General features: G+C 68.8%; 91 protein-coding genes, 1 tRNA gene and 2 pseudogenes (2 of these 94 only partly in view). 37 read left to right on the top strand and 57 right to left on the bottom strand.

What is annotated here, in order from left to right:
• The 15 genes from N792_RS00915 to N792_RS00845 form a co-directional block, all read right to left on the bottom strand.
• Positions 1 to 1,238: the 5' portion of a prolyl oligopeptidase family serine peptidase gene (locus tag N792_RS00915; RefSeq protein WP_084105247.1), read on the bottom strand. Its footprint begins 952 nt before the window's first position; the window shows 1,238 of its 2,190 coding nt (coding positions 1-1,238); it begins with the start codon at positions 1,236 to 1,238; its stop codon lies off the left edge, out of view.
• A gap of 439 nt (positions 1,239 to 1,677) precedes the next feature.
• Entirely contained in the window at positions 1,678 to 3,780 is a 2,103-nt protein-coding gene (locus N792_RS00910) for a prolyl oligopeptidase family serine peptidase (RefSeq protein ID WP_036192266.1), read from the bottom strand.
• A 188-nt stretch (positions 3,781 to 3,968) separates the two neighbouring features.
• Positions 3,969 to 6,080 carry a prolyl oligopeptidase family serine peptidase gene (locus N792_RS00905; protein WP_036191596.1) on the bottom strand — a complete coding sequence of 704 codons (2,112 nt, stop codon included), beginning with the start codon at positions 6,078 to 6,080 and terminating at the stop codon, positions 3,969 to 3,971.
• Positions 6,081 to 6,266: 186 nt separating this feature from the next.
• The gene (locus tag N792_RS00900) at positions 6,267 to 9,317 is read right to left on the bottom strand and encodes a TonB-dependent receptor domain-containing protein (protein ID WP_036191595.1); all 3,051 of its coding nucleotides are present in this window, start codon (positions 9,315 to 9,317) and stop codon (positions 6,267 to 6,269) included.
• 385 nt (positions 9,318 to 9,702) lie between these two features.
• A complete protein-coding gene (locus N792_RS00895; RefSeq protein WP_198025558.1) occupies positions 9,703 to 10,998 on the bottom strand; it encodes a hypothetical protein in 1,296 nt (431 codons plus the stop codon).
• Between the two features lie 54 nt (positions 10,999 to 11,052).
• Complete coding sequence (locus tag N792_RS00890) at positions 11,053 to 12,534, bottom strand: M20/M25/M40 family metallo-hydrolase (RefSeq protein WP_052103230.1); 1,482 nt, start codon at positions 12,532 to 12,534, stop codon at positions 11,053 to 11,055.
• Complete coding sequence (locus N792_RS00885; RefSeq protein ID WP_036191592.1) at positions 12,531 to 14,111, bottom strand: S41 family peptidase; 1,581 nt, start codon at positions 14,109 to 14,111, stop codon at positions 12,531 to 12,533. Before N792_RS00885 ends, N792_RS00890 begins: the two co-directional genes overlap by 4 nt.
• Before the next feature lie 68 nt (positions 14,112 to 14,179).
• A complete protein-coding gene (locus tag N792_RS00880; RefSeq protein ID WP_036191590.1) occupies positions 14,180 to 14,848 on the bottom strand; it encodes a GntR family transcriptional regulator in 669 nt (222 codons plus the stop codon).
• 16 nt (positions 14,849 to 14,864) lie between these two features.
• Positions 14,865 to 15,599, bottom strand: coding sequence for an amino acid ABC transporter ATP-binding protein (locus N792_RS00875; protein WP_036191588.1), 735 nt, complete (start codon positions 15,597 to 15,599; stop codon positions 14,865 to 14,867).
• The gene (locus N792_RS00870) at positions 15,596 to 16,276 is read right to left on the bottom strand and encodes an ABC transporter permease subunit (protein WP_036191586.1); all 681 of its coding nucleotides are present in this window, start codon (positions 16,274 to 16,276) and stop codon (positions 15,596 to 15,598) included. Before N792_RS00870 ends, N792_RS00875 begins: the two co-directional genes overlap by 4 nt.
• The gene (locus tag N792_RS00865; RefSeq protein WP_198025557.1) at positions 16,273 to 17,091 is read right to left on the bottom strand and encodes an amino acid ABC transporter permease; all 819 of its coding nucleotides are present in this window, start codon (positions 17,089 to 17,091) and stop codon (positions 16,273 to 16,275) included. Before N792_RS00865 ends, N792_RS00870 begins: the two co-directional genes overlap by 4 nt.
• Complete coding sequence (locus N792_RS00860; RefSeq protein WP_198025556.1) at positions 17,060 to 18,088, bottom strand: transporter substrate-binding domain-containing protein; 1,029 nt, start codon at positions 18,086 to 18,088, stop codon at positions 17,060 to 17,062. The genes N792_RS00865 and N792_RS00860 overlap by 32 nt, the downstream gene beginning before the upstream one ends.
• A gap of 449 nt (positions 18,089 to 18,537) precedes the next feature.
• Complete coding sequence (locus N792_RS00855; protein ID WP_036191584.1) at positions 18,538 to 18,867, bottom strand: hypothetical protein; 330 nt, start codon at positions 18,865 to 18,867, stop codon at positions 18,538 to 18,540.
• A gap of 119 nt (positions 18,868 to 18,986) precedes the next feature.
• The gene (locus tag N792_RS00850; protein WP_036191582.1) at positions 18,987 to 19,925 is read right to left on the bottom strand and encodes a patatin-like phospholipase family protein; all 939 of its coding nucleotides are present in this window, start codon (positions 19,923 to 19,925) and stop codon (positions 18,987 to 18,989) included.
• Positions 19,925 to 20,902: a helix-turn-helix transcriptional regulator gene (locus tag N792_RS00845; RefSeq protein WP_036191580.1), complete on the bottom strand. Its 978-nt coding sequence runs from the start codon at positions 20,900 to 20,902 to the stop codon at positions 19,925 to 19,927. Before N792_RS00845 ends, N792_RS00850 begins: the two co-directional genes overlap by 1 nt.
• A 192-nt stretch (positions 20,903 to 21,094) precedes the next feature.
• Between N792_RS00845 and N792_RS00840 the strand changes: the two genes are divergently transcribed.
• Positions 21,095 to 21,754 (top strand): DUF481 domain-containing protein, encoded by a 660-nt coding sequence (locus tag N792_RS00840; protein ID WP_036191578.1) that lies wholly within the window; start codon positions 21,095 to 21,097, stop codon positions 21,752 to 21,754.
• 247 nt (positions 21,755 to 22,001) lie between these two features.
• On the opposite strand, the gene hemC is transcribed toward N792_RS00840, so the two are convergent.
• The 7 genes from hemC to N792_RS00805 form a co-directional block, all read right to left on the bottom strand.
• Positions 22,002 to 22,922, bottom strand: coding sequence for a hydroxymethylbilane synthase (hemC, locus tag N792_RS00835; protein ID WP_036191576.1), 921 nt, complete (start codon positions 22,920 to 22,922; stop codon positions 22,002 to 22,004).
• 139 nt (positions 22,923 to 23,061) lie between these two features.
• Complete coding sequence (locus N792_RS00830) at positions 23,062 to 23,799, bottom strand: LytR/AlgR family response regulator transcription factor (RefSeq protein ID WP_036191574.1); 738 nt, start codon at positions 23,797 to 23,799, stop codon at positions 23,062 to 23,064.
• Positions 23,800 to 23,895: 96 nt separating this feature from the next.
• The gene (locus tag N792_RS00825; RefSeq protein ID WP_036191572.1) at positions 23,896 to 24,579 is read right to left on the bottom strand and encodes an alpha/beta hydrolase; all 684 of its coding nucleotides are present in this window, start codon (positions 24,577 to 24,579) and stop codon (positions 23,896 to 23,898) included.
• Positions 24,580 to 24,642: 63 nt separating this feature from the next.
• Positions 24,643 to 25,215 carry an NADPH-dependent FMN reductase gene (locus tag N792_RS00820; protein WP_036191570.1) on the bottom strand — a complete coding sequence of 191 codons (573 nt, stop codon included), beginning with the start codon at positions 25,213 to 25,215 and terminating at the stop codon, positions 24,643 to 24,645.
• Between the two features lie 52 nt (positions 25,216 to 25,267).
• Entirely contained in the window at positions 25,268 to 25,777 is a 510-nt protein-coding gene (locus N792_RS00815) for a YceI family protein (RefSeq protein WP_052103303.1), read from the bottom strand.
• A 65-nt stretch (positions 25,778 to 25,842) separates the two neighbouring features.
• Complete coding sequence (locus N792_RS00810; protein ID WP_052103301.1) at positions 25,843 to 26,448, bottom strand: cytochrome b; 606 nt, start codon at positions 26,446 to 26,448, stop codon at positions 25,843 to 25,845.
• An 11-nt stretch (positions 26,449 to 26,459) separates the two neighbouring features.
• Positions 26,460 to 27,167: a pirin family protein gene (locus N792_RS00805; RefSeq protein WP_036192254.1), complete on the bottom strand. Its 708-nt coding sequence runs from the start codon at positions 27,165 to 27,167 to the stop codon at positions 26,460 to 26,462.
• A 180-nt stretch (positions 27,168 to 27,347) separates the two neighbouring features.
• On the opposite strand from N792_RS00805, the gene N792_RS00800 reads away from it, so the two are divergent.
• Positions 27,348 to 28,760 carry an amino acid permease gene (locus N792_RS00800; RefSeq protein WP_036191567.1) on the top strand — a complete coding sequence of 471 codons (1,413 nt, stop codon included), beginning with the start codon at positions 27,348 to 27,350 and terminating at the stop codon, positions 28,758 to 28,760.
• A 121-nt stretch (positions 28,761 to 28,881) separates the two neighbouring features.
• Here the strand turns inward: N792_RS00800 and N792_RS00795 are convergent.
• The 3 genes from N792_RS00795 to dtd form a co-directional block, all read right to left on the bottom strand.
• Positions 28,882 to 28,954: transfer RNA gene (locus N792_RS00795), tRNA-Ile, on the bottom strand.
• Between the two features lie 86 nt (positions 28,955 to 29,040).
• On the bottom strand, positions 29,041 to 30,975 hold the full coding sequence (gene rpoD / locus N792_RS00790; protein WP_036191566.1) for an RNA polymerase sigma factor RpoD: 1,935 nt from the start codon (positions 30,973 to 30,975) through the stop codon (positions 29,041 to 29,043).
• 101 nt (positions 30,976 to 31,076) lie between these two features.
• The gene (gene dtd / locus N792_RS00785; RefSeq protein WP_036191565.1) at positions 31,077 to 31,517 is read right to left on the bottom strand and encodes a D-aminoacyl-tRNA deacylase; all 441 of its coding nucleotides are present in this window, start codon (positions 31,515 to 31,517) and stop codon (positions 31,077 to 31,079) included.
• Between the two features lie 44 nt (positions 31,518 to 31,561).
• Here dtd and N792_RS00780 point away from each other — a divergent pair, with 44 nt between their 5' ends.
• The 3 genes from N792_RS00780 (at position 31,562) to N792_RS00770 (ending at position 34,689) form a co-directional block, all read left to right on the top strand.
• Entirely contained in the window at positions 31,562 to 32,557 is a 996-nt protein-coding gene (locus N792_RS00780) for a lauroyl acyltransferase (protein WP_425478827.1), read from the top strand.
• Positions 32,558 to 32,591: 34 nt separating this feature from the next.
• A complete protein-coding gene (locus tag N792_RS00775) occupies positions 32,592 to 33,149 on the top strand; it encodes a PH domain-containing protein (protein ID WP_052103228.1) in 558 nt (185 codons plus the stop codon).
• Between the two features lie 85 nt (positions 33,150 to 33,234).
• Positions 33,235 to 34,689: a PH domain-containing protein gene (locus N792_RS00770; RefSeq protein WP_052103299.1), complete on the top strand. Its 1,455-nt coding sequence runs from the start codon at positions 33,235 to 33,237 to the stop codon at positions 34,687 to 34,689.
• 285 nt (positions 34,690 to 34,974) lie between these two features.
• Here N792_RS00770 and N792_RS00765 read toward each other — a convergent pair whose 3' ends face one another.
• Positions 34,975 to 36,039 carry a CDP-glycerol glycerophosphotransferase family protein gene (locus N792_RS00765; protein WP_191150522.1) on the bottom strand — a complete coding sequence of 355 codons (1,065 nt, stop codon included), beginning with the start codon at positions 36,037 to 36,039 and terminating at the stop codon, positions 34,975 to 34,977.
• A 31-nt stretch (positions 36,040 to 36,070) separates the two neighbouring features.
• Between N792_RS00765 and N792_RS00760 the strand changes: the two genes are divergently transcribed.
• The 3 genes from N792_RS00760 to N792_RS00750 all read left to right on the top strand — a co-directional run bounded on the left by N792_RS00760 (position 36,071) and on the right by N792_RS00750 (position 39,761).
• Positions 36,071 to 36,898, top strand: coding sequence for a glycosyltransferase family 2 protein (locus tag N792_RS00760; RefSeq protein WP_052103227.1), 828 nt, complete (start codon positions 36,071 to 36,073; stop codon positions 36,896 to 36,898).
• Between the two features lie 9 nt (positions 36,899 to 36,907).
• Positions 36,908 to 38,824, top strand: coding sequence for an asparagine synthase (glutamine-hydrolyzing) (gene asnB, locus N792_RS00755; RefSeq protein ID WP_036191560.1), 1,917 nt, complete (start codon positions 36,908 to 36,910; stop codon positions 38,822 to 38,824).
• A gap of 64 nt (positions 38,825 to 38,888) precedes the next feature.
• Positions 38,889 to 39,761, top strand: coding sequence for a glycosyltransferase family 2 protein (locus tag N792_RS00750; protein WP_036192247.1), 873 nt, complete (start codon positions 38,889 to 38,891; stop codon positions 39,759 to 39,761).
• A gap of 49 nt (positions 39,762 to 39,810) precedes the next feature.
• Here N792_RS00750 and rsmB read toward each other — a convergent pair whose 3' ends face one another.
• A complete protein-coding gene (gene rsmB, locus N792_RS00745) occupies positions 39,811 to 41,136 on the bottom strand; it encodes a 16S rRNA (cytosine(967)-C(5))-methyltransferase RsmB (protein ID WP_156969248.1) in 1,326 nt (441 codons plus the stop codon).
• 115 nt (positions 41,137 to 41,251) lie between these two features.
• Here rsmB and N792_RS00740 point away from each other — a divergent pair, with 115 nt between their 5' ends.
• Positions 41,252 to 42,007: a class I SAM-dependent methyltransferase gene (locus N792_RS00740; RefSeq protein ID WP_052103226.1), complete on the top strand. Its 756-nt coding sequence runs from the start codon at positions 41,252 to 41,254 to the stop codon at positions 42,005 to 42,007.
• 5 nt (positions 42,008 to 42,012) lie between these two features.
• Here N792_RS00740 and fmt read toward each other — a convergent pair whose 3' ends face one another.
• Positions 42,013 to 42,936 (bottom strand): methionyl-tRNA formyltransferase, encoded by a 924-nt coding sequence (gene fmt, locus N792_RS00735; RefSeq protein ID WP_036191557.1) that lies wholly within the window; start codon positions 42,934 to 42,936, stop codon positions 42,013 to 42,015.
• Positions 42,937 to 43,042: 106 nt separating this feature from the next.
• The gene (def, locus tag N792_RS00730; protein WP_036191555.1) at positions 43,043 to 43,555 is read right to left on the bottom strand and encodes a peptide deformylase; all 513 of its coding nucleotides are present in this window, start codon (positions 43,553 to 43,555) and stop codon (positions 43,043 to 43,045) included.
• A 168-nt stretch (positions 43,556 to 43,723) separates the two neighbouring features.
• Between def and N792_RS00725 the strand changes: the two genes are divergently transcribed.
• The 7 genes from N792_RS00725 to N792_RS00695 all read left to right on the top strand — a co-directional run bounded on the left by N792_RS00725 (position 43,724) and on the right by N792_RS00695 (position 51,891).
• A complete protein-coding gene (locus N792_RS00725) occupies positions 43,724 to 44,875 on the top strand; it encodes a LysM peptidoglycan-binding domain-containing protein (RefSeq protein WP_036191552.1) in 1,152 nt (383 codons plus the stop codon).
• Positions 44,876 to 44,956: 81 nt separating this feature from the next.
• Entirely contained in the window at positions 44,957 to 46,219 is a 1,263-nt protein-coding gene (gene dprA / locus N792_RS00720) for a DNA-processing protein DprA (RefSeq protein ID WP_052103225.1), read from the top strand.
• 75 nt (positions 46,220 to 46,294) lie between these two features.
• The gene (locus tag N792_RS00715) at positions 46,295 to 46,783 is read left to right on the top strand and encodes a DUF494 family protein (protein WP_036191549.1); all 489 of its coding nucleotides are present in this window, start codon (positions 46,295 to 46,297) and stop codon (positions 46,781 to 46,783) included.
• A 228-nt stretch (positions 46,784 to 47,011) separates the two neighbouring features.
• Positions 47,012 to 49,495: a DNA topoisomerase I gene (locus N792_RS00710; RefSeq protein ID WP_036191546.1), complete on the top strand. Its 2,484-nt coding sequence runs from the start codon at positions 47,012 to 47,014 to the stop codon at positions 49,493 to 49,495.
• 350 nt (positions 49,496 to 49,845) lie between these two features.
• Positions 49,846 to 50,409, top strand: coding sequence for an L-threonylcarbamoyladenylate synthase type 1 TsaC (gene tsaC, locus N792_RS00705; RefSeq protein WP_036191544.1), 564 nt, complete (start codon positions 49,846 to 49,848; stop codon positions 50,407 to 50,409).
• 64 nt (positions 50,410 to 50,473) lie between these two features.
• Complete coding sequence (locus N792_RS00700; RefSeq protein ID WP_036191541.1) at positions 50,474 to 51,235, top strand: DUF4124 domain-containing protein; 762 nt, start codon at positions 50,474 to 50,476, stop codon at positions 51,233 to 51,235.
• Entirely contained in the window at positions 51,235 to 51,891 is a 657-nt protein-coding gene (locus N792_RS00695) for a hypothetical protein (RefSeq protein ID WP_052103223.1), read from the top strand. The genes N792_RS00700 and N792_RS00695 overlap by 1 nt, the downstream gene beginning before the upstream one ends.
• A gap of 11 nt (positions 51,892 to 51,902) precedes the next feature.
• Here the strand turns inward: N792_RS00695 and alr are convergent, their stop codons facing one another.
• Both alr and N792_RS00685 read right to left on the bottom strand, forming a co-directional pair.
• Positions 51,903 to 53,000, bottom strand: a complete 1,098-nt coding sequence (alr, locus tag N792_RS00690) for an alanine racemase (protein ID WP_036191538.1) — start codon at positions 52,998 to 53,000, stop codon at positions 51,903 to 51,905.
• The gene (locus tag N792_RS00685) at positions 53,000 to 54,286 is read right to left on the bottom strand and encodes a D-amino acid dehydrogenase (protein WP_036192238.1); all 1,287 of its coding nucleotides are present in this window, start codon (positions 54,284 to 54,286) and stop codon (positions 53,000 to 53,002) included. Before N792_RS00685 ends, alr begins: the two co-directional genes overlap by 1 nt.
• A 147-nt stretch (positions 54,287 to 54,433) precedes the next feature.
• Between N792_RS00685 and N792_RS00680 the strand changes: the two genes are divergently transcribed.
• Positions 54,434 to 54,913 carry a winged helix-turn-helix transcriptional regulator gene (locus N792_RS00680; protein ID WP_036191534.1) on the top strand — a complete coding sequence of 160 codons (480 nt, stop codon included), beginning with the start codon at positions 54,434 to 54,436 and terminating at the stop codon, positions 54,911 to 54,913.
• A 3-nt stretch (positions 54,914 to 54,916) separates the two neighbouring features.
• Here N792_RS00680 and N792_RS00675 read toward each other — a convergent pair whose 3' ends face one another.
• A complete protein-coding gene (locus tag N792_RS00675) occupies positions 54,917 to 55,696 on the bottom strand; it encodes an SDR family oxidoreductase (RefSeq protein WP_036191531.1) in 780 nt (259 codons plus the stop codon).
• A gap of 79 nt (positions 55,697 to 55,775) precedes the next feature.
• Between N792_RS00675 and N792_RS00670 the strand changes: the two genes are divergently transcribed.
• Positions 55,776 to 56,006 carry a hypothetical protein gene (locus N792_RS00670; protein WP_036191528.1) on the top strand — a complete coding sequence of 77 codons (231 nt, stop codon included), beginning with the start codon at positions 55,776 to 55,778 and terminating at the stop codon, positions 56,004 to 56,006.
• Positions 56,007 to 56,151: 145 nt separating this feature from the next.
• Here N792_RS00670 and sppA read toward each other — a convergent pair whose 3' ends face one another.
• The 4 genes from sppA to N792_RS00650 all read right to left on the bottom strand — a co-directional run bounded on the left by sppA (position 56,152) and on the right by N792_RS00650 (position 61,382).
• The gene (sppA, locus tag N792_RS00665) at positions 56,152 to 58,038 is read right to left on the bottom strand and encodes a signal peptide peptidase SppA (protein WP_036191525.1); all 1,887 of its coding nucleotides are present in this window, start codon (positions 58,036 to 58,038) and stop codon (positions 56,152 to 56,154) included.
• 51 nt (positions 58,039 to 58,089) lie between these two features.
• Positions 58,090 to 59,544: an MATE family efflux transporter gene (locus N792_RS00660; RefSeq protein WP_052103222.1), complete on the bottom strand. Its 1,455-nt coding sequence runs from the start codon at positions 59,542 to 59,544 to the stop codon at positions 58,090 to 58,092.
• Positions 59,545 to 59,749: 205 nt separating this feature from the next.
• Positions 59,750 to 60,391, bottom strand: coding sequence for a DUF3106 domain-containing protein (locus N792_RS00655; protein ID WP_036191522.1), 642 nt, complete (start codon positions 60,389 to 60,391; stop codon positions 59,750 to 59,752).
• Positions 60,381 to 61,382, bottom strand: coding sequence for a hypothetical protein (locus tag N792_RS00650; RefSeq protein ID WP_052103220.1), 1,002 nt, complete (start codon positions 61,380 to 61,382; stop codon positions 60,381 to 60,383). Before N792_RS00650 ends, N792_RS00655 begins: the two co-directional genes overlap by 11 nt.
• Positions 61,383 to 61,830: 448 nt before the next feature.
• On the opposite strand from N792_RS00650, the gene N792_RS00645 reads away from it, so the two are divergent.
• Positions 61,831 to 64,104, top strand: a complete 2,274-nt coding sequence (locus N792_RS00645; protein WP_036191519.1) for a primosomal protein N' — start codon at positions 61,831 to 61,833, stop codon at positions 64,102 to 64,104.
• A gap of 154 nt (positions 64,105 to 64,258) precedes the next feature.
• Here N792_RS00645 and N792_RS00640 read toward each other — a convergent pair whose 3' ends face one another.
• From N792_RS00640 to rhlB, 7 genes are all read right to left on the bottom strand, one after another.
• The gene (locus N792_RS00640; protein ID WP_036191516.1) at positions 64,259 to 65,050 is read right to left on the bottom strand and encodes an NYN domain-containing protein; all 792 of its coding nucleotides are present in this window, start codon (positions 65,048 to 65,050) and stop codon (positions 64,259 to 64,261) included.
• A gap of 359 nt (positions 65,051 to 65,409) precedes the next feature.
• Entirely contained in the window at positions 65,410 to 66,288 is an 879-nt protein-coding gene (gene rpoH, locus N792_RS00635; RefSeq protein WP_036192231.1) for an RNA polymerase sigma factor RpoH, read from the bottom strand.
• A gap of 148 nt (positions 66,289 to 66,436) precedes the next feature.
• Positions 66,437 to 67,144 (bottom strand): uracil-DNA glycosylase, encoded by a 708-nt coding sequence (gene ung, locus N792_RS00630; RefSeq protein ID WP_036192227.1) that lies wholly within the window; start codon positions 67,142 to 67,144, stop codon positions 66,437 to 66,439.
• Between the two features lie 12 nt (positions 67,145 to 67,156).
• Entirely contained in the window at positions 67,157 to 67,930 is a 774-nt protein-coding gene (locus N792_RS00625; protein WP_052103297.1) for a response regulator, read from the bottom strand.
• A 107-nt stretch (positions 67,931 to 68,037) separates the two neighbouring features.
• On the bottom strand, positions 68,038 to 69,012 hold the full coding sequence (gene ftsX, locus N792_RS00620) for a permease-like cell division protein FtsX (RefSeq protein ID WP_036191513.1): 975 nt from the start codon (positions 69,010 to 69,012) through the stop codon (positions 68,038 to 68,040).
• Complete coding sequence (ftsE, locus tag N792_RS00615) at positions 69,009 to 69,695, bottom strand: cell division ATP-binding protein FtsE (protein ID WP_036191510.1); 687 nt, start codon at positions 69,693 to 69,695, stop codon at positions 69,009 to 69,011. Before ftsE ends, ftsX begins: the two co-directional genes overlap by 4 nt.
• A 172-nt stretch (positions 69,696 to 69,867) precedes the next feature.
• On the bottom strand, positions 69,868 to 71,697 hold the full coding sequence (rhlB, locus tag N792_RS00610; RefSeq protein WP_084105239.1) for an ATP-dependent RNA helicase RhlB: 1,830 nt from the start codon (positions 71,695 to 71,697) through the stop codon (positions 69,868 to 69,870).
• Positions 71,698 to 71,898: 201 nt separating this feature from the next.
• On the opposite strand from rhlB, the gene trxA reads away from it, so the two are divergent.
• Both trxA and rho read left to right on the top strand, forming a co-directional pair.
• Positions 71,899 to 72,225: a thioredoxin gene (trxA, locus tag N792_RS00605; RefSeq protein ID WP_036191507.1), complete on the top strand. Its 327-nt coding sequence runs from the start codon at positions 71,899 to 71,901 to the stop codon at positions 72,223 to 72,225.
• Between the two features lie 275 nt (positions 72,226 to 72,500).
• Positions 72,501 to 74,441, top strand: a complete 1,941-nt coding sequence (gene rho, locus N792_RS00600) for a transcription termination factor Rho (protein ID WP_036191504.1) — start codon at positions 72,501 to 72,503, stop codon at positions 74,439 to 74,441.
• A 376-nt stretch (positions 74,442 to 74,817) separates the two neighbouring features.
• Here rho and N792_RS00595 read toward each other — a convergent pair whose 3' ends face one another.
• Positions 74,818 to 75,645: an energy transducer TonB gene (locus N792_RS00595; RefSeq protein ID WP_156969247.1), complete on the bottom strand. Its 828-nt coding sequence runs from the start codon at positions 75,643 to 75,645 to the stop codon at positions 74,818 to 74,820.
• 173 nt (positions 75,646 to 75,818) lie between these two features.
• Between N792_RS00595 and N792_RS00590 the strand changes: the two genes are divergently transcribed.
• Positions 75,819 to 77,642, top strand: coding sequence for a monovalent cation:proton antiporter-2 (CPA2) family protein (locus N792_RS00590; protein ID WP_052103218.1), 1,824 nt, complete (start codon positions 75,819 to 75,821; stop codon positions 77,640 to 77,642).
• Between the two features lie 18 nt (positions 77,643 to 77,660).
• Here the strand turns inward: N792_RS00590 and N792_RS00585 are convergent, their stop codons facing one another.
• Both N792_RS00585 and N792_RS00580 read right to left on the bottom strand, forming a co-directional pair.
• Complete coding sequence (locus N792_RS00585; RefSeq protein ID WP_052103217.1) at positions 77,661 to 81,161, bottom strand: ankyrin repeat domain-containing protein; 3,501 nt, start codon at positions 81,159 to 81,161, stop codon at positions 77,661 to 77,663.
• Positions 81,154 to 81,426: a YcgL domain-containing protein gene (locus N792_RS00580; RefSeq protein ID WP_036191501.1), complete on the bottom strand. Its 273-nt coding sequence runs from the start codon at positions 81,424 to 81,426 to the stop codon at positions 81,154 to 81,156. Before N792_RS00580 ends, N792_RS00585 begins: the two co-directional genes overlap by 8 nt.
• Before the next feature lie 201 nt (positions 81,427 to 81,627).
• Here N792_RS00580 and N792_RS00575 point away from each other — a divergent pair, with 201 nt between their 5' ends.
• From N792_RS00575 to xth, 3 genes are all read left to right on the top strand, one after another.
• Positions 81,628 to 84,054: an alpha/beta hydrolase family protein gene (locus N792_RS00575; RefSeq protein ID WP_036191498.1), complete on the top strand. Its 2,427-nt coding sequence runs from the start codon at positions 81,628 to 81,630 to the stop codon at positions 84,052 to 84,054.
• Between the two features lie 273 nt (positions 84,055 to 84,327).
• The gene (gene tssA / locus N792_RS00570) at positions 84,328 to 85,371 is read left to right on the top strand and encodes a type VI secretion system protein TssA (protein WP_036191495.1); all 1,044 of its coding nucleotides are present in this window, start codon (positions 84,328 to 84,330) and stop codon (positions 85,369 to 85,371) included.
• Positions 85,372 to 85,426: 55 nt separating this feature from the next.
• On the top strand, positions 85,427 to 86,194 hold the full coding sequence (xth, locus tag N792_RS00565; protein ID WP_036191492.1) for an exodeoxyribonuclease III: 768 nt from the start codon (positions 85,427 to 85,429) through the stop codon (positions 86,192 to 86,194).
• A 148-nt stretch (positions 86,195 to 86,342) separates the two neighbouring features.
• Here the strand turns inward: xth and N792_RS00560 are convergent, their stop codons facing one another.
• Positions 86,343 to 86,612 carry a GlsB/YeaQ/YmgE family stress response membrane protein gene (locus N792_RS00560; protein WP_036191489.1) on the bottom strand — a complete coding sequence of 90 codons (270 nt, stop codon included), beginning with the start codon at positions 86,610 to 86,612 and terminating at the stop codon, positions 86,343 to 86,345.
• Positions 86,613 to 86,714: 102 nt separating this feature from the next.
• Positions 86,715 to 88,073: an AMP-binding protein gene (locus N792_RS00555; RefSeq protein WP_425478833.1), complete on the bottom strand. Its 1,359-nt coding sequence runs from the start codon at positions 88,071 to 88,073 to the stop codon at positions 86,715 to 86,717.
• Between the two features lie 90 nt (positions 88,074 to 88,163).
• Between N792_RS00555 and N792_RS00550 the strand changes: the two genes are divergently transcribed.
• The 7 genes from N792_RS00550 (at position 88,164) to rpmG (ending at position 94,406) form a co-directional block, all read left to right on the top strand.
• Entirely contained in the window at positions 88,164 to 88,769 is a 606-nt protein-coding gene (locus N792_RS00550) for a 4'-phosphopantetheinyl transferase family protein (RefSeq protein WP_036191483.1), read from the top strand.
• 41 nt (positions 88,770 to 88,810) lie between these two features.
• A complete protein-coding gene (gene rsmG / locus N792_RS00545; protein ID WP_052103216.1) occupies positions 88,811 to 89,503 on the top strand; it encodes a 16S rRNA (guanine(527)-N(7))-methyltransferase RsmG in 693 nt (230 codons plus the stop codon).
• A gap of 211 nt (positions 89,504 to 89,714) precedes the next feature.
• Positions 89,715 to 90,524, top strand: a complete 810-nt coding sequence (locus tag N792_RS00540) for a ParA family protein (protein WP_036191480.1) — start codon at positions 89,715 to 89,717, stop codon at positions 90,522 to 90,524.
• A complete protein-coding gene (locus N792_RS00535) occupies positions 90,521 to 91,465 on the top strand; it encodes a ParB/RepB/Spo0J family partition protein (RefSeq protein ID WP_036191477.1) in 945 nt (314 codons plus the stop codon). The genes N792_RS00540 and N792_RS00535 overlap by 4 nt, the downstream gene beginning before the upstream one ends.
• A 91-nt stretch (positions 91,466 to 91,556) precedes the next feature.
• Positions 91,557 to 93,347 carry a DUF885 domain-containing protein gene (locus N792_RS00530; RefSeq protein WP_036192206.1) on the top strand — a complete coding sequence of 597 codons (1,791 nt, stop codon included), beginning with the start codon at positions 91,557 to 91,559 and terminating at the stop codon, positions 93,345 to 93,347.
• 644 nt (positions 93,348 to 93,991) lie between these two features.
• The gene (rpmB, locus tag N792_RS00525) at positions 93,992 to 94,228 is read left to right on the top strand and encodes a 50S ribosomal protein L28 (protein WP_036191474.1); all 237 of its coding nucleotides are present in this window, start codon (positions 93,992 to 93,994) and stop codon (positions 94,226 to 94,228) included.
• A 13-nt stretch (positions 94,229 to 94,241) separates the two neighbouring features.
• Positions 94,242 to 94,406 carry a 50S ribosomal protein L33 gene (rpmG, locus tag N792_RS00520; protein ID WP_036191471.1) on the top strand — a complete coding sequence of 55 codons (165 nt, stop codon included), beginning with the start codon at positions 94,242 to 94,244 and terminating at the stop codon, positions 94,404 to 94,406.
• Between the two features lie 69 nt (positions 94,407 to 94,475).
• Here the strand turns inward: rpmG and N792_RS14125 are convergent.
• Both N792_RS14125 and N792_RS00515 read right to left on the bottom strand, forming a co-directional pair.
• Positions 94,476 to 94,706, bottom strand: a pseudogene (locus N792_RS14125) (proprotein convertase P-domain-containing protein); the annotation flags it as partial.
• A 144-nt stretch (positions 94,707 to 94,850) separates the two neighbouring features.
• Positions 94,851 to 96,608, bottom strand: a pseudogene (locus tag N792_RS00515) (S8 family peptidase); the annotation flags it as partial.
• Between the two features lie 567 nt (positions 96,609 to 97,175).
• Here N792_RS00515 and N792_RS00510 point away from each other — a divergent pair.
• From N792_RS00510 to N792_RS00495, 4 genes are all read left to right on the top strand, one after another.
• Positions 97,176 to 100,148, top strand: coding sequence for a winged helix-turn-helix domain-containing protein (locus tag N792_RS00510; protein ID WP_191150488.1), 2,973 nt, complete (start codon positions 97,176 to 97,178; stop codon positions 100,146 to 100,148).
• Between the two features lie 295 nt (positions 100,149 to 100,443).
• Entirely contained in the window at positions 100,444 to 101,841 is a 1,398-nt protein-coding gene (locus N792_RS00505) for an FAD/NAD(P)-binding protein (RefSeq protein ID WP_036191465.1), read from the top strand.
• Positions 101,842 to 101,903: 62 nt separating this feature from the next.
• The gene (locus tag N792_RS00500; protein ID WP_036191462.1) at positions 101,904 to 105,389 is read left to right on the top strand and encodes a hybrid sensor histidine kinase/response regulator; all 3,486 of its coding nucleotides are present in this window, start codon (positions 101,904 to 101,906) and stop codon (positions 105,387 to 105,389) included.
• A 101-nt stretch (positions 105,390 to 105,490) separates the two neighbouring features.
• Positions 105,491 to 106,279, top strand: coding sequence for a YggS family pyridoxal phosphate-dependent enzyme (locus tag N792_RS00495; RefSeq protein ID WP_084105233.1), 789 nt, complete (start codon positions 105,491 to 105,493; stop codon positions 106,277 to 106,279).
• A gap of 325 nt (positions 106,280 to 106,604) precedes the next feature.
• On the opposite strand, the gene N792_RS00490 is transcribed toward N792_RS00495, so the two are convergent.
• Positions 106,605 to 107,273, bottom strand: a complete 669-nt coding sequence (locus tag N792_RS00490; RefSeq protein ID WP_036191456.1) for a response regulator transcription factor — start codon at positions 107,271 to 107,273, stop codon at positions 106,605 to 106,607.
• 77 nt (positions 107,274 to 107,350) lie between these two features.
• Positions 107,351 to 109,303, bottom strand: coding sequence for an acetate--CoA ligase (gene acs, locus N792_RS00485; RefSeq protein WP_036191453.1), 1,953 nt, complete (start codon positions 109,301 to 109,303; stop codon positions 107,351 to 107,353).
• Between the two features lie 177 nt (positions 109,304 to 109,480).
• Here acs and N792_RS00480 point away from each other — a divergent pair, with 177 nt between their 5' ends.
• On the top strand, positions 109,481 to 110,854 hold the full coding sequence (locus tag N792_RS00480) for a DcaP family trimeric outer membrane transporter (RefSeq protein WP_084105294.1): 1,374 nt from the start codon (positions 109,481 to 109,483) through the stop codon (positions 110,852 to 110,854).
• 839 nt (positions 110,855 to 111,693) lie between these two features.
• On the opposite strand, the gene N792_RS00475 is transcribed toward N792_RS00480, so the two are convergent.
• From N792_RS00475 to N792_RS00455, 5 genes are all read right to left on the bottom strand, one after another.
• Positions 111,694 to 112,137, bottom strand: coding sequence for a universal stress protein (locus tag N792_RS00475; protein ID WP_036191442.1), 444 nt, complete (start codon positions 112,135 to 112,137; stop codon positions 111,694 to 111,696).
• Positions 112,138 to 112,291: 154 nt separating this feature from the next.
• A complete protein-coding gene (locus N792_RS00470) occupies positions 112,292 to 113,962 on the bottom strand; it encodes a cation acetate symporter (protein ID WP_036191439.1) in 1,671 nt (556 codons plus the stop codon).
• Positions 113,959 to 114,270: a DUF485 domain-containing protein gene (locus N792_RS00465; protein ID WP_036191436.1), complete on the bottom strand. Its 312-nt coding sequence runs from the start codon at positions 114,268 to 114,270 to the stop codon at positions 113,959 to 113,961. Before N792_RS00465 ends, N792_RS00470 begins: the two co-directional genes overlap by 4 nt.
• 248 nt (positions 114,271 to 114,518) lie before the next feature.
• Positions 114,519 to 114,833, bottom strand: coding sequence for an EF-hand domain-containing protein (locus tag N792_RS00460; RefSeq protein ID WP_425478832.1), 315 nt, complete (start codon positions 114,831 to 114,833; stop codon positions 114,519 to 114,521).
• Positions 114,834 to 114,950: 117 nt separating this feature from the next.
• Positions 114,951 to 115,343 carry the end of a DesA family fatty acid desaturase gene (locus N792_RS00455; protein ID WP_036191430.1) on the bottom strand. It continues 792 nt past the right edge of the window, so the window shows 393 of its 1,185 coding nt (coding positions 793-1,185); its start codon lies off the right edge, out of view — the gene reads right to left on this strand; the stop codon is at positions 114,951 to 114,953.

Genomic DNA, 115,343 nt, shown 5'->3' with positions numbered 1-115,343 from the left:
TTGGTGGACAGCCCCATCGAGTAAGCGGACTCGTCGGCCTTGACGTACTCCGCCGCCGTGCCGGGCTGGCCGGCTTCGCCGCGCAGCAGACGAATGCGCTCCAGACCACCGGAGCGCTCGGCCACCGCGGTGAAGCCGTCGAACAGCTCGAAGCCGTCGATGAACACGTCCTCGTCGACGCCGATCCACTCCTGCCACTGCGCGCGCGAGGTCGCATCGCTGGGCGCGGTCATGAGCTTGAAGTTGTCGGCCGCCTTGCCGTCCGGGCCCGGTGCGTTGGTGCGGATCACCCAGCGGCCGTCGTGGTGGTCGGCGTCGTACTCGACATCGCGCTCGCGCGGCGCCAGCACGACGAACTCGCGCGGGTCGCCGGCCGGGGCGCAACGCGATTCGCTCGATACCGTGCTCTCCACGCCGATGCAGATGAACTTGTCGTCGCGGGTGCGGCCGATGCCCATGTAGAAACTGTCGTCATGCTCCTCGTACACCAGCACGTCGTCGCTGGCCGGGGTGCCGAGAACGTGCTTCTTGACCCGCACGGTCAGCAGGGTTTCCGGATCGTTCTCGACATACAGCACGGTCCGGTTGTCGTCGGCCCAGACGATGTTGGCCGAGACGCCGGAGATCACGTCATCCAGCACCTTGCCGGTGTCCAGGTCCTTGAAACGGATCACGTACTGGCGACGGCCGACATCGTCCTCGGCCCAGGCCAGCAGGCGGTTGTCCTGGCTGACCTCGAAATCACCGACGCTGAAGTAGTCCTTGCCGGCGGCCATCGCGTTGACGTCGAGCAGCACCTGTTCGGCGGCCTCCATCGAGCCGTTGCGACGGGCGTGGACCGGATAGTCCTGGCCGGTCTCGAAGCGGGTGTAGTACCACCAGCCGCGCTGGCGGTACGGCACCGAGCTGTCGTCCTGCTTGATGCGCCCGACGATCTCCTCGTACAGGGTGTCCTCGACCGCTTTCAGCGGCGCCATCACCGTGTCGACGTAGGCGTTCTCGGCGTTGAGGTAGGCCAGCATCGCCGGGTCCTGGCGGGTGTCGTCGCGCAGCCAGTAGTACTCGTCCTGCCGCTGCGCGCCGTGCGGCGCGGTGACTGTGTGCGGCCGCTTCTCGACATCGGGCGGGGTGATGGAGGCGGCGGGGGACGGTGCGGAATCGACAGGCATGGAGGGACTCGAGGCGAGGGTCGGCGTGGCGGCGGTCATCAGGACGGCAAACAGCAAGGCGGGCTTCATGGATGGGGGCTCCGGGGAGAAAGGGCAACGGCGTGGCGGCTGGAGGTCGGCGGACAGCTTGCCCGCAGGCGGACAAGAAGGTGGTCCCCGGAAGTATGCAGATCAAAATCGCCGTGCGGGTCTCGGCTGACCGGCACCCGACGTGTGGGAGTGCGGCGGACTTTCGTTACACGTCCTCGCAATCGGGTCCTGTCGTGGCCGGCGGGCCTTCGCAGCGAAGTCAGGGAGGAGGCCTGCGCCGGCAGGCGTAGGCCGGAGGACATGAGCGGAGAAGGTCTGCCGGCCACGAAGGGACGCCCCAGGTCAGTCAGAAACAGCAGACGCCAATCCTTACGCCAACAGCGAAACCGTTCTTCCCGGAATTCCATGAAAAAGAGGCCGGGCGACAGGTCCGGCCTCCTTCAACGCGGTGGCATCACGCTCGCCACCCGACCGCGCCTCAGTCGGCCAACTGGTTCCACAGGAACGTGTACGCCAGCGCGCTCATGTGCGCGGCCTGCCGGTTGTTGGCCGAGCCGCCGTGGCCGCCTTCGATGTTCTCGTAGTAGCGCACGTCCTTACCGGCATCGAGCATCTTCGCCATCATCTTGCGCGCGTGGCCGGGGTGGACGCGGTCGTCGCGGGTGGAGGTGGTGAACAGGGTCGGCGGGTAGGTCTTGTTGGGATCGAACAGGTGGTACGGCGAGAAGGTCTGGATGAACTCCCACTCCGCCGCCTTGTCCGGGTCGCCGTACTCGGCCATCCACGACGCGCCGGCCAGCAGCTTGTGGTAGCGCTGCATGTCCAGCAACGGCACCTGGATCACCACCGCGCCGAACAGCTCCGGGTACTGGGTCAGCATGTTGCCGGTCAGCAGGCCGCCGTTGCTGCCGCCCTGGATGCCCAGATGCCTGGCCGACGTGATCTTGCGCGCGACCAGGTCGCGGGCGACCGCGGCGAAGTCCTCATAGGCCTTGTGGCGGTTCGCCTTCAGCGCCGCCTGATGCCAGCGCGGACCGTACTCGCCGCCGCCGCGGATGTTGGCGACCGCATACGCGCCGCCCTTCTCCAGCCAGCCCTTGCCGACCGCGCCGGAATAGTTCGGGGTCAGCGAGATCTCGAAACCGCCGTAGCCGTACAGCAGGGTCGGGGTGCTGCCATCGAGTGGCATGTCCTTCGGCCGGACCAGGAAATACGGCACGCGGGTGCCGTCCTTGCTGGTGGCGAAGTGCTGCTCGACCTCATCGTTGGAGGCGTCGAAGAACGCCGGCATCGTCTTCAGCACCTCCGGCGCCTGGCCGATGGTCGCCAGCGAGAGGGTTTGCGGGTTGAGGTAGCCGGTGGCGTTGAGCCAGACCTCGTCGCTGTGGTCGGCATCCACCGCCGACACACTGACGCTGCCCTCGGGCTGGCCCACGAACGCGCTGCGGGTCCATTCGCCCTGTCCGTCCTTCGGCGGCGTCAACACGCTGAGGCGGTTCTTGACGTCATCCAGCACGTTCAGCACGAGGTGGTTCGCGGTCCAGCTGGAGCTGGCCAGCGAGGTGGTCTCGGACGGCTCGAACAGGGCGGTGAACTCGCGCTTGCCGGCCATGAACGCATCGAAATTGCTCGCGATCAGGCTGCCGGCCGGCCAGGTCCTGCCGCCGGCGGTGTACGGGTCACGCAGCTCGAGCACCAGCCAGTCCTTGTGCACCGACTTGTTGGCCGAATTCGGCGCGTCAACCTTGGTCAGCGTGCCGTCGGCGCCGCGCAGGTACAGCTCGTCGTTGTAGAACGCGAGCGTGCGGGAGACGAAATCACGCTCGTAACCCGGCGTGTGGTCGTGACCGGCGGCGATGTACATGTCGGTCGGCTGGCCTTCGTAGACCACCGTCGCCGCGCTCATCGGGGTGCCGCGGGTCCACTGCTTGACGATGCGCGGGTAGCCGGACTCGGTCATCGAGCCGGGGCCGAAATCGGTGAACACGTAGACGTTGTCGCGGTCGATCCAGCCCAGGCCGCCCTTGGCCTCGTCGCGGAAGAAGCCGTCCTTGACCCACGACTGCGTGGTCAGGTCGAACTCGCGGGTGACATCGGCGTCGGCGCCGCCGCGCGACAGCGCGACCAGGCAGCGCTGGTATTCGGGCTTGAGGCAATCGGCGCCGTGCCAGACCCAGTTTTCGCCCTCGGCCTTGTTCAGCGCATCCAGGTCGATCACGGTTTCCCACTGCGGCTGGTCCTTGCGGAACTCCGCCAGCGTGGTGCGCCGCCAGATGCCGCGCTGGTGCTGGGCGTCCTTCCAGAAGTTGTAGTAGTAGTCGCCGATCTTGCCGACGTAAGGGATCTTGGCGTCGGAATCGAGGATTGCCAGGATCTGCGCTTCCAGCTGCTTGAACGCGGGCGTGGACGCCAGTTCGGCCTCGGCGTTGCGGGCCTTGACCCAGTCAAGCGCCTTCGTGCCTTCGACATCCTCCAGCCAGAGGTAGGGATCGGACACGGCGGTGGGCTCCTGGGCATGCGCGGCGCCCAAGGCCACCGCGAGGCCGGCGACAAGAATGGCGGCCTGGCGGGCCTTCAGCATGTGGGACATGGGCACTCCGGATTGGATTTGGGCGGGAAAAAGCAAACCCGCACGCTAACACAGCGGGGTATGCAGCCCGGCGTGTCCGAAGTCATGTTGGCAATAGCAGACCGGGCTTTGGACCCGGCCTGCTTCAACACCGCTACAGAATCAGGGCCGCGCAAGCGGCCCCGGCCCGTGGTTGCGCATCAATCAGCCAACTGGTTCCACAGGAACGTATAGGCCAGCGCGCTCATGTGCGCGGCCTGCTTGTTGTTGGCCGAGCCACCGTGACCGCCTTCGATGTTCTCGTAGTAGCGCACATCCTTTCCGGCTTCCAGCATCTTCGCCATCATCTTGCGCGCGTGGCCCGGATGGACGCGGTCATCGCGGGTGGAGGTGGTGAACAGGGTCGGCGGGTAGGTCTTGTCGGCATCGAACAGGTGGTACGGCGAGAAGCTCTGGATGAACGCCCACTCGTCCACCTTGTCCGGGTCGCCGTACTCGGCCATCCACGACGCGCCGGCCAGCAGCTTGTGATAGCGCTGCATGTCCAGCAGCGGCACCTGCACCACGATGGCACCGAACAGCTCCGGGTACTGGGTCAGCATGTTGCCCATCAGCAGGCCACCATTGCTGCCGCCCTGGATGCCCAGATGTTTGGCCGACGTGATCTTGCGCGCGACCAGGTCCTGCGCGACCGCGGCGAAGTCCTCATAGGCCTTGTGACGATTGGCTTTCAATGCGGCTTGATGCCAGCGCGGGCCGTACTCGCCGCCGCCACGGATGTTGGCGACCACATAGGCGCCGCCCTGCTCCAGCCAGCCCTTGCCGACCGCACCCGAATAGTTGGGCAGGCGGGAGATCTCGAAGCCGCCATAGCCGGTCATGAGGGTCGGCGTGCTGCCGTCCAGCGGCATGTCCCTGGGGCGGACCACGAAGTACGGGATCCTGGTGCCGTCCTTGCTGGTGGCGAAGTGCTGCTCGACTACGCCCTTGGAGGCGTCGAAGAACGCCGGCATGGTCTTGAGCACTTCAGGCGCGCGGCCGATCTCCGCCAGCGACAGTGCCGTCGGGGTAAGGAAGTCGGTGCTGGTCATCCACACCGCATCGCTGTCGACGTCGTCGACAGCGCGCACGGCCACGTTGCCCATTGCCGGCGCAGCGGCGAAGGCGCTGCGGGCCCAGCCCCCGTCACCCGGAGTCAGCACGCTCAGGCGATTCTTGACGTCCTCCAGCACATTGAGGACGAGGTGCGAACGGGTCCAGGTGTACGCGCTCAGCGACGCGCTTTCAGTCGGCTCGAACAGCACGTCCAAGACACGCTTGCCGGCCATGTAGTCATCGAATTTCGCGGCGAGCAGCGAGCCGGCCGCATAGGTCTTGCCGCCCACCTGCCACGGCTCGCGCAGTTCGATGGTCAGCCATTCACGATGCACGCCCTTGTTGGCGGTATCGGGGGCGTCGATTTTGTGCAGCTTACCGGCGTCGTCGCGCAGGTACAGCGCGGTGTCGCGGCTGTCGAGGTAGTGCAGGATGAAGTCACGCACGAAACCCGGCGTCTGATCGCGGGTGGCCACCAGACCGTAGCCGATGTTGTCGGCGGGGCCTTCGAATACCGTGGTCGCCGACGCCATCGGCGTGTCGCGCTTCCACTCCTTGACGAAGCGCGAGTAGCCGGCCTTGTTGGACGAATCCGGACCGAAGTCGGTGACCGCGTACACGGTGTTCTGGTCGATCCAGCTCAGTCGGCCCTTGGCCTGGGGACGGAAGAAGCCGTCCTGCACAAACTGTTTGGTGACGAGATCGAACTCGCGCGTGACGTCGGCGTCGGAGCCGCCCGGTGACAGCGCAATCAGGCAACGACGGTATTCCGGCGCCAGGCACTCCGCGCGCTTCCATACCCAGGCAGTGCCTTCGGCCTGGTTCACCGCATCCAGGTCGATCACGGTCTCCCACTGCGGCGCGTCCTTGCGGTACTCGGCCAGCGTGGTGCGGCGCCAGATGCCGCGCTGGTGCTGGGCGTCCTTCCAGAAGTTGTAGTAGTGGTCGCCGATCTTGCCCACGCCCGGGATCCGGGCGTCCGAGTCCAGCACCTCAAGGATCTGCGCTTCCAGTTGCTTGAACGCGGGCGCAGCGGTCAGCTCGCCCTCGGACTCGGCATTGCGGGCCTTGACCCAGTCGAGTGCTTTCGCGCCTTCGACCTCCTCCAGCCACAGGTAGGGATCGGAGGTGGCGACAGTCTCCCGGGCATGCAGGGAGCCCGTGGCAACGATAAGGCCGGCGATGAGCAGGGCGATTTGACGGGACTTCGGGGGCATGGACGCTCCGGGGTGATCGACGAATGTTCTAGGTTACCCGCCGGCCGGCACGGCCATTCCCTTTCCCCGCCGACCGCCCGGCTCGGGAGTCGATGGCCGGCTCTCCGGCAAGCCGGTTTTGGTGGCCACCGCCATCAGCCGGGCCTCAATGGGATGAGGCCGGCTGGCGGAGGGGAGGGGCAGCGGTCAGAACGACTGGGTGTAGCGCGCGTACAGGAACCGGCCTTGGTCGAAGCCGCCGTAGTACGCCGAGCCCGAAGAGGGGAACGAGTACATGACCGGGCCTTCCTTCTTGAACACGTTGTTCACGCCCAAGGTGATTCTTGCGTCCCACGGCGTCTGGTAGCGGAACTGCACGTCGTGGAAAGTGTTGGAGCCCACCTTGCGGCGACGCGAGATCTGGCTCTGGGGGACGCCATCGGCCCCGATCACGCCGGTCGGCGCCCAAACGATCTCGTTGCACTCCAGGTGCGGCTCGGTCACCGGCGGCACACCGGCCGGACTCGGGGTGAAGAAGATGCAGGTCTCACGCATCGACGAGAAGTAGCGGCTGCTGAAGCTCGCACCGTAGGCGCCCTTCTCCCAACCCACGCTCAGGTTCGAGCGAAGGCGGAAATCCGGCCCCCAGCCGATGGTGGACAGGGGAAGCTGAGGCAGGTTGGTGCTGGTGCGCAGGTCCTGGACCATGTAGGTCGAACTGGATTGCACGCGAAAATCACCGTAGTCGCCCACGCTGAAACGGTAGGAGAGGTCCAGGTCGTAACCTTCCACGTCGCGGAAGCCGGCGTTGGTGTCGCCGAAGTACATGCTGGTGACCGTGCCGTTGACCGGATCGCGACCAAAGCCGTTGCCCGGACGCATGCCACAACGATCGGCGATGCCGAGCACGTAGCAGTCATCCAGCATCGCCTTGGGGGTGTCGCTGACGATGGTGTCGGTGATGCGGATGTTCCACCAGTCCAGGGCGACGTTGAAGCCCTTTAGGAACGACGGGCTCCAGACCACACCAATGGTCTTGGAGCGCGACATCTCAGGATCCAGCGACGGGTTGGAGCCGGAGAAGAACGGCGTGGGCGAGTTGGAGTTCGGCGAAGTCACCGGATTGCCCGCCGAGTTGAGCTGGCGGAAGGTGTCCGCCGCCGTGCCCAGATCGGCGCGGCAGTTGGCGCGGGTCGTCGGGTTGGTCGCCGAGCTGCCGTACACCACGTCGCAGGGATCGGTGAACACCGATGCGGTCTCGGCAGTGCCTCCGAACATGTCGGCGATGGTCGGGGCGCGGAAGCCGTCGGCAATCGTGGCGCGCAGCAGCAGCTGATCGATCGGCTTCCACTTCAGGCCTAGCTTGTGGTTGCTCGTGCTGCCGAAGGTGTCGTAGTCCGAGTAACGCGTGGCCAGGTTGAGCGTCAGCTCCTTCGCGAACGGCAACTCGGCCAGCACCGGCAGCTGGAGCTCGGCATACAGTTCCTGGACCGAGTATTCGCCGCGGGTCGGGTTGTCACCCTGGTTGGTCGAAAGTCCGCTGACCGACATCGCGTCGGGGACGAACGAGCCGCTCTCCTTGCGGCGCTCGACGCCGACCGCGAAGCCCAGCTCGCCCGCCGGCAACTCCATCAGGCTGCCGGAGAGGTTGGCCGACAGCACCGACGTGGCGGTCGAGCCGCGGTCCTGCTCGATGTGGAACAGGTAGTCCTGCAACGCCTGGTTGCCGGTCAGGCCGCCCTCGGCAACGGTGCCGTAGTGGATGAACGGGTTCCACGGCACGCAGCCGGCGATCGGTGCGGTCGGGGTACCGCAGACCAGCTTGCCGCTGGCCGGGTCACGGAAGGACGGGCCGACTGCGGCGGCGATGCGGTCCAGCCCCATGTCCGACCCGCTCGACATCTCGAGGTTGTTCTTGTTGTGGACGTGGGAGACGTCCCAATCGAACCAGCGCTCGCCGATTTCGAAGCTGCCTTCCAGCGCCGCCGCGAACCGCACGGTCCGCAGGTCGTTGCGGGTCTCTCGGGGAACCTCCTGGGTACGGCGCCACCAGTTGTCGATGTCTTCGCCGACAGGGTTGAAGTAGCTGTCCCCGGAAACCGGGATGCCGTAGCGGTTGGCCTGCAGCGGACGTCCGGAGGTCAAGCGTGTGCTGGAGCGCTCGGTGTACAGCACGTTGCTGGTCAGGCGCAGCCGGTCGGTCAACTCGAAGATGCCGTCGGCATAGACCGAATGCCAGTTGCGCGGAATCAGCGTGTCGGCCAGTTCCTGGGAGTTGTGCTTGCCTTCGATGGATCCGGGAGTGCAGGTGCCGGGGCCCGGGTTGGCCAGCGAGTTCGGCGCACAGCGGCCGGTGTCGGTGTTCTGGTTGATGTAGTCGGTCGGGTTCATCGGATCACCGCCCGGACGCAGCATCACCCGGGTGTTGCCGCTGTACTTCACATTGGGAAGCGCCTGCGACGGACGGCTCACGAAGCCGCCCTGGTCGCTGGTGGTGCTCCAGTCGCGGTCGGGGTGCAGGTGCGAGCGCGGGAAACGGCTCCACGGACGATCCGCCGCCGCCACGCGGTCTTCCTCCGCCCACTCGGCGGCAAACGTCAGCGCGCTGCGCTCGCCCTTGATGCCGGTGACGAACTCGACCTTCTTCACCGCGCCATCGCCTTCATCGTACTGGCCGTAGTAGGCGCTGATGGAGCTGCCATCGAAGTTGCTGCGGGTGATGATGTTGATCACGCCGGCGATGGCATCGGAACCATAGGTCGACGAGGCACCGTCCTTCAGCACCTCGATGCTTTGCACCGCCGCAACGGGGATCAGCGACAGGTCCGCGCGACCGTTGACACCCACGCCCATGCGCTTGCCGTTGAGCAGCACCAAGGTGCGCTCGGCACCCAGGTCACGCAAGCTGATGTAGGTACCGCCGGCGTTCGGGCCGGAGCTGCTGGGGCTGGCGCGGCTGAGCGGCGGATTGCCGGTCGCGGTGATGTTCTGGAGGATGTCGCCGACGCTCTGGAAGCCCTGCTTCTCGATGTCTTCGCGGCTGATGAGCTGGATCGGCTGGGCGGTTTCGGTATCCACCTGGCGGATGCGTGAACCGGTGACCGAGACGCCATCCAGATAGGTGACGTCCGACTTGGCGGGCTTCGCGGGAGCGGCGCCCTGATCCTGCGGCGCGGCAATCGCCATCGCCGGCGCGCCCACGCCGATGATCAACGCAACGGAAATGGCCTCAAACAGCTTGCTGGTCTTGCGTCCCATCACACTCCCCTTCAATTGAATTTGTGTCGCGTACAGGACCCTGACGGCAACGCGGCAGGGGTGGTTTTGTCGTCCCGGATCGAATGTATACAAATATACTGGCATACAATCAATAGGCCGAAGGAGACATGGCACCTGTTCCGGCGCCCTGTCGCGATGGGCATTTGCAACGAGGGATGAGGCGGGCCACGTGCGGCGCAGTCATGCGCGCTACCGGCAGACGGCTCCGTAGGCGCACGTTGTGCGCCGGAGTTTCCCCAGCGCGGCGTCCTTGCGGCACGCAGTCGATATCGATATCCGCCGGGCCCTCCGGACGGAAAGGAAGAGCCATCGGGCAGCCGGCCTGCAGCCACCCGACAGCGTCCGGCGCGAGGCCGGTCCGGAATCAGCCGTTCCCGGTGTTGCCGACCACGGCGCGCACATCCACGACGTACAGTTGCCGCTCCCTGTCGTGCACCGAGTCGATGCAGACCATGCCGCCGCAACGGCTCCAGCGCGGATGCAGGTCGCAGCGGTTGATCTTGCCCAGCGCCGGATCGGTGTAGAAACGCCCGATGTCGATGCGCTGCCCGGTCTGCGTGTCGAACAGGATCAGCAGGCGATGGTCCTCGTCGTCCGGATAGGTGTCCGAGAGGATCCAGCGCTTGTCCGGCGAGTACGTCATGTGCCCGTTCTCGGTCAGCACGCCGCGGCCGACCACCTCCACCTGACCGGTACGGTCGTCGTAGAGGTGGTAATTGGCCTGTGCGTCGTGCGGGCCCCAGATCATCACGTGGTGATCGTCGCGCCAAGTCGGATGCGAGAGCTGCCAGATCGCCTTCTCGTAATCGAAGATGCCGGCCGGCGGAGCGCCCAGCGGCGGCAGCGGGTGGTCACCGCACTCGAGCAGCCGCAATCCGCTGCCATCGGTGTTGACCGTGAACAGGCGGTGCAACCAGCGCATCTCGTCCTCGAAGCACTCCGTCCAGCGGTGCAGGAACAGGAAGCGCTCCGACCCCGGCGCGATCTCCAGGTGTGTGACCCAGTGGAAGGCGTTTTCCATGGAGCCGACCGGCTGGAAGCTGCGCAGCTGCTCCATCGTCACAATGAGGGTGTGCTCACCCGTGCCCAGATCCATCCGGCGGATGCCCTCGTCGGCCGGCGCCAGCGGCAGCGGCAGGCGCGGCGTGTGCGGAAAATAGCCAATGGTCGGGTGCGCCTGCTGCAGGCGGTCGTAGTCGATGCACAGCGCGTATTCGCCGCTGGGCGCCACCACGTATACGGGCAACGGCAACGTGCGGCGCACGCCGGTCTCGAGATCGACGATGGTCGAGCCGAAATCCGGGTAGACGTCCTTGGTGTCGAAGCTGCGGGTATTGAAGATCACGCTGGAGGGCGTGTTCTCCAGCCACTGCAGTTGGCAGCCCATCTGGAAGTTCCAGGTGGTGGTTTCGCCTAAGGCGTGGAAGGTGCCGCCATCGGCCATGTCGAAATAGCCGACCTGGGCCGCAAAGTGCACGCCCAGCTCGCCCTGCATCACGTCGACGCGGTTGGCCAACATGCGGGTTCCGTCGGCGCTCCAGACCGGCTTGTTGTAGTAACCGAAGAAGTGGTGCGCGCTGCCGTCGCCGACCCGCGATACCGGGCATTCCACCATGCGCGTGGATTCAGCCGTTTCCGGCATCGTGTTGTGTTGCTGCAATGTTCTTGCTCCGTTGATGCTGTGACTGCTTGCCCCGGGCCCGCTGCGCGGATCCTAGGGATGTGACCGGGGGCCTGCGATGTCCTTCAGCAGCACGTCCCAGAAATCGAGTTCCCGCGCGAACGAATCCAGCCGGACGCGCTCGTCGATGCCGTGCGCCCGATCGTCGTCGGGATCCACCTGCACCAGGCTGCCGACCCCGTAGGTCGGAATACCGGCTATGCGGAAATAGCGCCCATCGGTGCCGCCGGACGACATCTGGGGCGTGAGCGTGGCGCCCGGGTAGTTGGCGTCCACCGCCTTGCGCACCGCGTTGAACAACGCCGGATGGATGGGTGAGGCCGGGCTGGATGCGCGCGCGGCATCAATGCTGACCTCGGCGTCCGCGGGCGCGACCGCGGCGGCCAGGGTCTCGCGCACCGAGTCGGGCGACACGCCGGGGAATATCCGGCAATGCACGGTGAGACTGGCGTTCTGCGGCAACGCGTTGCGCGCATTGCCGCCCTCGATCATCGTCGGCACGCAGGTCGTCCACAGCACGTGGGCGTCCTCCGGCGACTGCTCCACGACGGCACGCGCCGCGGCATCGCCGGGGTCATCCAGCAAGGTCTGGAACGCCCGGCCGAGATCGCCGCCGCGCTTGGCGACCAGCTCGGCCACCATGGCGCGGTTGATCTCGTTGAACTGCACCGGGAAGCGCAGCGCCTGCAACGCGCGGATGGCCACGGCCATGTCGTAGAGCGCGTTGTCCGGACGCGGCACCGAGCTGTGGCCGCCGCTGTTGCGGGTGTCCACCCTGTAGCTGACGGAGGTCTTCTCCGCCGCCTGGATATAGAAGGCCTTGTTCGAACCATCGGCATCCATGTCGCCGGTGCCCGAGTCGGCGTTGAGCGCGAACTCAGCGGACCGGATCCAGGGGTGCCTGGTCAGCAGCTGCGTGGTCTGGCTCCCGGATTCCTCGTCGCCCGACAGCGCCAGCACCAGATCGCGCTCCGGCACCCAGTCGGCCCGCTTCAGGCGGATGAAGGTGGTGGCGACCAGCGCCAGCTGCGCCTTGTTGTCGATGCTGCCGCGCCCGTACAGATAGCCGTCCTTCTCGACCGGCGCGAACGGATCGACCGACCAATTGGATGCCACGGCGCCGACCACGTCCATGTGCCCCAGTATCGCCACCGGACGCAGCGTGCTGCGGGCACGGCCCGGATAGCGCACGATCAGCGCAGCCGTGGTGTCGACATCGCTGTCAACCGGCACGATCTGTATGTCACCCGCGGCGAAGCCCGCGTCGAGGAAGCGCTGCGAGAGCAATTCCGCGAGCACCGGCACCTGGCCGTTGCCCTTGGCGGTCGGGAGACGGATCAGTTGCTCGATCAATTCGCGCGCCTGCAGGCGGTCGGCGTCCGTTGGCCCGGGCACGACCGGCAGGGTGGCATCTCCCGCCCACACGGACGACGCAACCGCCAGGGCCGATATCAGGACCAGACGCCGACTGCCGATGGCGCGACCATTCCGACGCGACAAACCACGATGGCTCATCTGGCTGCAGCCTCGTCCGCCAGTCTGGCGGCGATCATTGCCCGGGTGCGGTCGAGCATGGTGTCGCTGGCGCCAAACCAGTCGGTCGGGACCGGTTCGACCAGGATGTCCGGGCGGATACCGGCCGTGTCGTAACGCTCACCGGTCTTCTGGAAGGACGCCATCGTCGACAGGTTCACGCCCAGCTTGCTGTGGGGCAACGGGAACACCACGCCCTGTCCGCTGCGGCCCATGGTCGGCGTGCCGAGCATGGTCACGTTGCGCCAGCCCTTGAAGGCCGAGGCGAAGATATCGCCCGCGCTGCCTACGCCCCAGTCCACCAGCATGTACACCGGCTTGTCGTAGTGCGGCTTGTCGGCGCGCGGACGCTGGGTCATGAAGTACCAGTCAGTGAACTTCTCTGCCGGCGGGTTCCATACCGGATGGAAGGACCCGGCGAACTCGCGGTAGGCTTCGGCCTCATTTTCCGGATTGGCCGGGTTGGGCACGTAGAGGAAGCGCTTGGCGTCGTCATCGAACACCGCCAACGGACCGAAGTCGGGATCGTGCTCGGGCAGGCGCAGCTTGACGAGGTTGAAGACGTACGGCTTGTCGTCCGGCTTCATGAGGTACGGGAAAAGCGAGTTGAGAACACGCCGCGCGCCGCCGCCGCTCATGCGCGCGTCGATGATCAGCGCGTCGGTGTCGCGAAAGCCTGCCATCGTCGTGTCGACCGTGGCGATGAACTGTTTGGCCTTCTCGCCCGTGTGCGCCGGCACGCGCAGGTAGCCGACATTGCCTTCCAGCAAGCGGCTTTCATCGGGCAGGCGGAACGTACCCAGATCCCGCTCAACGGGCGCCTTGGCCACCGGCACCGTCATGCGGGTGGATTCACGGCCGTTCTCCGACACCATTTCCAGCACGGCTTCGGGCTTGACCGGCAGACCCATCTCGCGGCGCAGGTAATCCACGTATGGCAGCAGGCGGTAGCCGCGCGATTCGCGCGCCGCGGTGGCGCTGTAGGGACCCTGCCCGATGTCGCCGGCCACGCGCACCCATTCATCGATCAGCACGCCGTCGATCGAACGCACATACGGGTAGTCCGGATTGACGAACCCCGCCGGATCCAGCGTGAACAAAAAGTACCGGGTGTCGGCCTTGCCGAACTGGAAGGGCAGGCTGCCCTGAGGAATGCGTTTGGTCCACTCGACCACCTGCGCATGATCGTCGCCGAACAGGCGCACGAACTTGTTGATCTGCGTCGAAAGACCATTGACCGAGACCTTGCCCGGCAGTTGCGCCTTCATGCCTTCGATCACATCGCGATAAGGGAAGGTGGTGGACCAGATATAGGAGCTGTTGCCCTCGATGGCATCCCCCAGCGCGTCCAGGTCCTCCATCGCCTGCTGCCGGCTGATGGTGCTGTCGCCGTCTTTGGCGCCCAGATCGTTGCGGCCGAGGTCATAGAGCTTGAACTGCGACAGCGGCGCGGATTTCGGCGCGGCCATCACAACCCCGGTCGCCGCCATCGCCAGCAACGCGGTGGCGACCAGCTTCAGCGAGCCGCGGAGGATCGTTCGGGTCTTGCTACAGGTCATCACATCTACTCCCCTGGGGTGTTGCCGGAAACGGGGGCGGTACAGACCGCCGGATTTACAACTGTCGGTCAGAACAAACCGTGTTTTGCCAGTTCAACGCGATAGGACTCGCGTGCGTTCGCAACGTGCTCGCGCGCCGCCTTCGCGGCGCCTTCCGGATCGCCATTGCGGATGGCATCCAGGATCCCGTCGTGTTCGTGGACGATGTGGCTGGAGCGGCCTTCCAGCGTGCGGATGCACTGCCGGTAACGTTCCATGCGCAGCATCAGCTGCCTGAGCAGCCCCGCCGCGACATGATTGCCGGAGTGCACGCGGATGAATTCGTGGAAATCCAGGCCCGTGCCGAGCAGAACGCCGGTATCGCCGATCGCCGCCAAGGCGTTCATGCGCTGGTTGAGCTTCTCCAATCCTTCGATCGAGACCTCGCCGGCGACGATCCGACTGGCCGTCTGGAAGGTCACCAACGCTTCGAGCGCCTCACGCGTGAGCGAGAGCTGCAGCATGTCCTCGCCCGACAGCGGCGGGATCTGGATCGAGCGGTTGCGCTCGCGTCGCAGCAGGCCGATCGCGCTGGCGAAGTTCAGCGCCTCGCGCAGCGGCGTGCGGCTGACGCCGAAGATCGCCGCCAGCTCCACCTCGGTGATCGAGGTGCCATGCATCTGCTCCGGCATGGCGATCCAGTCCGCGAGTCGCGACATCAGCGACACCGGCTGGTCCATGGGGCCCTTGTCGTTCATTGCAGACTCCTTCCGTTCAATGGCTGATGATCTTGGACAGGAAACGCTGCGCACGCTCGGAGCACTGGGCAGTCGTCCCGAAGAACTGTTCGCGGGTGCAGTCGTCGACGATCCGCCCCTCGTCCATGAAGATGACCCGGTCCGCCACCTTGCTGGCAAACCCCATTTCATGGGTGACGCACATCATGGTCATTCCCTCCCCGGCCAGCTCGATCATGACTTCGAGTACTTCGTTGACCATCTCCGGGTCGAGCGCCGAGGTCGGCTCGTCGAACAACATGCATGACGGATCCATGCACAGCGCGCGCGCGATCGCCACGCGCTGCTGCTGGCCGCCGGACAGCTGGCCAGGGTACTTGGCGGCGAAACTGCTCAGGCCCACGCGCTCCAGATAGCCGCGCGCACGCGCCTGCGCGTCCTCTTCTCCGCGCCTGAGCACCTTCATCTGCGCGAACATCAGGTTCTGCAGAACCGTCATGTGCGGGAACAGTTCGAAGTGCTGGAACACCATGCCCACGCGCGCGCGGATCGCGCTCAGCCTGGAGGCAGGCGCCGGGATCACGTCGTCGCCGATCACGATGCGGCCCTGCTGGATCCGCTCCAGCGCATTGATGCACTTCACCAGCGTCGACTTGCCCGAGCCGGACGGCCCGCACACCACGACCACCTCGCCAGCGGCGACCTTGGTGCTGCAGTCATGCAGCACCTGGGTCTGGCCATACCACTTGGAAACGTTCTCGATGCTGATCATGCCGCGACCTTCCTGCCCGTGCGGGCTTCGACGAACTTCGATGCTGCGAAACACATGATGAAATAGACCGCCCCCGCGAACAGGTACAGCTCGATCAGGCGGCTGTCGCGCTGGCCGATCTTGGTCGCCGCGCCGAGAAAGTCGCTGACGCTGATGACATAGACCAGCGAGGTGTCCTGGAAAATGATGATCGCCTTGGTCAGGATCAGCGGCATCATCGTGCGCAAAGCCTGCGGCAGGATGATGTGGCGCATCGTTTGAACTTTCGTCAGGCCCAGCGCCAGCGCGGCACTGGTCTGACCGCGGCGCACGCTGAGGATGCCGGCGCGGATGACCTCGCAGAAATACGCCGCCTCGAAGAACACGAAGGCGATGAAGGCCGAGTACATCGGCCCGATCGGCGTGTGCACGCCGCGCACCGCCTCGATCACCGTCGGCACCAGCAGGTAGAACCAGAAGATCGCCAGCACCAGTGGAATCGAACGGAACACGGTCACGTAGGCGCCGGCCGAGGCCGACACCAGCCGGTTGGAGGACAGGCGCATCAACGCGAGCACCGTGCCCAATCCCAGCCCACCGAGCAGGGAGACGATCAGCAGCGCCAGCGAGAAGCCCATGCCCTGAAGCAGGAAGGGCAGCGCATCCGGCAGCACGCTCCAGTCGAGGGACAGGTTCATCGCGTCGCCCCCGCTTCGCCCGGAATCATCAACCGCCTTTCCAGCCGCTCCATCAGGCGCGTGGTGACCTGCGCGATCAGGAAGTACAGCCCCGTGGCCACGATGAACGCCTCGAAGATATGGCCGGTGAACTCGCCCATCTGCCGGCTCTGCGCCGTCAACTCCATCAGCCCGATGGTCAACGCCACCGCGGTGTTCTTGAAGACGTTGAGGAACTCCGAGGTCATAGGCGGGATGATCACGCGGAAGGCCATCGGCAGGGTCACGTAGCGATACACCTGGCGACGCTTCAGGCCCAGCGCCAATGCCGCGGCGAACTGGCCCGGCGGCTGCGCCTCGATACCCGCACGCACCTGCTCGCAAACGCGCGCCGCGGTGAACAGGCCCAGACACATGGCCGCGGTCAGACTCTGGACCAGCACCGGATGCGCCTGGTTGATCGCGTCCTGCATCGTCATCGGCAGGAACACCGGCGCGATGTAGTACCAGAAAAACAACTGCACCAGCAGCGGAATGTTGCGGAACACCTCGACGTACACGCCGACCGCCATCCGCAGCGGGCGGGACGGCAGCGTGCGCGCGATGCCGAGCATCACCCCGACCAGCAGCGCCAATGCCCAGGCCAGCAAGGCGATGCCGACGGTGAGTGACAGACCGACCAGCATCCAGTCGTAATAACGCTCGGCACCGGTGATCGTGGTGGCGGCGAAAATGCCCCAGTTCCAGTCGTAGTTCATGCCTGCGCCCTCACGTGGCTGGTCGGCATCGCGGTCGTCATTGCGGTCATTGCAGCGGCCGGTCGTGGGGGTGCTCAAAGAGCTCGGCGAGCTCCCGATCCAGCGGCACCTCGAGATTCACCTGGCGCGGCGGAATCGGCGACTGGAACCAGCGTGCATAGAGCGCGCGCATCTCGCCGGCACGCATCATCCCTTCGATCGCGCGGTCGGTCACCTGCTTGAAGGTGGCATCGCCCTTGCGCATCGCGCAGGCATACACCTCCTTGGTCAGCGGCGTGCCGACCACATGCCATTCGGCCGGGTTCTTGGCCTTGGAGATCTCGCCAAAAAGTATGGCGTCGTCGCTCATGAAGGCCACGACCTTGCCGAACTCGAGCGCGACGAAAGCATCGCCGTGATCGCGGGCGGCGACGATCCGCATCCCCAGCTTGCGCTCGGCGTTCAGCCGTCGCAGCACGATCTCGGAGGTGGTCCCGGCAGAGACGACCACGTTGCGCCCGGCCAGATCCGGCAGGTCGACGATGCCGCTGTCCTTGCGCACCAGAAAGCGCGTCCCGGAAATGAAATAGTTGGTCGAGAAGCCGACCTGCCGCCCACGTACCGAATTGTTGGTGGTGGTGCCGCACTCCAGATCGATGGTGTTGTTGATCAGCAGCGGAATGCGCGTCTGCGAGGTCACCGGAACCAGCTTGACCTTGAGCCCGTCCAGACCGAGCGCCTGCTCCACCTCGCGCGCGATCGCCAATGAGATGTCATTGGCGTAGCCGACGACCTTCTGCTGGTTGTCGAAGTAGGAGAAGGGAATGCTGTTCTCGCGATGACCCAGGGTGATCGTTCCCGTCTGCCGGATCTTCTCGAGGGTCGTTTGCCGGGTGTCGGCCGCATCGAACCTTGAGGACCGAATGACGAGTATCAGGACCACGGCCACCGCGATGGCAAACAGCACACCCAGCATTCCGAGCCGGCTCCAGCCCCCATTCGCCTGCGACGAGCCGGCCGGGGTGCTACTGGAGCGCGTCAAGGGAGTGGGGCCGAAACGGCCACCTGCCACGGCGCTGGTGCTGCGATCAGGCACGTACTATGGTCCTTCGGAGGGAAACAGCGCTTTCTTCCGGACGGTCAGTCCGGCACTGCGCGGCTTGATTGTATACAATGATTTTTGTATACAATCAAGCCGCATGTGAGCTGCCGCACCCTGATTCCCGATGGGCGGCTATTCATCCGGCGATGACTTGCCGCCGGCGCCTTCGCCGCACGCCTGTATCCGATCCGCCAAGCGCGCCTGGCACAGCACCAGTGAAAGCGCACAAGCATTCGCGCTCGATCGCCGTGCTGATCAATTGGATCGCGGCGGCAATCGCAGCCGGTCACCGATTGAGCCAGGCGTCACCCAGCACCACGTTGGCCCAGCACGACCCCAATGGAAGGAAAGACAGGCGAAGGCGCCCACCGGGCACCTCGGGCCGGCGGCATCCATGACCTTTATCGCATGCTCGACTGCACGACTCTCCCGCGGAAACGGATTCACGCAACTCTGGGCAGCGCAGGTCGGCCCTGCCCGCGCACTCGACGGCGGGCTTGCGGCTGCGGCCGACGGCGAATGCCATCGGCACGTCCCCGCAACGCGCGACCACCCCGGCTGAAGCGGTGTACCACCCACCATGCAACCGACGGCATTCCCAGCAGCCACAGCGGCAACCAGCCGATCAACTCGCTGCTGCCGCGGGCATCCGGCAGCAGGACAACCAGCACGGCGCCGATCGCGACGGCGTAGCGCAGCACCGCTTCAAGACGCACTTCGAACGGCTCGATCGCATGCGATGCGGCGATGGATTCGGCGGTAAACGGATTCATGGCGCACTCCTGATGATCGGGAGCCGAGCATTGCGCGCGGGCATCTCAGGGGCTGCGACTCGTGAATGCGATTTCCGGTTCCACTCACCAAACCGGCATGCGGCTCCGATCCGACCCTCTCAGTATCCCGCCGCATCCAGCGCCCGATCGGCCTCGGCACGGCCGATCGCGATGAGCTCGCGCGCGCGCCAGAACTCGTAGAACTGGCAGGCATCGCGCGGAATCCGGATCACCAGTTCCGGCGGGTCCAGCGCCAACTGCACGCGCGCGATCTGCGCCTGCATGGTGTCCAGCGAACGCGACATCAGCTCGGTGAAGCCGTACTGGCGGTCGGCCTCGTCCTCCGGCAGCGCCGCCTCGCTGCGATGGATTCGCCGCTCGATCCAGTCCAGCAGGCGCGAGTGGGCCGGCTCCTCGTCGCCGCGGCGCGGCTCGACGGGTTCGGGCCGCGGCTCGGCCGGCATGCCCGGCGGACTGACCGGCCAACTGTTCATGTCGACCGCAATCAGCCGATGCGCGCCCGACAGCCGGGTCGCGGCGATCGGCAACGGCGACAGCAGTCCACCGTCGACCAGGTCGCGACCGTCCACCCGGTGCGGGGTGAATATGCCGGGGATGGCGATCGACGCGCGCACCGCATCCCACAGGTCGCCGCGTCGCATCCAAACCACGCGCTGGCGCTGCAGGTCCACCGCCACGGCGGTGAAGTCGATCGCCATGTCCTCGATCTGCAGGTCGCCGGTACGCGCGCGCAGCGCCGCCATCAGCCGGTTGCCTTCAAACAGCGCCGGCTGGCCGAACACCGGGTCGAGCATCCGCAGCATGTCGGTACGGCCCAGGCCCAGCAGCCATTGGCTGAACTCGGCCAACCGCCCGGCCGCGAACATGCCGCCGACCAGCGCGCCGCAGGACGAACCGGCCACGGCGACGATGTTCAGCCCACGCTCCTGCAACGCCATGATCACGCCGATCTGGGCGAAGCCACGCGCGCCGCCGGCACCCAGCACCAACGCCACCGGCTCGCCCCGGCCGATCCGTGGCGCATCGGCCGGTGCCATCACCCCGGTTCCCGCTCGTAATTGCTGATCGCCAGCGACAGCAGCGCACGCGCCTGCTCGCGCAGCACCGGCGGCTCGGTGATCTCGGCGTCGCTGCCGTAATGCATCACGTCCATCAGCAGCTCGCGGCCGGAGCTGAAAGGCACTTTCAGCTCATACCGGCCATCGGGGAGGAAGCGTCCGCGCTGCTGCGAATGCCAGTGCTCGTCGGCGACCCAGCGCGCGGCCTTGGCGCTGAACAGGATCGTCGCCCAGCCCTTCGGCGTTCCGGAAAAAATGCCGTAGCTGGACGCCAGCTGGCGGTCGAGCTCCTCGTCCGGCACATCGCGCGCGACCTCGTCCAGCGCGCGCGCGGCGGTGATGCGGTCGACGGCGAAGCTGCGCAGCGCCTCGCGGTCGTGGTCCCAGGCATCCAGGTACCAGTTGTCGCGGTAATGGGTCAGCCGCTGCGGCGAGACCGTGCGCCGGGTGTGCAGGTCGGTGGAGCGTGCCCGGTATTCGAACGTGAGCTGCCGGCGGTCCAGCACCGCGGTGGCGACGTGCCGGAACGCGGTCTCGTCGAGCCGACGGGTCCGATGGGCGACCACCCGCACCCGCTCGACCGGCACCCGCCGGCCGCCGGCATGGTCATCGAGCAGTTTCTCGATACGGTGCTGCAGCGGCGCCAGCGCGTTCGACAGCACCCCGCCGCCGCTGTGCTTCATCACCTGCTGGGCGGCGAGCAACGAGTGCAATTCGTCCGAGCTCAGCCACAGGCCCGGCAGCTCGAAGCGGTCGTTCTCCTCGGGGTCGTAGCGAAAGCCGCCCTCGCCACTGCCCGTCACCGGCGCCATCAACTGGTCACGCAGATATGCCAGGTCGCGGTACACCGTCGCGCGCGAGCACTCCAGCTCGTCCTGCAGGCGCTGCAGCGTGACCGGATAGCGCGCAGCGGAGAGGATCCGATGCAGGGCGTGGATGCGTTCGATGCGTTCCATGGCGGGCACACGTAATGAGGGAGGGACGGCCGGCACGTCGATCGGTGGCGCCGACATCGCGGCCAAGCATCGCATCGGGTCTGGAGCGCCGCCACTGTGGCCGCATCGGGTTACCCCAGCTGAATGGGGGATTTGGGGGCACCCGCATTCATTGGCATACTTGCCGCCCTTGCCTCCACCCTCGGGACGACCATGCTTGGCACCCTGGGGCTGGTCCTGCTCACCGGCCCGTTCCTTACCTTGCCGATGCCCGCCGTCGATGGCGACCCGGCGCTGATGGCGCTCGGCAGCGACCCCGCGCAGTTGCGGCTGTTCTGCTACTCGACCCGTTGCGGCGACGAGGAATGGCAGCGCAACTCGCCGGTGGCTTCTCATCTGGCATTCGACGCAAAACCCCGCGCACGTCCGGCCTTGCCCGGCAGCCAGCCGTGGATCGGACTGCGCGCACCCGCACGCCCGCGCGACGCGACCGCCAGCTATTCCAACAACTGGCGCATCGGCACCCGCTACCACCTGCAGGCGCTGCGCGACGGACCGACCCGGCTGGGCGTGCAGGTCGGCGCCGGCTACCGGCTGGCGCCGCTGTATGACGACGGCATCGGCCGGCCGGGCGCGGTGCTGCGCGGCGAGCTGGACTTCGGTCACCAGATCGGCGACCGCGCGAAATGGAACCAGCGCATCCAGTTCGAGACCGGCCACGGCACCACGTTCGTCAAGCAGTCCTTCGGCCTCGACGTCACGTTATGGCCTTCGTGGACGCTGGAAACCGACTTCGAGATCCGCCACAACGAAACCGGCCGCACCGGCACCGAATCGGCGGAATCGTCATTGCAGTTGCGACGGCGGTTCTAGGCAATACGTGGCCGGACCAGGCGGATAGCGGCCAGGCCGCCCCTGTCGATGTGGCCTGAGGGCTGGCGCAGGAGCGACGTCAGTCGCGAACGCGCAGAAACGTCACTTGCCGGGTGCGTCCACCTCGGCGGGCGGAAAGCGGTCCGCTGTCGTCACACCATGTGAGGCAACTCGATCGCGGGAGAGGAGTAACGGCCGCGACCCACGTCGCTCCGGCATTCGCTGGAATGACGGGTAAAAGGCGCGGCTACGACAGCGGCGCCAGGAAATCACCCGCGCCCTGTGCCAGCAGGGCCTGTGCAACCTCCACGCCGAGTGCTTCCGGTGCATCGGCGGGGCCCTCGGCGTGCGCGCGCACGGCACGGCCATCGCTCGCCGAGCCGACCAGCCCGTGCAGCCGCAGACGCGCGCCTTCCAGCGTGGCGAAACCCGCCACCGGCACATGGCAGCTGCCATGCAGGGCGCGGTTCATCGCCCGCTCGGCCTCCACGCAGGTGCGGGTATCGGCATGGTCCAGCGCCGCGCACAGGGCCGCGGTGGCGGCATCGTCGTCGCGGCACTCGATCGCGATCGCGCCCTGCGCCGGGGCGGGCAGCCAGTCCGGCGCCTGCATGCGCGAACGGATCCGCGCATCCAGCCCCAGCCGCTGCAAACCGGCGCACGCGAGCACGATCGCGTCGTAGTCGCCGGCATCCAGCTTGGCCAGGCGGGTATTGACGTTGCCGCGCAGGTCGCGCAACTGCAGGTCCGGCCGCAACGCGCGCAGCTGCGCCTGCCGCCGCAGCGACGAAGTACCGACCACGGCCTCCTCGGGCAGGCTGGCGATGTCGTCGAAACGGTTGCTGATGAACGCATCGGCGTAGTCGGCACGCGCCAGGATCGCCGGCAGCGCGAAGCCCGGCTCCAGCTCCATCGGCACGTCCTTCAATGAGTGCACCGCGCAGTCGGCTTCGCCGCGCTGCATCGCGATTTCGAGTTCCTTGAGGAACAACCCCTTGCCGCCGATGGCTGCCAGCGAACGATCCAGCACCTCGTCGCCGCGCGTGCTCATCGGCACCAGTTCGATGTGCAGGCCGGGATGGGCGTCGCGCAGGGCGGCGGCGACGTGTTCGCTCTGCCACAGGGCAAGCGGACTTTTGCGGGTGGCGATGCGGAGGATCTGGCTCATCCGGCGATTATCGCAGGTGCTGGCGGGTCTGCAGGAGCAACTGTCTTTATCAAACGGCACGCACTTTTTTGCAGGAGCGATGTCAGTCGCGATAGCGCGCCGAAACCGGGCCTCAGTGAATTCGCGACTAACGTCGCTCCTACAGGTGCCGGAGGACTTCCCGCACGCCGGCCACGCAGCGCCGGCTCACTTCCAGCGGCTGGACGACATGCCGCAAGACCACCGTCACCTGTCCGTCCGGGCTGCGGCGCAACTCGGTGATTTCGTGGCGGGCGACCAGGCAATTGCGGTGGATCCGCAGGAAGCGCTCACCGAACTCGTCCTCCAGCGACTTCAGCGACTCCTCGATCAGGTCCTCGCCGCGCGCATGGTGGACGACGACGTACTTCTCGTCGGCATACAGGTAACGCACGTCCTCGACCGGGATCAGCCGCAGGCTGCCGCGCAGGCGGGCGCAGAGATGGCTGCGCGGGCCGGTCTTGCGATCCGTTGCGCTGCCGGCATTGCGCTCGCGCCCGGCGGCGAACGTGCGCACGCGCTCCAGCGCCGCTGCCAGGCGTTCGGCGCGCACCGGCTTGACCAGGTAGTCGATCGCCTCGGCCTCGAATGCCGACAGCGCATGGGCGTCGTAGGCGGTGCAGAACACCACCGCCGGCCGCGGCTCGAACGCCGCCAGGTGCCGCGCCGCCTCCAGCCCGTCGATGCCCGGCATCGCGATATCCAGCAGCACGAGGTCCGGCTCGTGCTCGGCGCAGGCCTGCAGCGCCTGCTGTCCATCGCCCGCCTCGGCAACCACCTCGATGCCCGGCAGATCCTTCAGCAACCCGCGCAGGCGCGCCAGCGCGAGCGGCTCATCGTCGGCAATCACGACCCTCATCGACCCGCCCCTCCGTTCATGACTGCAGCTATCACACGCGTGGACGCGCGGCATCTACACGGTCGCGCGGCCACGCAGCTGCTCCCGCCAGACCGCTCACTCCGCCGTGAAACGCACCGACATCCAGTCACCGAGATCCCGGATCTGCTCGGCGCACACCTGGTGGGCCATCGGATAACTGTGCCAGTCGACCTTGAAGCCCAGCTCGCCCAGCACCGCGGCGCTGCGCTGGCCGGCCTGGAACGGCACTACCGGGTCGTGGCTGCCGTGCGCCATGAACACCGGCTGCGCCGTCGCGCCAGGCTGCAGCAACCCGGCCGCGCGATGCGCCATCGGCAGGTAGGTCGACAGCGCCACCAGCCCGCCCAACGGCACCCGGCGCCGCAGGCCCGCCGCCAGGGTGATTGCCCCGCCCTGCGAAAAACCCGCCAGCAGGATCCGCGACGCCGGAATGCCGCGTTCGAGTTCGCGCGCGATCAGCGCCTCCACCTGCACGATCGATTCCTCGACGCCGGCCTCGTCGGCGCGGTTGGCCAGGTCGAAATCCTTGATGTCGTACCAGGCCCGCATGCGCGCGCCGTTGTTGACGGTGACTGCGCGCACCGGCGCATGCGGAAACACGAACCGCAGCCCCGGCCATTCCTTGCGCACCAGCTCGGGCACGATCGGCGCGAAATCGTTGCCGTCCGCCCCCAGCCCATGCAACCAGATGACCGCCCAGGTCGGCACAGACCGGGTCTCGTGCTCGACCGCCTCAAGCAAAGCAGCGTCTTTGTTCATCCGCCCATTGTCGCCGCTGCGGCCGGGCGGGGCCAGCGGCTGGAACCTCCCGCCCGGCGGTGCTCATGCGTTTCGCGGCAGCACCGTGAGCACGCGGGCGATGAACTGGTGGAACTCCGACAGGTAGTTGCCCAGGAACTCGGCCGTGGCCGGGTCGTTGATCTCGCCGGACTCGCTGATCATGCCCGGCTTGAACTGGATGTAGGCCTCGGGCGCGTTCATCTGCGGCGAGTTGAGGAAGCCGAGCACGCTGCGCAATTGCTGCTGCGCCACGGCCGTACCGATCGCGCCGGGCGAGGTGCCGATCACGCCGGACGGGATGTTCGCGAACGAGTTCGTTCCCCACGGGCGGCTGGCCCAGTCGATCGCGTTCTTCAGTCCGCCGGGAATGGAACGGTTGTACTCGGGCGTGACAAACAGGACCGCGTCGGAACCTTCGATCGCCTTCTTGAACGCTGTCGCGACCTCGGGGTAGCTCTCGTCGTAGTCGTAGCTGTAGAGCGGAAGGTCCTTGTACGGAATCTCATGAAACTTGAGTTCCCGTGGCGCCAGCTTGAACAATGCCTGGGCCAACTGGCGGTTGATCGAGTGTTTCGCCAGGCTGCCGATCAGGTACCCCACGTTGTACGTCGTCATGTCATTTTCCTCGTGTGCTGGATGGTTGCGGCCTACTTTATTCCGGCAAAGTTCAGGGCGCGTGAGAGAACCGGACGCGGGTCGAGATGGCGACCTCGTCCGGAATGAGGCTGGTGTCGGCCCAGTCACCGCCGCCGACCCCGAACGCCAGGCGCTCGACCTTTGCCTTGCCCGCCAGCACCGGCGCCTCGCCAGGCGTCCAGGTGAACGTCAGCGTGACCGGCTTGCCCACGCCGCGCAGACTGAGCGTCCCATCGGCGGCGTACTGGTTGCCACCCAGGCTGCGGAAGCCGCGGGCGGTGTAGCGCGCCTGCGCGAACTTCGCGACATTGAAGAAGTCCGCCCCCCGCAACGTGTCGTTGCGGTCGGGGTTCCGGGTGTCCGCCCCGGCCAGAGGAATCAGCACATCGAGCCTTGCGTCCTGCGGGGCGGCCGGGTCGAAGCTGAGGGTGGTGCGGAAGCCGGGAAACTGCCCGGTGAAGATCTCGCCCTGGTACTCACTGGCGAAGGTCAACGCACCCGAGGACTGGACATAGTCCGCGGCGTTGGCGGAACCGGCCATCAGGCCGGCGCTGGCGAGGGAAAGGATCAACAGGGAGTGCTTGAAGGTCATGTCAGTGGTCCAGATCAGTTGTTGAGGTCGGAAGTCGGAGCAGGACGCTGCTTGCCGCCCGGCGCACGCGGCAGCATGCGCAGCAACGTGTCATCGCGCTGCACGAAGTGGTGGTACAGGGCCGCGCCGGCGTGCAGGGCCACCAGCAGCACGAGCAGCCAGAACCCCCACCGGTGCACGTTGACCGCCAGCTCCGCCAACGCGGTATCGCGCCCGGCAATCGCGGGCAGGTTGAACTGTTTGAACCACTGCAGCGGATAACCGGAGGCGGAGTTGAACAGCCATCCGCTCAGCGGCATCGCCAACAGCAGCACGTAGAGCCCGACATGGGTGAGCGATGCGATCCGCTCCTGCCAGGCCGGCGTGCCAGTCACCGGCCTGGGCGCACGGGCCAGCAGCCGCCACGCCAGCCGCACCACCACCAGCGCCAGCAGGGTGAGTCCCAGCGATTTGTGCAGCGCATAGGCGTTGATCTTCGCCGGCGTGTTGGGCATGTCGACCATCGTCAGCCCCCGCCACGCCAGCCAGACGATCAGCGCCAGCGTGGCCCAGTGCAGCAGCTGGCTCACCGGCGACCAGCGGTCGGGACGGCGCTTGCCGGTACTGTCCTTGGGGTTCATCGCGGCCGGCCTCATTGCAGCTGCGGCAGGTCGAAGACGAGGATCTCGGCGCCCTCGCCGCGCTCGATCAGCACCTGCGACTCGTCGGCATACAGCAACGCGTCACCAGCGGAGACGGCGTGGCCATTCACCAGCGCGCTGCCGCGGGCCATGTGCACATAGCCCAGGCGGCCCGGCGCCAGCTCCAGAGCGGCCTGTTCACCGGCATCGAACAGTCCGGCGTACATCCGTGCGTCCTGGTGGATCAGCACCGAACCGTCGGCGCTGTCCGGGCTGGCCACCAAGCGCAGGCGGCCGCGCTTCTCGGCCTCCGGGAACGTCTTCTGCTCATAGCCGGGCTGAATGCCGCGCACGGAGGGGATGATCCAGATCTGCAGGAAATGCGTGGTCTTGCCCTGCTCGTGGTTGTACTCGGAGTGGGTGACGCCGGTGCCGGCGCTCATCCGCTGCACCTCGCCCGGCACGATGGTGGCGCCGGTGCCCATGGAGTCGCGGTGGGCCAATGTGCCGTCGAGGACGTAGCTGATGATCTCCATATCCTGATGCGGATGGGTACCGAAGCCCTCGCCACCCTGCACCCGGTCTTCGTTGATGACCCGCAGCGGGCCCCAGTGCATGTGGTTCGGGTCGTGGTAACCGGCGAACGAGAAGCTGTGCCAGGAATCCAGCCAGCCGTGGTTGGCGTGGCCGCGTTCCGAGGCGGGGCGCAAAGTGATCATGTCGGCGGTCTCCGTGTTCAATGGGCGACGGTGCGTCGCCTGATGCAAACAGCGTGATTGATATCTATATTGGGATAAACAACAGTTTTTATATATGTACGTTCTATATTTGACACATCAACCCGCCAATCGCACTGACAGGTATCGTTGCGGGTTCGCCACTCGCAGCCTGTCCACCACATGTCCCTTCCTCCGCAGCACTCCGGCAACACCTCCACCGACTTTCCCACCGCTGGCGAACCGCGGCTTCAGCATGCCTTGAAGCCCCGCCAGCTGATCATGATGGGCCTGGGCACCGCCATCGGCGCGGGCCTGTTCCTCGGTTCGGGCGTGGGTGTGCAGGCGGCGGGGCCGGCGGTGCTGGTGTCCTATCTGATCGCCGGCGCGCTGGTGATCATCGTGATGCACGCGCTGGGTGAGATGGCCGCCGCGCGTCCGTCCAGCGGCGCGTTCTCGGTCTATGCCGCCGACGCGATGGGCCCGACCGCGGGAGCCACCGTCGGCTGGCTGTGGTGGCTGCAGATCGTGGTCGTGGTCGCGGCCGAATCGGTCGGGGCCGCCGGACTGCTGGCCACGGTCTGGCCCTCGCTGTCGGTGCCGTGGCTGTCGCTGCTGTTCATGGCGGTCTTCACCGCGATCAACCTGCTGGGTGTGCGCAACTTCGGCGAGTTCGAATTCTGGTTCGCGATCATCAAGGTGATCGCAATCCTCGCCTTCATCGTCATTGGCGCCGCGTTGCTGCTCGGGCTCCTGCCGGCCGCGCCCTCGCCGGGGCTGTCCAACATCACCGCCCACGGCGGCTTCGCGCCCAAGGGCCTGGCCGGGATCGGCGCGGCCTTGCTGGTGGTGGTGTTCGCGTTCGGCGGCACCGAGATCGTCGCCATCGCGGCCGCGGAATCCGAGCAGCCAGGACGCAGCCTCGCCCGCGCGATCCGCACCGTCGCCTGGCGCATCCTGGTGTTCTACATCGGCTCGATCGCGGTGATCATCGCAGTGGTGCCGTGGACCAGCGACGCCTTGAAGTCGCCGTTCGCGGCGGTGCTGCAGGTCGCCGCGATCCCGGGCGCGGCCACCGCGATCACCCTGGTCGCGGTGATCGCGCTGCTGTCGGCGCTCAACGCCAACCTGTATGGCGCCTCGCGGATGATCTTCTCGCTGGCCGAACGCGGCGAGGCACCCCGCGGCCTGGCCCGGGTGAACCGGCGCATGGTGCCGCTGGTCGCGGTGCTGGCGAGCGTCACGTTCGGGTTCTTCGCCACCCTGCTGGAGCTGTGGTTCCCCGAGCGGGTACTGCCCGCGCTGCTCAACCTGGTCGGCTCGACCTGCCTGATGGTGTGGACGATCACCCTGGTCTCGCAGCTGATCCTGCGCCGGCGCGCGGACCGCACCGGCACGCCGTTGCCGTTCCGCATGGGCGGCTTCCCGTACGTGACCTGGCTGGGCCTGGCGATCCTGACACTGATCTTCGCCCTGACGCTGCTGTCGCCCGACTCACGGGTGCAACTGCTGTCCACCTTCGCGCTGACGCTGGCTATCGCCGCGGCCTGCGAGGTCGCGCGACGTGGGCGAAGCCGCAAGGGCCGGCAGCAGTAGAACTGCCGACTGAAACGTGGGAAGAAACGAGAAACGCCTTGACCAGCCACTGCCTGGTCGGCCAATGAAGTCAAAGACGTGGCGGATGCAACGGCAATGCAGCAAGACCGCCATCAAGAACTGGGCCCACCAGGACTCGAACCTGGAACCAAAGGATTATGAGTCCTCTGCTCTAACCATTGAGCTATAGGCCCGCAGCGCGGACGGGAATTGTAGCCGGTAAAAAACCGAAGCCCCGCACGGGGCGGGGCTTCGGGTCATGCATCGCTTCGCCGCGGGCCTACTCGATATCGAGGAAGCTGCGCAGCTGCTCGGAGCGGCTCGGGTGACGCAGCTTGCGCAGCGCCTTGGCCTCGATCTGGCGGATCCGCTCGCGGGTGACGTCGAACTGCTTGCCGACTTCCTCCAGCGTGTGATCGGTGTTCATGTCGATGCCGAAGCGCATGCGCAGCACCTTGGCCTCGCGCGGGGTCAGCCCGGCGAGCACGTCACGCACGGTTTCCATCAGGTTGATGTTGACCGTCGCATCCACCGGGGACTCCACGTTGGTGTCCTCGATGAAATCGCCCAGGTGGGAGTCCTCGTCGTCGCCGATCGGGGTCTCCATCGAGATCGGCTCCTTGGCGATCTTCATCACCTTGCGGACCTTGTCCTCGGGCATCTCCATTTCCTTGGCCAGCTCCTCCGGCGTGGCCTCGCGGCCGTACTGCTGGAGCATCTGGCGCGAGATCCGGTTGAGCTTGTTGATCGTCTCGATCATGTGCACCGGGATGCGGATGGTGCGTGCCTGGTCGGCGATCGAGCGGGTGATCGCCTGGCGGATCCACCAGGTGGCGTAGGTCGAGAACTTGAAGCCGCGACGGTGCTCGAACTTGTCGACCGCCTTCATCAGGCCGATGTTGCCTTCCTGGATCAGGTCGAGGAACTGCAGGCCGCGGTTGGTGTACTTCTTGGCGATCGAGATCACCAGGCGCAGGTTGGCCTCGACCATTTCGCGCTTGGCCTTGCGGGCGCGGGTCTCGCCGTAGGCCATGGTGCGACTGATCTCGCGCAGGTCGTTCAGGGTCATGCGCATCGCCTGTTCGGTGGCGATGGTGGCCTCCTGCTCGGCGATGATCTGGTCCTTGACGTCACGCAGGCCGGACGCCCACTTCTGCTTGCGCTTGAGCAGCTCGTCGACCCACTCCAGGTTGGTCTGGTTGCCATCCCAGGAGCGGATGAAGTCCTTGCGCGGCATCTTCGCCACGCGGGTCGCCAGCTCCAGGATGCGGCGCTCGTGGCGCTTGATCTCGGCCTGGGTGGCACGCATGTTGTCGACCAGTACGTCGGTCAGCGGCAGCGGCAGCTTCAGGGTCACGAAGATCTCGGCCATGTCCTCGCGCAGCTTGGTCACGCTCTTGTGGCTCGGACCGTGCTTGGCGTAGGCCTTCTCGAACTTGGCGTACAGCTCGCTCAGGTGCTCGAAGCGGCTGGTGACCTCGGCCGGATCCGGACCGGTCGGGCCTTCATCGACGACCTCGTCCTCTTCTTCGTCTTCCGCGTCCTCGTCGGCCTCGTCATCGTCGATGACACCCTTGCCCGCCTTGACAGGCTTGGCCGCCTTCGCCGGCTTGACCTCTTTCTTTTCTTCCACCGGCGCCACGGACATGGCTTCGGCCGGCGGCGGTGCGACGGTCGGATCCTCGAGCTGGTCCAGGAAGCCGACCAGCAGCTCGGCCAGGCGCTTCTTGCCGGCCTTGTGCAGCTCGTAGTCCTGCAGGATCAGCTGGATTGTGCTGGGAAACAGGCCCAGCGAGGCCTGGACCTGGTTCAGGCCGTCCTCGATGCGCTTGGCGATTTCGATTTCGCCTTCGCGGGTCAGCAGGTCGACCGTGCCCATCTCGCGCATGTACATGCGCACCGGGTCGGTGGTGCGGCCACCTTCGGCATCCAGGCCGGTCAGTGCGGCCGCAGCCTCTTCGGCCGCGCTCTCATCGACCTCGCGGCCACTGGCACTGCTGTCGCCAAGCGACAGCGTGTCGGCATCCGGCGCAACTTCGTGCACCTCGATGCCCATGCCGTTGATCAACGCGATGACATCTTCGATCTGCTCGGCCTCGACCATGTCGTCGGGCAAGTGATCGTTGACCTCCGCATAGGTCAGGTAGCCTTGTTCCAGGCCCTTGCTGATCAGCGTTTTGATATCGGACTGGGGGGCCTGACGTTCGTTTGCCATACGGCTGCGCCACCATGTAATGGGGAGGAGGGAACCTTCTATTATACCAGTGTGCCGCATGCCCACCCGAAAGCGTGCTGTGGCAAGGGTTTTCCGGACTCTCAGGCCCGTAGAAGGAAGGTGACCGGGCCATCATTGACCAGGCTTACCACCATATGGGCACCGAAGCGGCCGGTTTCCACCCCTGCAGGGTGCCGGGCCCGGCAGGTTTGCAGCAACTGGTTGAACACCGGTTCAGCCAGATCCGGCGCCGCGGCGGTGCTGAAGCCCGGTCGCATGCCGCTGGCGGTGTCCGCGGCGAGCGTGAACTGGCTGATCAGCAGCAGGCGCCCGCCGGCTTCCCCCAGGCCCAGGTTCATGCGTCCCCCGGCGTCGGCAAACACCCGGTACCCGAGCAGGCGCTGGGCCATCCGCGCAACCTGCGCGTCGCCATCGCCCGGTTCGATGCCGACCAGCGCCAGCAGGCCCGGGCCGATCTCGCCGACCACGTTGTCGTCGACGCGGACACTGGCTTGGGTAACGCGCTGGATCAAGGCGAGCATCGGCAGAGCATAACGGGCGATCCGGGCGGGTGCTGGTTCCCCGGATGCCCTCTCGCCCGGCCCCGCCGAAGGGGTGCCTGCCGCCGGCTACACTGCGACGGATGACCGACCTCGCCGCCCGTCTGCTGTACGCCCTCGCCGCCCTGCTGGCGCGGTTGCCGTGGCCCTGGCTGTACCGTCTGGGCGATCTGCTGGCGGTCGCAGTACTGCGCCCGCGCAGCCGCGAGAGCCGGGTGACGGCCTGCAACCTGCAGATCGCCTATCCGCACATGCACCCGTCCCAGCGCGACGAGTTGCGGCAGGCGATCCTGCGCACCACGGCCCGGCAGTTGATGGAAACGCTGCGCCTGTGGACCCGGCCGCATGCCGAGAACCTGGCATTGATCCGCGAGCAGCACGGCACCGAGCTGCTCGACGCGGCGATTGCCGGCGGACGCGGAGTGATCATCGCCGCGCCGCATTACGGCAACTGGGAACTGCTGAACCAGTGGCTGGCCGCGCGCACGCCGCTGGCGATCCTGTACGCGCCGCCGGAGTCGAAGGTTGGCGAGGCCTTCCTCAACCGCGTGCGGGCCGATGACCGCACCGACGGCCAGCCCCCGCGCGTGACCCAGGTCCGCGCCGAGGCCGCCGGCGTGCGCCAGCTGTTCAAGCGCCTGGCCGCAGGCGGCGTGCTGGGCATCCTGCCCGACCAGCAACCCAAACAGGGCGACGGCGAGTTCGGCCCGTTCTTCGGCAAGGAAGCATTGACGATGACCCTGCTGGGCCGGCTGGCCGCACGCAGCGGAGCCGTGGTGCTGATGGCGTACTGCGAGCGCATCGACAGCCACCGCGCCGGGCCGGGTTTCGCGCTGCACCTGGAGTCCACACCCGCAGCCGTGGCCGACGCCGATCCGCGGATCGCGGTGGCGGCGCTGAACGCGGCGATCGAGCGCATCGCACGTCGCGATCCGGCGCAGTACCAATGGACCTACAAACGCTATTCGCTGCGCCCCTCCGGCCGCGGCGAGGACAACCCGTACTGGCCACAGTGCTACTGAGCCACACGCCGCAACGGCCTTGAAGGATCGCCGCATGACCCCGCCCTCCGCTGCCGACCCCGGCCCCGCGTTGCCCCTCGCCGGGGAACCCGCCGACTGGCAACCGTTGCCGATCCGGGCACGTGCGCTGTTCCTCCTCGGCACGATGCCCTCGCTGGCGCTGCCCGGCGCGGTGATCGGCTACCTCGCCGGCCAGGTCGGCGGGGGTCTGGGCTTTCAATCCCTCGTTGGGTTTGCGTCCCTTGTGCCGGCCTTGATCGGTTCGGCCTGCGGCCTGCTGATCGGCGGCGGATTCGGATTCTGGCTCGGGCTGAAACGATACCGTTACACGTTCTGGCGACTGGACTCCGAAGGCCTGGCCGTACGCCGTGGCCGGATGTGGTGGCGCGAGACGCGGGTACCGGCGACCCGTGTCCAGCATCTGGACCTCAAGCGCGGGCCACTGCAACGTCGCCGCCAGCTGGCGACGCTGGTGGTGCATACCGCCGGCACGCGCCACAGCGCGGTGGAGGTCGTCCACCTCGACCTGGCCGACGCGGAACACCTGCGCGACCGGCTCGCACGCCAGATCGACCACGACGATGACGACTGATCCGGCCGCCCCAGCCCCCGCGCAGACATCCACGCCCGATCCCTTGCCGGCCGCCCCCGCGCCCGCCGAGCGGCACCTGCACCCGATGTCCTGGCTGTTCGTGTTGCTGGCACAGCTCAGGCAGTTCGTGGTGCCGCTGCTCGCGCTGTTCGTGTTCGGCCGCGGCGACCGCAACGAGCTGTGGCCGCTGATCGGCGTCGGCGCGCTGGCGGTGGCTTCGATATGGCAGTACTTCACCTACCGCTACGGCGTGGGCGCCGACGCGCTGGTGGTGCGCAGCGGCTTGTTCGAACGCAGCCTGCGGGTGATTCCGTTCGCCCGCATCCACAACGTCGACGTGCAGCAATCGGTGCTGCACCGGTTGTTCGGGGTGGCCGAGGTGCGGCTGGAATCGGCCGGCGGCAAGAAGCCCGAAGCGCACATGCGGGTGCTGAAACTGGACGACGCGCTGGCACTGGAAACCCTGGTGCGCCGCCGCGGTGCAGCCTCCGCCGCAGCCGATGCAATCCCGGACAGCACCCCGGGCTCACCTGCAAGCCAGCCCGCCGCCACGGTGCTGCTGCGCCTGTCGACCACCGACCTGCTACGGCTGGGGCTGGTGTCCAACCGCGGCATGATCCTGGTCGGCGCCGCCATCGCCGCGTTCTCGCAGACCGGCTCGCAGGTCTGGCCCGATCTGTTCGAGCAGGTCGCCCGTTACGGAGCGGACTGGTCCGGCCAACACCATCTCGGGACGTCCCAGTACGTGTTGGGCGGAGTGGCGGCTCTGCTCACTGTGCTGGCCTTGCTGCGGCTGCTGTCGATCGTGCTGGCGGTGTTGCAGTACCACGGCTTCGTGCTGAGCCAGGACGGCCGGCGGTTGACGGTCGAGCGCGGCCTGCTGGCGCGCTGGCGCACCAGCGCGTCGCGGCGGCGGATCCAGGCGTGGACGCTCAGCGAAGGACTGACCCACCGGTTGCTGGGTCGGCGCAGCCTGGAGGTCGATACCGCCGCAGGCGAGGAGAACGGGCAATCGCGCGCGCTGCGCGAGCTGGCGCCGATCGCCACGCCGGCCGCCTGCGACGCGCTGATCGAACGGCTGCTGCCGGACGCCCGCTGGCCGGAGCTCCTCTGGCGGCCGCTGCCGCTGCAATCCTGGTGGCGGCGGTTCGTGCCCGCACTGCCGTGGACGGCGCTGGTCACCGCGGCACTGGTCTGGCGCTTTGGCAACTGGGGCGCACTGGCGTTGCTGTGGCTGCCCTGGGCGGCGCTCAAGGCGCGGGCCCAGGCCCGACGGGCGGCCTATGCGGTGGGCGCGGAACTGCTGGCGGTGCGCGAGGGCTGGTGGAGCCGGCATTGGCGCTTCGCCGAGATCGACAAGCTGCAGGCACTGCAACTCACCCGTTCACCGCTCGACCGTCGCTGCGCCACCGCGACGCTGTGGCTGGACACCGCCGGCGCACGCTCGCCGCTGCGGATCCGCTACCTGCCCGAAGCCGACGCGCAGGCGATCTACCGCCTGCTGTCGCAGGAACTCGCCCGTCGTCCGCTGCGCTGGTAGCGGTCCGCAATGGGTGGGCCCGGCCCTGATCCCGGAACCGGCTGGGCGCGAAAACCGGCGGCTTTGGAGTGAAAGCGACGTCAGTCGCGACCTGACCATCACTCCGATGGACCAACACGGCAGCCGTAACGTGCCGCCATCGGCAGCAAGGAAAGGAACACCGCGACGGGGAGCTCTGCGCGTTCGCGACTGACGTCGCTCCTACACAAAACCTCAAGCCCGCATCTGGCAAGAGCGGCTTCTGCCGCGGCCGCGGCCGCGACAAACGATCCTGGCAATGCGATATCAGCCGCCGGCAGGGCCCCAGTAGCCGAGCTCCCTGCGGATCTGCAGCCGCCGCAACAGCGCGCCCCACGGTTTGCGGCGCAGCGGACCCAGTTCGCCGGCGAGCAAGGCATCGGTCGCGGCGATCACGCGTTGCGAGGAGCGTCCATCGCGCCAGGGATGGATCGCCTCGGCATACGCGTCCAGCGCAGCCAGCAATGCCGGCGGTGGGGAGAAGGCGTGATCAAGCATCTCCGGCAGCCGGGCCGGATCGTCGAAATCCAGCATGTGCGGCTTCGGCGCGCGGTTGCGGAAGGTGACCACCGGCTTGCGCTGGACCACGAACTCGCTCACCACCGAGGTCGTGTCCGCGACCAGCACGTCTGCGGCGCGCTGCGCACTGACCAGTTGCTCGGTCTCCACGAAACGGGCGTTGTCGCCGGCCAGCGCGCGGTAGCGGTCGAACCACTCCGGCGCGCACTTCGGGTGCAGGGTCAGCAGCCAGTAGCGATCGCCACGCGCGACCTCGGCGGCGATCGCGTCGAACAGGTGCGGCGCCGCGCTCAGCCGCTCGGTGAAGGTCGAGGCGAACAGCACCACCGGTCGCCCGCCGGCCGCGTCGCGCAGTTGCCGGGCCAGCGGATCGGCCTCGCCGAACAACGGGTCGAGCTTGGGCCAGCCGGTCTCGACCACCGCGAAATGGCCGGCCTGCGCGGCCAGTTCGCGGAACGGTGCCGTGGTCGCCGGCCCCTGGGTGCAGTACAGGTCGAACAGCCCGCGCACGCGGAAGTGGCCGCGCGCGGCGTCGCGTTTTTCGACATTGAAGCCGTGGAACAGCTGCACCTTCGCGCCCGACACGAACGGCGGCACCCAGTTGGCAGCGCTGAACACCGCGCGCGGTTTCAGCGCGACCGCGGCGCGGGCGTCGTCTATCCTGCGCACCGGTGCCGGCAAGCTCGCGCCTGACGCGCCATCGACGAACCAGGCGTGCACGCCATGGCCGCCGGCTTGCAGCGCCTGCGCCAGCGGCTGCAGGATGGGCAGCGCGTAGCGCTCGGTCGCGAACAACAGGTACTCCGCCATCAACGCTCCTTCGGTTCCATCGCCGCGCGAACCCATGCCCACGCTGCCGCCCCGCATCTCGGCCTGCATTATCACGTTCAACGAGGCCGACCGCATTGGCGACTGCCTCGCCTCACTGGCGTTCTGCGACGAGATCGTGGTGGTCGACTCGCACTCCACCGACGCCACCGTCGAGATCGCCCGCGCGCTGGGCGCCAGGGTGCTGCAGCGGCCGTTCGACGGCTTCCGCAGCCAGAAGCAGTTTGCCGTCGAGCAGGCCGGCCACGACTGGGTGCTATGCCTGGACGCGGACGAACGGGTCGGCGACGCACTGCGCGCGTCGATCCAGGCCGCGCGTGACAACGGCTTCAACGGCGCCGCCGGCTACCGTTTTGCCCGGCTGGACTGCTATTTCGGCCGTTTCCTGCGCCATGGCAACGCCTATCCGGACCGCGTGCTGCGCCTGTTCGACCGCCGCCGCGGCGGCTGGCGCGGGCAGCGCGAGATCCACGAGGCGGCCAGCGTCGACGGCGCGGTGCAGACCCTCGCCGGCGACCTGATCCACTACCCGTACCGCTCGCTCGAGCAGCAACTGGCCAAGACCCAGCGCTACGCACGGATGATGGCCGAGCACGATTTCGCCCGCGGCAAGCGCGCTTCGCTGGCCAAGCTGGTGCTGTCGCCGGCCTGGCGGTTCTGGCGCGGCTACCTGCTGCGCGGCGGCTTCCGCGACGGCTGGCACGGGCTGGTGTACGCCTACGTGCGCGCCAACTACGTGCGTCAGAAGACGATCATGCTGTGGCTGCTGCAGAACGGCCAACCGGTGGTCACCCCGGAATGTACCGACCCTGCCGAACCGCGCACCACCACCCCCGATCTCTGAGACCCGACCATGTGTGGAATCGCCGGCGCCTGGTCGCCCACCCCGCGCGACAGCGCCGACGAACTGCGCGCCCTGGGCGCACGCATGGGCAGCGCGATCGCCCATCGCGGGCCGGACGACGCCGGCAGCTGGGTCGAACCCGGCGTCGGGCTGGTACTCGCGCACCGGCGGCTGGCGATCGTCGACCTGAGTCCGGAGGGCCACCAGCCGATGGCCTCGCCCGACGGCCGCTGGGTCATCGCGTTCAACGGCGAGATCTACAACCACGCCGCATTGCGCAGCGAACTGGCGGCATTGGGACACGGCTTTCGCGGCCATTCCGATACCGAAGTGCTGCTGGCCGCGATCACGCAATGGGGCGTCGAGGCGGCGCTGGAGCGCGGCAACGGCATGCTCGCGCTGGCGGCCTGGGACCGCCGCGACCGGGTGCTGTGGCTGGCCCGCGACCGGGTCGGCAAGAAGCCGCTGTACTACGGCTGGAGCGGTGACGGCACGTTCGTGTTCGGCAGCGAACTGGCGGCGTTGCGTGCGCATCCGGCGCTGCGCACCGAGGTCGATCCCGACGCGTTGGCGCTGCTGCTGCGGCTGGACTACATCCCCGCGCCGCACGCGATTTTGCGCGGGGTGCACAAGCTGCCCGCCGGCCGCCTGTTGCGGGTCGACCAGGCCCTCGTGCGCGCCGGCGACGCGGCGTTCGACCCGGCCAGCGCGCCGCAAACGTGGTGGAGCAGCCTGGACCGCCAGCGCGCGGCGATCCGGCAGGGTTTCGACGGCGACGAGGGCAGCGCGCTGTCCACGCTCGATACCTTGCTGCGCGATGCCACCGCGCTGCGCATGCAGGCCGACGTGCCGCTGGGCGCATTCCTGTCCGGCGGCACCGACTCCTCGCTCGTCACCGCGCTGATGCAGGCGCAGTCCGCGCGGCCGGTGCGCAGCTTCTCGATCGGGTTCGACAACGCGGTGCACGACGAGAGCGGGTACGCCGCGGCAGTCGCCCGCCACCTCGGCACCGACCACACCCGCCTGCATGTCGACGGCCACGCCGCACTGGATCTGGTGCCGGAACTGCCGCGGATCTTCGACGAGCCGTTTGCCGACTCCTCGCAGGTGCCGACCGCCCTGCTGTGCCGGCTGGCGCGGCAGCACGTCACCGTGGCCCTGTCCGGCGACGGCGGCGACGAACTGTTCTTCGGCTACGGCCGCTACGCACGGGCGCTGCGCAACGAGCAGCGCCTGGCCCGGTTGCCCCGCCAACTGCTGGCACGGCTGGCCGGCGACCCCGGCGAACGGGCGCGCCTGGGCGGTCTGGCGGCGTTGCGCGCCGAGCTCGCGGCGGGCGACCTGCAGGGGCTGGCCCGCCAACGGGTCAGCCGCTGGCGCCGCCCCGAGGATGTGGTGATCGGCGCCCGCCGCGTATCCACCGCCTACGACGACCCCGCCGCGATGCCCGGCGTCGGCACCGGCGCGGATGCGCTGATGCAGATGGACTTCGCCTGCTACCTGGCCGAGGACATCCTGACCAAGGTCGACCGCGCCAGCATGGCGGTGGGGCTGGAGGCGCGCGCGCCGCTGCTGGACTGGCGCGTGGCCGAGTTCGCCTGGTCGCTGCCGCTTTCGATGAAGTGGCATGAGGGCACCCTCAAGCACCTGCCCAAGCAGTTGCTGTCGCGCTACCTGCCCGATGAGCTGGTGCACCGGCCGAAATCCGGCTTCGGCGCACCGGTCGGCGACTGGCTGCGCGGCCCGCTGCGCGACTGGGCCGAAGCCCAGCTCGACGAGCGCCGGCTGCGCGAGGAAGGCCACTTCCGGCCCGAACCGATCCGCGCGATCTGGGCCGAATTCCTCGCCGGCCAGCGCAAGTGGCATACCCACCTGTGGGGCGTGCTGATGTTCCAGGCCTGGCGGGAAACCCTGAATCAAGTTTGAGGCGGGTATCTTCTGCCGGATGAATGGACTCGAGTCTCCCGGTCTCCCGGCCACCAGCACACTGATGCCGGCCCGCCCGGCCCCGCCCGTCCGCGCCAGCGTGGTCATCACGACCTACAACTGGCCGCAGGCGCTGCAACGCGCGCTGGAGGCGCTGGCCCGCCAACGCACGCTGCCCCACGAGGTGATCGTCGCCGACGACGGTTCGGGCGACGACACCCGCGCGCTGATCGAAACCACCGCCCGCGACTACCCGGTGCCGCTGCGGCACAGCTGGATCGAGGACCGCGGCTTCCGCGTCGCGCTTGCCCGCAACCGGGCCATTGCGGCCAGCAGCGGCGATTACGTGCTGCTGCTCGACGGCGACATGCTCGCCCACCCGAGGTTCGTCGACGACCACCTGCGCGCGGCCCGGCGCGGCAGTTTCGTGCAGGGCATGCGGGTGCTGACCGACGAGCAGGGCTGCGCGCGGCTGCTGTCGGGCGATGTCACGTCGCTGGGCTTTTTCGATCCCGGCCTGGGCCGTCGTCGCCACACCCTGCGCGTGCCCGCGCTGGCGGCGCTGTCGCTGCGCCTCAGCCGCGGCCAAAGCGACCGCGCGATCAAGACCTGCAACCAGGGCTGGTGGCGCGACGACCTGGTCGCACTGAACGGTTTCGACGAGCGTTTCGAAGGCTGGGGGCGCGAGGACAAGGACCTGGCCGTGCGCGCGTTCCATGCCGGCTTGCAGCGACGCTCGTTGCGGTTCGCCGGACTCGCCACCCACCTGTACCACCGCGAACGGCACGAGGAAGGCGGCAGTCCGAACGACGCCTTGCTGGCCGACACCCACGCCTCCGGGCGCATACGCAGCCCGCAGGGACTGGACCGGCATCTGGCGGAGTTCGCCCAGCGGCCATTGCCGGACCTCACGCAGGCTTTCGCGGACGCCCCATAGCGGTTTCGCCTCCACGCACCGGGCCCGGCCCACGTCAGCCGAACGCCAGCTACCGGCCGGCCACCTTGCGCAGGCGCGCATAGAAGAACCCGTCCATCCCGTCCTCGCCCGGCAGGCGCTGACGGGCGGTGGCCGTGCCATCGACGATCACGGCGTGGCCGAAGCGTTCGTCCAGCGGTTCGGCGAGCGCATCGGCGGTGCGGGCGAGAAACGCGGCCACCTGCGTCTCGTTCTCTGCTTTCAGGATCGAGCAGGTCGCATACACCAGCACGCCATCCGGCGCGAGCGTCGACCAGAGTGCATCGAGCAGCCGCGACTGGGTCGCCGCCAACGTGACCAGGTCGGACTCGCGCCGGTGCAGCAGCACATCGGGCTGACGACGGATGATCCCGGTGGCCGAGCACGGCGCGTCCAGCAGGATCGCGTCGAACGGCACACCATCCCACCATGCCGTCGGCTCGCTCGCATCGGCGGCGAGCAGGACCGCGTCGTCGCCCAGGTGCAACCGGTCGAAGGTGGCCTGCACGTGGCGCACGCGACGTCGGTCGATATCCAGCGCGGTCAGCTTCAGCGTCGGGTCGCGCTCCAGCAGGTGCGCGGCCTTGCCGCCCGGCGCGGCGCAGGCGTCCAGCACGCGCGCGCCGGGATTCGCGGCCACCGCGTCGACAACCAGCTGGGCCGCGCCGTCCTGCACCGAGACCGCACCCTCCGCAAACCCCGGCAAGCCCGCGACCGGCACCGGCTCGACCAGCAGCAGCGCATCGTCCGCGCCTTCGACGGCCTCCGCGTGCAGGCCGATCGCCTCCAGCTCGATGCGATAGGCATCGCGCGTTTGCACTTGGCGGTTGACCCGCAGCCACATCGGCGGAGATTGCTCGCTGGCTTCCAGGATCGCGGCGGAGTGTTGCGGCCAGTCCTGCTCGATCCGTTCGCGCAACCACGCCGGCCAGTGCGAATGCGGCGGCGAGGCGGGCAGCCCCTCACGCAGTGCGCGCCGCAACAATGCGTTGACCATCCCCGTCTGATGGTCGCGACCCAGTGCGCGTGCGGCTTCCACCGTCGCCGCCACCGCCCCGTGCGCAGGCAGGCCGAGCGGATCGAGCTGGGCGAAGCCGGCCAGCAGCAACGCGCGCAACGCGCGATCATGCCGAGCCAGCGGCCGCGGCAGCCACGCCGCCAGCGCTGCATCGAACCGGCCCGGCTGGCGCAGAACCGCCAGGCAGATCGCCTCCACCAGCGCGCGGTCGCGCGGATCCGGCAGGGTCTGCTGGGCGGCGCCCAGTTCCGCCTTCAACGAGCGGCCGTGGTGCAACACCGCGTCAAGCACGCGCGCGGCGGCGACACGGGACGGGGTTCCGGGAGTGATGGGTTTCATCGCCGCATTGTCCGCCAGTCGCGGGCGATCGGTCATCGGACTTCGAAGCTTTGCCTTTTCCGCAGACCGGTAGACTCGCAAGCTCCGGGCTTGTCGCCCATTCCGGTCATGGCCGATGCCTGCTCCGCCCGAACCGCTCGACGATCAGGCCACCGCCCGCGCCGACAATTTCCGTACCGGTTTCGACGGACGCCGCATGCGCGAGTACAAGGGCCTGCCGATCTATGCGGCGCCCGGCCTGCATGAGGCCGCGGCGGCGATGCTCGGCGCGGTGGCGGCCACGGGCGCGCGCGTGCTGGAGTTCGGCGCCGGCAGTGGCGCGATGTCGCTGCGGCTGTCGGACCTGGGCTTCGATATCACCGCCAGCGATCTGTTCGCCGAGAGCTTCAAGCCCGCGCACGTGCCGTTCGTGGCCGCCGACCTCAACAGCGCGTTCGCGGCGCAATGGCCACGCGGCTTCGATGCGGTGATGGCGCTGGAGATCATCGAGCATCTGGAAAATCCGCGGCAGGTCCTGCGGCAGATCCGCGCGCTGCTGCCGGTGGGCGGCCAACTGGTGCTGTCGACCCCGAACATCGCCAATCCGGTGTCGCAGGCGTTGTTCCTGCGCAGCGGGCAGTTCCAGTGGTTCCGCGATGTCGACTACCGCGAACAGGGCCACATCACGCCGCTGAGCCCATGGGTGCTGGAGCAGGCACTGCGGGAGGCCGGGTTCGCGATCCGTGCCGAGCGCGCGGTGTCCAGCCCGTTCCGTCGCGTGCGCAGGCTCGGCTGGGACGTCCGCCTGCTCGCGCCCTGGTGTGCGTTGCTCAGTGGACTGCCGCGCACGCGCCGCGGCGAGTTGTGGCTGCTCCGCGCTGAAGCAATCTGACGCGGTCAGACCCCGACCAACAGATCCCGCCGGCCGTTGAGGTAATCGGCGGCCGTGATCGCCTTGCCGCCGTCACGCTGCAGCACCCGGATGCGCAGGACACCTTCGCCGCAGGCGACATCGAGGCCATCACGACCCGCGGCCAGCAACGTTCCCGGCGCGGCATCGTGCGACACGGGCAGTGCCACCGCCGAATGCAACCGCAGCCGCTCGCCGGCGACCTGCGCCTCGGCCATCGGCCACGGGTTGAAGGCGCGCACCTTGTTGGCCAGTTCAAGCGCCGGCCGCGACCAGTCCAACCGGGCTTCGGCCTTGTCGAGCTTGTGCGCGTAGGTCACGCCATCCTTCGGCTGCGGCTGCGGTATCGGACGGATGCCGGCGCGCAGCAGTCCAAGCCCATCGGCCAGTACCTGCGCCCCCAGCGCCGCCAGACGGTCGTGCAACTGGCCGCCGGTTTCCTCGCTGCCGATATCCAGCGCCTGCGACAGCAGCACCGGGCCGGTGTCCAGCCCTTTCTCCATCTGCATCAGGCACACGCCGGTGCGTGCGTCGTTGGCCTGGATCGCGCGCTGGATCGGCGCCGCCCCGCGCCAGCGCGGCAACAGGGACGCATGCACGTTCCAGCAACCCTGGGCGGGAATGTCGAGTACCGCCTGCGGCAGGATCAGCCCGTAGGCCACCACCACCAGCAGGTCGGGCTTGTACGCGGCCAATGCCTCGCGCGCGGCCGCCGACTTGAAGTTCTCCGGCTGCACCACCTCGATCCCGCGTTCCAGTGCCTCGCGCTTGACCGGCGACGGCGTCAGTCCGCGGCCGCGACCGGCAGGGCGGTCGGGCTGGGTGTACACGGCGACCACTTCATTGCGCTGCGCTGCCGCGCGCAGGCTGGGCACGGCGAAATCCGGAGTACCGGCAAAGACAATTCTCATCGCGCCATCTTACAGCCCGGCATTGCGATGCCCGCCGGCCCACGGCGAAGCCATGGTGCCGGCCGGACCCATCAACCGGATCGCTGCACCGGGCGACCCGCGATGCCTAGGCGGCGTTGCGGCGGGCCTTGGCGAGCTTCTTGCGCACCATCTCGCGCTTGAGCGGCGAGAGGTAGTCGACGAACAGCTTGCCCAGCAGGTGATCCATCTCGTGCTGGATGCAGACCGCCAGCAGACCTTCGGTCTGCAGCTCGAACGGCTGGCCGTCGCGGCCGATCGCCTTCACCGTGACCGCATTGGCGCGGGTCACGTCGGCAAAGATGCCGGGCACCGAGAGGCAGCCCTCCTGGTAGACCTGCTCGCCATCGCGGGCGACGATCTCCGGATTGATGAACACCATAGGCGCGTCATGCTCGTCGGACACGTCGATCACCATGAAGCGTTGGTGCACATCGACCTGGCTGGCCGCCAGCCCGATGCCGGGCGCGTCGTACATGGTCTCGAACATGTCATCGAGCAGCTGCTGGAATTCCGCCGACGCGATCCGGGCCGGATCAACGTCCACTGCAACGGTCCGCAGGCGCGGATCGGGGAACTCGAGGATGGGTAACTGGGCCATGGCTCTGAAATGGGGGCGTGGATCACATCCACAAGATACCGGCGCAGTATAACGTCGTCCGGCGTGCCAATTGCTTGCAATGGCACCGTTCTTCTGGTCTATAGTGCCCTGCCCGCGTCGCTTTATGACGTCCGGGCGCACCTGCACGGGGAATCAGGTAATCCAATTATGTTGAAACCGATCCGCACGGTGATGACCGCTGCGCTGTTGACGATTGCCACCTTTGCGATGGCCGCCGGAATCCGTGGCGACCATCCCGACACCTATGTGGTGAAAAAGGGTGACACCTTGTGGGATATCGCCGGGACGTTCCTTGAGAAGCCCTGGTTGTGGCCGGAGATCTGGCAGGCCAACCCGCAGATCCAGAACCCGCACCTGATCTATCCGGGCGACGTGCTGTCGCTGGCCTACCTGAACCGGGTCACCGCGACCGCCGGCCCGCGTGCGGAAGCGCCGGTGACGGGCGTGCCGCTGGCGCAGGTCGAACCGTTCCTGAAGGATCTGCGTGTGGTCGACGAGATCGACAGCCTGCCCCATGTGGTCGGCCTCGAGGAAGACCGCCTGCGCAGCGCCAAGGGGCAGCTCGCCTACATCAAGGGTCTCGCCAATGCGGTGCCCGGACAGCGTTACGCGGTGGTGCGTCCGACCCAGCGCTACACCCGCCTGGACCGCACCGTCTGCTGCGACATCTTCGACGCCCAGGAACTCGACAACCGCGGCCGTCGCACGGCCGATTTCGAGCGTTTCTGGACCAACGCGGTGACGCCCGACAACGGCCAGGAAGTGCTCGGTTACGAGCTGATGCAGCAGGCGACCGGCACGATCACCCGCGGTGAAGTGGGTGGTATCGAGGCGTCCACGCTGTTGCTGGACGACAGCGGCCGCGAGGTCCGGATCGGCGATCGCCTGATCCCGGTCCAGGCCCAGCCCTACGACCTGCAGTTCTTCCCGCATCCGCCGCGCCAGCAGCTGGACTACGGCCGCGCCCGCGTCATCGCAGTGACCGACATGCTGCGCACCGGCGGCCCGCGTGACGTGGTCGCGCTGTCGGTCGGCGCCCGCGACGGCATCGACAACGGCACCGTGTTCTCGAGCTGGCGGGTCGGCAGCGAGGTCCCCGACCGCATGGCCAGCAGTGGCGGCTGGGATCGCAGCGACGACACTTTCGGCCGCAACAGCCGGGTGCGCCTGCCGGATGAATTCGCCGGTCACCTGATGGTGTTCCGCACGTTCGACAAGGTCAGCTACGCGCTGGTGATGGAAGGCATCCGTCCGGTCCAGGTCGGTCACGAGCTCAAGCACCCCGACGCCCCGTACTGACCCGGCGGACCGGGATTTCCCTACAGCGATCCATGACGGCAACCGAGGGTGCCGTCGTCGTATGCGACGGATGCTGGCGGGATGCAGACCGACCCGACCCGCCGCAGCGGCCACGATGACACCACGGCCGACAACGATGCCCTGCTGCGGCTGATCGCCTGCAACGGCCCCGCCGCACCACGCCGACGGCTGCTGGAGCAAGTTGCTCCGGCGACTGCATTCGCCGCCGGAGTGGCTCTGTGGCGCGCCTGCGGACTGAACGCCAGACAGGTCGCCGCGTTGCACGGGGCGGCAGCGGCAACCCTGGAGCGCGCCCGCCGGTGGCTGGCCCAGCCGCACCACCACCTCATCGGCTGGCACGATCCCGACTATCCGCCGCTGCTCCGGCACATCCCGAGCCCGCCGTTGGCGCTGTTCGTCGCCGGCGATCCCACCCTGCTGTGGCGGCCGGCGATCGCACTGGTCGGCAGTCGCTCGCCCACGCCGGGCGGGCACGACAATGCCGCCGAGTTCGCCCGCGCGCTGGCCGTCCAGGGCCTGGTCGTCGCCAGCGGACTGGCGGCCGGCATCGACACCGCCGCCCACCACGCCGCCCTCGCCGTGGACGGCGGCACAGTAGCGGTGCTGGGAACCGGCCCGGACGTTCCCTACCCCCGCAGCAACACCGCCCTGCATGCGCGCATCGTCGAACACGGGGCGGTGATCAGCGAACACCTGCCCGGCACCGGCCCGCGCCGCGAGCATTTCCCCAGCCGCAACCGGATCCTCGCCGGCCTGAGCCTGGGCACGCTGGTGATCGAAGCCGCGCACCGCTCCGGCGCGCTGATCACCGCCCGGCTCGCGGGCGAATGCGGGCGCGAGGTGATGGCGCTGCCAGGCTCGATCCACAACCCGCTCGCCCGCGGCTGCCACCGCCTGATCCGCGACGGCGCCTGCCTGGTCGAGCGGCCGCAGGATGTGATCGACCTGCTGGCCGCTGCCATCGCGGAACAGGCCCGCGACTTGCGCCAACGGCTGGCCGCCCCCACGTCAGACAGCCAGCCCCCCGTTGGCGACGCCCCTGACCACCAAAACCCGACCTCCGCCGCCATCGACGTGGACGCGCCGCTGCTCCTGCCCGGTCGCACACCTGAACAGGCCGGTACCGATCACGGCGACCAAGCGCGTGAAACCGCGTCCGAACACCAGACGTTGTGGCGCGCGCTCGGTTACGACCCAACCGGTATGGATGAACTGGTCGAGCGCACCGGATTGACGCCTGCACAGCTCTCCTCCATGCTGCTGCCGATGGAGCTGGAGGGTCGCGTGGTGGCGCAACACGGCCGGTACTACCGCAATCGCTGAACCCGTCCATGAACGGGCGACAGTCCCAAGCAACTCCTGACCCACCGCGCCGTCTGCGGCGCAGGCCGAGGGGAAATGAAAGAAAGCATCCTGGATGTCCTGCTGTACCTGTTCGAGCACTATTTCACCGAAGACGCGGATCTGGTCCGCGACCGCGAAAACCTGCAAAGCGGCCCGTTGTTCGAGGAACTCGGCCAGGCCGGCTTCAGCCCGGCGGAGATCAACAAGGCATTCGAGTGGCTCGACGCGCTGGCGCGTCAGCGTCCGCCTGCCAGTCCGCTGCGTGCCGACGGCCCGACCCGGGTCTATGCGGGGCCGGAACTGGACCGCCTGGACACCGACTGCCGGGGTTTCCTGCTGTTCCTGGAGCAGCACCGGATCCTCGACGCCGGCCAGCGCGAGCTGGTGATCGACCGCGCGATGGCCTTGGATCAGCACGAAATCGACCTGGACGACCTCAAGTGGGTGGTGCTGATGGTGCTGTTCAACCAGCCCGGCAGCGAGGCAGCGTATGCCTGGATGGAAACCCAGATGTTCGAGGAAGAGCCCGACTCCGTGCATTGAGCGGCCCGACCATTAATACTGTGCGCGCCGCGGCCGGGGCGATGACGACCGTCATCGCTCCGGCCTGTCGCAGGTGCCGACGCTGGACGACGACACCCGCGGCATGACTCCACCGGCAATGAAATTCCCCGACGCCCGCGGCCCTGCTGCGGGCGTCACGTTGCTTGTGCGCCTTCCCTGCGCTGCCTTCACGGCGCGCTCCCGCCACTGACTACAGGCTCTGCCGCGATGGCCAAGAACCTCCTTATCGTCGAGTCGCCCGCCAAGGCCAAGACGATCAACAAATACCTCGGCAAGGACTTCATCGTCCTGGCGTCCTACGGCCACGTGCGCGACCTGATCCCGAAGGAGGGCGCGGTCAATCCCGCCGACCACTTCGCGATGCGCTACGACCTGATCGAGAAGAACGAGAAGCACGTCGAGGCGATCGCCAAGGCCGCCAAAAAAGCGGAGGCGGTGTACCTGGCGACTGACCCGGATCGCGAAGGCGAGGCGATCAGCTGGCACATTGCCGAGATCCTGCGCGAGCGCGGGCTGCTGGACAACAAGCTGCTCAAGCGCGTGGTGTTCACCGAGATCACCCCGCGCGCGATCAACGAGGCGATGGCCCATCCGCGCGATATCGCCAGCGACCTGGTCGACGCGCAGCAGGCGCGCCGCGCGCTGGACTACCTGGTCGGCTTCAACCTGTCGCCGGTGCTGTGGCGCAAGGTCCAGCGCGGCCTGTCCGCCGGCCGCGTGCAGTCGCCGGCGCTGCGCATGATCGTCGAGCGCGAGGAGGAGATCGAGGCGTTCAAGGCGCGCGAATACTGGTCCATCGTCGCCGAGTGCCAGCACCCCGGACAGGCATTCAGCGCCCGGCTGACCAAGCTGGACGGCAACAAGTTCGAGCAGTTCACCATCACCGACGGCGATACCGCCGAGGCCGCCCGCCAGCGCATCGTCAGCGCGGCCGGCGGTGCCCTGCAGGTCACCGATGTCACCAGCAAGGAGCGCAAGCGCCGCCCGGCCGCGCCGTTCACCACCTCGACCCTGCAACAGGAAGCCGCGCGCAAGCTCGGCTTCACCACCAAGCGCACCATGCAGGTCGCGCAGAAGCTGTATGAAGGCGTCGCGCTCGGCGGCGAAGAAGGCACCGTCGGCCTGATCAGCTACATGCGTACCGACTCGGTCGCCCTGTCGGCCGAGGCCGTCGCCGAGATCCGCGACGTGATCGCGCGCGACTACGGCAGCGGCGCGGTGCCCGACCAGCCCAACGTGTACAAGTCCAAGGCCAAGAACGCGCAGGAAGCGCACGAGGCGGTACGTCCGACCTCCGCGTTGCGCACGCCGGCGCAGATGGCGAACTTCCTGGAAGACGACGCCCGCCGCCTGTACGAGTTGATCTGGAAGCGCGCCGTGGCCAGCCAGATGGTGCCGGCCACGCTCAATACGGTCTCGGTCGACCTGGCTGCCGGCAGCGAGCACAGCTTCCGCGTGTCGGGCACCACCGTGGTCGATCCGGGCTTCCTGGCCGTGTACGAGGAAGGCAAGGACGCGAAGGCCGCCGATGCCGACGACGAGGGCCGCAAGCTGCCGCCGATGAAGACCGGCGAGCGCATCCCGCTGCAGCAGATCAACGCCAACCAGCACTTCACCGAGCCGCCGCCGCGGTTCTCCGAAGCCTCGCTGGTGAAGACGCTGGAGGAGTACGGCATCGGCCGGCCGTCGACCTACGCCTCGATCATCGCCACCTTGCTGTTCCGGAAATACGTCGAGCTGGAAAGCCGCCGCTTCCGCCCGAGCGATGTCGGCCGCGCGGTCAGCAACTTCCTGTCCGGCCATTTCACCCGGTACGTCGATTACGACTTCACCGCCAAGCTCGAGGACGAGCTGGACGCGGTGTCGCGCGGCGAGGAGGAATGGGTGCCGTTGATGGAGCGGTTCTGGACGCCATTCAAGGAGATGGTCGACGACAAGATGGAATCGGTCGACCGCAGCCAGGCGACCGGCGCGCGCGAACTGGGCACCGATCCGAAAACCGGCAAGCCGGTCAGCGTGCGTCTGGGCCGGTACGGGCCGTATGCCGCGATCGGCAGCACCGCCGAGGACGAGGAGGAGAAGCCGACTTTCGCCTCGCTGCGGCCGGGCCAGAGCATGCACACCATCTCGCTGGAGGACGCGCTGGAGCTGTTCAAGATGCCGCGCAAGCTGGGCTTCGACAAGGACGAGGAAGTCAGCGTCGGCATCGGCCGCTTCGGGCCGTTCGCCAAGCGCGGCAGCGTGTATGCGTCCCTGAAGAAGGAAGACGATCCGTACACCATCGACCTGGCGCGCGCGGTGTTCCTGATCGAGGAGAAGGAAGAGATCGCGCGCAACCGGATCATCAAGCAGTTCGAGGGCAGCGACATCCAGGTCCTCAACGGCCGTTACGGCCCGTACCTCAGCGACGGCAAGCTCAACGGCAAGATCCCCAAGGACCGCGAACCGGCCTCACTCACGCTGGAGGAAGTCATCCAGCTGATGGAGGAAACCGGCAAGCCGATGCGCAAGGGGTTCGGCAAGAAGGCGGTGGCGAAGAAAGCACCGGCCAAGAAAGCCGTGGCAAAAGCGCCGGCAAAAAAGGCCGCGAAGAAAGCTGTGAAAAAAGCCGCCAAGAAGGCCGTCAAGAAAGTTGCTGCGAAGAAGGCGACCAAGACCGCGACGAAGAAGGTCGCCAAGACCGCGGACTGAAGCAGCGGAGATAGCAGCAACCCGATCACCAAGCGACTCGTGGAGCGACTGAGCGGGATGCCCGGCAGGCGCTGCTCGCGCAGCCACGCGCACTTCGTTGTTGGAACTCTGCGAAAACAACGCCCTGACGGACCGCTTGCAAAGCTCGCTTTTGCTCTTCCTCCGGCCACCAAACGATTCCGGTGGCGCCTGCCGGGCGTCCCGATCACCAAGCGAATATCGTGGAGCGACTGATCGGGATGCCCGGCAGGCGCTCGCGTAGTTGCACATGCTTCTCTGCAGGAGCGCCGCTGCGTCATCGAAAATAGCCCCGCAACCGCGTCCGCCTGTCCCGGCGCTATCCTTTCCGCATGCCTTTGACCCCTGACCTCGCCGCCGCCGCCACTGCCCTTAGCAACGGCGGCGTGATCGCCTACCCGACCGAAGCGGTCTGGGGCCTGGGCTGCGACCCGTTCAACGAGGCGGCAGTCCTGCGCCTGCTCGACATCAAGCAACGACCGGCAGACAAGGGATTGATCCTGATCGCGGGAAGCCTTGCGCAATTGGACGGCCTGCTCGACTGGGAGGCCCTGCCGGCCGGTCGCCGCGATGCGGTGCTGGCCAGCTGGCCAGGCCCGAACACCTGGGTCATCCCGGCGACGCCTCGGGTACCGCCCACGATCACCGGCGCTCACGACAGCGTGGCCGTGCGGGTCAGCGCGCACCCGCAGGTCGTCGCGCTGTGCAACGCGTTCGGCGGGCCGCTGGTGTCCACCAGCGCGAACCTGGCCGGGCAGCCGCCCGCCTTCCACCGCGACGCGCTCGACCCCGCGTTGCTGGCCCGGATCGACGCCATCGTCGAAGGGGAAACCGGTGGCCTGACCGCGCCGACCGCCATCCGTGATGCCCGCAGCGGCGATACCCTTCGCGCTTGAACCGCAGACAAGCGCACAGCGGCACGTCTGAACCCTCACTCCTGAAACAGCGCAAGATACGCGCATGCCGTCCCGCCTCGCCCGCGCCCTGTTGCCCACCATTGCCGGAATGCTGCTGGCGATGACCGGCAACCTTGCCCATGCCGATGAGGTCACGATCTACCGCTGCACCGATGCACGCGGACAGGTTGCCCTGCGCGACACCCCCTGCGCGAAGGGGCAGCACCAGCAGACCATCGACATGATCCGGCCACGCGACCCGCCACCACGCCCGGCACCGGTGACCGCGCCGCCGAAACCGACACCCGCTGCGCCAGCCCAGCCCACGACCGTCGTCGTTTTCCGCAATCCACCGCAGCCGGTCTACGAATGCGTCACCCCCGACGGGGAGCGCTACACCAGCGACACCCCGGCCGGGAACCCGCGCTGGGTGCCGCTGTGGACACTCGGCTATCCCGTCGGCCCGGGCACCGGCCATGGCGGTCATCACGGCGGACACCCGGGCATTCCGCCGGTGCGGCCGGCCAGACAGACGGGCGCGGGCCTGATGTTCGGCAACGTCGGCCGCCCGGCACCGAGTCCGCCTGCCGATCCCGGCATCCCCGCGCGGCTCCCGATGGGCGGCGGCATCGTTCCGATCCTGGGCAGCTGGATCAGCGACCGATGCGAACGATTGCCGCAGCAGGAGGTCTGCACCCGCCTGAGCGACCGGCGCTGGGAGCTGGACCGCCGCTACAACAGCGCCATGCAGAGCGAGCGCAAAGGCATCGATGCGGAGCAGCGCAATATCGACGCACGCCTCGCCAGCGACTGCGCGGACTACTGATGCGCCGCGCGCCCGCATTGCTGTTGTGTGGCTGGCTGCTGTGTGGCCTGGCCGACGTCGGCGCCGCGCAGGACTCGGTCGTCATCTACCGCTGCACCGCTGCCGACGGCACCGTCAGCGTGCAGAACGATGTCCCCTGTCCCCAGGGCAGCCAGCAGCAACGCCGGGTGATCGAGACGGTCCGGCCGCCCTCGCAGCCCTATGTTCCGCCGCCCCGTGCCGTCGAGGTCGTTCCGGTCGTGCCGGCTTCAGCACCCGCCGAACCGGATAAGTCCACAGCCGGCGATACCGAATCCGGCAATGCGCCAATCGAGCTGCTGCCACCGCCGCCGCTGTTCGCCTGCCGCACCTGGAACCGCGACGACTACCTCAGCGACGACCCGACCCCGGCCGAGCGCTGCGCGCCGTTGCGCACCATCGGCGTGGATGGCGATCCGTCCCGCGGCGCGGGCGCAGCCTGCGAGAAGGTCCGCGACACCTGCACGCCGGTGCCCGAGCCGCAGCTCTGCGAACGCTGGCGGCAGCATCTGCGCGACACCCGGGCGATGCTGCTGTTCGGTCGTGCCGAGGATCCGGCCGCGACCCGGGTGGAACTGGAGCGGATCGAGGCCGTCATCCGCGCCAGCGACTGCGGCCCACAGCAGGCCGCGGAGTAGTCCCGGCAGCGTCAGGCGTCAGAGTCGCCGACCACGCTTCGCGGCACCCGCTTCACCCCACACAACAGGCGATAGGCGCTGGTCGCGCACCGCGCCGCCAGATCGCCGGCCCGCACCTGCCGGCCCCACAACTCGATCCGGCTGCCAAGGCCGGCGTCGGGATGGTCGGTGAGATCCACCGTCAGCATGTCCATCGACACCCGGCCGATCACCTGCCCGGGCCGGCCGTCGATCATCACCGGCGTGCCGTTCGGCGCGAACTGCGGGTAGCCGTCGGCGTAGCCCATCGCCACCACGCCGACCCGTGTCGGCCGTTCGGTGACGAAGCGCGCGCCGTAGCCCACCGGCTCGCCGACCGGGAGCTCGCTGATCGCGATCACCTGCGACTCGACCGTCATCACCGGCTGCAGGCGGTCGGCCACCGGATGCGGTGCAGCGAACGGCGTCGCACCGTACAGCATCAATCCCGGCCGCGCCCAGTCGCCCTGCACTTCGGGCCAGCCCAGCAGGGCCGGCGAATTGCCCAGGCTGGTCGGCAGCGGCCGGCCGTCGATGCCGAGCCCTTCGACCGTCTGGGTGAACAACGCCGCCTGCTCGCGGGTACGCGGGCAGTCCAGTTCGTCGGCGCGCGCGAAATGGGTCATCGCCACCACCTCGCCCACCTGCGGCATCGTCTGCAACCGTTGCAGACAGGCGCGGTACTGCGACGGCGCCAGCCCGAGCCGGTGCATGCCCGAATCGAGCTTCAGCCAGACGGTCAGCGGGCGCGACGGGCGGGCGCGTTCGATGGCGTCGATCTGCCAATCGGCCTGCACCACGGTCCACAGGTCATGGACGTCGATCAGCTCAAGTTCGGCGGCCTCGAAGAACCCCTCCAGCAACAGGATCGGGGCGCGGATGCCGGCCTCGCGCAACTCCAGCGCCTCCTCGATGCAGGCCACGCCGAAACCGTCCGCCTCGGCCTCCAGCGCGCGCGCGCACCGCACAGCGCCGTGGCCGTAGGCGTCGGCCTTGACCACCGCCAGCGCCTTGCGCCCGCCCAGCTCGCGCGCCAGCCGGTAGTTGTAGCGCAGCGCTTCCAGATCGATCAACGCACGGGTCGGACGCATCAGGCACGGCCCTCCGGACGGTTGCCGGCACGGCGGCCGTAGCGCGAGATGTCCAGACCTTCGCTGCTGATCTGCGGCGTCTGCCCGGCCATCAGGTCGGCCAGATACCGGCCCGAACCGCAGGCCATGGTCCAGCCCAGGGTGCCGTGGCCGGTGTTGAGGAACAGGTTGTCGAAGCCGGTCGCGCCGACCACCGGCGTGCCGTCCGGGGTCGCCGGGCGCAGACCGGTCCAGAACTCGGCGCGCGCCAGATCGCCGCCGTGCGGGTATAGATCGTTGACGACCTTTTCCAGCGTCTCCCGACGGCGCGGGTTCAACGACAGGTCGAACCCCGAGACCTCCGCCATGCCGCCGACCCGGATGCGATCATCGAAGCGGGTGACCGCGACCTTGTAGCTCTCGTCGAGGATCGTCGAAGTCGGCGCCATCGCCGGGTCGGTGATCGGCAGCGTCAGCGAGTAGCCCTTCAGCGGATACACCGGCAGGCGGATGCCCAGCGGCTCCAGCAGTTGCGGCGTGTAGCTGCCCAGCGCGAGCACGTAGTGATCCGCCCGTTCGAGCCGGCCGTCGATGCTCACCGCGCTGATGCGGCCGCCCGCATTCTCCAGCCGCTCGACCGTGGCACCGAAACGGAACTCGACCCCCGCCGCCTGCGCGCGCTCGGCCAGCCGGCGGGTGAACAGCTCGCAATCGCCGGTCTCGTCGTGCGGCAGCCGCAGCGCACCGGTCAGCGTGTCGACCACGCCCGCCAGGGCCGGCTCGGCGCGGACGATGCCGGCACGGTCGAGCAGTTCGTACGGCACGCCGTAGTGGTCCAGCACCGCGATGTCCTTCGCCGCGTCGTCCAGCTGCGACTGGGTGCGGAACAGCTGCACCGTGCCCAGTTGCCGGTCCTCGTACTCCAGCCCGGTCTGCGCCCGCAGCTCGTCCAGGCAATCGCGGCTGTACTCCGACAGGCGCACCATCCGCGCCTTGTTGACCGCATAGCGCCCGGCGGTGCAGTTGCGCAACATCTGCAACATCCACAGGTACTGCTTCGGGTCCAGGCCCGGCTTGATCGCCAGCGGCGCGTGGCGCGAAAACAACCATTTCAACGCCTTCAACGGGATCCCCGGCGCGGCCCACGGCGAGGCATAGCCGGGCGATACCTGGCCGGCATTGGCGAAACTGGTTTCCATCCCGGGCGCCGGCTGGCGGTCGACCACGGTCACCTCGAACCCCGCCTGCGCCAGATACCACGCGCTGCACACGCCAATCACACCACTGCCCAGTACCAGTACCCGCATCACGCCCGCCATCCAGTGGATTCCCCGCGAATGGGTCGCGGGAACATCAGTGACGGAAGTATAGGAACGATCGCGCGATCTTGTTTCCGGCATTTGGCCGCCATTGCAGGCAAAATCACTGCCAAACATGCAAACCACAGGACGCACATGGCCGCCCACTCGCGGGAACTCGATAAAATCGACCGGAAGATCCTGCGCGTGCTGCAGCAGGAGGGCCGGATCTCCTTCACCGAGCTGGGTGAACGCGTCGGCCTGTCCACCAGCCCCTGCACCGAGCGCGTGCGCCGGCTGGAGCGCGACGGCGTCATCACCGGCTACCATGCCCGCCTCGACCCGCAGCTGGTCGGCGCCGGCCTGCTGGTGTTCGTCGAGATCAGCCTGGCCTACAAGTCCGGCGACATCTTCGAGGAATTCCGCAACGCCGCCCTGCGCCTGCCCAACGTGCTGGAGTGCCACCTCGTCTCCGGCGACTTCGACTACCTGATCAAGGCCCGCATCTCCGAGATGGCGTCGTACCGGAAACTGCTCGGCAACACCCTGCTGACGATGCCGAACGTGCGCGACTCCAAGAGCTACATCGTGATGGAAGAGGTCAAGGAGACGCTGAGTTTGCCGATCGCGGGGTGATCGTCAGAACCCGTAACGCAGAAACCCGCCATCCACGGCGATGCATTCGCCGGTGACGTAGCTGGCGGCGGGCAGGCACAGGAAGGCGACGGCGGCGGCGACTTCCTCGGGTTCGCCGATGCGGCCCAGCGGGGTGCGCAGCAGCACTTCGTCGAGGTAGTCGGGGTCGGCCAGGGCGCCGGAGGTGCGGCGGGTGCGGATGTACCACGGAGCGACGGCGTTGACGCGGATGCCGTCTTCGGCCCACTCCACCGCCAGGTTGCGGGTCATCTGGTGCATCGCGGCCTTGCTCATGCCGTAGGGCGCGCCGGTGCGCACGTGGGTCAGGCCGGACACGCTGCCGACGTTGACGATGCTGGAGGCGGCGTGGCGGGTCAGCAGCGGGTGCAGGTAGCGCGACAGTTCGAAGGCGGCGAATACATTCACTTCGAAGATCGCGCGCCACTCGTCGTCGGCGTAGTCGCCGGCGAGCCTGCTGACATTGGCGCCGGCGTTGTTGACGAGGATGTGCAGGCCGCCATCGCCTTCGTCCTCGACCCAGTCGAGCAGTTCGCGGCGTTGCTCCTCGATGCCGATGTCGGCGGCGAAGACCTGGATGTCGCGCTGCGGGAAGTCTTCGAGCAATTCATTGCGTGCATCGTCCAGGCCGGCACTGTCGCGTGCCGCCAGCAGCACGTCGGCGCCCAGGCCCAGCAGCTCCCGCGCGATCGCGCGGCCAATCCCGGCGCTGCCGCCGGTGACCAGGGCCAGCTGTCCGTCCAGCCGCCAACGTTTGGGGTCCATGTGCGCTCCTGTGATCGTCTCGCGTGACATCTACACGACCGCGGTAGCATAGCGGCCGGACCACCACGAGGATGCCGGGATGCTGCGAAAGCTGTTGTTCTGCACGATTGCCGGCCTCGCGCTGGTGGCTATGGCGGCCTGCGACAAGCCGTCGATGCCCGATCCGGAGCAGCCGCCGGAGCCGCAGGCGGGGCATACGCAATTGCGCGATGCGATCCAGCAGCCGCTGGACAAGGCACGGGCCGTCGAGGACGCCGGCAAGCAGGCGGCCGAGGCGCAGCGCGCGGCGATCGAGGAGGCGGGCGGCTGACCGGCGACGGCCGGTTCACAGCAGCCGGTCCACAGCGGCCCGTCCCCGGCAGCTCGCCCACAGCGGCCGACAGCCAGTACGTCAACTCCACCAACGACAACGCCCGGCCAGAAGCCGGGCGTTGTCGGTCGGGTGTTGCCGAAGCCTAGTCGAGGGCGCAGAAGCAGTACGCCAGCGCCTTCACCGGCACGCCGGCGGTCGGGGTGATCGCGCCTTCGAGCAGCTTCAGGTCGGCCTGCGCGTGCGGCAGGGCCTGCGCCACCAGCCCGCGCGCAAACCCGGAATCGCGCAGCCAGAACGCGCCGAGGCGGCTGCTGGCGAAACCGCCGAACCACTGTTCGAACGGCGTGCCGACCTTCTCCACGTAGGTCACCGCGTACTCGCCTTCGCCCAACTCCACGCGCGTGGCGGCGTCGCTGATCGCCGATCGCAGGTTGCCCAGCTCGTCGACCAGTCCGCGCTCCTTGGCCTGCGCACCGCTCCAGACGCGACCGCGGGCCACGGCGTCAATGGCCTCGACCGGCTGGCCGCGCGCCTCCGCCACCTTGCCGATGAAGTCGCGATAGCCCTTGTCGATCACCGCCTGGATCACCTGGCCCACCGCCGGGTCCATCGGACGGCTGATGTCGAACGCGCCGGCAAACGCGGTGGTGCCGACGCCGTCGGTGTGCACGCCGATCTTGTCGAGCGCGCGCGGGATGGTCGGGAGCATGCCGAAGATGCCGATCGAGCCGCTGATGGTCGAGGCGTCGGCGTAGATGCGGTCGGCGTTCATGCTGATCCAGTAACCGCCGGATGCGGCCAGGTCGCCCATCGACACCACCACCGGCTTGCCGGCCTCCTGCAGGGCGACCACTTCGCGGCGGATCTGCTCGGAGGCGAACACCTCGCCGCCCGGCGAATTCACCCGCAGCACCACCGCCTTCACCTTGTCGTCGTCGCGCGCCTGGCGCAGCAATGCGGAGGTCGAATCGCCGCCGATCGTGCCCGGCGGCTGCTCGCCACCGGTGATGGAACCGGCCGCGACCACCACCGCCACCTGCGGGCGCCGGTCGGCGGCCAGCTTCAACGCGGTGTCCAGATGGGCGAGGTAGCCGTCCAGCGACACCTGGCGGAAGCCGCCGTCGGCATCCGCATCGGCGACACCGCGCTCGACCAGCAGGTCGTCCAGGTCCCCGCGCGTCTTCAGGCCGTCGACCAGCTCGTGCTGCAGCGCGTACTGGGCCAGGTCGCCCTGCACCGCCTCGATGCCGGCCGGCAGCACGGCGATGTCGGCCGCGATCTTCGCCGGGGCGAGGCCGCGCGCCTTGCCGATGTCGGCCAGGTAGCGCTGCCACAGGTCGTTCATCCAGAACAGGTCGGCTTCCTTCGACTCCGGCGAGGCGGCATCGAGCACGTAGGGCTCGGCGGCGGACTTGTACTCGCCGACCTTGAACAGGTGCACGTCGACGCCGAGTTTGTCCTGCAGGCCTTCGCGGTAGTACTGGCGGTAGCGGCCTAGGCCTTCCAGCAACAGGCCGCCCATCGGGTCGAGATAGACCTCGTCGGCCTCGGCGGCGATCAGGTACTGCGACTGCGCCATCGACTCGGAAAACGCCACCACCTGCTTGCCGCTCTCGCGCACGCGCGCAACCGCCGCGGCGAGCTCACGCCGCGAGGCCATGCCGCCGCCACCAAGCTTGTCCAGTTGCAGCACGACGCGCTCGATGCGCTTGTCGTCGCGGGCCTGGTCCAGCGCGCGCACCAGGTCGCGCAGCTGCACCTCGCCGGCCTTGGAGCCCAGCGCCTTCATCAGCGAACGCGTCGCCGGATCGGCGCTGAACTGCTCCACCAACGTACCTTCCGGGGCGATCACCAGCGTGGTGCGCTCCAGCAGCGGCTCGGTGCGGTCGCCGGCGCTGATCGCGGCCAGGATGATGAACAGCAAGGTGAAAAACACCAGGTTGAAGATCAACCGGCGGGTGAAGTTCATCGCGTCCCACAGGCCGATGAAAAAACGGGCAATGGGACCACGACGCTGAACCTGATTCATTGCAGACACTCCATGACGATCCACGCAGCGTAACCGCTGGACCGGATCGATTCACCCGATTCCGGGCATTTTTCCCGGCAGCGTGCGACCCGCAGGCATCAGTGCCTGCAGGCGCCCGGGCCGACTGGAACGCAGGAAGCGCAGGGCCATCAGCACCGAGGCCACCGTGAGGCCGGCGATCAGCCCCAGCCACATGCCGCGCGGCCCCATGGCCGTGGTGAAACCGCCAATGCCGAGACCCAGCATCGCACCCAGCGGCATGCCCACGCCCCAGTACGCCAGCGCGGCGATCAGCATCGGCACGCGGGTGTCGCGCAAACCGCGCAACGCACCCGAGGCGATGACCTGGATGCCGTCCGGAAACTGGAACGCCGCGGCATACAGCAGCAATCCGGCGGCGAGCGTCGCGACCTGCGCATCGCCGGTATAGAAGCCGACCACCACCTCGTTGCCCAGCAGCAGGGCCAATCCGGTCAACGCCTGGGTGCCCAGCACGATCGCGAAACCGGCCCAGGCCGCCCGCCGCACCCCGGCCTGATCGCCGCGACCCACGGCGTGCCCGACCCGGACCGTGGTCGCCTCGGCCAGACCCAGCGGAATCATGTAGCACAGGCTGGCGACATTGATCGCGATCTGGTGCGCCGCCACCGGCAGCTCGCCCAGGCGACCGATCAACAGTGCGGTGGTGATGAACAGCCCACCTTCCATCGCCACGGTGACGCCGATCGGCAGGCCGGTCACCAGCAATTCGCGGATCGGCGCCCACCGCGGCGCGTCCCGGCGCGCGAACAGCCCCAGCCCGGCCAGCCGGCGCGAGCGCCGCAGGTACCACAGGAACGCCAGCGCCTGCATCCACATCATCAGCGCCGACGCGATGCCCAGCCCGGCCGCGCCACGCTCGGGCAGGCCGAAGGCGCCGTAGGTCAGGGCAAAGCCCAGCGGCACCAGCACCAGCAGGCCGCCGAAGCCGAACAGCATGGTCGGCAGGGTCCAGTGCAGGCCATCGCACAGATACCTCATGCACAGGTAGAACGTCAGCGCCGGCACGCCCCAGCGGATGCCGTCGAGGAAGCCGCGGGCGCCGTGGCGGATGTCCGGCGCAATGCCCATCGGCTCCAGCGCCGCGCCGACCACGCTGAGAAACGCGAACAACGCCAGGCCCAGCGCCAGCGACAACCACAGCGCCTGCCGGAACAGCGCGCCGATCTCGTCGCGGCGGCCGCTGCCCGCCAGTTGCGACACCGCCGGCGGCAGCGACATCAGGGTGCCCATCGGCACCATCATCGGCAGCCAGAACAGCGCCGTGCCGACCGATACCGCCGCCAGCGTCGCGGTGCCGTGGTGGCCGGCGATGACGCTGTCGACAAAGCCAATCGATGCGGTGGCCAGATGGCCGATCACCAGCGGGCCGGCCAGCAGGCCGGTGCGGCGGATTTCCGAGGCAAGCCGCGGGGACGACGAAGCCGCAAGCGGGCCTGCGGCGGCAGTGTTGGGGAGTGACGACATGGGTACAGCCGGCCGGAACTGCAGCCGCGCCCCGAACCGGTGTCGGGCGCTGGCGCCGGGTCCCGACGATCGGCCATCTTACCGGCCGCGAAGGCGGATGCCGGCGCGCGCGCTCCATCGTCTCAGGTCCGGGTCATCTTTCCGCGGGCATCGGCAGCGCGGTCGGCGGGAGCCGCATGGATCCAACGCAAGCCGCTTGGCGGCGTCAGCGCTCCAGCCGGCTCCACAGCCACTGGTCGCGACTGCCGGCGGCGGTCGAGACCAGTTCCCGGCGCAGCGATCCGCGCTCCTGCGGTGGCGTGCGCTGGACCAGTACCGCCAGGTCGCGGCGCTGGCCCGGGCTCATCGCCCGCAGGACCGCCAGCAACGGCGCATGCTCGGCCTCCGGCACCTGCGCCAGCAAGGGCTGCAGCGCCGGGTAGTCCGCACCCAGGACCGGCCCGAGCAGCCAGCCGCGGCGCTCGCTGCTGTCGAGCGCATCGAAGCGCTCCCGCAGCGCCTGTCGCTGGTCTTCCGGCAAGGCCGCGTAGCGGGTGGCCGCGGCGGCGATCAGGGTGCGCTCGGTGGCCGGCAAGGCCTGTCGGGCCAGATAGCGTTCGCGGCGTCCATCGCGTTCTGCGCGTGGCAGGGACTCCCACCGGTCCAGGCGCTGCCTGAAGGCCCCGCGCTCGGTCTCGCTCCAGCCCGACCACAGCGCGGCGCGCTGCTGCAGCTGCGCGCGCAACGGTGGTGGCAGCTGCGGCAACACCGTGGCGAAATCATCCAGCACCGGCGGCGTCGCCTGCGACCACCCGGCGATGACCAGCACGCCGGCACCCAGCCAGAGGCGATACCTGCTACAGCTCATCGGAGGCCCCCTCCAATGTCCCGATGGCCTCGTCCGCCGGCGCCGCGACCGCCTCATCCGGGGCCCGGGCAGCATCCGCAGGAAGAAGGTCGCTCCGGGCAGCCAGCCAGGCATGGAATGCCAGCTGCTCGGCAGCCTCCATGCCTGCTGGATCGGCCAACAGATCGAAATCACGATGGGTCACGGCAGCCGCATCGCTGCGGTAAAGCGACGCCGGGGGCTGCTCGGGCAGCTCACGTCGCAATACCGCATCCGGCGCCGGCGCTTCGGACAGACGCCATGACACGGGCAGGAACGTCGCGGCAAACGCCAGCGCGCACAACGCCAGCAACCCCCACAGCAACGGCAGCACCCAGCGCGGCCGGGATGCCGCGACCGGATGCATGGGGGCGTGCTTGCCGGCACCCGCGGCCGGTGCGGAGGTACCGGCCAGGGCCGCCTCGCGCCGCCGCGCCAGCCGTTCCAGTCGCGTCGGCGGCAGGGTCTTGATGCGGCGATGGATCTGTTCGCGCAGCCGTTGCCAGGCGGACAGGTCGGCGCGGCCATCGGCGTGGTGCGGCAACCCACTCTGCAACGCCAGCCGGTAACTGGCGGGCTGGATCCCCAGCACGGCAGCGGCGGCCACTTCGTCCAGTCCGGCCGCCAGACGCAACAGCAGCGCGGCGCGCGGGCCGCTACCCAGACGGCCCAGGCGATCGGTCGCGTCCAGTTCGATGGCCACCGGGGTGTACGTGCGCAGGCCCGGCTGGGACAGCAACAGGCCCCAGAACCGGCGCGGCCAGTCGTCCATCCCCGTCGCGCCGGCCATCGGGCAGAACTGCGCCATCGCCTCGCCGAGTGCCGCATCGCCCGCCGTCGCGTCGCCGCACTGGAGTTCGGCCAGCACCGCGCCGCGCCGCTCGACGCCCCGCAGGAACGCCGCCAGTGCGGGCGAGGCTTTCTGCCCGGAACCGGGGTTGGACGAGGAGGCTGTGACGGTACGCTGGGTCATCGGATGAACTTCGCCATGGCCGCATCATAAACATCCGTCGACCGCATCCGGGCGCTTGACAAAGCGTGCAGAAGCCCATGAACGAAGCGTGACGCGGGTTCCGCCCAAACACGTTGTGCACAGCAGTGATCCGCGCGGCGCCGAGGCGGGAGCCGCTACCACAACGCTCCCTGCAATCACAATGTTTCACGGCTAACTCGTTGATTGTTATTGACTTATGTCGTTTGGCGCTTTTTTCACCAACCCGAGGCCAAGGCTTGCCGTTGCGGGGTCACGCACCGTTGGCTGGCGTTCATGCACAGACTTATCCACAGACAATGTGGATAAGGAGCAATCCCTTTCAAAAACGGGCACTTGCGCACACTTCGTGAAGTCACGAACAACAATGGCCTGCAAGTCGCCGACCGCCCCGGCGACCCGTCGCTGGATGTATCGCTAGACTGCCGGAATGCCCGATTTCCCCGCCTCGCCGCGCCTGCTGCGCGTCGCCCTCGCGTTGCCGCTGCCGCGCCTGTTCGACTATCTGGCGCCCGATTCGGGCCCCGAGCCCCACCCGGGCAGCCGGGTGCGGGTGCCATTCGGGCCGCGCGAGCGGGTCGGGGTGATCGCCTCGCTGGTGGATTCCACCCAGGCCGATGCTCCCGCCCTCAAACCCGCATTCGCGATCATCGATGAGACGCCGCTGTTCGCCGGCGAACTGCTGACGTCGTTGCGCTGGCTGGCGCGTTATACCCACGCGCCGCTGGGCGAGGTGTTCGCCGCCGCGCTGCCCGGGCCGTTGCGCCATGGCGAGCCGCTGCCGGACACGCATGCCTGGGCGTGGCAATTGACCCCCGCCGGCCACGCCGCGGTGGATCGGCTGCGCGCCGGCCGACCGCGCGAGCTGGCCAGCCGGCTGCAGACCGGCGCCGTGGATGAAGACCGCCTGGATGCAGGCACCAGCGCCACCGACAGCCCGGATGCCGCCGTGGCGGATACCACCCTGGCGGATTGGCGCGCCGCAGCGCGGTCGCTGGCCAAACGCGGGCTGGCCGAACGCATCGCCGTCCCCGCCTCGCAAGCCGCGCCCACGCCGCAGCCCGGGCCGACCCTGAACCCCGAGCAGCAGGCCGCCGTCGACACGGTGCTGGCGCATCGACACGGCTTCGCCCCGGTGCTGCTCGACGGCGTCACCGGCAGCGGCAAGACCGAGGTCTACCTGCACGCGATCGGCGATTGCCTGGCGCGCGGCAGGCAGGCGCTGGTGCTGGTGCCGGAAATCGGCCTGACCCCGCAGCTGCTCAGCCGCTTCCGCGCCCGCCTCGGGGTGCCGGTGCATGCATTGCACTCGGGCCTGTCCGACGGCGAGCGCGCGCGCACCTGGGCCGCCTGCCTGCGTGGCGAGGCGCGGGTCGTGGTCGGTACGCGTTCGGCGGTGTTCCTGCCGCTGCCCGATGCCGGGATCATCATCATCGACGAGGAACACGACGGCAGTTTCAAGCAGCTCGACGGCATCCGTTACCACGCGCGCGACTTCGCCCTGGTCCGGGCCAAGGCGCTGGACGTGCCGATCGTGCTCGGCAGCGCAACGCCGTCGCTGGAATCGTTGCGCAACGCGCAGGCCGGTCGCTACGCCCACCTGCGGCTGGGCCGGCGCGCCGGCCATGCCCAGCCGCCACAGGTGCGCGTGCTGGATGTGCGCAAGCGGCCGTTGCTGGCGGGGCTGTCGCCGGAATTGCTGGAGGCGGTGGGACAGGCCCTGGCCGCCGACGGGCAGGTGCTGGTGTTCAAGAACCGCCGCGGCTACGCGCCGGTGCTGCTGTGCCACGACTGCGGCTGGAGCGCGCAATGCCGGCACTGCAGCACGCCGGCGCAGGGCACGCCGATGACGGTGCACGCCGGAGGTCGCCGGCTGCAGTGCCACCACTGCGGCGCGCGCCGGCCGACCCCGAACGCCTGCCCCGATTGCGGTGGACTGGCGCTGCAATCGCAGGGCGCGGGCACCGAGCGCATCGAGGAGGCCCTGCGCGAGCGCTTCCCGGACGTGCCGGTGCTGCGGATCGACCGCGGCACCACCCGCCGCCGCGATGCGCTGGAGCAGCACCTGCGTGACTTCGGCGACACCCGCGGCATCCTCGTCGGCACCCAGATGCTGGCCAAGGGCCACGACCTGCCGAACCTGACCCTGGTCGCGGTGGTCGGGATCGACGAAGGCCTGTTCAGTGCCGATTTCCGGGCGCCGGAAAAGCTCGCCCAGTTGCTGATCCAGGTCGCCGGCCGCGCCGGCCGCGCCGACAAGCCCGGGCTGGTGCTGCTGCAGACCCACCATCCGGAACATCCGTTGCTGAGCACCCTGCTCAGTGGCGGCTACGGTGCGTTCGCGCAGCTCGAGCTGGAACAGCGCGGAGCGGCCGTGTTCCCGCCGTTCGCCCACCTGGCGATGCTGCGGGCCGAGGCCAGACAGGTCGAACCGGCCGACGCGTTCCTGCTGGCCGCGCGCCGTGCGATCGAGCAGGCCGACCGCCTCCACGACGACCGCTCATCGGCGCTGGAAATCAGCGGTCCCCTGCCCGCGCCGATGCCGCGTCGCGCCGGCTACCAGCGTAGCCAGCTCCTGTTGTCCGGCATCCATCGCCAGCGCCTGCACACCACGCTGGACACCGCCCTGCCGGCGATCCACGCCCTGCCCGAGGCACGCAAGGTGCGCTGGTCGCTGGATGTGGACCCGATCGACCTGTATTGAGTTTTGCGGGCGCGGCCAATCCATCCGCATCCGCATCGCGACTTGCGTCACTGCTGCGGGATTCGCTACGCGGCGCTTCGGTCCCGCTATCGCCCGTGCGCACCGGCTATCCCTGGGTACAGCGCCGACGCCGGTGACTCGTGACCTGACGTCATCAAATCGCCGGAGGCGCCGCACGGTTCTTCGCCGGCGCTTTCTTCACGGCTGTTTTCCTGGTCCCGCTACGCGGCTTGGGCGTCTCGCGCACCAGTACGGTCTTGTCGTCGCGGCGCACTTCGAACACACCCGTGGCCTCGATCAGGTCGCTGAGTTTCCGGTAGCCATAGTTGCGTGAATCGAACGATGCCTGGTTGCCGATCTGCTGCCCGACCGCGCCCAGCTTCGACCAGCCATCGTCGCCGCTGGCGGAGTCCACCGCGCTGCGCAGCATCTGCAGCAACCGCGCATCGCCGTGCAGGTCGGAGGTGCTGCGTGGCTGGGCGACGCTGGTGGCATCGGACTGCCCGGGCCGGCCGAGCGCCTCGACATAGGTGAACTTCGAGCAGGCGTTGACGAAAGGATCGGGGGTTTTCTTCTCGCCAAAACCGTACACCTTCACGCCATCGGTCAGCAGCCGCATCACCAGCGGAGTGAAGTCGGCATCGGAGGACACGATCGCAAACCCGTCCAGGTTGCGCGCGTACAGCAGGTCCATCGCGTCGATCACCATCGCCATGTCGGACGCGTTCTTGCCGCGGCTGTAGGCGAACTGCTGCACCGGCCGGATCGCGTACTCGTGCAGGCAGGCTTCCCAGCTTTTCAGGTGCGGGTTTTTCCAGTCGCCATACGCGCGGCGCACGTTGGCCACGCCGTAACGGGCGACCTCGGCGAGGATCACGTCGATCCTCGCCGCCGGCGCATTGTCGGCATCGATCAGCAGGGCGATGCGTTTTTCTTGCTCGGCCATGCGCACAACTCCAGTCGGGGATGTTGCGAGCCTAGCGCACGGGCGCGGTGCGACGGCGGGGGAAGAGCTTTTTCGCAGGAGCGGCGTGAGTCGCGACCGCGCCGCCAGCGATGCATGGCGGCGCGGCTCCGGCTACGGCGACCCTGTCGTAGCCTCGATTCCCGGCGCGTCGCTGCGACCAGCCGTCGTAGCGCAGTCGACCTCTGCCGGGTCGCGACTCACGTCGCTCCTACACTCCAAAACAGATCCCTTGCGGGACAAAGCCGGGACTGGCTCCCGAGCCCGGCATGGGCGTGGGGTGGAAACGCAAACGGCCCGGTTTCCCGGGCCGCTGTGGCTCACAGCGATGTCGCCAGCCGTTACGCGGCGAACAGCACGCGCATCTTCTTCAGCGCGTTGGCCTCGATCTGGCGGATCCGCTCGGCGGACACGCCGTATTCGTCGGCCAGCTCCTGCAGGGTCACCTTGTTCTCGTTGCCGAGCCAGCGGCGGGCGACGATGTCGCGCGAGCGCTCGTCGAGCTGCGCCAGGCCTTCGTGCAGCAATGCGATCTGGTGGTCTTCCTGGCTTTCCCGCTCGTAGATCTGCGAGGGTTCCTCGTCGTCGGTGCGCAGGTAGGCCACCGGCGATGGCGGCGCGCGGTCGTCGTCATCGCTGTCGGGCGCATCGAAGCCGATGTCGCGGCCGGACAGGCGCGACTCCATCTCCAGCACTTCGCGCTCGGACACGTTGAGGTCGCGGGCGACCACGCGCACTTCCTCGGCATTCATCCAGCCCAGGCGCTTCTTGCTGCGGCGCAGGTTGAAGAACAGCTTGCGCTGCGCCTTGGTGGTGGCGACCTTCACGATGCGCCAGTTCTTGAGGATGAACTCGTGCATCTCGGCGCGGATCCAGTGCACCGCGAAGCTGACCAGGCGTACGCCCTGGTCGGGGTCGAAGCGCTTGACCGCCTTCATCAGGCCGATGTTGCCTTCCTGGATCAGGTCGCCCAGTGGCAGGCCGTAGCCGTTGTAGCCGCGGGCCACGTGGACCACGAAGCGCAGATGGGAATGGACCAGTTCGCGGGCGGCGTTGAGGTCTTCCTCGGCAAGGAAGCGACGCGCGAGCGCCTGCTCGTCCTCGACGCTCAGCACCGGGATGCGGTGGACCGCACCGATGTAGGCATCCAGCGATCCCAGCGCACTGGGAACCGGCAGGCTGTTGGATACAAGGGCGTTGGAAGCAGTGATATCAGTCATGGTCGGCATTTTAGCAGTCTCTACGGATGCATGCTAATCGTTCAAAACAGATGGCAGCGTCTCGTTTACAGAACGGCGCGTGGGGACATGGGGTAAAGACTGTCAGCGGCGCCGTTAGTTCCCGATCAAGCCCGCCGGCACGCCATCGTCACGTGACCGGTTCATCCGGCGAGGCGGGCAGCGACCAGTCGATCGGCGCCTGCCCGCGTCGTGACAGGTACTGGTTGGCCGCGGAAAAGTGGCCGCAGCCGATGAAACCGCGGTGCGCGGACAGCGGTGACGGGTGCGCGGCCTTGAGGACCTTGTGCCGCTGGCGGTCGATGATCGCGCCCTTGCGCTGTGCGTAGGCGCCCCACAGCAGGAACACCAGCCCCTCGCGCTCGCGGTTCAGCGTCTCCACGACGTGGTCGGTGAAGCCCTCCCAGCCCTTGCCCTGGTGCGCGCCGGCACGCCCGGCTTCCACCGTCAGCACCGCATTGAGCAGCAGCACCCCGCGGTGGGCCCAGGGCATCAGGTCACCGTGACGGGGCGGCGCGATCCCGAGGTCGCGCTGGATTTCCTTGTAGATGTTCTGCAGCGACGGCGGCACCGGCACGCCGGGGCGCACCGAGAAACACAGCCCGTGGGCCTGGCCCGGCCCGTGGTACGGGTCCTGGCCGAGGATCACGACCTTGACGGCATCGAACGCGGTGGCGTCGAACGCGGCGAAGATCTCCGGTCCCGGCGGATAGATACGTGCGCCCGCCGCCCGACGCTCGCGCAGGAACGTCGACAACGCGCGCATGTCATCGCGCAGCAGGTAATCGCCGATGCGGGCCTTCCAGGACGGCTCGAGCCTGATCGGATGCGGGGCCATGCCATCCATGTCTTACGCCAGCTTCGCCAGCCGCAACTGGAACAGGGTCTTGGTGACCAGCAGGCGTTCCTCGATCGGCTTGAGCACCAGGTCGTTGGCGCCGGCACGCAACAGCGCGCTCTGGTTGTCCAGGTTGGCGTCGCCGGTCATCACCAGCACCGGCAGGCGGCGTTTGCCGTAGCCGAAGTCGTTGCGCAGCCGGTCGAGCAGGTCGCTGCCTTCCAGCTCGCCCTTGAGGTAGACATCGGTCAGCACCAGGTCGGTGCCGGGGTCCGGCTGGCCACGATGGCTTTCCAGATACTCCAGCGCTTCTTCCACGCCGACGAAATGCAGCACTTCCAGTTGCTGGCGCTGCAGCATGCGCTTGGTCGCCAGCGCGACCACGCGGCTGTCCTCGACGTACAGCACGCGCGCGCCGGCGATCGCCTGCGGCTGCACATAGCCGCGGATGAATGTGGCCAGCGCGGCATGCCCGAGCGACTTGTCGAAATAGTCGGTGACGTCCTCGGTGAACTGGCGTGATTCCAGGTGCGCCTGGGCATCGCCGGAGACCACGATGACCGGCACGTAGGTCTGCCCGGCGGCTTCGCGCACGGTGCGCGCCAGCGCGATGCCGTCGCCGTCGGGCAGCGCCAATGACGTGGTGACCAGGTCGACCGGGCCGGCGGCCAGCGCCCGGCCGGCTTCCTCGATACTCGCGCAGGGCACGATCCGGACGTTCTCCAGCTCGCGTTGCAGCACGTCGCCGATCAGCCGGCGTACCAGCCGGGAACCGTCCACCACCATCACCCGCGGCGCATCGCCGACCACGTGGCGCAGGTGACCGGATGCCTCATCGCCGATCGGGGCGGCGTCGAGCGGGCTGTCGTACGGGGTATTGTCGTACGGGGTATTCATGTGTCGGTCGGCCGGGTCTGGCGCAGGTAATGACCGGTCACCAGGCCCGCCCCGAGCCAGCCCAGCAGCCCGGCACCGAGCACGATCGCGCTGGCGGCGGGAAGGCTGAAACCGTGCAGGGCGAAATCGCTGCCGTAGCTGCGGGCCAGCTCGGCCAGCGGTTCACGCAGCGCCAGGTCGGCGGCGGTCAGCAGCGCGAGCGCGAGCGCGCCGGCCAGCAGTCCGTAACCCAGGCCCAGATACAGGAAAGGCCGGCGGATGAAGCCATCCGCTGCACCCAGCAGTTGCAACACGCCGATCTCGTCGGTGCGCTGCTGGATGTCCAGCCGCACCGTATTGCCCACCACCAGCAGGGCACCCAGGCCGAGCATCGCCGCCAGCACCCAGGCCAGGCGGCCGCCGAAGCGCAGCCAGCCGTCCAGCCGTTCGCGCCAGGCCGCATCGTGCTGGACGACATCGGCCTCCGGCAGCTGCGCCAGCGCCGCGGCCAGCAATGCCTCATCGCCGCCGGGCGTCACCACCAGCAAGCTCGGCAACGGATTGCCGTCAAGGCTGGTGAGGGTCTCGCCCAGTCCGGCGGCGTTTTTCAACTCGGCCAGCCCCTGCTCGGGCGTGCGCCATTCCACCGCCGCGACATCGGCGCGCGCGCGCACTTCGTCGGCCAGCGCGCGGGCCCGGTCGAGGCCGATCGCGGGCTTCAGGAACACGCTGATCTGGCGCGCCTCCTGCACGTCGCCGGCAAAGCGTTCGATGTTCGCCAGCGACGACCACAGCCCCAGCGGCAACGCCAGCGCCAGTGCCATCACGCCGATGGTCAGCGCGGTCGACCAGGGCTTGCGCAGCATCCGGCCGGCACTGGCCACCAGGCTGTAGGCGTGGTGGTCGAGCCACGTGCCCAGTCCACTGCGGTGGGTGTTCGCGCGGGTTGTCGCGCGCGTCTTCGCCGCGGCGGCGCTGTGGTCGTTGCTCATTCGGCCAGGTCCTCCGGCGATATGTCGTCCACCAGCTGCCCCTGGTTGAGCACCAGCACGCGCTTGCGCATCCGCTTGACCAGGGCCAGGTCGTGGCTGGCGACCAGCACGCTGGTGCCGCGCTCGGGCAGGGATTCGAACAGCGTCATGATCTCGGCCGAGAGCGTCGGATCGAGGTTGCCGGTCGGCTCGTCGGCCACCAGCAACGCGGGCTCGCCGACGATCGCCCGGGCGATGCCGACCCGCTGCTGCTCGCCGGCGGACAGTTGCGACGGCAATGCCTGCGAACGCGCGCCCAGGCTGACCCGGTCGAGCACCGCACGCACGCGCTTGACGATCTCCGCACGGCGCAGGCCCTGCAGCACCAGCGGCAGCGCGACGTTGTCGGCGACCGAGCGGTCGGCCAGCAGGCGATGGTCCTGGAACACCACGCCGACCTCGCGCCGGTGCATGGCGACCTTGCGTCCGCGCACGCGCAGCAGGTTCCTGTCGGCAAACAGCACCGCACCGCGGGTCGGCCGCTCGGCGAGGTGGATCAGTTTCAGCAACGTGCTCTTGCCCGCGCCGGAGTGGCCGGTGACGAACAGCATCTCGCCGGAGGCGACCTCGAAGCTGACCTCGTCCAGGGCCTGGCGGCCGCCGTCGTACTGCTTGCTGACGTTGTCGAAGCGAAGAACGCTCATCGCGTGGCCATCCGGATCATTGTCGCCAAGTATCGGCGGGGGCGGCGGAGATGGCTAGGACGCAGGCCATGGAGCGCGGTTTGCAGTGCCGCCTGATGTGCGGCATCCGGAACAGGTTGACGCATCCATGCCCCCGACGGATCCGGCCGGGCGGCCGGATCCTGTCCCCACCTCAGTGCTGCGAACGCGGCCCACGCGTCATCAGCGACTTCAGTCCGCGCCCGATGCGGTTGAGCAGACCACCCTGGTCAGACGCCGCTGCGGCCGGACGGGGTGGGGTGGTGACCTTGTTGGCCGGAATCTGTCGCGACGCTCCACCGTTGCCGCCCGTCGCACGCGGCGGACGGGGTCCGACCGGCGATCCAACCGGAGCAGCCGTACCGGACTTGCCGGTCGCGCCCTCGCCGTTGCGGACCTGCGATTGGCCTTCCGCCTGGCCCTCGATCCTGCGGCCCCCGCGCCGGCGGCGACGCTTGCGCGGCGGACGCGCGGCGTCGCCGGTCGGGGCCGTGCCGCTTGCCGGCGTTGCGACCGCATGCGGTGCCACGGCCTGCGCCGAGCCACCGGCAACCTCGGCAACACCTCCGCCGGCCTCACTCTTGCCGCCGGCCGTGTCCGCCGATGTGCGGCGCGGACGGCGTGGGCCACTACCAGCCTCACCGCGACTGCCGCTGCGACCCGCACCGGCCGTGCGACTGCGACCGCCACCGCGACGCTCCTCCTCCACGGCTCGCGCCTCGCGCGCTTCCTTGAAGATCGCGCCGACGCTTTCGTGCTCCTCGCCTTCGACCTTTTCCCGCACCGGGCGCGGCAGCGACACCAGCAGTTCGGGCTCGACCCGCGCGGTCGGCAGCTTCTGTTCGATGTAAGCCTCGATGTCGGGCAGGCTGATCGCGTAGCGTTCGCAGGCGAAGCTGATCGCGTCGCCCTCCTCGCCCAGCCGCGCGGTGCGGCCGATGCGGTGCACGTAGTCCTCGGCGTCGAACGGCAGGTCGTAGTTGTAGACGTACTTCACCCCGTCGATGTGGAGCCCGCGCGCGGCCACGTCGGTGGCGACCAGCACTTCCAGCTGGCCCTTCTGGAACTTAGCCAGCAGCGACTCGCGCTTCTTCTGCGGCACGTCGCCCGACAGCACGCCGACCCGGTAACCGCCCTTCTCCAGCGCCCGCGCGACCCGCTCGACCCACACCTTGGTGTTGACGAACACCATCGTGCGCGCGCCTTCGCTGCGCGACAGCAGGCCCAGCAGCAGCGGGATCTTCTCCTCGTCGGACGGGAAGTACATCAGCTGGCGCACCTGCGAGGCGGTGATGTACTCCGACTCGACGACCAGCTTTTCCGGCTCGTTCATGTGCTCGTAGGCCAGCTCCAGCACCCGATGGCTGAGCGTGGCCGAGAACAGCAGGGTCTGGCGGATCGTGCAGGCCGGCATCCGCCGCAGCAGGAAGCGGATGTCCTTGATGAAGCCCAGGTCGAACATCCGGTCGGCCTCGTCCAGCACACAGACCTCGCAGGCGTGCAGCGACACCACCTTGTGCTGCTTGACGTAGTCGATCAGCCGGCCCGGGGTGGCGATGATCACGTCCACGCCCTGCTGCAGCAGTTCGCGCTGCTTGTCGTAGTCGACCCCGCCATAGACGAGGGCGAACCGCAGGCCGACCTCCGGCCCCAGCTTGACCGCGTCCTTGTGGATCTGGATCGCCAGCTCGCGGGTCGGCGCGAGGATCAGCGCGCGCGGATCGCCGGGCTGGCGCTCGGCCAATGCCGGCTGGGTCAACAGGCGGTTGATTGTCGCCACCAGGAACGCCAGCGTCTTGCCGGTGCCGGTCTGGGCCTGGCCGGCGACGTCGCCGCCTTTCAGCGCGACCGGCAGGCTCATCGCCTGGATCGGGGTGCAACGGGTGAATCCGGCCGACTCCAGCCCCGCCAGCAGGCGCGGATGCAGGTCGAAGGAATCAAAGGTGATATCGGTTAAAGGCTTGTCGCTCGTGCGGTCAGTCATAAAGTCCCGGGGGTCCGCGCGCAGAACTGCGCTTGCGTGGGTGGCAGCTGCCAAGCAGACTGCCGAGGTCGGTCAGTTTCGTCCCTGACCGCAGCGTGCGAGGGCTTGAAGCCATCGCGAAACGCCCCAGTTTAACGCAAGCCCCCTTCCAAAACCCGGCGCAATCCGCCGCCGGCGTTCGCCCCATCGCAGGAGAATCACGTGAGCGACAAAACCATCCAGGTCGGCGATGCCGATTTCGACACCGTCGTACTGCAGTCGTCCGAGCCGGTGCTGGTCGACTTCTGGGCCGAGTGGTGCGGCCCGTGCAAGATGATCGCGCCGGCACTGGACGACCTGGCCGAGACCTATGCCGGGCGGGTCAAGATCGCCAAGATCAACGTCGACCACAACCGCGCCACCGCCATGAAGTACCATGTGCGCTCGATCCCGATGCTGCTGCTGTTCAAGGACGGCCAGGTGCAGGAAACCCAGATCGGCGCGGTCGGCAAGGCGCAGCTGGCGGCGATGATCGACAAGGCGCTCTGAGCGGTTCCGGCCGCCCTGTTGCAGGGCGATGGTTCCGCATGCAGCTGAACCGTCCGGCCGCCGCGCTGCGCCGCCCTACTTGCGGCCACCATGGCGCAGTGCTAGTTTCGCAGGACCCGGTGCCTGAACGGCCACGCGGCTCATTGATTGACTGATCGGAATCGACTGATCGAAGGCCCGCGAGCCCGTTCCCCGCCGCACCCATCTTGAAACCCCACGTCCCTGACGCTTCGCCCGCCATCGCGGGCGCTCGCCGCTTAGCGAGGAATACCCGCTTGTCCGACAACATCCCCGACGCCGGCGACATCGCCGAAAAGCGCGTGCGCAAGCCGCGCGTGAGCAAGGCCACCGCCGACGCCGCACCGGCCAGGACCGCCGCACCCAAGGCGGAAGCGCCGGCCGCAACGGCGTCCAAGGCCCCGGCCGCGCCAGTCGCGCCGCCCGCCGCCGCGCCCAAGGCTGCTGCCGCCGCCCCGTCCGAGCCTGGTGCACCGGCCGTGAGCGCCAGCGCTCCCGCCCGATCCCCACAGTCCGCCAGCGCACCGTCGCCTGCGAGCCAGCCAACGGCCGCCGCCGGCAACGTGCCACCGGTGAACCAGCCGAACAAGACCGCCGCCGCCGCGGAGTCCACCGCATCGGGCAATACCGGCTCCGGCCAGGCCAGCCCCGATCAGGCCAGCCCCCATCCCGGCAACGACGGCGGCAATGGCGAGCCCTCCGGCCAGCCGCGCGAGCACCAGCGCGAAGGCCAGGGCCCGCGTGAAGGCCAGAACCGCGACCAGGAAGGCGGCCGCAGCAACAACCGCCGCGAGCGCTTCCGCAACAAGCGCGACCGCGGCGGCGAGCGCAAGGGCGGCGGTGGCGGCGGCAACCGCGACGGCCTGCCCAGCGACGACGGCGGCAACGAGACGTTCGTCCCGCGCGCCAACCCGCAGGTGCCCGAGGGCTTCCCGCAGTACTCGCTGGGCGACCTGAAGCGGATGCAGGCCTACAAGCTGCTGGAAATCGCCGAGCAGCTGAACATCTCCGAAGGCGTCGCCCGCGCGCGCAAGCAGGACGTCATCTTCGCGGTGCTGAAGGTGCTGACCCGCCACGGCGAAGGCGTCGCCGCCGACGGCGTGCTGGAGATCCTGCCGGACGGCTTCGGCTTCCTGCGCGCGGCCGAGGCCAGCTACCTGGCCGGCCCGGACGATACCTACATCTCGCCCAGCCAGATCCGCCGCTTCAACCTGCGCACCGGCGACCACCTGTCTGGCCGCATCCGTTTCCCCAAGGACGGCGAGCGCTACTTTGCCCTGTCGATCGTCGACACGATCAACGGCGAGCCGCTGGAAGCGTCCAAGAACAAGGTGCTGTTCGAGAACCTGACCGCGCTGTTCCCGCGCCGCAAGTTCACCCTGGAGCGCGGCGACGGCTCCACCGAGGACATCACCGGCCGCATCCTCGATCTGATGGCGCCGCAGGGCAAGGGCCAGCGCGCGCTGATCGTCAGCCCGCCGAAGGCCGGCAAGACGATGATGATGCAGCAGATCGCCACCGCGATCAGCCACAACCACCCCGACGTGCACATGATCGTGCTGCTGATCGACGAGCGGCCCGAGGAAGTCACCGAGATGCAGCGCACCGTGCGCGGCGAGGTCATCTCCTCGACGTTCGACGAGCCCGCCGGCCGCCACGTGCAGGTCGCCGAGATGGTGATCGAGCGCGCCAAGCGCCTGGTCGAGCACAAGAAAGACGTGGTGATCCTGCTCGACTCGATCACCCGCCTGGCACGCGCCTACAACAACGTCCTGCCCAGTTCGGGCAAGGTGCTGTCCGGCGGCGTCGACGCCAACGCGCTGCACCGGCCGAAGCGGTTCTTCGGCGCGGCGCGCAACGTGGAGGAAGGCGGCTCGCTGACGATCATCGCCACCGCGCTGGTCGATACCGGCAGCAAGATGGACGAGGTGATCTACGAGGAGTTCAAGGGCACCGGCAACTCCGAGGTCCACCTGAACCGCCGCATCGCCGAGAAGCGCGTGTACCCGGCGATCGACATCAACCGCTCCGGCACCCGCCGCGAGGATTACCTGATCGAGCCCGAGCTGCTGCAGAAGATCTGGATCCTGCGCAAGCTGCTGCACGGCATGGACGAGATCGGCGCGATGGAGTTCCTGCTCGACAAGATGAAGAGCACCAAGTCCAACGACGAGTTCTTCTCCTCGATGAAGCGGTAGACGCGACATCCAGCAACAAGCAAAACGCCCCGCATCGCGGGGCGTTTTTTATGGTTCTTCTCCCGACTCCGGGGAAGGGCCGGGGCGCGACCTGCGCTTCTGGAACCCCGCCACGCTGGAACGACGGGCGCGAATGCCCTTGGGTGTGAAATAAAGGAGGAGGCACCGGCTTCATCGGTGCCGGTGGACATTCGCACACAAGGGCATTCGCGCCCGGCACTCCGGCCACCCCGCAGATGTCGCGCTTTCCCTTGGATGGGAGAAGAACTTTTTTATGGTGGGGACCGGAAGGGTCGGTGCGGGCGGATCACTGCCGGCAACACGGCCGGTATCGATCACCCGATCCGGCATCAGGGCGATCAAACCGGCAGCGCGCTCACAGCAGGCTGCCGGTCAGGTCGTTCCTCAGCTTGAAGTGCGAATCCAGCGCCTGCACGTCGCCATCCTTCAGCGAATCCACGTCCTGGCTGGCGACCGCGGTATCGACGATCCACGGTGCCGGCACGCGTGGGCCCGGCACGTAGCTGTGCCAGACATTGTCGGGCCCCTCGCGACGGCTTCCCTCCGTCAGGGAGAAGGTCACCGGCACCCGCACACTGGTGCCGATGGGCTGGCCGGCGAGGGTTTCGCTGATATTGAACTTCCACCGTGCGGCCGTCTCGATACTGGTCCTGGCGAACATGCCCCGCCAGCGTTCGGCCTGCGATTCGCTGCGCGTCAGGCGGTCGAGGCTGACCTGCTCGGCATGCACCTGCTGCACCTGGCCCTGCCCGTCCAGTTGCAGCACCAGCACGACCTTGGCGCCGATGCCGGCGTACACCGCATCGCGCGGATACGGCGGCGGCCTCATGTCGTGTGCGCTTCGCCCCGGCTCGCCGAACCAGACGCCGCGGATGCGCAACTGGTAGTCCTCGCTGGCGGTCGGCAAGGCCTCGATCGCCAGACGCATGCGGGTCTTGGCGATCACCGGCTTGCCGTCCACGACAATCGGCTCGAACCGCCATTGCCCGATGTTGCGCGCGAGCGCCTGCTCGATCGCCGCCGGTTGCCCCTTGTCGAGCTGGTGCCGCACCACCTGCCCATCGGGGCCGATCTCGATGGTGCCGGTGGCGTCGATCCCGTAGACCGGCGCCGGCTTTTCCACCGCCTGCACCGGCCAGATGCACGCCATCATGATGGCCAGAATCACCGCTGAAAGACGCATCGGACTTCCTCCACCCACAGAGCAACAAGGGATCGAGCCTACTGGGGCGTGCATTCACGGACAAGCCGACGCGCGGGCGGGTTCCCACAATCCCGCCGCCACACGGGCCTCCTGCGCCCGTTACGCCGACGACCCAGGCGGCGGCCGCATAATCGCCCTGTCCGGAGGTGCGCATGAGCAGTGGCGGTCTTGAACTGGCGGTGGTGTTCCTGCTCGCCGCGGTGATCGCGGTGCCGGTGTTCCGTCGTTTTGGTCTCGGCGCAGTGCTGGGGTATCTGGCCGCGGGCGTGGTGCTCGGGCCGTTCGGGCTGCGGGTGATCCGCAATGCCGAGCCGGTGCTGGCCGCGTCCGAGATCGGCGTGGTGATGATGCTGTTCGTGATCGGTCTGGAGCTGTCGCCGTCGCGTCTGAAGGTGATGCGGCGGCCGGTGTTCGGTGCCGGTGGGTTGCAGATGCTGGTCAGCGGCGTGGTGCTGGGCCTGCTGGCGACCCTGGCCGGCTTCGGCTGGAAGGCGGCGCTGGTGATCGGACTCGGGTTGGCGCTGTCCTCCACCGCGGTCGGGCTGCAGCTGTTGTCCGAGCGCAAGGCGCTGAGCAGCGAACACGGCCGGCTGGCATTCGCGATCCTGCTGTTCCAGGACCTGTGCGCGATCCCGTTGCTGGCCGCGATCCCCTTGCTTGGCCAGGCCGCGCATGCGGAAGGCGGACTGGGGTGGGAGACGGTGGTCAAGGCGCTGGTGGCGATCAGTGCGCTGGTGTTCGGCGGGCGTTTCCTGCTGCGCCATCTGTTCCGTTTTGTCGCCCGTTCGCTGATGCCCGAGGTGTTCACCGGGGCCGCACTGCTGGTGGTGCTCGGCGCGGCGCTGTTGATGCAGGGCGCGGGGTTGTCGGCCGGCCTGGGCGCGTTCCTGGCCGGCGTGCTGCTGGCCGATTCGGAATTCCGGCACGAGCTGGAAGCGCAGATCGAGCCGTTCAAGGGCCTGTTGCTGGGGCTGTTTTTCATGGCCGTCGGCATGAGCGTCGACCTGAAGCTGGTGGTGGCCGAGCCGGTGCTGATCGAGCTGATGGTGCTGGCGCTGATGGCGGTGAAGTTCGCGATCCTGGTCGCGGTGGGCATCGGCCCGGGCCGGTTGTCGCGTCGCGACGCGCTGCAGCTGGGCAGCGTGCTCGCGGTCGGTGGCGAGTTCGCGTTCGTGGTGTTCTCCGAAGGGGTCAAGGCGGGCCTGCTGGAGGATGTGATGCGCGACCGGCTGGTGGCGGCGGTCGGCGTGTCGATGGCGTTGACGCCGCTGCTGATGATGGCCGTCGCCCGGGTGCTGCGTGGCCATCCGGTCGTCCGGCCGCCGCGCGATGTCACGCCGCCGCCCGAGGACGGACATCCGGAGGTGCTGATCGCCGGTTTCGGCCGCTTCGGCCAGATCATTGCGCGGCTGCTGGTGGCGCAGAAGGTGCCGTTCATCGCGATCGAGCACAGCGCCGAGCAGGTGGACTTCATGCGCCGCTTCGGCAACCCGCTGTTCTACGGCGACCCGGCCCGACCGGAGCTGCTGCGCTCCGCCGGCGCGGAGCACGTGAAGGTGTTCGTGATCGCAATCGACGATCCCGCCGGCAGCCTGGAGACGGTGCGGGTGATCCGCCGGCTGTACCCGAAGGCCAAGGTGTTCGCCCGCGCCCGCGACCGCCGCCATGCCTGGCAGCTAATGGACCTGGGCGCGCACGGCCTGCGCGAGATGCTGTACTCGAGCCTCAAACTCGGCGAGGACGTGCTGGTCGCGCTGGGCATTCCGGCCGACATCGCCCACGATCACGCGCAACGCTTCCTCGCGCTCGACGAGCGCCTGCTGGAGGCCCAGTACCGCGTCCACGACGACGAGGACGCCGTCCTGCAGGCCTCCACGCTGGCACGCCGCGAGCTGGAGCAACTGTTCGACGCCGACCAGGGCGAAGGCGTGCTGGGCGGGATCGCCGGGCGCCGCAAACCTCGCGACGGGGCGTGAGACCGGCGGTCGCCGGACTCAGTGCTGGTCGCGCAGGAACCGGGCCATCGACACGTCAGCACCGGGATGGCTCGGGGTGAGCTGGGCGGCGATATCGACGAAGCCGCGCATCACCGCGATCTCGCGGGGACTGCGGTTGAGGGTGTCGCGCAAGTCGGGGTCGGCACCGGCGCGCAGCAGCCAGCCCACCACGCCGGGCAGGCCGTGCAGGGCCGCCAGGTGCAGCGGACCGAAGCCGCGCGGGTCCTGCGCGTCGAGACGGGCGTCGTGGTCCAGCAGTTGCTCGAGGCCGGCGATCAGCACCTCTTCGTCGGCCGCACTGCCCGGCTCGGCGCAGGCGCCCAGCAGCAACAGCAGCGGCGTGGCATTGCCGCTGGCCGCGGCACGCTCCATTTCGACGCCGCCACCCATTGCGCTGTCGCCTGCTTCGATGCCATTCGCGTCGACGCCGGCCAGCAGCAGGGTGTCCAGCAACGCCACCAGCCGGGTGCGGTCGCGCGCGCCGAAGCCGAACATCGCCGCGCAGTGCAGCGCCGTGCGGCCCTGCGCATCGGTCGCGTGGGCGTTGGCGCCGGAGCCCAGCAGACGCGCGGCCAGGTCGGGCAGGCCGAGTGCGCAGGCCACCATCAGCACGGTCGGGCCGCCCGGCAGGCGTTGTTCGATATCCGCGCCGGCGACCAGCAGGCGATCGACGATGTCGGCATGACGCATGCTGACGGCGGCCGACAACGGAGTCGCTCCCGAGCCGGCGGCCAGTCCGGGATCCGCACGGCGCGTGAGCAACAGGTCGACCACCGCGCGATGACCGCCGCCGGCCGCGCGCAGCAGGGCGCTGCAGCCCTGGTGGTCGAGTGCATCGACCGGCAGGCCCAGATCCAGCAGGCGGCGCACCGCGTCGGCGTCGCCGACCATCGCCGCCGCCGGCACGTCGGCCGGGTGCAGGCGACGCCGCGGCAACGGCCAGCCGCGCCAGTCCAGCCAGTCGGCCAGGTCACGGCGACCGCTGGCCAGGGCGACGCCCAGCGGGGTCTGGCCGTCGGCCGCCAGCAGGCCCGGCGCGGCGCCGTGGGCGACCAGCGGCTTGAGCAGGTCCTCGCGACCCAGCGCGGCGGCCAGATGCAGGGCGCTCATGCCGCGGCTGTCGCGGGCATCCAGGTCGACACCGGCCGCGAGCAGCCGGTCCAGCAGGCGCGCCCAGCCCAGACGCACTGCCAATGCCACCGGCGGATCGCCGCCTGGATTGGGAGCAAACGGATCGGCGCCGCGATCCAGCAGTTCCAGCGCCAAAGCCTCCAGTGCCGGACCTTTCAGCGCCGCACCGGCCTGCTCACGGCCGAGGCAGGCGGTCAGGAAGCGGGCCAGACCGCCCGCACCGGCCGGCGACACCGCGTGGTCGAGCATGACCCGCAGTGAAGCGATCGCGGCCGGCCCCTGGGTCAGCATCGCGAATATCGGCGTGGTGCCGGTGCCGTCGCGCACTTCGGGATCGGCGCCACGGGCCAGCAGCCATTCCACCTGTTGCGGCGGCAGCGCGGTGTCGCCATCGTGGAACAGCGCGCCCAGTTCACGCGGACCGAGCAATGCGGCCACGGTGTCCAGTGCGTGTTCGCGGCCGTCCTCCAGGCCTTCGCGCAACAGGGTGATCGGCGCACGGTCGACCGGAGCGGCCTCCTCGCCACCGCGCACCTGCGACGGGAATGCGTAGGCCGGGTCCAGCACCGCCACCAGCGACCAGCGGCCGGTTTCGGCGGCACGGTCGATGGCGCGCCTGCCGGCCTGGTCGCACAGCGCCGTATCGACACCCAGATCGAGCAACCGCTGCACCAGCTCCGGCGTGGTCCGGTCCGCCATGCAGGCCAGCATCAATACGTTGCAACCCTGCGCGTCCAATGCGGCGGCAGCGGCGGGCGCGCGGTCCGACAGTTTGTCGAGCAGCTGCGCCAGCACTTCCAGATGGCCGCCCCGCGCCGCCTCGTGCAGGGAGTGGCGGCTTTCCTCGTCCGTGAGCGCCGGGTCGGCGCCCGCCGCCAGCAGCGCCGCGACGATCTCGCCGTGGCCGGCACGCGCGGCTTCGTGCAAGGCCGTGCGCCCGGCGGCGTTGCGCGCATTGGCGTGGGCCTTCAACTTGAGCAGCAACGACACCCCGGCCGGATCGTCCTCCTCGCCACCGGCCGCAGCCAGCAGCGCCGGCTGACCGCCGGCGGGTTCGGGCCTGGCGCCGCGTTCGAGCAAAAACCGCGCCAGCCGCCAGTTGCCGGCCGCGCAGGCCACTCCGAGCGGGGACAGCCCGTCGTGGTTGAGCGCGTCCAGCTCGGCCGCCGCATCACGCAGCAGCGCGGCGACGCCGGGATCGGAACTGCGCGCGGCGAAATGCAGCGGCGTATTGCCCTCGCCATCGACCGCGCGTGGATTGGCCCCGTTGGCCAGCAGCGTGGTGACCGCGTCCGGGCGGCCGTGCCAGCTGTCGCGCGTGGCCGCCAGCAGCGGGGTGATGCCGGCATGGGCCTGGTTGAGGTCGACCCCGCGCTCGATCAGGCCGCGCAACAGGCGCAGGTCGGGCAAGACCGCCGCGAGCACGGCCAGGCTGCGCTGGTCGCGGTCCTCGACCGGCGGCGGCGCATGCGGATCGGCGCCGGCCTGGATCAATTCCAGCGCGCGCTCGACCCGGCCGCTGCGCGCGGCGTCGTACAGCGCCGGTTCCAGCGGCTCGCTCGGCGCGGGACGGGTTGCCGCCGCATCGCCGCCCAGAGGTACTGCCTCCGCGCTGAGTTCCGCAACCGGTTCGGCGGGTGACGCTGGAGCCGTGACGCCCATGGCGGGTGGATCAATAGCCGCGACGGACTCCCCGCTATCGACGTGTCCGGCCTCGACCGGCTCCTCATCGAACGACGCATCGCCCAGATACTCCAGCGCCTGCGCCGGAGTGATCCGTTGCAGCCACAGGTGCAGCGCGACGGACGCCAGCAGCAGGCACGCCACCAGCCCCCAGCGCAGGCCGCCGGCCACCAGTCCCGGCCAGGCCAGGCACAGAATCAACCCGGCCACCGCCACGACCGCGGACGCCACCGCCAACCCGCGCCAGGCGCCCAGTTCCAGCCCGCCCAGCGCGCGGCGGTGGTCGCCCAGCGCGCCGCCGTCACGCTCCAGCCCCTGCCACAGCGGCCACAACCGCCACAGCACCAGCAAGGCAATTCCGACCGCCACGCTCAACCCCAGCGTGGCCGGCAGCGAGCCTCCCGCCAGCAACGCCGACAGCGGCCAGGCGACCAGCAGCGCGAACGCCGCGACCGTCGAGGCCCACAGCAGCAGCAACGGAACGAATTCGGTACGCAGCCTCGCCAATATCAACGGGGCCTGCCGACGCTGGTATCTCGCGGCCAATGCCAACAGCGGCTGGGCCAGGATGCCGCCGGCCGCCGCGAGCCAGCCGCCGGAACCGGCCAGCGCCGCGAGCACCAGCGCAGTCCCGGCCAATACCCCCAGCGGCCAGCGCGGGTGCGGAGGAAAGGGCTCAGCCATCGGTGCCCCAGTCGCCGGTCAGCGGATCCAGCGTGACCGGCGGCGGCATCTGCACATGGAACCCCTGCGACGCCAGACTGCTGCGCACTTCGGCGGTGTTGCCGCGCGCCAGTTTCCGCTGCGCGTCCAACTCGACCTGAAGTACGAACCGGAACGGCTCCAGCACCACGCGCACGGCCTCCGGCACGCACTGAAAGTCGTCGTGCGCGGCGAGAAATACATAGGCGCCGTCCTTGCGGAGGCTCTTGTAGACGTAGGCTTGCATGGCGGCGGCCGGGGGAAGCTGCGCAGGGGTCGGGCGATTGCGCAAGCATACCGACAACCCGGGTACGCGCGAACCGGTGTGTTCAGCCGCGCGCAGGCAAGGCCGCGGACACCGGCCCATGACCGAAGACCCGTGCGCGCGTTGGCCGCGCTGCTAGGCTGGGCCGGTTTTTCACCATTCATCACCCGATCGGTCTTGCCCATGCGCCTTTCCCTGCTTGCCCTTGTGCTGTCGCTCAGCGTGCCACCCGGTTTGCTGCCGGCCTCCGCGGCCGCCCAGTCGGCACCCGCCACCGGCACCCCGATCACGCTCGACCAGGCCATGGCCGACCCGGACTGGATCGGCCCGCCGGTGGAGCAGGCGTGGTGGGCATGGGACGGCCGGCACGTGCAGTACAACCTCAAGCGCGAAGGCGAGTCGATCCGCGACACCTGGCAGACCGCGATCGCCGGCGGCACGCCCGCCAAGGTGGCCGACGCCGCACGCGCGCAACTGGACGGCGCCAACCCCGTCTATGACGCCAGCCGCAGCCGGGCCGCGTTCGTGCGCAACGGCGACATCTTCGTGCGCGACCTGCGCAGCGGCGCGCTGACCCAGGTCACCCGCAGCGACGCGCCCGAGTCGCGGCCGCAGTGGAGCCGCGACGGCAACCTGGTGTTCCGCGCCGGCAACGACTGGTACCAGTGGCGTGCCGGCCAGGGCCTGAGCCAGGCCGCGCTGCTCAAGGCCGAGAAGGACCCCGCGACCCAGCCCAAGCCCGACGATCTGCGCGACCGCCAGCTGCGCCTGATCCAGACCCTCGCCGACGACCGCGCCAAGCGCGAGGCCGTGCGCGAGCAGAACCTGGCCTGGCGCGCCGCCGACCCGACCCGCGCCCCGGCGCCCGCGTACCTCGGCGACGACGTCCAGCTCATCGACAGCGCCCTGTCGCCCGACGCTCGCTGGCTGCTGGCGGTGACCCAGGCCAAGACCGCCGACAAGGGCCAGGCGGGCAAGATGCCGACCTACGTCACCGAGTCGGGCTACGAGGAATTCGAGGAAGTGCGCACCCGCGTCGGCCGCAACGCGCCGGTGCCGCACCGCCTGTGGCTGGTGGAAGTCGCCACCGGCCAGGTCGCCGAGCTGGCGTTCGATGCCTTGCCCGGCATCGCCACCGACCCGCTGGCCGCATTGCGCGAGCAGGCCGAACTCAAGCCGCTGGACGGCAACCGCGCGGTCCGGGTGGAAACCGACGGCGACACCCGCGGCCCGGCGATCCACTGGCGCGACGACGGCCGCAGCGCGGCGGTGCTGCTGCGCGCGGTCGACAACAAGGACCGCTGGATCGCGACCGTCACCCCCACCGGCGGCAACGCCGGCAAGGCGACGCTGAACGTCCGCCACCGCCTGACCGACCCGGCCTGGATCAACTGGGGCTTCAACGATTTCGGCTGGACCGCGGCCTCGGATGGGCATGACGGCGCGCTGTGGCTGCTGTCGGAACACAGCGGCTATTCGCACCTGTACCTGGCCGAAGGCAACGGCGCCCCGCGCGCGCTGACCTCGGGCCAGTGGGAGGTTTCCTCGCCGGTGCTCGGCGCCGACGGCCGCACCTTCTTCTTCACCTGCAACCGCAGCCGGCCCGGCGACTACGAGGTCTGCGCGGTCGACCGCAGCGGCGGCGCGGTGCGCGAAGTCACCGCGTTGGATGGTGTGGAGACCTTCGCCCTGTCGCCCGACGGCGCGAAACTGCTGGTGCGCCATTCCGGCAGCTACCTGCCGCCGCAACTGGCCGTGGTCGACATCGCCGGCGGCGACACCGTCGCCCTGACCGACACCCGCACCCCCGCCTACAAGGCGCGCCAATGGATCCAGCCGGAGATGGTGCAGATCCCGTCCAGCGACGGTGCCGGCCCGATCTGGGGCAAGTTCTACGGCCCGCCAGTGATGGAGGCGGGCAGGAAGTACCCGGTGGTGATGTTCGTCCACGGCGCCGGCTACCTGCAGAACGTGCACGAGCGCTACCCGGTCTATTTCCGCGAACAGATGTTCCACAACCTGCTGGTCCAGCGCGGCTATGTCGTGCTCGACCTCGACTTCCGCGCCTCCGAGGGTTACGGCCGCGACTGGCGCACCGCGATCTACCGCCGGATGGGCACGCCGGAGCTGCAGGACTACCTCGACGGTCTGGCCTGGCTGGGCGCGAACAAGCAGGCCGACGTCGACCGCGCCGGCATCTACGGCGGCAGCTACGGCGGCTTCCTGACCTTCATGGCGCTGTTCAAGTCGCCCGGCACGTTCAAGGCCGGCGCCGCCCTGCGGCCGGTGACCGACTGGTCGCAGTACAACCACGAATACACCTCCAACATCCTCAACACGCCCGAAGTGGATCCGGAGGCGTACCTGGCCTCCTCGCCGCTCGAGTTCGCCGACGGCCTGCAGGACCACCTGCTGATCGCCCACGGCATGATCGACAACAACGTGTTCTACAAGGACTCGGTGATGCTCGCCCAGCGCCTGATCGAGCTGCGCAAGGACAAGTGGGAACTGGCCAGCTATCCGCTCGAGCGCCACGGCTTCGTCCACCCCGACAGCTGGTACGACGAGTACCGGCGGATCCTGGAACTGTTCGAGCGCGCGCTGAAGTAGCGTCCGCTCGAACGGACACGCGGAAAGCACACACCGGCCGGCCCGACATATCGCGGGCCGGTCGGCAGCCCCCTCAACGGGACACCCCCGCCAGAGCAGGGCACCGGAACCTGGCCCGACGGCACTGCGACAACTCCGGGTCGTCTGCGCAGCGGAACGATGCCGGCTCCGGCTCCCGGCGCAGATCCACCCCGAAGATCCCGTCAGGCGCGACAACTCCCTCCGGCAATTTCGTTAAGCTTGGCGCGTTTACCGCTACGCAATGGACTGCTGATGCTTGATCAGGACGATCTGCTGGGCCCGATTCCCGGTGCCCACCCCGTTGGCGAGGACCTGTCGTTCTCGCCGGAATACGACGCCATCCAGGACGCCCGCCGCGCCGACGACCCGTCGCTGGCGCAGGGCGAGTGGGTCACCGACCTCAAGACGGCCGACTGGCCCGCGGTGGAGCGCCTGTGTGCCGGGCTGTTGCGCGAGCGCAGCAAGGACCTGCAACTGGCGGTGTGGTGGTGCGAAGCGCAGACCCGCAACCACGGTTTCGCCGGCCTCGCGCGCGGTTTCCGCCTGGTGGCCGGCCTGTGCGACCGGTTCTGGGACGATCTGCATCCGCAGGTCGAGGACGACGACCTCGAGCAGCGCATCGGCAACCTGGGCTGGCTGACGGCCCATGCCATCCAATGGCTGCGCCAGTTGCCGCTGACCTGCGCACCGCAGGGCCGCTTCGGCCTGGCCGACTTCGAGGCTGCCCGCCGGGGCCAGGACGAAGACGCTGGCCGACCCGCACCGGAAGCGCTGGAAGCGGCCCGACGCAATACGTCGCACGGGTTCTACGTCCGCCTGGTGGAATTGGCACCCGACTGTCGCGATGCGCTGGATGCCATGGAGCGCGCCGTCGATGCCCGCCTCGGCCCGGATGGCCCCGCCTTCACCGCCCTGCGCGACCAGTTGGAGCACCTGGAAGCCACCATCCGGCGCTTCGCCCGCGAGGCCGGCGTGCTGCTGGGCGGCGAGGAAGCTGCTCCAGCCGATACCGGTGACCAGCACGCACCCGCCCCCGTCGCTGCCGGCACCCCTTCCCGCAACGGCGACGCCCTGACGAGCCGCAAGGAAGCGATCGCGCAGTTGCGCCGGGTCGCCGAATTCTTCCGCCGCTCCGAACCGCACAGCCCGGTCGCCTACCTCGCCGACAAGGCCGCGCGCTGGGGCGAGATGCCACTGCACGTCTGGCTGAAGCGGGTGATCAGGGACGACGACACGCTGGCGCGGATGGAAGAGATGCTCGATGTGGCCGACGCGCGCGATGCCCGCCCGGACTGAGCCGGACCCGCTCCTGCGCTTCAGCCCGCGGCATGCGCCCGGCTAGACTGTCGGCATGAAAATCGCCAGCTGGAACGTCAACTCCCTCAATGTCCGCCTGCCGCACCTGGAGCAATGGCTGGCCGCGTTCGCACCCGACGTGGTCGGCCTGCAGGAAACCAAGCTCGAGGACGAGCGCTTCCCCGACACCGCCCTGGCGGCGGCGGGCTACCGCAGCGTGTTCAGCGGCCAGAAGACCTACAACGGCGTGGCCATCCTGTCGCGGGAACCGGCGGAGGAGGTGCAGATCGGCATCCCCGGCTTCGAGGATGAGCAGAAACGCGTGATCGCCGCCACCGTCGCCGGGGTGCGGATCATCAACCTCTACGTCGTCAACGGCCAGGACGTCGGCACCGACAAGTACGCCTACAAGCTGCGCTGGCTGGAAGCGGCGCACGAGTGGATCGCCGCCGAACTGCAGGCCCATTCCGACGTCGTGGTGATGGGCGATTTCAACATCGCTCCCGATGATCGCGACGTGCACGATCCGGCCCTGTGGAACGAGGGCCACATCCTCACCTCGACCGCCGAGCGCGCCGCCCTGCAGGGTCTGCTGGACCTGGGCCTGCATGATGCCTACCGCCTGCACCACGACGACGCCGGCGTCTTCAGCTGGTGGGATTACCGCCAGGCGGCGTTCCGCCGTGACCTGGGCCTGCGGATCGACCTGACACTGGTGTCGGACGCCCTGAAAGACCGCTGCATCGACGCCGGCATCGACCGCGAGCCGCGCACCTGGGAACGGCCAAGCGATCACGCCCCGGCGTGGGTGCAGCTGGGCTGACCCATCCACGCCTCGCTCCGGACAAGCCGACGGATTGCCATCGGCGGATCGCCATGGAACACGAAGGCCCGGGAATGCCGGGCCTTCGTGTTCCATGCAGCGCCGATCAGCGCCGCCGGCTCATCACGGCATGCTTATCGCTGCGTGATCAACGCGGACGGCCACGACGGAACAGGTTCACGATCGCCAGCAGGATGATCGCCCCCACCAGCGAGATCAGGATGCTCGGGATACTGATGCCCGAACCGATGCTGCCACCGGCGATGCCGAACATGCCGGCCAGCCAGCCGCCGAGGAACGCACCGACGATGCCGACGATGACGTTCAGGATGATGCCCTGCTGCCCGTCGGTCTTCATGATCATGCTGGCGATCCAGCCGATGACGCCACCAACAATCAACCAGATAATGATGCCCATGCTCGTGTCTCCTTGATCCATCCAGAGGGATTGAAATGCTCCCCTGATTGGGGGCGAATCCAGTCTGTACAGGGATGCGTGACGGAGATGTCTGTAATCGGATCAGCCCTGCAGCAGGTCCAGCAAGGCTTGTCGCGGCAGTTTTCCGGTGTCGTTGCGGGGCAGGCGCTCGACGCAACGCAGGCGGCGCGGCAGGAACACCGGGTCGCATTGCCCGCGCAGCGCCTGCAGGATCGACGCTTCGTCCAGGCCGGGCGCGACCACCAGCGCCGCGATCCGGCGCACGCCGCCGTCATCGTGCCCGTCAAGCTGCAGCACCACCCCGTCGACCACGCCCGGCAACGCGAGCAGCTGGCGGGTCAGGTCGCCCAGCGAGGCGCGCTTGCCGGCGATTTCGAGCTGGTCCGCGTGGCGGCCACGCAACGTGAAGCGGTCATCGGGGTGCAGCTCCACCAGGTCCGCCAGCACGACCGGCCGGGCCAGGTGCGCGGCGTGCACCGCGGTGCCGTCGGGCTGCGGCAGCAACCGCACGCCGGGCAGCGGCGTCCACGCGTTTTCCATGGCGGTGCGGCGGCGCGCGATCACGCAGGTCTCGGTCGAACCGAACAGCTCGCGCACCTCGCAGCGGTAACGGACTTCCGCCGCGCGGGCGAGCTCCGGCGGCAACGGCGCGGTGGAGCACACGATGCCGGCCAACGGCGGCAACGCCACGCCGGATTGCAGCAGCGTCCGCAGGTGCACCGGGCTGGTCACCAGCAACGGCGGGGCCGCGGCATCGCCCAGCGCGCGCACGATGTCCCCGGGAAAGAACGGCCGCGCCGAGTGCACCGTCAGCGGGCCGAGCAGCGGCAGCAGCACGGACATTTCCATCCCGTACATATGCTGCGGCGGCACCGTCGCCACCAGCGGCGTCATCGCGCCGGGTGCCTCGGCCAGCAGGCCCGCCAGCGCGACCAGGTTCTGGGCGGTGCTGGTGCGGAACGATCCCCAGCGCTTGGGCGTCGCGAGCGGCTGTCCGGTGCTGCCCGAGGTGAAGCCGACCGCCACCAGCGCGTTGTCATCGATCCACGGCAGCACGCTCTCGGCCTGCGGCAACGTCCCGGGCAACAGGTAGTGATGCGGGGGCGTCGCCCCGTCGCCGGCATCTTCGGCGATGCAATAGGCGCCGGGATGCGCGGCGCGCACCTGCTCGATGACCGCCGGCGCACGCGATGACGGCAGCAAGGTGGTCTGGCCGCGCGCGGCGGCGGCACAGAACGCGACCAGGAAACGGTAGCGGTCCTCGCACAGATTGATCGCGCGGGTCGCCGCGGGCAGGCGGGCCGCCACGCCGTTCACCTCGCGCAGGAACCGCGCCAGCGAAACGGGCCCCTGCGCATCGAACGCGATCGCCCGCTCCGGCGCGCCGACGGCCAGCGCCGACGCCGGATGGGCGCGCAATGGCCCCGCAATGGTGTCAATGACGGCAGACATGTGTTTCATCCTGCGGCACGGCCGCTCCCCTCGGATTAGCTTACGCTGACCGCCCCGGAACCGACCACATCCGTACGCATGGCCCCGCCTGCCCAAGACGCGCCCACTCCCGACGCGCTCGCTGCCGACGCGCCGTGCTGGGCCTGGCTGCCGCTGCCGCGAGGGCAGGCGGCCGAGCCGGTCGCGCGCCACTGGCTGGCAAGCCGGCTGGGCACGACGGCCACGGACCTGGTGCTGCAACGCGACCAGCGCGGACGTCCGCAACTGGGCGGCAGGTTCGGCGACTGGGACTGCAACTGGAGCCACAGCGGCGAAGGGCTGCTGGTCGCGCTGGGCCGGAACCTGCACGTCGGCATCGACCTGGAATGGCCACGTCCGCGGCCCCGCGCGCAGGAGCTCGCCCGCCGGTTTTTCCATGCTTCCGAAGCCGACTGGCTCGACCGCCTGGACGCACCGGCGCGCCAGCGCACGTTCGTGCGCCTGTGGTGCGCGAAGGAGGCCGTGCTCAAGGCGCACGGGCACGGGCTGTCGTTCGGTCTGGACAAGCTGGTGCTGGTCGATACGCCCGGCGGCCTGCGGCTGGCCGACTGCGATCCCGCCCTGGGCGCGCCGGCGCAGTGGACGCTGGAAGAACTCGCGCCGTTTCCCGGCTATGTCGGCGCGCTGGCCTGGCACCCGAGGTGAGCCGGCAAGCCGACGGTCGACTCGCGTCATAATCCCCGCCGATGACTACCCCGCCCTCCGCCGCCCCGACCCTGCCCGTCGCCGCCCGCGAGCGCCTTGACGCCGGACTCGACGCGCTCGCCCTCGACCGCGCCATCGCCGCGCCGCTGTCGGACTACCTCGAACTGCTGCTGCGCTGGAACCGCACCTACAACCTGACCGCCGTGCGCGATCCGCTGGACATGGTCGACAAGCACCTGCTCGACTCGCTGGCGATGCACCCGTACGTCGACGCCATCGCCGCGGCCGGCGGCGCCCTGGCCGACCTGGGCACCGGTGCCGGGCTGCCGGGAATTCCGCTGGCGATCGCCAAGCCGGGTTTGCGGGTGACGCTGGTGGAGAGCAACGGCAAGAAAGTCCGCTTCATGCGCGAGGTGGTGCGCAAGCTCGGCCTGCGCGACGTGCAGGTCGCCGAGTCGCGGATCGAGGCGCTGGATCTGCCCGGCCAATTCGACGCGATCACTGCGCGCGCGTTGGCGACCCTGCCGCTGATCCTCGAGCTGGGCGGCCACCTGCTGAAACCCGAAGGCCGCCTGCTGGCGATGAAGGGCGTCTACCCGACCGATGAGATCGCCGCGTTGCCGGCCGGCTGGGCCGTCAGCCAGTCGCATGCACTGGCGGTTCCCGGGCTCAGCGCCGAACGCCACCTGGTTGTTGTCCAGCGCGTTGTCGTCCAGCGCGCGCCCTCGTCCTGAAACCACGGCCTCACGGCGACGCACGGGCAGAAACCGCCCCCGTCGCCCCGGCAGCACCCGCCAAACGCGTTCATCCGCAGCCCGCGCACCAAGCCGTGACCGGCGGTTCGGCAGGCCGCGACCGGGGCGGGCATAATCCCCTGTCCGGTCGGCGTGCCGCGCCGTCCTTTGCACCTCGTATTCCGCAACCGTGACCCAGGGGATGTGTCGCATGGCCCGAATCATCGCCGTCGCCAACCAGAAAGGCGGGGTCGGCAAGACCACCACCGCGGTCAACCTGGCCGCCGGACTGGCACGCACGCCCAGGAAAGTGCTGCTGGTCGACCTCGACCCGCAGGGCAATGCCACCACCGGCAGCGGCGTCAACAAGCGCGAGCTGGACACCTCGATCTGCGAGGTGTTGCTGGGCGAGGACACCGCCGCCGCCGCGATCGTGCGCACCGCGGAAGACTTCGACCTGCTGCCCGGCAACATCGACCTGACCGCCGCCGAGTTGCGGCTGATGACCGCCGACGCGCGCGAGCAGCAGCTCAAGCGCGCGCTGGCGCCGGTCGCCGGCAACTACGACTTCATCCTGATCGACTGCCCGCCGGCCCTGTCGCTGCTGACCCTCAACGCGCTGACCGCGGCCGACTCGGTGATCGTGCCGATGCAGTGCGAGTACTACGCCCTGGAAGGCATCAGCGCGCTGCTCGACACCATCGAGGCGATCCGCGCCAACCTCAATCCGGGGCTGGAGATCGAAGGCGTGCTGCGGACCATGTTCGATGTGCGCAACAACCTTGCCAACGCGGTGTCCGCGGAGTTGACCAACCACTTCGGCGACAAGGTGTTCCGCACCATCGTGCCGCGCAACGTGCGCCTGGCCGAAGCGCCCAGCCACGGCCAGAGCATCGTCGGCTACGACCGCGCCAGCCGCGGCGGCATCGCCTATCTCGGCCTCGCCGGCGAAGTGCTGCGCCGCCAGCGCGAGCGCACCCAGGCCACCAGGGCACAGCAGACACCGGAGACCGCCGCATGAGTGCCGTGAAGGACGACGCCAAGAACCCCGCTGCCGCCAAGACCGCCGCCCGCAAACGCGGCCTGGGTCGTGGCCTGGAAGCCCTGCTCGGGCCGAAGGCCGAGGTGCCGGCGCTGGAAGCCGGTGCCGGCGACGTGCTGCGCCACCTGCCAGTCGACGCGCTCGCGCCGGGCAGGTACCAGCCGCGCAAGCACTGGGACGAGGACAAGCTGGAGGAGCTGGCCGAGTCGATCCGCGCGCAGGGCGTGATCCAGCCGATCGTGGTGCGCGAGACCCGCGAACATGGCGGCAAGACCTACGAGATCATCGCCGGCGAGCGCCGCTGGCGCGCCTCGCGGCTGGCCGGCCTGAGCGAGATCCCGGTGGTGGTGCGCGAGGTCGACGACCGCACCGTGATCGCGATGGCGCTGATCGAGAACATCCAGCGCGAGGACCTCAACCCGCTGGAAGAAGCGTCCGCACTGCAGCGGCTGATCGATGAATTCGACCTGACCCACGCCCAGGCCGCCGGCGCGGTCGGACGCTCACGCGCCGCCGTGTCCAACCTGTTGCGCCTGCTGGAGCTGCCGCCGGCGATCCGCGCGTTGCTGGAAGCCCGGCGGCTGGAGATGGGCCACGCCCGCGCCCTGCTGACCCTGGCACCAGAACTGGCCAGCAAACTGGCCAGCGAAGCGGCCGAACACGGCTGGTCGGTGCGCGAGGTCGAGCACCGCGCGCAGCAGTTCGCCCTGGGCAAGGTGCCCGAGGGCAAGCGCGCACGGCCGACCAAAGCCCGCCCGCAGGCGGACATCGTCAGCCTCGAACGCGAGCTGTCGGAATCGCTCAACACCCAGGTCAGCGTGCTGCACGGTCGCGGCGGCAAGGGCCGGCTGGTGATCCATTACAGCAACCTGGACACGCTGGAAGGCGTGTTGGAAAAGCTGCGCCCCGGCCGCGAGTAACCCCGCCCAGCGCGGGCCGATACTTTCGGCCCGTGGGCACGCTGCGGTTCGGGTGCGAAGATCGGCCTCCATCTGGTCACCCGTGGATGCCGTGAAAGCCCTGCTGCCTGTCCTGCTTGCCCTTGCGTTTCTGCCCGCCACCGCGACGGCCGCCGTTGCCGACAGTCCGGCCGCCACGCCAGCCGCCACCAGGGCGTCCGCCGCCGACGCCCGCTTCCAGGCGATCCACGAACGCGAATGGGCCTGGCGCAAGGCACAGTTCGGCAGCGCCGACGAGGACAGCGACGGTGATGTCAGCCAGCGCCGGCTGCCGTCGGTCGATGCCGCCAGCCAGGCCGCGCGACTGGAAGTATGGGAAGGCGTGCTGGCCGAACTCGACGCACTCGACCCCGCCGCGCTGTCACCGGAGAACCGCATCCACCTGGCCGTGTACCGGCCGCAGGTCGAGAACCTCGCCGCCGGAGTGCGTTTCCGCGCCTACGAGATGCCGTTCAACTCCGACTCCTCGTTCTGGTCGAACCTGGGCTTCATGACCCGCCGGCCGATGCGCACCGCCGCCGACTACCGCGCCTACATCGACCGCCTGGCCGACGTGCCGCGCTATTTCGACGAGCACATCGCCAACATGCGGGCCGGGCTGGATCGCGGCTTCAGCGTGCCGCGCGCGGTGCTCGACGGCCGCGACGTCTCGATCGCCACGATCGCCGATCTCGACGACCCGACCAAGTCGACGTTCTATGCGCCGCTGAATCAACTGCCCGCCAGCATCCCCGCCGCCGAGCAGGCCCGCTTGCGCGCCGATGCCCGCGCCGCGATCGGCGATCGGATGATCCCCGCGTACCGCAAGCTGCTGGCGTTTTTCCGCGATGAATACGTGCCGCGCGCCCGCACCACGCTGGGCGCCTCCGAGCTGCCCGACGGCGAGGCGTTCTACCACCAGCAGATCCGCGAATACACCACGCTGGACCTGAGCCCCGACGAGATCCACCGGATCGGCCTGGACGAAGTCGCGCGCATCCAGGCGCAGATGAACACGATCATCAGGGAGGTCGGGTTCCGGGGCAGCTTCGCCGAGTTCCTGCAGTTCCTGCGCACCGATCCGCAGTTCTACGCCAAGACTCCGCAGGAACTGCTCAACCGCGCCGCCTGGATCGCCAAGCGCATCGACGGCGAGCTCGGCAAGTTCATCGGCACCCTGCCGCGCGGGCGTTTCACCATCGTCCCCGTGCCGGCGGACATCGCCCCGTTCTGGACCAGCGGCCGCGGCGGCAACGGCACCTACTGGCTCAACACCTACGACCTGCCGTCGCGCGCGCTGTACAACCTGCCCGCCCTGACCCTGCACGAGGCCGCCCCCGGCCACGCGATGCAGGGCGCGTTGGCGGCCGAACAGACCGGCCTGCCCGACTTCCGCCGCGAAACCTACATCTCCGCGTTCGGCGAAGGCTGGGGCCTGTACGTGGAAAAACTCGGCGAGGAAATGGGGATCTACCAGACCCCGTACGAGCACTTCGGCCGGCTGACCTACGAGATGTGGCGCGCCGCGCGACTGGTGATCGACACCGGCGTGCACGCCCAGGGCTGGACCCGCGACCAGGCGCTGGCCTACCTGCGCGACCACACCGCGCTGAGCGAGCACGAGGTCACCACCGAGGTCGACCGCTACATCTCCTGGCCCGGCCAGGCGCTGAGCTACAAGCTCGGCGAGCTGGCGATCGTGCGCCTGCGCGGCGAGGCGGAGCAGGCACTGGGCGACAAGTTCGACCTCAAGGCCTTCCACGACATGGTGCTGGCACTGGGCTCGGTGCCGCTGCCGGTACTGGAGAGCCAGGTGCGGGCTTTCATTTCCGACTCCGCAGCGGCAAAGGATCTTAAAGGCTGACCGGAGCCCAGCCGATGCGGCGGGCATCGTGAAAGAGGCGGCGTGGAGTGTTGCGCAGGGCGGTTGCCGGGTGTCCCGATCAGTCGCTCCACGATATTCGCTTGGTGATCGGGACACCCGGCAACCGCCACCGGGATCCTCCGGTGGCTGAAGGGAAATCAAAAGCGAACACGCTTTTCTCGCACGAAAAAGCCACATCAGTCACTGGCCGATGCGGCGTCCTGGCGGGGTGTTGCGGACAGCAGGCCATGGATGGCCTGCGGCGGTGAGTGCGACCAGGGATGGTCGCCCGAACCGGGCAGCAAGCACCCCGGCAGGGCGACGCTGCAGCCGAAGTCATTAAACCGCTCTTGCTCCTGCTCTTGCTGTTTTCCATGCTTGCGCGGCCACCGTCAAAGCCAGCCCCGACCGCAAACTTGCCCCGAAGTGCGGGTTTACCGCATAATGCGCGGCTCGCTGTGTCCAGCGGCCGTACAAGGCTGCAAGGCGGCTCCCGGAAGCGCGATTCCGGATTGCCCGGTTCCAGCGTCCGCCCCTCCAGGCGGCAACCCACCCGTATCGCATGCCGCCCACGTGAACCGTGGAACCGGCGGGGCCGCCGCCTCCCTGGCCAAGGGAAGCATCAACATCCTTTCGAGGTGCACATGTCCCGTGTATGCCAAGTAACCGGCAAGCGAACGACGACCGGCAACAACGTCTCGCACGCCATGAACAAGACCCGCCGCCGCTTCATGCCCAACCTTCACGAGCGCCGCTTCTGGGTCGCCAGTGAAAACCGCTGGGTGAAGCTCCGTGTTTCCGCCAACGCCATGCGCACCATCGACAAGAACGGCATCGACTCCGTTCTGGCCGATCTCCGCGCACGCGGCGAAAAGATCTGAGGAGGACTGACCCATGGCTTCCAAGCGCGACAAGATTCGCCTGATCTCTTCGGCCAACACCGGCCACTTCTACACCACCGACAAGAACAAGAAGAACACGCCGAACAAGATGGAGATCAAGAAGTACGATCCCGTCGTTCGCAAGCACGTGATCTACAAGGAAGGCAAGATCAAGTAAGCCTCCCTGCTTGTTCCATGAAGAAACCCGCCTTCCGGCGGGTTTCTTTTTTGGCACGTGCGGCTTCGATCAGAAATCGATGCTCCACGAGTTGATGTAGCCCGTGTCACCGGCCCACATGTCGCGCACCCGCAGTTTCCAGGTACCGTTCCTGGCCTTGTTCGACAGATCGATGTTGGCGTAGCCGATCACGTTGTCCGCACTGTCGCTGCCGCTGGAGTTCTTGATCCGGTACAGGGTGTTGTCCGGTGCCACCAGGTCGATCTGCAGGTCGCCGCGGTAGGTATGGCGGATGTCGACCGTCACCTTGGTCACCGCCAGCCCGTTGCCGCTGCGCCCGCTGACGGTGATCGGACTGTCGACCGTGCCCGGGCTCGGAATCGCGTAGTCGGTACCGTTGGTATAGGTCTGCGGAGTGTTGTCGCCGCCGCCACTGCCCGCGGTGTAGTTCGCCACCAGGCTCACGCCGCTGAAGCCCTGCCAGGCCTTGACCCGCACGTGGTAGGTGCCGGCGACCGGACTGGCGAAGGTGCAGGTCTCGTTGTTGCCACTCAGGTACGGACGGCAATCGTAGGAGCTGTCGGTGGGCGCGCTGCCGCGCTTGACGTACAGGTCCGCATCGCCGGTGCCGCCGGAGATCGCGAAGCTCAGGTTGCCGGCTCCTGCCGGCACCACGAACGTGTAATTCACCGCACCGCCGCTGCTGGCCGACAGTCCGGTCACCGGAACGCCCCTGGTCAGGGTGCCGTCTTCCGGTGGCGTGCCGCCGCCGCCGGCGACCGCATCGACCGCAGCCTTGGCATTGACGATGCCGTTGCCGATCGGCCTGTCGATGCTGACCGGGAACGGGCGCAGGGTGGATTTCAGGAGCGACTCGATCTGCGCCGGCGTCTTGACCCCGCCATTGGCCGCCGCCGCCGACTGCATCAGCGCGACCACCCCCGCCACGTGCGGGGCCGCCATCGAAGTGCCCGACATCAGGCTGTAGCCCTCGGCGACCGGCGTGCTGCTGCCGGTGTTGACGGTGGAGGCGATGTCGCTGCCCGGCGCGGCCACATCGATCAGCGAGCCGTAGTTGGAGAAGCTGGAGCGCGCGCCGGTGCGGGTGGTGGAGGCCACCGCGATGACGTTGCTGCAGTTGGCCGGCACCGAACCGGAGGTGTCGGCATTGCTGTTGCCCGCCGCCACGACCACCGTGGTGCCGCGGCTGACCGCGCCGTTGATCGCGTTCTGGTAGGTCGTCGAACAGCTGCCGCCACCGCCCAGGCTCATGTTGATGACCTCGGCCGGGTTGGCGTTGGCCGGCACGCCGCTGACGCTGCCGCCGGAGGCCCAGATGATGCCGTCGGCGATGTCGGAGGTGTAGCCACCGCACTTTCCGAGCACGCGCACCGGGACGACCTTCGCGCCGTGCGCTACCCCCGCCACGCCCTTGCCGTTGTTGGTGACCGCCGCGATGGTGCCGGTGACGTGGCTGCCATGCCAGCTGGAGCCCGATGCGGAGTGGCTGCCGCCGCATTCGTTCGCCGCCACCCAGTCGCCTTCATCGTTCGGATTGGAGTCGCGGCCGTTGCCGTCGCGCGCCATGCCGGCATCACTGATGAAGTCGTAGCCCGGCAGGATGTTGGCATTCAGGTCGCTGTGGTTGGTGATGCCGGTATCGAGCACCGCGACCACCGCTCCCGCTCCCTTGCCGACGTCCCAGGCCTCGTTGGCCTTGATGCCACCGGCGGCCTCGAAGTAGTGCCACTGGTTGCTGGCGTAGTAGGTGTCGTTCGGGGTCATGGTCGGCTTCATCAGCTGGTCGACCTCGACGTACTCCACATCCGGATCCGCGGCGATCTGGCGCATCAGCGCGGCGGCCTCCACCTGGTCCAGCCGGCGGCTGGCGCGCACCACGTCGGCGCCGGTCGCCAGGCGGCGGAGCCTCTGCAGACCCAGCGCCTTGCCGGTCCGGGCAGCGGTGGCGGCGCCATCCAGCGAGCGTTGAACGGTGGCGGCATTGGCCTGCGGGGCACTGCCGTCGCGGTATTTCACGATGAAGCGGTCGTGGGTCTGGCCCGGTTGCAGGGTCGACAGGTTGGCGGTGCCATTGCCGGCGGTGGATGCGGGGCCGGCAGCGGACGCCGGAACCGCGGCAGCCAGCGCCATGGCGGTGGCAAGTGCGAGCGCATGCCTGCGCGGGTTGGAAGGTGTGGACATGTTGGAATTACCCCGATTGGTGTGTCGTGACTTGGGTCTTCGGAAAGCCCCGGTCCCGTTGACCTGCAATGGTGTTGCAACCAGCCGCCCCCCCTTCCAACACTGGCCTCCATGACCGGTCCACGGCCGAAGCCGGGCGGATGGTCGTGGGCACGGCCTTCCTGATGTGCCCACGACCCGGACTTCGCCGCCGGCATTCCGTGCCGCCGCTCTTCGCGATGTCCTTTCTTGCACTGTGCGTCGCGCCGCGTCCGCCACGTCCGTGTGAACGACTTCCCTGAGGACGGCTGGGCGAAACACCCGACAGGTTTACGGGCAACACCGGGGCGCAACCTCTGGGAGCCGCTCAAATTTTTCTCAAATCGGGATCAAACCGGGACCTGCATCACACAATTGCCCCGCAGACCGCGACCCGGGCTGCTGTATACAAGGAGGGTTCGGGCAAACGGAGGTGCGCGGGCGTCAGTGACCCCGGCAATAATCATCGATACGACCAGCACGGATTCGACCGGGCCCATCAACGCGCCGGCCGAAAGTCCATGGCCGCCGCACACCCGGCGGCTCCAGGTGGACGACCTGACCATCGACCTGTGGTATCGCCAGCTCGCCAGCCCCGGGCAGACGGTCGAATTGCCGCAGCGCGTGTTCGACCTGTTGCAGCTGTTCCTCGCCCAGCCCCACACCCTGCATACCCGCGCGGCACTGCTCGAACGGGTCTGGCCCGGCGTCGTGGTCGAGGACGCCAACCTGTCGCAAAGCATCTGGATGCTGCGCAAGGCGCTGGGGGAGCCGCGCCGGCACTGGGTCCGCACGTTGGCCAAGAGCGGGTACGTGTTCGAACCGCCCGCGCCGATCCTGCCGCTGGCAGTCGATGACATGGGAGCGGCCGGCATCCCGGGCGGCGCGTCGACCGGGATTGCCGACGAACCGGCACGCGACGCTGCGGGCCTCGACACCGAGCAGGCCGATGCTGCCAACGTCGGCGTGGACGCCCAGGCCGAGGCCGGTGTCGACGTGCCGGAATGCCCCGCCATCGACCCGGCCGCGGCATCGGCCGCGACCCCATCGGCAACGGCCCTCCGTTCCCGCCCCGATCGTGCGTCAGGCCAACGTCGCGGCCTCCTCATCGTCGCCATGGCATTGAGTGCACTCGCGCTGGGGATCGCCTCGCTGTTTTTTGCCGCGAAGCCGCCAACCTCGCCGCCCGCACCGGCCTCGCCGATCGCGGTCGCAATGATCGACGTGGGCAACCACAACAACGACGAAGCACGCTGGCCGGCCACCCTGCTGCGCGCCTGGCTGGGATGGAAGCTGGACGCGCTGCCGGAAGTGGTCGTGCTGACCGAGGCGCACCTGGCGGCCGATACCGCCGCGCTGTCGCCCAACATCGTGCTGCTGAGTTCCGGCCAGGTCACCAACGCGCCGGACCAGCGCTTCGTGCGCGCGCGCTTCGATGGCGTGGATGGCAGCCGCCAGATCGAGCTGCGCGGCAGCACCGCGCAGGTGCCGCAGCTGGTGGACGAGCTGTCCCGGCAGGTGCTGGCGGAGCTGGTTCCGGCCCGCCGCGATGAACTCTGGCCGGCGCTGTCGGTGGATGCGGGGTCGGCCCGTGACTACGCGCTGGCCTACGAGGCCTACAGCCAGCGCGACATGTCCGCCAGCGCAACGGGGCTGGCGTCGGTACTCGCGCAGGCGCCGCGGTTCGGCCTGGCCCACCTGCAACTGGCGATGTCGCTGGCCCGGCTCGGCCAGGCCAACCCGGCGCTGGCCCACATGCAGCACGCGCGTGAACTGCTGTCGCCCTTGTCCGCGGACGTGGCGTGGGTGATGGACGCGATGCAGCTGTCGATCGACCCACAGCGCCGTGCCGAGACGGCGACCGCGTTCAGCGACCTCGCGGCGCAGTACCCGCAGAACCTCTCCTACCGGCTTGAGCAGTCCCGGTACCAACTGCGCGCCGGCGACCCCGAAGCCGCGTTGGCCACCTTGTCGCGCGCCGACTGGGAAACCCAGCCGACGGGCGTACGCATCCAGTGGCTGGTGCTGCTGGCGGAGATCGAGATGGCGCGGATCAACCCGGACGCGGTGCGCCTGCACGCCACCGAAGCCGAACGGCTGGCGCATGCCGCGGGCCAGGGCTGGGAGCACGAGCGCGCCACCGCCTTGCTGCTCAAGGCGCAGTCCGATGCCTACCAGTGGGGCGAGCTGGCCGACCGGTCGCAGTTCGATGAAGCCGCCCGGCTGTTCACCGAAGCAGGCGCGGACATCGACGCACTGCACGCGAAGGTCACCGCCGAATTGTCGCTGCCGCCCTCGGGCCCCTCCGCGCAGCTGGACAGCCTGCTCGCCCAGACCCGCGCCGGCGGCTACCGCAGCATGGAAATCCAGCTGCTGCGCCGGGTCGCGTTCCAACACTACAACGCCGGCGACCTGGTCGAATACCGCAAGCGCCTGGAGCAGGCCCTCGCCTGCGCCACCCATGCCGGTGACGCGGTCGCGCAGTTGTCGCTGGACGTTTCCCTGCTCAACGAAGACCTGCTGGCCGGCCGCTTCTCCAGTGCCGAAGAACGCATCCGGCGCATCCGCAAGGGCCATCTGAAAGGCGACCTGGCGACCTGGCTGGACCAGTTCGAGGCGTTCACCCTGAACATCAACGGCGACTACGCCGGGGCCTTGCAGGCGCTGGACCAGACCGCGCAGCGGCTGGCCCGGGAGGGCCGGGCGCCGCTGCCGGCGGTCACGACGGCCCGACTGGCCTGTGTGCGGGCCGACAGCCTGCTGGCGCAGGGCAAGTTGCCGCAGGCCCGACAACAACTGGCCGATTGCGCGGACACCACCCAGCCGTTCGTGCGCGACCAGGCGGAGGGCCTGGGCACGGCGATCGACCTGCTCGCCGGCGACACCGCATCGGCAGTGCCGCGATTGCGCGCCCGCAATGCCCTGATCCAGGCCATGCCAGACGCCCCCGACCGCTGGATGGTGGCGCTGCAAAACGGCTACCAGCTGGCCCGTGCCGGCCAGCTTGACGACGCCGAACGCCTGTACTCGACCACCCGTGCCTCGCTGCAGAAAAGCGGATACGACTGGCTGCTGGCCGATGCCGAAATCGGCCTCGCCGAAGTCGCCACCGCACGCGGCCAGTGGCCACAGGCACGCCGGCTGGCGGACAGCGCGCGGCGGCACCTGCCGGATGACGGCATCTGGCTGCAATCGCAGCGGCTGGGCCAGATCGCGACCCTGGCCGCGCTGGCCGACGGCCAACGCGATCGCGCCCACTCGCTGTTCACGGCCACCCACGCCCGCGCGCACGCCCTGGGCGATGTCGTCGCACAGATGGAGCTCCACAGCCTGATGGCGGCCGCCGGCTTTCCCGATGACCCCTTGCTGGCCGACTGCGATGCGAACGCCCGCGCCGCGCAGATCGCCGCCACCGGTATGCGCGGCGCGACAGTGGACTGGCTGGCCCGCGCGCTGCCGCAAGGCAACGGACGACAGACGATGGCAGCGGTCGCGTCCGATCGCCGCGGCGCGACGGAGTGAGAGCCGCACCGGCAGCGACCATCGGCTGCTGTGGCAGCGGCATGGGCCGCGAGCACTTCGTCCGTAGCAGCGGCGCGAGCCGCGAACGCGCAGAACCGACAGCGGCGATGCGCTCCCCTGGGCCGGGAAGTTCATGCCGTGTGCCCTCGTCGCCCCGGCGTCCATCGCAGGTGATCGCCCATCGGCCTGGCAACGATGTGCAGATCGCGGCTGAAGCCGCTCCCATGCCAAGGCCCGGGATTCCACCGCAGGCTGCCGAAGCAAACGATCTACGGACTCTGCCTACAATCGCGCCATGACAACCCCCACCCATTCCGCCGACATCGCGATCATCGGTGGCGGTGCGGCCGGCGTGATGACGGCGATCCATGCGCTGCGGCTGGCCGACTCGCCGCTGCGGATCGTCCTGGTCGAGCCCGCCGCGAAACTCGGCGAGGGTGTCGCCTACGCCACCGCAGCGCCGGAACACCGGCTCAACGTGCCGGTGCGGCGCATGAGCGCGTTCGTCGACCAGCCCGACGACTTCCTCGATTTCATGCGGCAGCACCACAATCCCGGCGGCCTGCCTGCGGCCGCGCTGGGCGATGGGTACGCGCAGCGCCGCCACTACGCGCAGTACCTGCGGGCCCGTTTGCGACAGGCCCGGGCGGTCGGCATCGCGCGGCTGGAGGTCGTGCACGATCGCGCCACCGCGATGACACGCGAGCGGGACGACTGGCGCGTGACGCTCGCCTCGGGCGCCACCGTCCACGCGCGTGGCGTCGTGCTCGCGGTCGGCAACAGCCTGCGACCGCTGCCGGCACGCGGCGCCGAAGCACTGTCGCCCAGCCAATGCCTGGAGGCCTGGCAGTACGACGCCATCGCGCGGCTGCCGACGGATGCCGATGTCGCGATCATCGGTGCCGGGCTGAGCATGGTCGACGCGGTGCTGTCACTGCAGGTCAACGGCCATCGCGGTGCCATCCACGTGCTCTCGCGGCACGCGCTGATGCCGTTGCCGCATGCCGACCGCCATGTTGCCGCCGCGTTCGATCCTGCCGATCTGTTCGCCTTGTCATTGCGCCAGCGGCTCAAACTTCTGCGTCGGCATGCCGACGATGCGCGCGCCCGCGGCGAGGCGTGGCAGGGCGTGATCGACCGCATCCGGCCGCACGTGCAGGCCTTGTGGCAGAGCCTGTCGATCGACGACCAGAGCCGCTTCCTGCGTCATGCGGTGCGCCAGTGGGACGTGCACCGACACCGGGTCGCGCCGGACGTGCACGCCGCGGTCGGCGCGCTGCTCGGCAGCGGGCAGTTGCAGCGCCATCGCGGGCGGCTGCAGGCGGTGACACCGATCGGCGGCCGCATCCACCTGGAAGCGACACTGGCCGGCGGCGGCACGCTGCGGCTGGACGTGGACCGCGTCATCAATGCCACCGGGGTGGAGACACTGGCCGCCTCGATGCGCAGCCCGTTGGTGCGGGATCTGCTGGCGACCGGGACGGCGGTGCCGGGCCCGCATGGCATCGGCCTCGATACCGCGGGCGATGGCGAGGTGATCGCGGCCGACGGTACGGTCCAGCCCGGCCTGTTCGCACTGGGCAGCCTGCGCATCGGCCGCCTGTGGGAGAGCCTGGCGGTGCCGGAACTGCGCGCCCAGGCCGAAACGGTGGCGCGCCGGTTGCTCGACGCCGTTCGACCTTCGGCGCAGTGAGGCCTGCCCGGCGTCGCGCCGTCCTACACTCGGCGTTCGACTGACGACGGAGGCGCGCACGGGTGATTCCAGGCTGGATCCTGCTGCTGGTGTCGGTCGGCTATGTCGGCATGCTGTTCCTGGTCGCGTATTACGGCGACCGCAGGGAGGCCATGCCGACCCACCCGTGGGTGCGGCCGGCGGTGTATTCGCTCGCCCTGGCGGTGTACTGCTCGTCGTGGACGTTCTACGGCGCGGTCGGTTCGGCGGCGCGCACCGGGCTGGGATTCCTGCCGATCTACCTCGGCCCGCTGCTGCTGTTGCTGTTCGGCTGGCGGATCCTGGAACGGCTGGTGCTGATTTCCGACGAGCAGCGGATCACCTCGATCGCCGACTTCCTGTCCTCGCGCTATGGCCGCGCGCCGGGCCTGGCGGCACTGGTCTCGCTGCTGGCGCTGACCGCCGCGATTCCCTACGTGGCGCTGCAGTTCAAGGCGGTCGCCAACAGCATCCAGATCCTCGCCGGCGTGCCGGCCAACCCCAGCCTGTTCGCCGACCCGGCGCTGTACACCGCGCTGTTGCTGGCGGTGTTCTCGATCCTGTTCGGCACCCGCCAGATCGATGCCACCGAGCACCACCACGGCATGGTGCTGGCGATCGCGCTGGAGTCGCTGGTCAAGCTGGTCGCCTTCATCGCCATCGGCATCTTCGCGCTGATGCACCTGCCCGGCGTGGGCGGGCTCGGCGAGCGTGTCGTGCAGGCCGCCGGGGAGATCACCCGGCCCCGCGTGCCGGCCGGTTTCGTCTCCCAGACCCTGCTCGCGTTCACCGCGCTGCTGTGCCTGCCGCGGCAGTTCCACGTCGCCGTGGTCGAGTGCCAGAACGTCGGCGACGTGCGCACCGCGCGCTGGTTCTTCGGCGGCTATCTGGTGATCATCAGCGTGCTGGTGGTGCCCATCACGCTGGCCGGCCAGGCCCTGCTGGGCGGCAGCGGGATCTCGCCGGACACCTACGTGCTCGCCCTGCCGCTGGCGCTGGACCAGGGCGCGTTGGCGCTGATGGTCTACATCGGCGGTTTCTCGGCCGCCACCGGCATGGTCATCGTGACCAGCGTGGCGCTGGCGACGATGGTCAGCAACGACCTCATCGTGCCGGCGCTGTTGCGTACCGGCGCGCTGCGCCGGACCGGGCCGGGCATCAAGCAACAGGTGCTGTGGGTGCGCCGGGCGACCATCCTCGCGCTGGCCCTGATGGCCTACGCGTATGCGCGCGGGTCGGGCGGCGACAGCCTGTCCGAGCACGGCCTGCTGGCGTTCGCCGCGGTCGCGCAGTTCGCACCGGCGCTGATCGGGGGCCTGTACTGGCGCGGAGCCAGCCGCGCGGGGGCCCTGGCCGGCGTCGGTGCCGGTGCCGTGCTGTGGGTCTACACCCTGCTGCTGCCGACCCTGGTGCATGACGGCTGGATCGCCTGGGACTGGGTGGACACCGGCCCGCTCGGCATCGCCTGGCTGCGATCCGAGCAGCTGTTCGGGGTGGTCGGCTGGGATTCCCTGACCCACGGCGTGTTCTGGTCGCTGCTGTTCAACGTCGGCGCGTTCGTCTACGTCTCCGCACGCCAGCGTCCGCGCCTGCACGAGCAGTTGCGGGCCGCGCCGTTCCTGGATCCGTATTCGCAACGGCCGCCGCTCGGCCCCGGCGGCTGGGCCGGCAATGTGCGTGGCGGCGACCTGCTGGCACTGGCCGAGCGCATCGTCGGTGAACGCCATGCCCGCCGCTCGTTCGAGGACTACGCCCACCAGCAAGGCGCGTCATGGAAGCCTGAAGAACCCGCCGACCGCGCGCTGGCCCAGTTCACCGAACGCCTGCTGGCCGCCGCGATCGGCGCGGCTTCGGCCCGCCTGACCCTGACCAGCGCCCTGCGCGGCTCGGGCATGGAGCTGGGCGAGGTGGTCGCGTTGCTGGACGAGGCCAACCAGGAGCTGCGCTTCAACCGCCAGGTGCTGGCGACGACGCTGGAGAACATCAGCCAGGGCGTCAGCGTGGTGGATGCCGACATGCGCCTGGTGGCCTGGAACCGCCGCTACCAGGAGATGTTCGACTACCCCGACGGCATGCTCTACGTGGGTCGCCCGGTCGCCGACCTGCTGCGCTGGAATGCCGAGCGCGGCGAGATGGGTCCGGGCGACGCCGACGAGCAGGTGCAACGGCGGATGGATCACCTCGGCGCCGGCACACCACACGTGTCCGAGCGGGTACGCGCCAACGGCCAGGTGATCGAGCTGCGCGGCCGGCCGGTCGACGGCGGCGGCTATGTCACCAGCTACAGCGACATCACCGAGTACAAGCGCGTCGAGCAGGCCCTGCGCGAATCCAACGAAACCCTGGAGCACCGCGTCGAGCAGCGCACCCGCGAGGCCCAGGACGCCCAGCAGTCCAAGACCCGCTTCCTGGCCGCGGTCAGCCACGACCTGCTGCAACCGCTGAACGCCGCGCGGCTGTTCACGTCCGCCCTGCGCGAAAGCGAGGAAGCCGACGAGCAGGGCCGGCTGGTCGAACGCGTGGACGCCTCGCTGCGTGCGGCCGAGGACCTGCTCGACGGGCTGCTCGACATCTCGCGTCTGGATGCCGGCGCGCTGCGTCCGGAGGTCACCGATTTCGACGTCAACGAACTGCTGCGCGAACTGGGCGCGCAACATGCGCCGATTGCCGCCAGCCGCGGCCTGCAACTGCGCGTGCGTGCGCCGGCGACCGCGTTGATGGTGCGCAGCGACCGCCGCCTGCTGCGTCGCGCGTTGCAGAACTTCCTCGCCAACGCACTGCGCTACACCCGCAACGGCGGTGTGCTGATTGCCGCGCGCCTGCGCGAGGGCGCGGTGGAACTGCAGGTCTGGGACACCGGCCCGGGTATCTCGCCGCACCACCTGGCGGAGATCTTCGACGAGTTCCGCCGCTTCGATCACCCCGGCCGCGGCGAGCGCGGCCTCGGCCTGGGCCTGTCGATCTGCCAGCGCATCGCGCGCACGCTGGACCATCGACTGCGCGTGCGCGCCCGCGTCGGTGCCGGCAGCGTGTTCTCGATCACCGTGCCGCTCAGCCTTGTTCCCACGCCCGCCGCCGGCATTCCCGCCGCGCGCAAACCGGATATCACCGACTCCCTCGCCGGCCTGCGCGTGCTGTGCATCGACAACGACCGCGAGATCCTCGACGGCATGCGCGCCCTGCTCACCCGCTGGCGGGCCGTCGCCCTGACGGCGGCGACCGCGGATGAAACCATCGCCCTGCTCGACGCCCTGCCGCCGGACGAAACCCCCGACGTCGCCCTGGTCGACTACCACCTGCACGACCGCCTCGACGGCCTGGGCATCGTCGACCTGCTGCGCGAGCGGCTCGGCCCGCATCTGCCGGCCGCCCTGCTGACCGGCGACGGCAGCGACGCCCTCAAGCACGCTGCCCGGGACCACCGTTGCCTGGTGCTGACCAAGCCGGTCAAGCCCGCGTCGCTGCGCGCCTTCCTCGCCGCCCAGCCGCGCGCCGCCAATCGAAAATGCGCGGCAGGCGGACGCCCGTGATGACGCCACCATGGGGCGTTCCCGCTGCCCGAGGGACCCGACAGTTCGCGCTCAAGCCGGATCGCCTACCCTGTGGCCACGCCCTGCAAACGGATACCCGCATGACCACACCCATCGCTGACCCTGCCGGATCCCGGGCGCAGGATGCCGCCGGCGACTCGATGGCCGCACGGCTGGCGCACATCCGCGGCCGCATGGCGACGGCGGCGCAACGGGCGGGCCGCGATCCCGCCGGGATCGCCCTGCTGCCGGTCAGCAAGACCTTCGGCGAGGCCGCCATCCGCGAGGCGGCCGCGCTGGGCCTGCACCGTCTGGGCGAGAACAAGGTGCAGGAAATGCGCAGCAAGGCCGGGCCGCTGGCCGACTGCGGCATCGACTGGGTGATGATCGGCCACCTGCAGACCAACAAGGCCAGGGACATCGCCCGCATCGCCGCCGAAGTGCAGTCGCTGGACCGGGTCGAATTGGCCGTCGCGCTGGATCGCCGGTTGCAACTCGAAGGCCGAACGATGGACGTGCTGCTGCAGGTCAAGACCTCGACCGAGCCGAGCAAGTACGGCATCGCGCCCGATGAGTTGACGGCGTTCGCCCGACGCATCGCCCGCGAGATGCCCATGCTGCGGGTGCGCGGCCTGATGACGCTGGCGATCAACATGCCGGAACCCGCCGCGGTCCGCGCGTGTTTCCGCACCCTGCGCGAATGGCGCGACCGCCTGCGCGCCGACGCCATCGAAGGCATCGACATGCAGCGCCTGTCGATGGGCATGAGTGGGGATTTCGAGATCGCCATCGAGGAAGGCGCGACCGAGGTCCGAATCGGCACCGCGATCTTCGGCCGTCGGCCGTATGGCGATGATTACTACTGGCCCGAGGGCCCGGCGCGGAAATGAGGTTCTTCTCCCATCCAAGGGGAAAGCGCGACATCTGCGGGGTGGCCGCGGTGCCGGGAGCGAATGCCCTTGTGTGCGAATGTCCCCCGGCACCGATGAAGCCGGTGCCTCCTCCTTTATTTCACACCCAAGGGCATTCGCACCCGTCGTTCCAGCAGGCCCGGCTGCTGGGCTGTCCGCGTACCTCTGCGATCCGAACGCACCGGCGTGACCTGCAGGCCTTCGCGGCGAAGTAAAGGAGGAGGCGTCCGCCGCAGGCGGGGGCCGGGGGACATTCGCCGCGAAGGCCTGCAGGTCGCGCCCCCCCCGACAATGAAGCGGGGAGCTACTCCCCCTCCTCCGGCGGCAGCACGACATTGCCCGGGTCCAGCGCGAGTCGGCCGGCGATGAGCACGGCCTGGGTGCGGTTGTTGGCGCCGAGCTTGCGCAGGATCGCGGTGACGTGGGCCTTGACGGTGGCCTCCGAGACGCCGAGCTCGTAGCCGACCTGCTTGTTCAACAGGCCCGAGCCCAGCATCTGCAGGACGCGGAACTGCTGCGGGGTGAGGTCGCGCAGGCGGCGCGCGGCGTCCTGTTCGTCGGGGTTCGCGGCAGGGGCATGGAAGGCGGCCGGCGGGGCCCAGCGGTCGCCGTCGAGCACGGTGGCGATGGCCTGGCCGAGGGTCGCCGCGTCGGCCGACTTGGGAATGAAGCCGACCGCGCCGTGGTCCAGCGCGCGCCGCATCACCGCCGGTTCCTCGCGCGCGGACACCACCACGACCGGCAGCTGCGGATGCAGTGCGCGCAGGTGCACCAGCGCGCTGAAGCCCTGCGCGCCGGGCATGTTGAGGTCGAGCAGCAGCAGGTCGGCGTCGGACTCCGCTTCCACCAGCGCGTACAGGGCGTCGACGCTGTCGGCCTCGCACAGGCGCGCGCCGGGCATCAGCCGCATGACCACGCCGCGCAGGGCTTCGCGGAACAGCGGGTGGTCGTCGGCGATCAGCAGCGTGGGCATCAATGAACTCCCCCTTCCCCGCAGTGGGGGAAAGGGTAGTGGCGCGGGGGAGGGCGTGCCGGAGTCACGTCGTGCGGTCAGGGGATGTGGCGTTCGCGGACCAGCGAGGCCACCACCGACGGGTCGGCCAGGGTGCTGGTGTCGCCGAGCTGGTCGGGCGCGTTCTCGGCGATCTTGCGCAGGATGCGGCGCATGATCTTGCCCGAGCGGGTCTTCGGCAGCCCCGGCGCCCATTGCAGGAAGTCGATCGCGGCGATTGGGCCGATCTCGGCGCGCACGTGGCGGATCAGTTCGATACGCAGCTCGTCGCTGGCCACCTCGCCGGCGATCAGGGTCACGTAGACGTAGATGCCCTGGCCCTTGATGTCGTGCGGGAAACCTACCACGGCGGCCTCGGCGACCTTGTCGTGCGAGACCAGCGCGCTCTCCACTTCGGCGGTGCCGATGCGGTGGCCGCTGACGTTGATGACGTCGTCGACGCGGCCGGTGATCCAGTAGTCGCCATCGGCGTCGCGGCGGCAGCCGTCGCCGGTGAAATAGGTGCCGGGGTAGGTCCTGAAATAGGTGTCGATGAAGCGCGGGTGGTCGCCGTAGACGCTGCGCGACTGGCCCGGCCAGGAATCGGTGATCACCAGGTTGCCCTCGCCCTCGCCGTCGATGAAGTTGCCGTTGGCATCGACAATCGCCGGCTTGATGCCGAAGAACGGGGTGGTCGCGCAGCCGGGCTTGAGGTCGGTCGCGCCCGGCAGCGGCGAGATCAGGATGCCGCCGTTCTCGGTCTGCCACCAGGTGTCCACGATCGGGCAGCGACCGTCGCCGACGATGTCGTGGTACCAGCGCCAGGCCTCGGGATTGATCGGCTCGCCGACGCTGCCCAGCAGCCGCAGCGATTTGCGCGAGGTCGCCTTGACCGGCTCCTCGCCCTCGCGCATCAGCGCGCGGATCGCGGTCGGCGCGGTGTAGAACGTGGTGACCTGGTGCTTGTCGATGACCTGCCAGAAACGCGAGGGGTCCGGGTAGTTCGGCACGCCCTCGAACACCAGCGAGGTGGCGCCGTTGGCGAGCGGCCCGTAGACGATGTAGCTGTGGCCGGTGACCCAGCCGACGTCGGCGGTGCACCAGTAGACGTCGTCCTCGCGCAGGTCGAACACGGTCTCGTGGGTGTAGCTGGCATACACCAGGTAGCCGCCGGTGGTGTGCAGCACGCCCTTGGGTTTGCCGGTGCTGCCGGAGGTGTAGAGGATGAACAGCGGGTCCTCGGCGTTCATGCGCTCGGGCTCGCACTCGACCGGCTGCTCGTCGACCACGGCGTCGTACCAGCGGTCACGCGGCATCTGCATGTCCACCGCGGCGTGGGTATGGCGCACCACCAGCACGGTCTCGACGCTGTTGGTGCCGGGCAGTTTGAGGGCCGCATCGACGTTGACCTTCAGCGCCACCTTGCGGCCGCCGCGCAGGCCCTCGTCGGCGGTGATGATGAGCTTGCTGCCGCTGTCGGCAACGCGGTCGGCGATCGAGTTGGCCGCGAAGCCGCCGAACACCACCATGTGCACCGCGCCGATGCGCGCGCAGGCCAGCATCGCGATCGCCGCTTCGGGAATCATCGGCAGGTAGATGGTGACCCGGTCGCCCTTGCCCACGCCGAGCGCGCGCAGCGCGTTGGCGAGCTTGCACACGCGCTGGTGCAGCTCGCGATAGCTGATGCGCTGCGCCGGCGCGTCGGGGCTGTCGGGCTCGAAGATCAGCGCGGTCTTGTCGCCGCGGGTGGCCAGGTGCCGGTCCAGGCAGTTGACGCTGACGTTGAGCTCGCCGTCCTCGTACCAGCGGATGCGGAAGTCGGCCAGATCGAAGCTGGTGTTCTTGATCTTCGTCGGCTTCTTCATCCACTCCAGGCGCTCGGCGGTGCGCGCCCAGAACCCGTCCGGATCGCGCAGCGACTCCTCGTACAGGCGATGGTAGTCCTCGCGGTTGACGCGGGCCGTTGCGGCGAAATCGGCCGGTACGGGGTAGATATCCCGGGGCGTGTTCATGGGGGTGCCTCCTGAGCTGTTGGTTCCCCACCGAGTGTGCCGCATCCACCCGCAGGGACGGGTTTAGACCTTGGTCTAAGCGAAGCGGGATGACGGCCGATTGCGAATACGCTCGGGGAAATGGTCGCCGGCAACCTGCCGGCAACCGTACACCCGACGGAAGCCGTGGAGGGAAACATGCCCAGATCCAACCGTGCCGGCACGACCGGCGCATTGCTGCAACGGCGTCGCCGGCCGCTGGCCACCGCGATGCTGCTGGCCCTGATCGCACCGGGACTCGCGCCCGGCCTGGCGCTGGCGCAGACCGATCGCGAACAGGCGCTGGAGGCGCGCGTGGCCGAGCTGGAGCGCGTGGTCGAGCAACTGCTGGCACGGCAGCCCGGCACCGGCATCGCAAGCACGCCGGCACCGCCGCCAGCCGCTGCCCCGCCGGCCGCCGCGCCGGCCACGATCACCCCGCAGGCCAACCCCGGCACCCGCTTCACCGTGGGCGGCATGGTCCGCGTGGACGCGATGGCCACCCACACCACCGACGGCGACATCGCCAAGAGCACTGCCGGCCGCGACTTCTACGTTCCCGGCTCGATCCCGGTCGGCGGCGAAGGCGTCGACACCTACCTCGACAGCCACGCCAAGTTCTCGCGGCTGTGGTTCGACGCCAGCACCGAGCTGGATTCAGGCGACAAGCTCGGTGCCCGCTTCGAGATGGACTTCTTCGGCGGCGCACTCGGCAACACCGCCGCGACCAACACCTACGGCACCACGGTCCGCCACGCCTACCTGACCTGGAACCGGCTGCTGATCGGCCAGACCTGGTCGAACTTCATGGACACCGCGGCGCTGATCGACTCGGTGGATTTTGTCGGCCCGACCGACGCGCTGGTGTTCGTGCGCCAGCCGCAGATCCGCTACACCCACGGTCCGTTTGCGGTGTCGCTGGAGAACCCGGAAACCACGGTGCAACCGGCCGGCGGCGGCGCGCGCGTGATCACCGGCGACAACAGCGTGCCCGACCTCATCGCCCGCTATACGCACAAGGGTGACCGGGGCCACTTCAGCGTTGCCGGCATGGCGCGCCAGCTCAAATACGAGCCGGTCGCGGGCAGTCCCGACAGCACGACCGGTTTCGCCGCCACCGTCAGCGGCCTGGTCAAGCTGGGCGAGCGCACCGACCTGCGCTACCAGGCCACCGGCGGCGAGGGCTTCGGGCGCTACATCGGCCTGGCGACGGTGCAGCAGGACGCCATGGCCGACGCCAGCGGCAACCTCAACGCGCTCGGCGGCTGGGCGGCTTACGCGGGCCTGCGCCACATGTTCAGCCCGGCGCTGCGGGGCAACGTCTTCTACGCCCGCTCGCAGTGGGACAACGACACCGACCTGACCGGCTTCGGCGTCACCCGCCGGGTGCACTCCGCGCACGCCAACCTGATCTGGTCGCCGGTACCCAAGCTCGACCTGGGCATCGAAGCCATCTGGGGCGAGCGCACGCTCGAATCGGGCACCGACGGCGAGCTGATCCGCCTGCACACGATGGCGCGTTACACGTTCTGAACAATCTGCATCACGTGATCGGCCGGGCCCGCGCAGGTGGGTCCGGCTTTTTTGTTCTTCTTCCGCGCGGTGCTGATAGGGCGCCGTGCCGCGGTGCCGACATTCCGCGCATGACTCCGCTACATGCACCCCGCAAGCCGAGCGCCGCCGTGGCCGGGAGGTCTTCGCAGCGAAGTAAAGGAGGAGGCTTCCGCCTGCTGGCGGAAGCCGGGGGACATGAGCGGAGAAGATCTCCCGGCCGCGGCGGAGCCCCTCAGGTCGCATTGAGCTGAAGCGAAGAAGCAGTAACCCTTGATTCCGCCTTCAAGGGCATGGACACCCCTCATGCGGGAATACCCGGTGACCGGGGGAGCAGAGCCGACATTCCGCGCATGACTCCGCTACATGCACCCCGCAAGCCGAGCGCCGCCGTGGCCGGGAGGTCTTCGCAGCGAAGTAGAGGAGGAGGCTTCCACCTGCTGGCGGAAGCCGGGGGACATGAGCGAAGAAGACCTCCCGGCCACGGCGGAGCCCCTCAGGTCGCATTGAGCTGAAGCGAAGAAGCAGTAACCCTTGATTCCGCCTTCAAGGGCATGGACACCCGTCATGCGGGAATACCCGGGGTCCGGGGGAGCAGAGCCCGATATTTCGCGCATGACTGCGCTACATGCACCCCGCAAGCCGAGCGCCGCCGCGGCCGGGAGGTCTTCGCAGCGAAGTAAAGGAGGAGGCTTCCGCCTGCTGGCGGAAGCCGGGGACATGAGCGGAGAAGACCTCCCGGCCGCGGCGGGGCCCCTCAGATCGCCTTGAGATGAGACGAAGAAGTAGTCACCTCTCGTACCTCAGGCCAACCTCGACCCTCAGCGCACCACCAGTACCGGGATCGTGCTGTGGGTGATCACCGCGTTGGTCTGGCTGCCGACCAGCAGCCGATCCAGTCCGCGTCGCCCGTGGCTGGCCATCACGATCAGGTCCACCCCGCGCGCGGTGGCCGTTTCCAGAATCGTTTCGGCCGGATAGCGGTCGGGCACGTAGAGCGTCTGGTGGCGGACGCCGAGTTCGGTGGCGCGCGCACCTGCCGCCGCCAGCACCTCGTCGGCGGCCTTGCGCACATGCGTCCGGTACTCCTCCAGCATGCCGGCCGAACCGCCCCACACCAGGCCGGCGTCCACCGGCGTCCAGCGTTCGGATGCGGTGAGGATGGTCACTTCCGCGTCCAGCGCCGCCGCCAGCCGGAGGCCCTGTTCCAGCCCCTTGCCGGCCAGCTCGGAACCGTCGGTCGCAATTAGTATCTGTTGGTACATGGCTTCATCACTCCTGTTGCTGTTTCCGATAACGCAATCTGTCGCCGCCATCGACCTTCCTTGTCGGCCAACACGTATTACGGCGGCGTCATCACCCGGGCACCGGGCGAGCCATCGGCCCGCCCGGTGCCCGTCGATCACTGCTCCAGCCGCATCAGTGATCGCTCGCCGACGTCGCACCGATGCCGGTCTCGCTGCGCACCCGCAGTGCATCGAACGCCGCCCGCTCCCGGTCGGCGCGTGCACTGCGGTCGGTCACCGAAAACAGCCAGATCGCGATGAACGCCAACGGGATCGACAGGATGCCCGGGTTCGGGAACGGCACGATCGGCGCGGCGAAGCCGAACACGTCCACCCACACCGTCTTGCTCAGCGTCACCCATGCCGTGGCCACCGCCAGACCGATGAAGCCGCCGATGGTCGCGCCGCGGGTGGTGCAGCCGCGCCAGGCGATCGACAGCACCAGCACCGGGAAGTTGGCGCTGGCCGCGATCGCGAACGCCAGCCCGACCATGAACGCCACGTTCTGGTTCTCGAACACGATGCCCAGCAGGATCGCGATCACGCCCAGGGTGACGGTGGAGATGCGCGAGATCTTCATCTGCTGCTTCTCCGTGGCCCGGCCGCGTGCGAACACGTTGGCGTACAGGTCGTGCGAGATCGCCGCCGCACCCGCCAGCGTCAGGCCGGCCACCACCGCCACGATGGTGGCGAAGGTCACCGCCGCCAGGAAGCCCAGCAACAGGCTGCCGCCGACCGCATTGGCCAGGTGCACCGCGACCATGTTGGTGCCGCCGACCAGGCCGTGGATGAGGTCGATGCTGCCGTCGGGACCGGCCTGGAAGAACTCCGGGTGCTGCCATAGCAGCGCGATGCCGCCGAAGCCGATGATGAAGGTCAGCAGGTAGAAGTAGCCGATGAACGAGCTGGCCCAGATCACCGACTTGCGCGCTTCCTTGGCATTGGGAACGGTGAAGAAACGCATCAGGATGTGCGGCAGGCCGGCGGTACCGAACGCCAGCGCCAGGCCCAGTGACAGCGCGTTGAGCGGGTTGCCGCTGACCTGCGAGCCCGGCGCCATGATCGACAGCCCGGTCGGGTGCACGCGCACGGCTTCGGCGAGCATCGCATCGGGATTGAACTGGAACGCCTTCAGCACCAGGAACGCCATCAGCGTCGCGCCGATCAGCATCAGCACCGCCTTGATGATCTGCACCCAGGTGGTCGCGGTCATGCCGCCGAAAGCCACGTACATGATCATCAACACCCCGACGATGACCACCGCCAGCTCGTAGCGGATGCCGAACAGCAGCACGATCAACTTGCCCGCACCGACCATCTGCGCGATCAGGTACAGCGCGATCACCAGCAGCGACGCACTGGCCGCCAGCAGACGCAGCGGCGTCTCCGACAGGCGGTACGAGGTCACGTCGGCGAAGTTGTAGCGCCCCAGGTTCCGCAGCCGCTCGGCGATCAGGAACATCACCACCGGCCAGCCGAACAGGAAGCCGATCGCGTAGATCATGCCGTCGAAACCGCTGACGTAGACCATGCCGGCGATGCCCAGGAACGACGCCGCCGAGAGATAGTCGCCGGCGATCGCCAGTCCGTTCTGGAAGCCGGTGATGCCGCCGCCGGCGGTGTAGAAGTCGGACGTGGTCTTGGTGCGCTTGGCCGCCCACCAGGTGATGAACATGGTGCCGACGATGAACACCAGGAACATGACGATGGCCGACGCGTTGGCCTGCCCCGGCGCCTGGGCGAGCGCCGGCAGCGGCAGCAGGGCCGCGAGCAGGGCGGCGGGAGCCACAATGCCGGCCCTCATTTCACGTCCCTCACGATGGCCGCGATCAGCGGATCGAAGTGCTTGTTGGACAGGTGCACGAACGCGGCGATCATCACCACCGCGCTGACGGCCACCAGAACGGCGGCCAGCACGCCCACGCTCATGGTGAAGCCTGCGCCGATGGGTTGGGCGAACACCTCCGGCCAATAGGCCAGGGTCAGGATGAAGCCGGCATACACCACCAGCATCAGCACGAAGTAGCCGACGCTGGCGCGACCGCGGCGCCTCGTCAGTTCCTGGTATTTGGGGTGCGCGAGCACCCGTTCGACCACGTCGTTCGCCTGCATTGCACGTCCTCCACGATGGGTGTCCGCTGCCGGTATCGGGCTGGCGAAGGAGCGCCATTCGGCCGGCCGGGAGCGGTTGTCATCCGAATGTAGGAGGTGCCCACCGGGGCGGACAGACGACTTTGGTAGTAGACGCACGGCACGCGGGTAAAGCCTGCGTGGACCCAGGGTTGGGCGCGGCGCTCCCGCAGCCGCGGCAACCGCGAAGCGTGCAGAAGGGAGCGCAACAGCGCTGCGGGGACTGCCGGCTATTGCGGCGGCGCGGCCAGCTCGGCGGCTCCCAGGAAACCGTCGCCGTCGGTGTCCTGACGGTGGAAACGGTCGGTCAGGCGGGCCCGATGCTGGCTGCGGCCGATCGGCTTGCCCTTGCCGCCGGGCTGCTCGGCCGGGCTCAGCACGCCGTCGCCGTCGGCATCCATCTGATCGAATGCGTAGCCCATCCATGCCAGGTATTCGTCCAGCGAGACGCGGCCATCGCCATCGCTGTCCATGCGCTGCAGGTAGTCGCGGGTCGTCTCCACCCGCGACTGTGCCGCTGCCGGCGCGGACACGGCGACAAACATCGGCAGCACGAGCAACAACAGCAACGGCATGGCACGCATCGGCGATGACTCCTGCGACAGGCGGGCAGACAAAAGGGGCGTCGCCGCCCCTCTGTCCGGATCAGGTCCTGCGGACACTCAGGCCCGCGCGGGCACCAGGGTGTAGCCCTTCATGCGCGCGGAGAACTGCTGCAGCGCCTGGTTGCCGGTGGCCTCGGCCTCCACGCACCAGTCGTGCAGCTTCTGCAGCGTGGCCTGGGCGTCGTGCGAACGGTCGTCCAGCACCTGCTGCAGGCGCTGGCGGTACTCGGCCAGAGTCGCCATGTGCGGACGCTCGGCCAGCCAGGCCTGCAGTCGCGCGCGCTTGGCGTCGTCCAGCCAGCGGCCGCCGTCGGCCAGGCCCTTGCGCAACTTGCGCGGCAACTTGTCGTCGCTGGCACGCAACGTGGGCAGGGTGACCTTGCGGTAGTAGTCGGTCATCGCCTGGAAGCGGATCGCCAGCAATGCCTTCAGGGTCTCGCGGTCCGGCAT

The sequence above is a fragment of the Lysobacter concretionis Ko07 = DSM 16239 genome, assembly GCF_000768345.1.
GTDB lineage: Bacteria > Pseudomonadota > Gammaproteobacteria > Xanthomonadales > Xanthomonadaceae > Novilysobacter > Novilysobacter concretionis.
Note: the sequence above shows the minus strand (reverse complement) of the source record. Positions and strands in the feature narration are given on the sequence as shown.

What these genes read in the sequence shown, in the direction of transcription:
- N792_RS00910 (WP_036192266.1), bottom strand. Translation starts at nt 3,780, where the DNA reads ATGCTGAAGGCCCGCCAGGCCGCCATTCTTGTCGCCGGCCTCGCGGTG.
- N792_RS00905 (WP_036191596.1), bottom strand. Translation starts at nt 6,080, where the DNA reads ATGCCCCCGAAGTCCCGTCAAATCGCCCTGCTCATCGCCGGCCTTATC.
- N792_RS00900 (WP_036191595.1), bottom strand. Translation starts at nt 9,317, where the DNA reads ATGGGACGCAAGACCAGCAAGCTGTTTGAGGCCATTTCCGTTGCGTTG.
- N792_RS00890 (WP_052103230.1), bottom strand. Translation starts at nt 12,534, where the DNA reads ATGAGCCATCGTGGTTTGTCGCGTCGGAATGGTCGCGCCATCGGCAGT.
- N792_RS00885 (WP_036191592.1), bottom strand. Translation starts at nt 14,111, where the DNA reads ATGACCTGTAGCAAGACCCGAACGATCCTCCGCGGCTCGCTGAAGCTG.
- N792_RS00880 (WP_036191590.1), bottom strand. Translation starts at nt 14,848, where the DNA reads ATGAACGACAAGGGCCCCATGGACCAGCCGGTGTCGCTGATGTCGCGA.
- N792_RS00875 (WP_036191588.1), bottom strand. Translation starts at nt 15,599, where the DNA reads ATGATCAGCATCGAGAACGTTTCCAAGTGGTATGGCCAGACCCAGGTG.
- N792_RS00870 (WP_036191586.1), bottom strand. Translation starts at nt 16,276, where the DNA reads ATGAACCTGTCCCTCGACTGGAGCGTGCTGCCGGATGCGCTGCCCTTC.
- N792_RS00855 (WP_036191584.1), bottom strand. Translation starts at nt 18,867, where the DNA reads ATGAATCCGTTTACCGCCGAATCCATCGCCGCATCGCATGCGATCGAG.
- N792_RS00850 (WP_036191582.1), bottom strand. Translation starts at nt 19,925, where the DNA reads ATGGCACCGGCCGATGCGCCACGGATCGGCCGGGGCGAGCCGGTGGCG.
- N792_RS00845 (WP_036191580.1), bottom strand. Translation starts at nt 20,902, where the DNA reads ATGGAACGCATCGAACGCATCCACGCCCTGCATCGGATCCTCTCCGCT.
- N792_RS00840 (WP_036191578.1), top strand. Translation starts at nt 21,095, where the DNA reads ATGCTTGGCACCCTGGGGCTGGTCCTGCTCACCGGCCCGTTCCTTACC.
- hemC (WP_036191576.1), bottom strand. Translation starts at nt 22,922, where the DNA reads ATGAGCCAGATCCTCCGCATCGCCACCCGCAAAAGTCCGCTTGCCCTG.
- N792_RS00830 (WP_036191574.1), bottom strand. Translation starts at nt 23,799, where the DNA reads ATGAGGGTCGTGATTGCCGACGATGAGCCGCTCGCGCTGGCGCGCCTG.
- N792_RS00825 (WP_036191572.1), bottom strand. Translation starts at nt 24,579, where the DNA reads ATGAACAAAGACGCTGCTTTGCTTGAGGCGGTCGAGCACGAGACCCGG.
- N792_RS00820 (WP_036191570.1), bottom strand. Translation starts at nt 25,215, where the DNA reads ATGACGACGTACAACGTGGGGTACCTGATCGGCAGCCTGGCGAAACAC.
- N792_RS00815 (WP_052103303.1), bottom strand. Translation starts at nt 25,777, where the DNA reads ATGGCCGGTTCCGCCAACGCCGCGGACTATGTCCAGTCCTCGGGTGCG.
- N792_RS00810 (WP_052103301.1), bottom strand. Translation starts at nt 26,448, where the DNA reads ATGAACCCCAAGGACAGTACCGGCAAGCGCCGTCCCGACCGCTGGTCG.
- N792_RS00805 (WP_036192254.1), bottom strand. Translation starts at nt 27,167, where the DNA reads ATGATCACTTTGCGCCCCGCCTCGGAACGCGGCCACGCCAACCACGGC.
- N792_RS00800 (WP_036191567.1), top strand. Translation starts at nt 27,348, where the DNA reads ATGTCCCTTCCTCCGCAGCACTCCGGCAACACCTCCACCGACTTTCCC.
- rpoD (WP_036191566.1), bottom strand. Translation starts at nt 30,975, where the DNA reads ATGGCAAACGAACGTCAGGCCCCCCAGTCCGATATCAAAACGCTGATC.
- dtd (WP_036191565.1), bottom strand. Translation starts at nt 31,517, where the DNA reads ATGCTCGCCTTGATCCAGCGCGTTACCCAAGCCAGTGTCCGCGTCGAC.
- N792_RS00780 (WP_425478827.1), top strand. Translation starts at nt 31,562, where the DNA reads ATGCCCTCTCGCCCGGCCCCGCCGAAGGGGTGCCTGCCGCCGGCTACA.
- N792_RS00775 (WP_052103228.1), top strand. Translation starts at nt 32,592, where the DNA reads ATGACCCCGCCCTCCGCTGCCGACCCCGGCCCCGCGTTGCCCCTCGCC.
- N792_RS00770 (WP_052103299.1), top strand. Translation starts at nt 33,235, where the DNA reads ATGTCCTGGCTGTTCGTGTTGCTGGCACAGCTCAGGCAGTTCGTGGTG.
- N792_RS00760 (WP_052103227.1), top strand. Translation starts at nt 36,071, where the DNA reads ATGCCCACGCTGCCGCCCCGCATCTCGGCCTGCATTATCACGTTCAAC.
- asnB (WP_036191560.1), top strand. Translation starts at nt 36,908, where the DNA reads ATGTGTGGAATCGCCGGCGCCTGGTCGCCCACCCCGCGCGACAGCGCC.
- N792_RS00750 (WP_036192247.1), top strand. Translation starts at nt 38,889, where the DNA reads ATGCCGGCCCGCCCGGCCCCGCCCGTCCGCGCCAGCGTGGTCATCACG.
- rsmB (WP_156969248.1), bottom strand. Translation starts at nt 41,136, where the DNA reads ATGAAACCCATCACTCCCGGAACCCCGTCCCGTGTCGCCGCCGCGCGC.
- N792_RS00740 (WP_052103226.1), top strand. Translation starts at nt 41,252, where the DNA reads ATGCCTGCTCCGCCCGAACCGCTCGACGATCAGGCCACCGCCCGCGCC.
- fmt (WP_036191557.1), bottom strand. Translation starts at nt 42,936, where the DNA reads ATGAGAATTGTCTTTGCCGGTACTCCGGATTTCGCCGTGCCCAGCCTG.
- def (WP_036191555.1), bottom strand. Translation starts at nt 43,555, where the DNA reads ATGGCCCAGTTACCCATCCTCGAGTTCCCCGATCCGCGCCTGCGGACC.
- N792_RS00725 (WP_036191552.1), top strand. Translation starts at nt 43,724, where the DNA reads ATGTTGAAACCGATCCGCACGGTGATGACCGCTGCGCTGTTGACGATT.
- dprA (WP_052103225.1), top strand. Translation starts at nt 44,957, where the DNA reads ATGCAGACCGACCCGACCCGCCGCAGCGGCCACGATGACACCACGGCC.
- N792_RS00715 (WP_036191549.1), top strand. Translation starts at nt 46,295, where the DNA reads ATGAAAGAAAGCATCCTGGATGTCCTGCTGTACCTGTTCGAGCACTAT.
- N792_RS00710 (WP_036191546.1), top strand. Translation starts at nt 47,012, where the DNA reads ATGGCCAAGAACCTCCTTATCGTCGAGTCGCCCGCCAAGGCCAAGACG.
- tsaC (WP_036191544.1), top strand. Translation starts at nt 49,846, where the DNA reads ATGCCTTTGACCCCTGACCTCGCCGCCGCCGCCACTGCCCTTAGCAAC.
- N792_RS00700 (WP_036191541.1), top strand. Translation starts at nt 50,474, where the DNA reads ATGCCGTCCCGCCTCGCCCGCGCCCTGTTGCCCACCATTGCCGGAATG.
- N792_RS00695 (WP_052103223.1), top strand. Translation starts at nt 51,235, where the DNA reads ATGCGCCGCGCGCCCGCATTGCTGTTGTGTGGCTGGCTGCTGTGTGGC.
- alr (WP_036191538.1), bottom strand. Translation starts at nt 53,000, where the DNA reads ATGCGTCCGACCCGTGCGTTGATCGATCTGGAAGCGCTGCGCTACAAC.
- N792_RS00685 (WP_036192238.1), bottom strand. Translation starts at nt 54,286, where the DNA reads ATGCGGGTACTGGTACTGGGCAGTGGTGTGATTGGCGTGTGCAGCGCG.
- N792_RS00680 (WP_036191534.1), top strand. Translation starts at nt 54,434, where the DNA reads ATGGCCGCCCACTCGCGGGAACTCGATAAAATCGACCGGAAGATCCTG.
- N792_RS00675 (WP_036191531.1), bottom strand. Translation starts at nt 55,696, where the DNA reads ATGGACCCCAAACGTTGGCGGCTGGACGGACAGCTGGCCCTGGTCACC.
- N792_RS00670 (WP_036191528.1), top strand. Translation starts at nt 55,776, where the DNA reads ATGCTGCGAAAGCTGTTGTTCTGCACGATTGCCGGCCTCGCGCTGGTG.
- sppA (WP_036191525.1), bottom strand. Translation starts at nt 58,038, where the DNA reads ATGAATCAGGTTCAGCGTCGTGGTCCCATTGCCCGTTTTTTCATCGGC.
- N792_RS00660 (WP_052103222.1), bottom strand. Translation starts at nt 59,544, where the DNA reads ATGTCGTCACTCCCCAACACTGCCGCCGCAGGCCCGCTTGCGGCTTCG.
- N792_RS00655 (WP_036191522.1), bottom strand. Translation starts at nt 60,391, where the DNA reads ATGAGCTGTAGCAGGTATCGCCTCTGGCTGGGTGCCGGCGTGCTGGTC.
- N792_RS00650 (WP_052103220.1), bottom strand. Translation starts at nt 61,382, where the DNA reads ATGACCCAGCGTACCGTCACAGCCTCCTCGTCCAACCCCGGTTCCGGG.
- N792_RS00645 (WP_036191519.1), top strand. Translation starts at nt 61,831, where the DNA reads ATGCCCGATTTCCCCGCCTCGCCGCGCCTGCTGCGCGTCGCCCTCGCG.
- N792_RS00640 (WP_036191516.1), bottom strand. Translation starts at nt 65,050, where the DNA reads ATGGCCGAGCAAGAAAAACGCATCGCCCTGCTGATCGATGCCGACAAT.
- rpoH (WP_036192231.1), bottom strand. Translation starts at nt 66,288, where the DNA reads ATGACTGATATCACTGCTTCCAACGCCCTTGTATCCAACAGCCTGCCG.
- ung (WP_036192227.1), bottom strand. Translation starts at nt 67,144, where the DNA reads ATGGCCCCGCATCCGATCAGGCTCGAGCCGTCCTGGAAGGCCCGCATC.
- N792_RS00625 (WP_052103297.1), bottom strand. Translation starts at nt 67,930, where the DNA reads ATGGTGGTGGACGGTTCCCGGCTGGTACGCCGGCTGATCGGCGACGTG.
- ftsX (WP_036191513.1), bottom strand. Translation starts at nt 69,012, where the DNA reads ATGAGCAACGACCACAGCGCCGCCGCGGCGAAGACGCGCGCGACAACC.
- ftsE (WP_036191510.1), bottom strand. Translation starts at nt 69,695, where the DNA reads ATGAGCGTTCTTCGCTTCGACAACGTCAGCAAGCAGTACGACGGCGGC.
- rhlB (WP_084105239.1), bottom strand. Translation starts at nt 71,697, where the DNA reads ATGACTGACCGCACGAGCGACAAGCCTTTAACCGATATCACCTTTGAT.
- N792_RS00595 (WP_156969247.1), bottom strand. Translation starts at nt 75,645, where the DNA reads ATGCGTCTTTCAGCGGTGATTCTGGCCATCATGATGGCGTGCATCTGG.
- N792_RS00590 (WP_052103218.1), top strand. Translation starts at nt 75,819, where the DNA reads ATGAGCAGTGGCGGTCTTGAACTGGCGGTGGTGTTCCTGCTCGCCGCG.
- N792_RS00585 (WP_052103217.1), bottom strand. Translation starts at nt 81,161, where the DNA reads ATGGCTGAGCCCTTTCCTCCGCACCCGCGCTGGCCGCTGGGGGTATTG.
- N792_RS00580 (WP_036191501.1), bottom strand. Translation starts at nt 81,426, where the DNA reads ATGCAAGCCTACGTCTACAAGAGCCTCCGCAAGGACGGCGCCTATGTA.
- N792_RS00575 (WP_036191498.1), top strand. Translation starts at nt 81,628, where the DNA reads ATGCGCCTTTCCCTGCTTGCCCTTGTGCTGTCGCTCAGCGTGCCACCC.
- tssA (WP_036191495.1), top strand. Translation starts at nt 84,328, where the DNA reads ATGCTTGATCAGGACGATCTGCTGGGCCCGATTCCCGGTGCCCACCCC.
- xth (WP_036191492.1), top strand. Translation starts at nt 85,427, where the DNA reads ATGAAAATCGCCAGCTGGAACGTCAACTCCCTCAATGTCCGCCTGCCG.
- N792_RS00560 (WP_036191489.1), bottom strand. Translation starts at nt 86,612, where the DNA reads ATGGGCATCATTATCTGGTTGATTGTTGGTGGCGTCATCGGCTGGATC.
- N792_RS00550 (WP_036191483.1), top strand. Translation starts at nt 88,164, where the DNA reads ATGGCCCCGCCTGCCCAAGACGCGCCCACTCCCGACGCGCTCGCTGCC.
- rsmG (WP_052103216.1), top strand. Translation starts at nt 88,811, where the DNA reads ATGACTACCCCGCCCTCCGCCGCCCCGACCCTGCCCGTCGCCGCCCGC.
- N792_RS00540 (WP_036191480.1), top strand. Translation starts at nt 89,715, where the DNA reads ATGGCCCGAATCATCGCCGTCGCCAACCAGAAAGGCGGGGTCGGCAAG.
- N792_RS00535 (WP_036191477.1), top strand. Translation starts at nt 90,521, where the DNA reads ATGAGTGCCGTGAAGGACGACGCCAAGAACCCCGCTGCCGCCAAGACC.
- rpmB (WP_036191474.1), top strand. Translation starts at nt 93,992, where the DNA reads ATGTCCCGTGTATGCCAAGTAACCGGCAAGCGAACGACGACCGGCAAC.
- rpmG (WP_036191471.1), top strand. Translation starts at nt 94,242, where the DNA reads ATGGCTTCCAAGCGCGACAAGATTCGCCTGATCTCTTCGGCCAACACC.
- N792_RS00505 (WP_036191465.1), top strand. Translation starts at nt 100,444, where the DNA reads ATGACAACCCCCACCCATTCCGCCGACATCGCGATCATCGGTGGCGGT.
- N792_RS00495 (WP_084105233.1), top strand. Translation starts at nt 105,491, where the DNA reads ATGACCACACCCATCGCTGACCCTGCCGGATCCCGGGCGCAGGATGCC.
- N792_RS00490 (WP_036191456.1), bottom strand. Translation starts at nt 107,273, where the DNA reads ATGCCCACGCTGCTGATCGCCGACGACCACCCGCTGTTCCGCGAAGCC.
- acs (WP_036191453.1), bottom strand. Translation starts at nt 109,303, where the DNA reads ATGAACACGCCCCGGGATATCTACCCCGTACCGGCCGATTTCGCCGCA.
- N792_RS00480 (WP_084105294.1), top strand. Translation starts at nt 109,481, where the DNA reads ATGCCCAGATCCAACCGTGCCGGCACGACCGGCGCATTGCTGCAACGG.
- N792_RS00475 (WP_036191442.1), bottom strand. Translation starts at nt 112,137, where the DNA reads ATGTACCAACAGATACTAATTGCGACCGACGGTTCCGAGCTGGCCGGC.
- N792_RS00470 (WP_036191439.1), bottom strand. Translation starts at nt 113,962, where the DNA reads ATGAGGGCCGGCATTGTGGCTCCCGCCGCCCTGCTCGCGGCCCTGCTG.
- N792_RS00465 (WP_036191436.1), bottom strand. Translation starts at nt 114,270, where the DNA reads ATGCAGGCGAACGACGTGGTCGAACGGGTGCTCGCGCACCCCAAATAC.
- N792_RS00460 (WP_425478832.1), bottom strand. Translation starts at nt 114,833, where the DNA reads ATGTTTGTCGCCGTGTCCGCGCCGGCAGCGGCACAGTCGCGGGTGGAG.